The organism is Micromonospora sp. NPDC003816 (assembly GCF_042874705.1).
Classification (GTDB): Bacteria; Actinomycetota; Actinomycetes; order Mycobacteriales; family Micromonosporaceae; genus Micromonospora.
Map to the genome: position 1 here is coordinate 1 of NZ_JBIANP010000009.1, position 113,508 is coordinate 113,508.

Below are 113,508 nucleotides of genomic sequence, written 5' to 3' on the forward strand. Positions count from 1 at the left end.
AAGCGTGCCGGCTGTGCGGCGTGAGCCCACGCCGGGCCGCGCTGGCGCAGGCGCTGACGGCAGGCGCGAGGGATCATGGCGGCGTCTCCAGCCGGCGCTCACGGTGTCGGCGCGGGGAGGTGGGGAGATTTGTTGTCGCTGGAGCGACAACAAATCTCCCCACCTCCGGCCGGCGGTCGGCGTGCGACCCGGCTTCGCGGCAACTGGGCTCAGTGTGGCTCACGGTTCCGGCGGATCCGGGACAGAAATCGGACCGCCAGGACAGAGACCAACAGGGTCATCGCCACCGCGCCGGGTGCCTTCACCAGCCGAGCCACGTTGGTGCCGTCCGGCAGGGCGAGGAAGGACGCCAGCGCGCTCGGCACCAGGAACCAGATGGTCCGGGTCGCCGTCACCGCGAGCAGCGCCAGCGGCCAGGTCGCGTACCAGGGGTGGAAGACCGGCGCGAGGACGACGGTGAGGGCCAGCGCCAAGCCCGCGCCGAGCAGCACCGAACGGTGCCGGCTCACCCCCGCGCCCACCCCCGACGGGCTGACACCGAACGCAGCAGGCGGGCCGTTGCCGGTCGCGCGGGCCGCAGGCGGGCCGTATGGAGCGGCGTCGGCGGCGCGGGCATCCCCGTGCTCACCGCGCTGTCCTCGGTCCGGCTGGCGGGGGTGGCGCAGCGCCGACCAGGTACGCCACCAGAGCAGCACCAGCAGGACCGCCAGCAGTGTCAGTGCCAGGATCCGGGCCACCGGCACACCGACGGGCGGCAGCCCGACCGCTTCACCGAGGTAGTCGACGAGCATGCCGACGGCGGTCGGCGGCGAGGTCCACTGCACGGTGTCGCCGCTGCTGCCGAGTCCACCGATCCAGCCCAGCCCGAGACCGGAGAGCAGTGAGGAGAGCAGGAGCGCGCCGAGCACTCCGATGGCGAGCGTGCCGCCGTCGCGTAGCAGTGCCGCCACCGTGTACCGGCCAAGGACGGCCGCCAGCGCGGCGAACGGCAGCACCACCACGGCGGTCGCCTTCACCGAGACCGCCAGGCCGAGCAGCACCCCGGCGACCAGCACCACGGCGACCGAGTGCCCCCTCGCAGCATCCGGCACACCACCGACCGGCGGCGGCGCCGCAGCGCCGGACAGCGCACCGGCAGAGCAGGCGGGACGTCGGACGAGCAGGAGCAGACCGAGCAGGAGCAGACCGAGCATCACGGCGTCGTTGTGCGCGCCGGACACCAGGTGCACCCCGACCAGCGGGCAGGCGAGCACCAGCCAGGTCGCCCGCGCGGGCGGCACCCCCGCCGCCCGCGCCAGGCCGGGCAGGCAGAACGCGGCCAGCAGCAGTCCCGCCACCGCCAGCACCCGCAACACCGCCAGCGTCCCGACCAGGGTGCCGCCGAGGACCACGGCGAGCGCGGCGAGAAGGACGAAGAACGGGCCGTACGGTGCCGCCGTGTCCCGCCACACCGGGGCGACGGCGTCCAGCCACGGACATCCCGCCGCGGCGACACCGGTGGCGGACGGGTCACCGCCGTCGGCGTACACCCAGCCCTGGCAGGCGTACGAGTAGAGGTCCCGACTGCCCAGCGGTGCGCTGACCAGCAGCGGCACCGTCCACAGCGCGGCGGTCCGTAACGCCCACCCGGTCGACGGGGCGCCCGCGCGCAGGGTCCACCAGGCGCCCACCATGGCGGTGGTGCCGAGCAGCCACAGCAGTACGGCCGGAAAGGGGTGGCCGGCCCGGGTGGTGATGCTGTCGGGCAGGGCGCCACCGGTGTACGCGGCGACGGTGAGGGCCACCGCCCCCAGCAGGCCGACATACCGGACGCGGCGGTCGCGGGCGGAGGCGGGTCGGACGCCGGTCTCGGTCACCGGCGTGCCTCTCCTCAGTCGACGGGAACCGGGCGGCGGGCCGCCCGAGCCGACCGTACCAAGCGGACCGCCACCCAGATCACGAACAGCGTCATCAGCGGCGCACCGACCGTCTTGGTGTACCGGGGCAGGCCGGTGCCGTCGGCCAGCACCTGGAACGCGGCGAACACCGTGACCGCGCTGAACCACCAGGTGCGGTGGGCGGTGGCGGCGAGCAGCGCCAGCGGCCAGAACCAGTACCAGGGGTGGAACAGCGGGGCCAGCGCGACCGTGGCGGTCAGCGCCAGCGCGGCGTGCCAGAGCGGTTCCCGGTGACGCGCCCGGAACCACAACCACACCAGCAGCGCCGCCAGCACGACCATGCCGATCCCCCGGGTCACCGGCAGCGCGTCGACGTGCAGGCCGAACGGCAGCAGCACGTACCCGACGGTCTGCCCGACGGCGGTCGGCGGTGAGGTCCAGGCGATCACCTCGTTGCCGTGCGACAGCCCGGTGATCCAGCCGAGGTTCAACCCGGCACCGAGGGTCACCCCGATCAGTGTCGCCACCGCTCCGCCGACCACCGGGGTGCCGTGGCGCAGCAACCCGCGCAGGGTGAAGCCGCCGCCGATCGCCAGCAGCGCCGCGAACGGGACCACCACCAGGGCGGTCACCTTGATCCCGGCGGCCATGCCGAGCACCACGCCACCGGCCAGCAGCGGCCACGGCCGGGCCGGTCGGCTGACCACGATCGCCAGGCCGGCCACCATGAACCCGACCATCAACGCGTCGTTGTGCACCCCGGAGATCAGGTGTACGCCCACCAGCGGACCGGCCAGCGCCAGCCAGAGCGCCCGGCCGACCGGCACACCGCAGTGGCGGGCCAGCACCGGCACACTCACCGCCGTCAGCAGCACACCGGCGACCGCGAGTACCCGGAACAGCGCGATGCTGGCGATCAGCGAGCCGGTCGCGGCGACGATCGCGCCGGAGAGCACCACGAACAGCGGCCCGTACGGCGCCGGGGTGTCCCGCCAGATGAACGACATGGTGTCCAGCCACGGACACGGCAACGTGGAGACGCCGTACTCGTACGGGCTGATGCCGTTGGCGAAGCTCGCCCCCTGACAGGCGTACGCGTAGGCGTCCCGGCTGCCCAGCGGCGGCGTGAACAGGAACGGCACGAGCCACAGCCCGGCGGTGACCAGCGCCCACCGTGCCGACGGCACCCGGTCCCGTAACGTCCACCACGCGAACGCCATGGCGGCGGTACCGAACAGCCACAACGCGATGATCAGCGGCCCGTACGGCCCCTGCCAGATGCGCAGCGGAGTGGGCCGCAGGTCGCCGTCGGGCAGGGCGCCGCCGAGGAACGCCGCCACGGCGAGCATGATCGATCCGGCCAGTCCGGTCCAGCGCACGAGGTGATGGGACACGTCCGACATGCTGCCAGTACCGTGAGCGCGGTACGGAGGTGGGCATGCGGGGCAGTCGGGTGGTGGCGCTGGCCGCCGCGTCCGCCGGGGCGCTCGGTGTGGCGTACCTCATCCTTCCGGCGATGGGTTCGGACCTGGCGGCGCAGGTGGCCCGGGCCGACTTCTTCGCCGCACACGGCGCGACCCCGGTCGACCTGCGCTGGTACGCGGGGGTCCAGCAGTTCGGCTACAGCCTGCTGACCCAGCCGGTGATGGCCCTGCTCGGGGTACGCCTCACCGGCGTGATCGCGGTGGTCGCGGCGGCGGCCCTCCTCGCCGCGCTGCTGGTCCGCACCGGAGTGCCTCGGCCGCTCCTCGGCAGCCTGGTCGGGGTGGTCACCATCGCCGGCAACCTGGTCTCCGGCCGGGTGACGTACGGCCTCGGGGTGGCCTTCGGCCTCGCCGCCCTGCTCGCCCTCACCTGGCGCCGCAGTTCGTGGCGACCGCTCGTGCTGGCCGGTGCGGCGGCGTTGCTGGCCTCGGCGGCCAGTCCGGTGGCCGGACTCTTCGTCGGTCTCGCCGGGGTCGCCGTGCTGCTGTCCGGCCGGTACGCCGACGGGCTGACCGTCGCGGTCGCGGCGGCGGTGCCGCTGGGGGTGACCGCGGTGCTGTTCGGTGACGGCGGCTGGATGAACATCAGCCGGACCGACACGATCCGGGCGACGGTGACCGCCCTGCTGGTGGCCGCGCTGGTCGGCTACCGCCCGGTGCGGTCGGGTGCGGTGCTGGCAGCGGGCGGGGTGGTCGCGACGGCGCTGGTGCACACCCCGGTCGGGCTGAACGCCACCCGGCTGGCGACCATGTTCGCCCTGCCGGTCCTGGCCGCCGCCGCCCGTCCCCCCGCCTGGCTGGCCCGCTCGGCCCACCTCCGCATCGCACCGCGACCCGACGCTTCGCCCCAGCCCGGCCGATCGGTCCAGGCCAGTCCCCCGACTCGGCCCGACCTCATCGGGCGACCCGAGGTGTCGGCGCGGCCGAGGCGGCGGGGCGTGGCGGCGGTGGCGCTCGCTGTGCTGCTGGCGGCGGTGTGCTGGTGGCAGCCGCCGGTGGTCTCCGCCGACCTGCGCAGCATCGGCGACCCGACCAGCCGTCCGAGTTACTACGCCCCCCTGCGGGCCGAGCTGGACCGGCGCGGGCTGACCGGCCGGCTGGAGGTGCCGCCCACCCGCAACTACTGGGAGGCCGCCCGGATGGGTGACGTGCCGCTGGCCCGGGGCTGGCTGCGGCAGGCGGACATCGACCGCAACCCGCTCTTCTTCACCACCGTGCCCGGCGCGGCCGGCACCGGTGTGCCGCTGACCGCCGACAGCTACCGGGACTGGCTCGACGAGTACGCGGTGCAGTACGTCGCGGTGCCCGACGCACCACTGTCCTGGGTCGGCCGCGCCGAGGCCGAGCTGGTCACGGGCGGCCTGCCGTACCTGACCGAGGTGTGGTCCGACCCCCACTGGCGGCTGTACGCGGTGACCGACCCGACGCCGCTGGTGGGTGCCCCTGCCGAGGTGGTCCGCTCCGACGGCGCCTCGGTGACCTTCCGCACCCCGGACGCGGGCCCGGTGCCGGTGCGGGTCCGGCACAGCCGCTGGCTGACCGCGTCCGGCGGCGCCACCGTCGACGCCGACGGGGACTGGACGGTGGTCACGGTGCCGGGCGCCGGCACGTACACCCTCGGTGGTTGATCCTCGGGCTCTCGACGGGGTGTTAGCAGGGGACCCCTGCTCTACCGCAGGCGTTAATAAGGTGCCCTTCCTTACATCTCCAGGACGCGTTGCATGGCGGCGCGGGAGCGGCGGCCGGTGCGCAGGTACTCGTCGAGGAACTCGCCCGGATCGTCGCGGCCGAGCAGCCGGACCACGCCGGCCAGTTCCACGCCGTGCCGGGGAAGTTGGTCGCCGGCCCGGCCCCGGACCAGCATGAGGGCGTTGCGGACCTGGGCGGTCAGGGTCCAGCCGGCGGTCATCGCCTCGGCGTCCGCCGGGTCGATCAGGCCGGCGTCGCGGGCGGCGGAGAGGGCGTCGAGGGTACGGGTGCCGCGCAGCGACGGGTGGGCACCGGCGTGCTGCAACTGGAGCAACTGCACCGCCCACTCGACGTCGGCGAGGCCGCCCCGGCCCAGTTTGGTGTGGGTGGCCGGGTCGGCGCCCCGGGGCAGCCGTTCGGTCTCCACCCGGGCCTTGATCCGGCGGATCTCGATGATCTGTTCCCGGGTGAGGCCGTCGGCCGGGTAGCGGACCGGGTCGACGAGTTGCTCGAAGCGGGTGCCCAGGTCGGCGTCGCCGCAGACGCAGCGGGCCCGCAGCAGCGCCTGCGCCTCCCACACCCGCGACCACCGGGCGTAGTACTGCTGGTAGGCGGCGAGACTGCGGACCAACGGCCCCTGCCGGCCCTCGGGGCGCAGGTCGGCGTCGACGCCGAGGGCCGGGTCGGGTGCCGGCATGCCGAGCAACCGGCGCAGTTCCTCGGCGATGGCGTGGGCGGCGGCGCTCGCCGCGCTCTCGGCGACGCCCTCGGGGGCCTCGTAGACAAAGAGGACGTCGGCGTCGGAGAGGTAGTTCGACTCGTACCCGCCGAGGCGGCCCATGCCGATCACCGCGAACGTCAGGTCGGGCATGGCGGGCTGGGCGGCGCGGACGGCCCGCAGCGCGGCGGCCAGGGTGGCGTCGGTGACGGCGGCCAGTGCGGTGCCGACGGTGATGATGTCGCCGAGCGTCGAGCGATCCGTGTCGGGGCGGGTGGGGGTCAGCGAGCCGGCGTGGCTGAGCACGTCGGCGCAGGCGAGCCGGAGCAGTTCCCGGCGACGCAGCGCGCGGACCGCCCGGATCGCCTCGACCGGGTCGGTGTGGCGGGCGGCCGCGGCGGCGAACCCGTCGCCGAGCACCTCGCGGGGCCGGGGGGTCAGCTCGCTCTCCTCGGCCAGCAGACGCAGCGACTCGGGTTCCCGGCTCAGCAGGTCGGCGACGTACCGGGAGGAGGAGAGCACCCGGGCCAGCCTGCGGGCCACCGGGCCGGAGTCACGCAGCAGGCGCAGATACCAGGGGGTGCTGCCGAGGGAGTCGGAGACCTGGCGGTAGTTGAGCAGGCCACGGTCGGGTTCCGGGGCGTCGGCGAACTCGCTGAGCAGCACCGGCAGCAGGGTGCGCTGGATGGCGGCGGTGCGGCTCACCCCGCCGGTGAGGGCCTGGAGGTGACGCAGCGCCCCGGCCGGGTCGGCGAATCCGAGGATCTCCAGCCGGTTGCGGGCCGCCTCCGGGGTCAGGCGCAGGCCGTCGGCGGGTACCCGGGCCACCGACTCCAGCAGCGGCCGGTAGAGCAGTTTGGCGTGCAGTCGGCGTACCTCGGTGGCGTGGGTGACCCACTCGGCGCGGAACTCCTCGACGGCGCTGCGTCCCGGCGTGGCGGTGTAGCCGAGCGCGGCGGCGAGCCAACGCAGCGCGCCCGGTTCGGTCGGCACGGTGTGGGTGCGCCGCAGGCCCTGGAGTTGCAGGCGGTGCTCGACGCCGCGTAGGAAGCGGTAGCCGCGCAGCAGCGCCTCCCCGTCGGCCCGGCCGACGTAGCCGCCGGTGACCAGCGCCCGCAGGGTGGGGATGGTGCCGGGTGCGCGCAGGGACTCGTCGCCCCGGCCGTGCACGAGTTGCAGCAACTGCACCGCGAACTCGATGTCGCGCAGGCCGCCGGGACCGCGCTTGATCTCGCGTTCCTGCTCCTTGGCCGGGATGTTGTCGATGATCTTCCGACGCATGGCCCGGACGTCCTCGACCGCCTCGGGCCGCTCGGCGGCGTGCCAGAGCAGCGGCGCCAGCTCATTGATCCACTCCCGGCCGAGCGCCAGGTCACCGGCGGCCGGACGGGCCTTGAGCAGCGCCTGGAACTCCCAGGTGCGGGCCCAGCGCCGGTAGTACGCCAGGTGGCTGGCGAGCGTACGCACCAGCGGCCCCCGGTTGCCCTCGGGACGCAGAGCGGCGTCGACCGGCCAGGCGACCAGCCCGCAGATGTGGATCAGCCGGGTGGCGACGGTGGTGGCCGCCGCCAGGTCGTCGTCCTCGGCGGCCACGAAGATCACGTCGACGTCCGAGACGTAGTTCAGCTCGCCGCCGCCGCACTTGCCCATCGCCACCACGCCCAGGCGCGGCTCCCGGGCGCCCTCGGGCAGCTCGGTCACGGCGATCGCGTACGCGGCGGTGAGGGTGGCGTCGGCCAGCGCGGAGAGTGCGGCCATGGTCTGCTCCAGGCCGCGCCCACCGGTCAGGTCGGCCGCCGCGACGCGCAGCAGCGCCAGCCGGTACGCCCGACGCAGCACCGCCACCGGGTTGCCCTCGCCGGTCAGGTCCAGCCGCCCGTCGGCGGTCGGGGCGAGCCCGTCCGACTCGGTGCGCAGCACCGTCCACTGGTCCGGGTTGGCGACGAGGTGGTCGCCCAGTGCCGAGGAGGCGCCCAGCACGGCGATCAGTCGACGGCGCAGCCCCGGGTCGTCGTGCAGCGCGGCCAGCAGCGGCGACCCGGCGCCGATGCCTCCGGTCGAGGCGGCCACCGGCTGCCCCTGGGCGGGGGCGGTGGCCTGGCCCGGTCCGGCGCCGCGCTGGCGTACCGCCGCACCGGTGCCGCCGTTCGTGCCGGCCAGGGCGCGGCGCTCGGCCTCGACCATCCGGTGCAGTTGGCGCAGCGCCAGGTCCGGGTCGGCGGCCCGGGACAGCGCGGTGAGCAGTTCCCGCGCCTGGTCGCCGGTGGGCTCCTGGGTCTGCGGGCGCCACAGGTCGAGCCCGTCCGGGCCGAGCAGGTCGGCGGCGCGGGCGCCGAGGTCGTCGTCGGTGATGCCGAAGCCGTACCGGGCGAGCCGGCCGGTGGCGTTGCTCGGGCGGCCCATCAGTGCCCGAGCAGCGGCAGGGTGCGGCGCGACCCGCTGTCGTCCAGTTCGCCCAGGGCCAGGGCGGCGAACCTGGCGGCGAAGGGCTGCCAGACGTCCTCCACGTCGGCCAGCACGGCGGCGCAGGCGGCGACCACCAGCTCCGGGTCGTAGTCGAGCTCGGCCAGCACCGCCGAGTCGGTCGCCCACTCGGCGATCATGTCGGCGTCGCACTCGATGTGGAACTGGAGGCCCCAGGCCCGGTCGCCGAGGCGGAACGCCTGGTGCGGGAAGCGGGTGGAGGCGGCCAGCAGGGTCGCACCGGCCGGCAGCTCGGTGATCTCGTCGGTGTGCCACTGGAGCACGTCGGGGATGAGCGGGACGTACCGGAACAGCGGATCGTTCTCGGCGGCGTCACGCCGGCCGACCACGGCGGGCCCCACCTCCGGGCCGGAGCGGCTGCGCTCGACCGTGCCGGCGTGCGCGGTGGCGAGCAGTTGCGCACCGAGGCAGACCCCGAGTGTCGGGACACGGTGCCGAACGGCCTTGCGGAGCAGCCCCTCCACCGCCGGCAGCCAGGACGCGCCGGGCTTGCCGTCCGGGTCCGGGTAGGCCTGCTGGTCGCCGCCGAGCACCACCAGCGCGGCGTACCCGTCGAGGTCGGCGGGGAGCGGGTCGCCCGCGTGCGGGCGGGACACCGACAGCTCCAGACCGGCCTCGGTCAGCCACTCGCCGAGCCGTCGCGCATCGTCGGTCGGGTCGTTCTCGATCACCAACGCGGTAGCCACGCCGTCGAGGCTATCCGGTCCGGCCGACGGGCCCGGCGCGCGGGACCGGTGCGGTGTCCAGGAACGTCGGCGGTGTCGCGGCGAGGTCCGGTGGACGTTCCTGGACACCGCACTAGGCTCTGCCGCTGTGTCCCACCACACCGCACCCGATCACGTCGTACGCCCGCCGGCGCTGCGCCCCGGCGACACGGTGATGCTGGTCTCGCCGTCCGGGCCGACCCGTCCGGAACGGGTGGCCCGGGGCATCGAGCTGCTCACCGGCTGGGGCCTGCGGCCGGTGCCCGCCCCGCACGTGTACGCGCGGCAGGGCTACCTGGCCGGCACGGACGCGCAGCGGGCGGCCGACCTGAACACCGCCTTCGGCGACCCGACGGTGCGCGGGGTGATCTGCACCCGGGGCGGGTACGGCGCACAGCGGGTGGTGGACGCGATCGACATGGCGGCGGTGCGCCGCGATCCCAAGGTGGTGGCCGGGTTCTCCGACATCACCGCGCTGCAACTGGCGCTGTGGCGGGGCGCCCGGCTGGCCGGGGTGCACGGGCCGGGGGCGGCGTGGCGGGACGAGCGCACGCCGTTGGCGTCCGCCGAGTCCCTGCACGCGGCGCTGACCACCACCGCGCCGGTGACCGTACGCGCGGTCGAGACCGAGGACACCTTCCCGGTACGCACCTCGGGCCGGGCCGTCGGCCGGCTGCTGGGCGGCAACCTCTGCCTGGTGGTGGCCTCGGTGGGCACCCCGGACATGCCGGACCTGAGCGGGGCGGTGCTGTTGCTGGAGGACGTGCAGGAGCCGCCCTACAAGGTCGACCGGATGCTGACCCAGTTGCGTCGGGCGGGCGCGTTGGACGGGCTGGCAGGGGTGGCGGTGGGCCAGTTCACCGACTGCGCGGACGGCTGGCCGGTGAGCGTCGCCGACGTACTCACCGAACGTCTGGGCGACCTGGGCGTACCGGTGCTGGGCGGGCTGCCGGTCGGGCACGGGCCCGGTCAGCTCAGTGTGCCGGTGGGCACCCGGGCCGTCCTCGACGCCGACGCCGGCACGGTGACCGTGGACCCGGCTGTCCGCTGAACAACCCGAAAGTCCGGTTCGTCCGGTATTCGCGGCGCGATTGCCAGCTCGCTGACAGGTCTGCCACGGCTCGACCCCAGCCAGACTGGTCACTGTCGGTGACGTCATCGCATCACCGACGAGTTGGAGGACCGATGTCCCGCACGATCTCGAAGAAGCACCTGCTGGCCGGGCTGGCCGCCGCGGGTGTCCTCGGCGTGGGGATCGCCGCCCCCACGGTGGCGCTCGCCGACGACAAGGCCACCCCGAGCGCCAGCGCGAGCGCCGAGCAGCAGGACGAGAAGCGGCCGGAGCCGGGCGCGCACCGGGCGAAGTTCGCCGAGTCCCTGGCCGAGGAGCTGGGCGTACCCACCGAGAAGGTCACCGAGGCGCTGGAGAAGCTCCGTGAGGAGCACAAGCCGCAGGTTCGCCCGGACGGCGAGGGTCGCGAGCGTCCTGACGGGGACCGGGGACCGAAGGGCTCCCCCGAGGACCGTACGGAGGCGCTGACCGAGCGGTTGGCCAAGGCGGTCGAGGACGGCAAGCTCACCCAGGAGCAGGCCGACGCGATCACCGCGGCCGTGGAGGCCGGCGTGTTCGGCGGGCCGGGCGGCTGGGCCGGTCGGGGCGGCCCCGGCGGGACCGGCGGGAAGTGACACCGCGTGGGGCGGCATCCGTCCGGATGCCGCCCCACGGTCGTGCTGACGCGTGCCGGCTCAGGCGATACAGGCGCAGACGATCAGCGCGGCACCGAAGTGGGTGGCGGCGCTGACCTTGGCGACCGGGTGCGGCTCGTCGGCGCAGATCACCTCGCCCAGCTTGCCGGGGGTGAGCAGGTCCAGCACGAAGAAGGCCAGCGCCATGATGCCCAGGCCGATCACTCCGAACAGGATCGTCGAGGCGAGCCCCTTGGCGAAGTCGCTGTAGCTGGTCAGGATCGCGGTGAAGACGATCCCGGCGACGCCGAGCTGGTTGGCGGCGAGCAGCAGGCCGGCGTTGGCGTTGCGGCGTATCCAGATCAGGTCCCGCAGCTTGCCCGGGGTCAGCAGGTCGACCAGGACGAAACCGGCGGCCATCAGCCCGACCCCGACCACCCCGAACACCACGCTCTGCCAGGCTCCGCTGAGCAGATCCTCCAGCACCGACTGCCTCCCCCACCGTCTGCGGCCGGCGGGCGCCGGCACGGTGATCGAGACGATAGCGGCACCGCGCAACGCCCGCCCGGGCGGTGGTGGCGGTCCTACAGCGACAGGTACCGCTGGCGCTCGTACGGGGTGACCTCGCGGCGGTACTGCTCCCACTCGGCCCGCTTGTTGCGCAGGAAGAAGTCGAAGACGTGCTCGCCGAGCACCTCGGCGACCAGCTCCGAGCCGGCCATCACGTCGATCGCCTCGGCGAGGTTCTCCGGCAGTGGTTCGTACCCCATGGCGCGGCGCTCGGCGCTGGTCAGCGACCAGACGTCGTCCTCGGCGCCCGGCGGCAGCTCGTACCCCTCCTCGATGCCCTTCATCCCGGCGCCGAGCAGCACCGCGAAGGCGAGGTACGGGTTGGCCGCCGAGTCGGGCGAGCGGACCTCCACCCGGGCCGAGTTCGGCTTGCCGTACGCCGGGACGCGGACCAGCGCGGAGCGGTTCAGGTGCCCCCAGCACACGTACGCCGGGCTCTCGGTGACCCGGTCCGGCAACGCCTGGGGGAAGAGCCGCTTGTAGGAGTTGACCCACTGGTTGGTGACCGCCGTGTACTCGCGGGCGTGCACCAGCAGCCCGGCGATGAACGCCCGGGCCACCTTGGAGAGCTTCATCGGGTCGCCCGCGTCGTGGAACGCGTTGCGCTCCCCCTCGAACAGCGACAGGTGGGTGTGCATGCCGCTGCCGGGCTGGTCGGTGAAGGGCTTGGGCATGAAGGTGGCCTGCACGCCGGTGGAGAGCGCCACCTCCTTGACCACGTGCCGGAAGGTCATGATGTTGTCGGCGGTGGTCAGCGCGTCGGCGTAGCGCAGGTCGATCTCCTGCTGGCCGGGGGCTACCTCGTGGTGGCTGAACTCGACCGAGATGCCGATCCGTTCCAGCGACAGCACGGCCTGGCGGCGGAAGTCGCGGGCCACCGCGTGCGTGGTGTGCTCGAAGTAGCCGCCGCTGTCCACCGGCACCGGGACGCTGCCGTCCATCGGGCCGTTCTCCAGCAGGAAGAACTCGATCTCGGGGTGGGTGTAGAAGGTGAAGCCCTTCTCCGCCGCCCGGGACAGCGCCCGGCGCAGCACGTGCCGGGGGTCGGCCCAGGAGGGCCCGCCGTCGGGGAGCAGGATGTCGCAGAACATCCGGGCGCTCTCGCCGCTGACCCCGCCCTCGAACGGGAAGACCTGGAAGGTGGTCGGGTCGGGCATGGCGACCATGTCCGACTCGAAGACCCGGGCGAAGCCCTCGATCGCCGAGCCGTCGAACCCGATGCCCTCCTCGAAGGCGGCCTCCAACTCGGCGGGGGCGACGGAGACGCTCTTGAGCGTGCCGAGCACGTCGGTGAACCACAGCCGGACGAAACGGATGTCCCGCTCTTCGAGCGTGCGGAGGACGAACTCCTGCTGACGGTCCACTGCCCCAACCTTCCGCGACACGCTATGTCCGGCTTCGGACGGTGATTACCCGACCTGACCGACCAGTCTCCACCGACCCGATTACGCAGACGTTAACCGACCCGCGGCCACTGCGTCCCGCCCAGTCCCGACCCCCGGTCGCCGGGTGGCGTGGTCTGCGCGGACACCACGTGTCGAGTCCGCCCACCGTGGGCAAGATGAGGACATGCCCACCCTGCGTCTCGCGCTGTGCCAGGTCAACCCCCGGGTCGGCGACATCGCCGGCAACGCCGAGATGATCCGCTCGTGGACCCGGAGATCCGCCGACGCCGGAGCCGGACTCGTGCTCTTCCCGGAGCTGGCGCTGACCGGCTACCCGGTCGAGGACCTGGTGTTCCGGCGCTCCTTCGTCGCGGCGTCCCAGGCGGCGCTGCGCCGCCTCGCCGCCGACCTGGCCGCCGACGGGCTGGGTGACCTGCCGGTCGTGGTGGGATACCTCGACGCCGACGGCCCGCCCCAGGTCAGCCCGGACGCCGAGCCGGGCCGGGGGGCCCGCAACGCCGCCGCCCTGCTGCACCGGGGCGAGGTGGTGGTCTCCTACTTCAAGCACCACCTGCCCAACTACGGCGTCTTCGACGAGGACCGCTACTTCGTGCCCGGCGACACGCTGACCGTCGTCCGGCTCGGCGGGGTGGACGTGGCGCTGACCATCTGCGAGGACCTGTGGCAGGCCGGCGGCCCGTTCGCCGCCGCCCGCGACGCCGGGGTCGGGCTGGTGGTCAGCATCAACGGCTCTCCGTACGAGCTGAACAAGGACGACCTGCGTCTGCCGGTGGTCCGCCGGCGCGCCGCCGAGGCCGAGGCGACCATCGCGTACGTCAACATGGTCGGCGGCCAGGACGAGCTGGTCTTCGAGGGCGACTCCATGATCGTCGCGGCGGACGGCACGCTGCTGACCCGCGCGCCGCAGTTCGTGGAGCACCTGCTCGTGCACGACGTGGAGCTGCCGGAGACGGGCAGCGGTCCGGGCGCCACCCTCGGCGGTGCCCGCGACGGCGCCGCGCTCACCGGCGGGCTGCGGATGGTGCGGGGCACGATCGACGCCCTGCCCCCGGCACCGGACGGCCCGCCGGTCCACGGCGGGATCGTCGAGCCGGTCGCCGACGAGGCCGAGGTGTGGGAGGCCCTGGTCCTGGCCCTGCGTGACTACGTCGACAAGAACGGCTTCCCCTCGGTGGTGCTCGGGCTCTCCGGCGGCATCGACTCGGCCGTGGTGGCCGCCATCGCGGTGGACGCGCTCGGTCCCGACCGGGTGGTCGCCCTCTCCATGCCCAGCCAGCACTCCTCCGGGCACAGCCGCGACGACGCCGCCGACTTGGCCGAGCGCACCGGCCTGGACTACCGGGTCGAGCCCATCCAACCGATGGTGGACACCTTCCTGGCGAACATGTCGCTCTCCGGGGTTGCGGTGGAGAACCTCCAGGCCCGGGTACGCGCCGTCATCCTGATGGCGCTGTCCAACCAGGAGGGCCACCTGGTGCTCACCACCGGCAACAAGAGCGAACTGGCGGTCGGCTACTCCACCATCTACGGCGACTCGGTCGGCGGCTTCAACCCGATCAAGGACGTCTGGAAGACACTGGTCTGGCGGCTGGCCACCTGGCGCAACGCCGAGGCGACCCGGCGGGGCGGGACGCCGCCGATCCCGGAGAACTCGATCGGCAAGCCGCCCAGCGCCGAACTGAGCCCCGGCCAGCTCGACAGCGACGCGCTGCCCGACTACGACGTCCTCGACCCGATCCTGATCGGCTACATCGACGGCGACCTGGGCCGCGACGGCCTGGTGGCCTCCGGGCACGACCCGGCGGTGGTGGACAAGGTGCTCCGGCTGGTGGATACCGCCGAGTTCAAGCGCCGCCAGTCCGCGCCCGGGGCGAAGATCTCGATGAAGGCGTTCGGGCGGGACCGGCGGCTGCCGATCACCAACCGGTGGCGCGAGGACGGCTGACCACCGGCGAGTGACATCCTCCACTGCGCTCTGCCGCGACCGGGGCCGCCGGTGCGACGATCGCGGCAGAGCCCGGGGACCGCGTACGCGGCCTCGAGGAAGGAGACAGTCATGGTGGAGTCCACCCCGACCGAGGTGACCGCCCTCTACGGCGGCCCGGTCACCCGACGGGTCCGCACCCGCGACCTGATCGCCGCCAAGGAACGCGGCGAGAAGTGGCCCATGCTCACCTCGTACGACCAGTACAGCGCCTCGATCTTCGACGCCGCCGGCATCCCGGTGCTGCTGGTCGGCGACTCGGCCGCCAACAACGTGTTCGGCTACGAGACCACCCTCCCGATCACCGCCGAGGAACTGCTGCCGCTGGTCCGGGCCGTCGTCCGGGCCACCCGCCAGGCGCTCGTCGTCGGTGACCTGCCGTTCGGCTCGTACGAGGAGGGCCCCACCCAGGCCCTGCGGACCGCCGTGCGGTTCATGAAGGAGGGCGGCTGCCACGCGGTGAAGCTGGAGGGCGGCCGGCGCTGCGCCGACCAGATCGCCGCCGTCGTCGGCGCCGGCATCCCGGTGATGGCGCACATCGGGTTCACGCCGCAGAGCGAACACACCATCGGCGGCTACCGGGTGCAGGGCCGGGGCGACACCGCCGAGGACGTGATCGCCGACGCGCGGGCGGTGGCCGAGGCGGGCGCCTTCGCGGTGGTGCTGGAGATGGTGCCCGGTGAGGTCGCCAAACGGATCACCGCTGAGCTGAGCATCCCGACCGTGGGCATCGGCGCCGGCCCGGAGACCGACGCCCAGGTGCTGGTCTGGCAGGACATGGCGGGGCTGCGCACCGGCCGGACGCCCCGGTTCGTCAAGCGGTACGCCGACCTCGCGGGCGTGCTCGGCGAGGCCACCCGGCGCTTCGCCGACGAGGTACGCGGCGGGGAGTTCCCCGGCGCCGAACACACCTTCTGAGCGGACCGTCACGGCCCGTGGACGCACGCACGGGCCGTGACACGCCCACCGACCTGCCCGTCCCTGCGGCGGCACCGTCGGAACCGGGCAGCGGGATCTGCGGAAGGCGGCTAACGTACCGGCCCGTGAAGCGAATGCACACCTCCGTCCTGACCCTGGCGTGCGCCTGCCTGCTGGCGCTCACCGCCTGCGGCGGCGACTCGGCCGACACCGCCGCCGACCCCGCCCCGTCCGCCGTACCCCCCACCGCCACGGTCGCGCCGCCCTCGGCCACCCCGACCCCCGACGCCTCCGCGCCGTCGACGGCCAGCGCCGCCGACGTGGTCGGCGACAAGAAGTTGTGCCAGTCGGCGAAGAAGGCCAGTGACGGGATGCGGGCCGAACTCGTCAAGGCCCTTCAGTCCGGCGGCGAGCCGACCCCGGCCGTGTTCAAGGAGATCCTGGGCGGGTTGGAGAAGGAGATGACGAAGCTCGCCGCCAGCGGTGGCGGCGACAGCAAGGTGGCCGCCGCGATGGGCAAGTTCAGCACCGAGGCGGGTCGGGCGGCAGCCGCCGCCGATCCGGCCGCCGCCGCCGACAACCCGGGCTTCGCCAAGGCCGGCGAGAACCTCACCGCCGCCTGCAAGAAGGCCGGCGTCGAGGTCGTCTTCTGATCCCTGCGTACGACGCAGCGGCCCGCCGGGATCCCGGCGGGCCGCTGCGTCGTACGGTCGCTCAGACGTCGGTGACGCGGACGCCCGCGTGCGCCTTGTAGCGCTTGTTGATCGCGATCAGGTTGGCGGTGAACGCCTCGATCTGGTGCGCGTTGCGCAGCCGTCCGGCGTAGATGCCCCGCATGCCGGGGATCCGGGCGGCGAGCGCGCCGACGATCCCGACCAGCTCCCGCTCCTCGGTGCAGATCAGCACGTCCAGCTCGATCCGGTCGATCTCCGGGTCGGCCAGCAGCGGCGCGCTGACGTGGTTGAACGCGGCGCAGACCCGGGAGTCGGGCAGTAGCGCGGCGGCCTGCTGGACGGCGCTGCCCTCCGACACCGGCAACGCGTACGGGCCCTGCTTGTCGAAGCCGAGCGGGTTCACGCAGTCGACCACGATCTTGCCGGCGAGCGGTGCGGCGAGCGCGGAGACGATGGCGGCGTGCCCGTCCCACGGCACCGCGATGATCACCACGTCGCTGCGCCGGGCCACCTCCTCGTTGTCCGCCCCGGTCACGCTGCCCTCCGCCGGTACGCCCGGCAGGGCCGCGATCTCCGCAGCCGACTCGGCCGCGCGCTGCGCGGAACGGGAACCGATGAGCACCGTCTGACCGGCCCGGGCGAACCGGTAGGCGAGCCCCCGGCCCTGGTCACCGGTGCCACCGATGATGCCGACGGTGAGCCCGGAAACGTCGGGCAGGTCGCTCGCGTCATATGCCATGGTCGTCATCCTCGCAAATCCTGCGGCCCCGCAGCAGCGCTCTGAGCTGTGACAAACCCCGCTGAGCAGGCCCGACGGCAACCGCCCGCAGCGTCGCGACTACGCACCGCCGACCGTTGCGGGGTCCCGGTGGTCGAGGATCGCGGCGAGCCGGGTCCCGCCGCCCGTCGGAGACCGCCGTGAGCCGGATCAGGCCAGGGCGAAGGTGACCGTGCGGGTGGCCGGGTCGGCCGCGACCAGTCGGACCCGGACCCGGGTGCCGAGCGTCAGCTCGCCGGTGCACCGGGCCCGTACCGGCGGATCGTCCAGGGCCACCGCGCCCCCGGGCGGACGGTTCGCGCGCCCCTTGCCGTTCGGCGGCGCGTCGACGTCCAGCACCGCCGCGTCGAACGTCTCCCCCACCCGGTGCGCCAACAACACCGCCTCGGCCAGGTCGATCGCACCCCGACTCGCCGCCGACGCGGCCCGGTCCGTCGTCGACATCACCGCCGGCAACCGGGGCAACGCCTCCCGGGCCCAGTCCGGCACCGCACGGCCGTCGTGCAGGGCCAGGCAGACCTCCGTGGCGTACCGGTCGGCCAGCCGACGCAGCGGCGCTGTCACGTGCGCGTACGCCGCCGCCACCCCACCGTGCACCGGCTGCTCCGGGACCTCGCCGTCGAACGCCGTGTACGCCGCCGACCGCATCAGCTCCGCCGCCTGATCGACGAAGGCGGCGGCCCTCGGTTGCGCCGGGTCCAACCCCAGCAGCAACTCCCCGACGCTCATCCCCTCCGGCCAGTCCACGCCCAGCGGCCCCGCCGCCGCCCGCAACCGCTGCACCGCCTCCGCCTTCGGCGCGGGCATCGTCCGCAACAGCCCGATCCCGCCGGCCAGCATCAGGTCCGCCGCCGCCATCCCGGTGAGCAGCGAAATCTGCGCGTTGTGCTCCTCCATCGGCACCGGTGCCCGCAGCACCAGCCGCCACCCGTCGCCGTCGGCCTCCACGTCCTGCTCGGGGATCGGCAGATTGATCGCACCCCGGCGCAGACCCCGCGCGGTCAGCAGCGCACCGATCTCCGGCAACAACGCGATCGGCTCCGGCAACCGGCCCGCGTCCGCGTCGGCCTGCACACTCGGATAATCCAACTGGGCCCGGCTGCGCACCAGCGCCCGCTCCAGCGAGACAGCCGTGGTCGCGCCCTCGGCGTCCAGGTCGATGGTCCACAGCACCGCCGCCCGGTCCACGTCCGGCAACAGGCTCGCCGCACCCTCACCGAGACTGTGCGGGTGCAACGGCACGTTGCCGTCGGGCAGGTACACCGTCTGCCCCCGCCGCCAGGTCTCCTCCTCCAACGCACCACCCGGGCGTACGTGCGCGGCCACGTCCGCGATCGCGTACCGCACCCGGAAGCCCCCACCCGTACGGCGGCTGAGGTGCATCGCCTGGTCCAGATCCCGCGACCCCGGCGGATCCACCGTGACCAGCGGCACGTCCGTCCGGTCCACCGCCGGCCGGGGCGGTGCGGCGACCGCCTCGTCGGCCTCCCGCTGCGCCTGCTCGGGGTACGCCTCAGGCAGCCCCAACTCACGACGTAGCCCGCCGAAATCGATGCGGGGTGCGACAACCCGTCGGATGACCATGGGCCAATCCTGACAGCCTCCCGCACACCCCGCCCTCCCCCGACCGACCACCCCACCACCACACGTCGGTGGCGGGTGCGGCGAGCCCGCACGCGTCGATCATGGAGTTGTGGCACCCGCCTCGCCCAATTTCGCGGCTTTCGCGGGGGGCCACAACTCCATGATCGCGCGGGTCGACCGGCCCTTGAGCGTGCGAGGCCGGCCTTGAGTGCGCGAGGGTGACCGACGGGCAACGCGTGGGTAGGGACCTGCTTCGTCGAAGTGGGGTGCCTACTTGGCGGTGGCTCGCTTGGCGGGGGCCTTGCGGGCCGAGGTCGTCGTCCGCTTCGCGGTGGACTTCGCCGCCGAACCCGTGGACTGACGCGCACGGCTCGCGGCGCTCGTCGTGGCCTTCTTCGCCGGGGCCGTGGACTTGCGGGCCGCCGCCCTGGTCGTCGCGCTCGCCGTGGACTTGCGGGCCGGTGCTGTCGACTTCCGGGCCGGTGCTGTCGACGTGCGCGCCGAGGCGGTGGACTTCTTCGCCGGGACGGCGGACTTCCGAGCCGCCGTACCCCTGCTCGTCGCCTTCGCCGCAGACTTCTTCGCCGGTGCGGACTTGCGCGCCGCCGTGGCCCGGGTCGTCGTCTTCTTCGCTACGGTCGCCGTCTTGCGTGTCGCGGCCGGCCGGGTCGAGGTCGCCTTCTTCGCCGGAGCGGTCTTACGGGCCGGAGCGACGCGACCTGTCGCCGCTTTCCTCGCCGGAGCCGCCTTCTTCGCGGGAGCGACGCGACTTGTCGCCTTCTTCGCCGGAGCGGTCTTGCGCGCCGGTGTAGCCCGACCAGTCGAGGCATTCTTCGCCGGAGCCGTCTTCTTCGCGGGAGCGGCCTTGCGCGCGGAAACGGTCCGACCGGCCGTCGTCTTCGTCGCGGGGGCGGCGGTGGACGCCTTCTTCGCCGGGGCCTTCTTCGCGGGCGCCTTCGCCGCCGTCGTACGGGCGGGGGTCCGGGTCGACGCCGTGGTGGTCTTGCGCGCGGGTGCCTTGCTGGCCGCCGCCGTGGTCTTCGTGGCCGGTGCCTTGCGCGCGGTGGTGGCCCGCGCCATCGTCGCCTTGCGCGCGGGCGCGGCCTTCCGCGCGGCGGAAGCAGCCTTGCGCGCGGGCGCAGTCTTACCCACGGCGGAAGCAGCCTTCCGGGCCGGCGCGGCCTTGCGCGCGGCGGGCGCGGTCTTACGCGCCGGGGTCGCCGCGCTCGCGGACGCCTTGGCGGCCGTGGTGCGCGCTGCCGTGCCCCGGGCCGCTGTACTGCCGGCCGCCGCGCTCCGAGTGCTCGTGCTCCGGGTACCCGTGGTCCGCGCCGCCGTGGTCCGGGCCGCTGTGGCCGTCGCTGTGGTGGCCTTGTTGGCCGGTGCCCGCTTGGCCGCTGTCGTGGTGCGCGCCGGAGCCGGGCGCCCCTCGCTCGCCGCAGCCCGCGCCGAGGTGGTCTTCTTCCCCGCACCGGCAGCGGCCGTCTTCTTCGCCGCAGCCGCAGGCGTGGGCTTCACGCCGGTGGCAGCCGTAGCGGACCCGGGCGCGGTCTTCCGACCGGCAGCCGCAGGGGTCGCCGCGGTGATCTGACTGGCGGGGGACTTCACGGCGGCGCGCTTGCGGGCGGGGGCCGTCGTGGTGCCCGCTGACGCGGTCGCGTTCGCGGCCGGGGTCGCCGTGGCGGTGCGCCGGGCGGCCGGGGGCGTGGCGGTGGTGCGCTGGGAGGCCGGGGCCCGGCCGGCAGCACCGGACGCGGTACGGGTGGCCGGGGCGGTGCCGGTCGCGCGACGCGTGGTCGGCGTACGGGTGAGGCCGGCGGTGCGGTCCGTGGCGGCAGTCTGCCGGGCGGGTGTTCGCGTCGCGGCCGGTCGGGTGGCCTGTTGTGCTTCGGCCATCTCGGTTCCTCCTTGGGGACGTGCCGCCGCCCTCGCGGCGCACGTGGTGTCGCGACGCGAGGTCGTCCCGCGTCGGCTACTTCTCCTCCCCGTCCTCCTCGGCCCTACGGGCGTCCTCGGCTTCCCACGCTTCGTTGCGCTCCCGCACCTTCTGCAGGGCGTTCTCCGCGTCGGTGGCCGAGGCGTACGGGCCGAGGACGTGCCGGGCAGGGCACACGTCGGCTTCGTGCTCGACCCGGTGGTGTCGCGTACACCAGTAGTAGCGCCCATGTCCGCTGTCGTTCATGGGATCACTGTGCATCGGGACACGACGGCCCGCCACCGGAACACTGCAAGTCACCAGGCTTTTCCACAGTAGACCTGCTTGTGGCTTTACATGCGAAAACGGCGAAAAACACAAAATGTCGAGGTAGTGCGAACACTCTCCGTGCACGACAGGGTGTCGCTGCGACGGCGGATGTCGACGCCGACGGCACAATGTCGGCACGCCGCGACGGCGCGCGCACCGAGCGCGTCCGAGGCTCGCTAAATCCAAGCCTGCCAGGGAAATCGGGCCACCGGCCGGATCGTCCTGACCGGATGCGAGCGCCGATCGGCACCCGGCTAAGGTCGCCGGATGGGCGTACCGGAATACATCCTGAGGATGCGTGAACACGTCGGACACGAGCTGATTTGGCTACCCAGCGTCAGCGCGGTGGTCCGGAACGACGCGGGCGAGCTGTTGCTCTCCCGACTCGCCTACGACGGGCGATGGTCGGTGGTGAGTGGTTTCGTCGAGCCGGAGGAGCAGCCGGCCAGCACGGTGGTCCGCGCGGTGCTGGAGGAGACCGGTCTGGAGGTCGAGCCGCTGCGGCTGAGCAGCGCGGTGACGCATCCGCGCACGTACCCGAACGGGGACCGCTGCGAGTACCTCAACCTCGGCTTCCGCTGCCGTCTGCTCGGCGGCGACCTGCGGGTCGACAACGAGGAGTCGCCGGACGTGCGGTGGTTCGCCCCGGGGCGGCTGCCCGACCTCGACGAGCACGCCCGGATGGTGATCCGGCACGCGCTGGGCACCGAGGTGTCGGCGTACTTCCTGCCCGCCGGGATGCGCTGGGGCGCGCCGGGCGAACTCGAGCATGCCTGACGCGCTGCTGCGCTACCTGACCGAGCTGGTCGCCGCCGCGCGCGAGGTGCTCGGCGACGACCTGCGCGGGGCGTACGCGGCGGGCTCGGTGGGGTTGGACGCGTACCAGCCGGGGCGCAGTGACGTGGACGTGGCACTGGTCTGCGGCGGCCCGCTGGACCGCACGACGGCCGGTGAGCTGGTGGCACGGCTGCGACACGAGACGCTGCCCTGCCCGGCGCGCGGGCTGGAACTGGTGGTGTACCGGTGGGAGGTGGCCCGGTCGGGCACGCCCGAGCCGGGGTTCGAGGTGGAGCTGAACACCGGCGCGGGGATGGCCTTCCGGGTGTCGTACGGCCCGGCGGACCGGCCGCCCGCCGACGGCCTGTTCTGGTACGGCCTGGACCGCAGCATCCTGCACCAGAGCGGGCGGGCCCTCCTCGGCCCGCCCGCCGCCGACGTCGTCGCCGACCTCTCCCCCGACGACCTGCGGCGGCTCGTGGTCGAGGCGCTGCGGTGGTGGCTGGCGCTGCCGCTGCCGGCCGGCGACGTGCCCGCACCCGGAGCGGAGGACGCCGTGCTCGGCGCGTGCCGGTCCTGGGTACGCCTGCACCACGGGGTGTGGCTGCCCAAGGTGGCCGCCGGCCGGCGCCTGCTGGACGAGGCCGGACCGCTCGTCGACGCCGCGACCACCGACCTGGTGGTGCGGTCGGTCGCCGCCCGCGACGGCGGCCCACCCCCGTCCGGCCCGCAGGCCCGCGCCTTCCAGCGCCGGGTGTTGGCCGACCTCACCGGTACGCCGTCCTGAGCGCTCAGGCCGCAACCGGCTCCACCGGGATCCACAGCTCCGCGTCGGCGTGAGCGCCGTCGGCCGAGATCCGGGTACGCGAGATCTCCGGACCGGGCCGGGAGCGGTACGGGTTGGACGGGAACCACTGCGTGAACACGTCCCGCCACAGGTGCTGCACCGCCTCCGGAAAGGCCCCGGAGATCTCGAAGACCGCCCACGTCCCCGCCGACACCGGCATGGCGTCCAGGTCCTCGGGCACGTCGGCGCCGGTGGCCACGCAGAACCAGTAGTCGAGTTCGGTGCCCTCGGCGCGACTGTCGGCGAGGCCGGCACCGACGTTGACGACGCCCGCCGGCTCCTGGTCGGACAGCGCCTCGATCCGGTCCCGGGTCGCCGCTTCGATGCTCCTGACGAACGCCACGATGGCCGGGTTCATGCCCCCGTGCACCAGCGGCACCCGGGCCTTGCGGCCGACCAGCCGGAAGGACTCCTTCTGCACGATGCGGTACCGCATGCTGCTGCTTCCCTCGACGGTCAGCCGGAAGGACATCCGGGGCTGGGCCCGCAACACCGCGCCGGTACGCCGGGCCTCACCGGGTCCGACCCCGTGCACCGCCTTGAACGCGCGGGCGAACGCCTCGGCCGAGCCGTACCCCCAGCGGACCGCAATGTCGAGCAGCGTGCGCTCCCCCGCGACCACCTCCGCGCCGGCCACCGTGAGCCGGCGACGCCGCACGTACTCGGAGAGCGGAACGCCGGCCAGCGCGGAGAACAGCCGCCGGAAGTGGTGCTCCGACGTGACCGCGATCCGCGCCAGCTCACCGGCGTCGACCGGCCGGTCCAGGTGCCGCTCGATGTGCTCCATGGCCTGGTTGAGTCGCTCCAGCACCTGGTGTCTCCTTCCCCTGCGCCACCCACACTATGGACGCGACGGCACCGGGCACCCGACAGGCTGTGCCCGGTGCCGTCGGTGGTACTCCATGCGCGTCCCCGGGTACCCGACGCCGCTCCGAAACGACGTCGACCGACCGACGATGCCCAGGTTGCGGACTGAGTAGCAGACGACATCGGCACCGAGACATCAGCCGCAGCGACGAACTCGACCGGCCCGCCGGTCACCGAGCGTGGCCCACTCAGTTCGATCGCGCTGCCCCCGGGTGCACACCGCAGGTCACGTGTGCCACCCTCGTCCGAGATTTGCTCACCCGGGGCCCGGCCCCCGGGAAGACCACGAGCTGGCGCGAACCCGGACGCCAGTCGAACCTGGAGGCACCGTGGCCAACCTCGACACCGCCCTCAAGGACGCCATGACGATCGACGGCGCGATCGGCGTCGCGCTCGTCGACTACACCAGCGGGATGACACTCGGCGTCGCGGGCGGCACACCGGAGATCGACCTGACGGTCGCCGCCGCCGGCAACACCGACGTGGTACGCGCCAAGATGCGGACCATCGAGATGCTCAAGCTCAACGACGAGATCGAGGACATGCTGATCACCCTCGGCGGTCAGTACCACATCATCCGGCCGCTGGCCGGCGCCAACGGCAAGGGCCTGTTCCTCTACCTGATGCTCAGCAAGACCCGCTCCAACCTGGCTCTCGCCCGCCACCAGCTGCGCAGCATCGAGGAGCGCCTCGAACTGTGAGCGAGACCTTCCTACCCCGCCGCACCGCGCAACGCCCGGCCGCCCCACCGCCGCCTGCCTTCCCGCCGTCCCTGGCCGGCAACCCGCGTCTGCCGTACCCGGCCATCGGCACCGAACTCGCCGAGCTGCGCCTACAGATCCCCGGCGTGCAGGGAAGCGTCCTCGGCGGCGTGGACGGACTGCGCATCACCCACGACGTACCACCACCGCTGGACCCCGACGACCTGGCCGCGATGGCGGCGGCGACCTTCGGCCTCGGCCGGCAGGTCAGCCTCCGACTCGGCCAGGGCGAGTTCCGGCAGTCCACCGTCCGCAACCAGGCCGGCTACTTCTCCGTGTACGCCGTCGGCCCGCAGGCCCTGCTCTCCGTGGTCGGCGCCGACGCGATCAACGTGGCCCGCCTCCACCTGCACGCCCCACCCGTCGCGGAACGCCTCGCCGCGCTGCTCACGCAGGTCTGACCGCTGCTGCTCACGCAGGTCTGATCACTCTGTTGGTCGCGCGGTCTGACCGTTCTGTTGCTCGCGCAGGGATGACCGCTCTGCCACGAGCCGGGCTCACCGCCATCGTGTGCGCCACGCGCCGCGCGTGATTCCTCGCCACACGATGGCGGTGAGCCCACCACCCTAGTCACCCGTCGCGCGGGACGTCTCGCTGACTGCCGCCCAGGCAAGCCGGAAGCCCTTCTGAGACCGGCGACGAGGACGAACACCGACCGCCGCTCGGTGGCCTGACCACGGTTGCCGATCTGGTATCCCTCAAGCCAGATCCAGCCGTCGAACGTCGTCCACTCGAGAACCCTGATCAGTCGGAAATGGATCGGCCTGTGGAACTGCGGACTGGCCTCCCGGGTGAGGTAGAGCAGTTCTCCCGACCGAGGTACGCCAGGCGTTGACGGTCGCTGCGGCGTCTTCGAGCCTCGGGCAGGCGGTATGCGGTTGACAGCGCGTACAGACGCCCTTGTGGTGGGCGTCGATGACCGACCACGCGAGTTCGACACGGAACGGGACCTCAGGCCGGGTCATGGGCAGAGCCGTCCGGCCTCTCGTCAGAACTCGGACGGTGGTAGGGACGCTGGTTCGTCGACCCGCTGCGCGCCAGTCCAGCTCGGACGCGCACTTGGTCGACCGAGATCACCTGCCAGACGACGTCGATGGGCTCGTCCGGCCTCTGGAACCACTTCGACCGCGTCACGGGTTGCCTCCGGAAGTCGTAGGGGCAACCGACACAGACACACCTACCCCTAGGTCACTCTCCGTGCCGGTTGCGTTGCAACCCTAAGCCCGTCCAGTCAACCTGTCTAGACAGGCTCGCCGGGGGTGCGGCGCAGAAGAGACTCCGGAAGATCGGCGGTACGGTGACGGACGTGCCTACCCCGCACCCAGAGCCACCCCGGTACCGGTTGATGGCGGAAGAACTGCGCCGCCGGATCATGTCCGGCGCGATCCCGCCTGGGGCGCTACTGCCCAGCGAATCGACCTTGATGACCGAGTTCTCCGTGGCGCGCGGAACGGTCCGGGAGGCGCTCGCCCTGCTGCGCGCCGAGGGCTTGGTGGTCACCGAGATGGGACGCGGGACGTACGCGCGGACCACCTTGCCCGTACGGCGTCTCGGCTCCGACCGCTACCGTAAGGAACTCGACCAGGTCCGCTCCGGCGAACTTGGTACGTCGTTCACGACGGACCAGCAGATCCCGTGGTCGGCGTACACCTTGGACAAGGCCTTCCACGAGACGCCCGCGAGCGAGACGATCGCCGACCTCTTCGGCGTCGAGCCGGGCACGATGCTGCTCGAACGCCGCTTCGTCTTCCGGACACACGGCACGCCACAGCAGATGTCGACCTCATACCTGCTGCTGGAGATGGTGACCGGCACCCCTGTGGCCGACCCCGCCAACGAGCCGTGGCCCGGCGGCAACACCGCGCAACTTCACAGCCTGGGCCACACGATCACGTCGGTGCGGGAGCAGGTCCGGGCGAGGATGCCCGTACCCGACGAGGTCGACACCCTGCGGATTCCCGGCGGCGTGCCGGTGGTCGTCCTCACGCGGCAGACCTATGCCGGGGACCGCGTCCTTGAAGTCGCCGACATCACGATCCCCGCCGACAGGGTCAGCCTGGACTATCGAATCGATTTGGGTTAGGTCGCTGCTGGATGCCGCGGAATCCACCGGCACCTACCGCCACGAACGAGATTGCTCGCCGACAGCCAGCGCGAGCCGCCGTCCGAAGTTCGAGGCGATCGAGCAGCGCTTGGGTCAACATCGGCTCACCGTGGCCAGCGGTGAATGCGGTGGTGTCGGTCGCGGGCAGCTCGGTACTGTCCGGGCTCACGATCGACGGGAATAGCGGGGTCGAGTTGAGCAGTGGCGTGGGTACGACGGTGTTGTGGCGCCCGACCGGGCCACAGGAGCTGGAGCTTGTCCGCGCCTCGGGGTGGCGGCAGTGGCCGCCGCGCCTGCCCGATCAGCCGATCTTCTACCCGGTGTTGAACGAGGACTACGCGATCAAGATCGCCCGGGACTGGAACGTGCCCGCCTCCGGCACGGGTTACGTGACCCGCTTCCAGGTCGAGACGGAGTTCCTGAGCCGCTACCCCGTGCGCCAAGTCGGCGGCGACACCATCTTGGAGTTGTGGGTACCCGCCGAGGAACTGGACGAGTTCAACAAGCACATCGTCGGTGCGATCGAGGTCATCCACGAGTTCCGGTCGCAGTGATCAGGAGGGCCAGCGGTTAGCGGACGTCCTGTCCTGCATCGCATTGAAGCCACTCGCCACGTCGAATGAGACCAGCCCATGAACCAGCTCAGAGCCCTGATCGGGGCTCTGAGCTGGTGGGAGACGGACGAGTCGACCTGTACGCCGGATTCTGTGCGCGGCGCGTACCCCTTGCGGGGTTCGCACCGGCGGCGGCCATCCATCTCGGCCTGCCGTCGCCGACAGGCTCGTGCGGCCTACCCGCAGACATCGGGCGGGCCGCCCTCAAGCGTCTGCGCGGGTCGTCATCTTGCGGTGACGGCCCTACTTGGCCTTGCTCCGGGTGGGGTTTACCGAGCCACCCCGGTCACCCGGGGTGCTGGTGGGCTCTTACCCCACCGTTTCACCCTTACCGTCCCCGCTGGGGGTCGGCGGTCTGTTTTCTGTGGCACTGTCCCGCGGGTCGCCCCGGGTTGCCGTTAACAACCACCCTGCCCTGTGGAGTCCGGACGTTCCTCGGCGACGGGCCGCAGCCCGCCGACGCGACCGCCCGGTCGACTCGTCCGTCGCACGCTCATCCTAACGACACCGGGTCGCCGCCTATTGCGCCGGCAGGACCGCAGGCCGGGTCGTTTCGGGGGTACGCATAATGGGCCGATGACGACGCTGCCGCCGTTTCCCGAGCCTACGGTCCCGGCCGAGGGGCGGGCCGAGGTGTTCCTGCGCTATCTCGACTATTTCCGGGAGAGCGTGCTGGCCAAGGTGTCGGCGCTGCCCGAGGCGGAGGCGCGGGCGAGCCGGTTGCCGTCGGGCTGGACTCCGCTGGAGTTGCTGCGGCACCTGCGCTTCGTCGAGTTGCGCTGGATCGAGTGGGGCTTCCAGGGGCAGCCGGTGCCGGAGCCGTGGGGCGACTGGCGCGACGGTCGCTGGCACGTACCCCCGGAGCTGAGTGTGGCGGAGCTGGCAGACGAGCTGCGCGCGCAGGGCGCACACACCCGCACAGTGGTGCAGAGCGCCGAGCTGGACGCCGTCGGCGCCCCCGGCCCCCGCTGGAACGGCGCAGACCCGGCCTCCCTGGAGCGGGTGCTGTTCCACCTCGTCCAGGAGTACGCCCGCCACCTGGGCCACCTGGACATCGTCTCCGAACTAGCCAACGGCACCCTCGGCGAATAGCACCCTCACCACCCGTACCCCCTGGGGTTGATCAAGAGGTTTGGGTGGTGATTCACCGGCGAACGGTCACCCAAAGCTCTTGATCAACGCCGCGGGCCGACCGCGCGGGCCGACCGGCGCAGGCCGACCGGCGCGGACCGACCGGCGCGGGCCGAACCCGGCTGGTCAGGGCAGGTAGGGGGTTTCGTTGACGGAGCGGACGGCTATGCCGCCGTCGGGCCAGCGGTCGAGGATGGAGATGCCGGCGGCGTCGAGGAAGAGGCGGTGCAGGAAGGCGTCGGTGGCGGCGAGCGCGTCGCGCAGCATCAGCTTGATCGGCGAGACGTGCGAGACCACCACCACGGTCTGACCGGGGTACGCGGCGAGCAGCCGCTCCACCACCCGCGTGCAGCGTCGGGCGACCTCGTCGAAGGACTCGCCGTCGGGTGGGGCGATCCGGGGCGAGGCGAGCCAGGCGTCGAGTTCGCCGCCCCACTGTTCGCGGACCTCGGCGAAGGTCCGGCCCTCCCAGGCACCGAAGTCGCACTCGATCAGCTCGTCGTCGCGGCGTACCGGGATGTCGCCGACGGCGGCGGCGATGGCCTCGGCGGTCGCCGTACACCGGGACAGCGGTGAGCTGACCACGGCGGCGGTGTCGGGGGCGAGCGCGGCGACCCGGGCGGCGGTGGCCCGCACCTGGTCCTTGCCCTTCGCGGAGAGCGGGATGTCGCCGCGTCCGGAGTAGCGGCCCTGTTCGGTGTACTCGGTCTCGCCGTGCCGGACCAGGATCAGCCGGGTGGCGGTGAAGCTGGGGCGCGGCTCCCAGGAGACCGGGGCGCTGCTCGGGTCGGTGCCGGGCGACTCGTCGGCGCGGGCGGCGACCTGGGTCGCGCCGCCGCCGGCCGGTTCCGGGCCGCCGAGGCGGCGCGGTGACTCGACGGTACGCGGTGGCGTGACGACCGGTGTGGCGGTGCCCGACGTGGCGGCGGCGTCCATCGCGGCGTTGGCCAGCCGGTCGGCGTGCGTGTTGCGGTCCCGGGGGATCCAGGTGAAGCGGACCGCGTCGAATCGGCTGACGATCTGGGCGGCCTGGGCGGCGAGCGGACGCAGCCCGGGGTGCTTGATCTGCCAGCGGCCGGACATCTGCTCGACGACCAGCTTGGAGTCCATCCGGATCTCGACCTCGCTGGCGCCCAGTTCGGCGGCGGCGGTCAGGCCGGCGATCATGCCCTGGTACTCGGCGACGTTGTTGGTGGCGGTGCCGATCGACTCGCTGCGTTCGGCCAGCACCTCGCCGGTCGCCTGGTCACGGACGACCGCGCCGTAGCCGGCCGGGCCGGGGTTGCCCCGGGAGCCCCCGTCGGCCTCGACCAGCACGGTACGCGGTGCCACCGGCTACAGCCCGGACTCGTTGGTGCGGACCATGATCCGGCGACAGTCCTCGCAGCGGACCACCTCGTCGGGATCGGTCTTGCGGATCCGGGCCAGGTCGGCACCGGAGAGGTCCAGGCGGCACCCGCCGCAGCGGCCGGCGGTCAGCAGCGCGGCGCCCAGGCCGGTGTCGGCACGGATCTTGTCGTAGAGCTGCACCAGGTCGCCGGGGAGGTCACCGGCGAGCGGCTGCCGGGCGGAGCGCTTGAACTCCTCCTCGCGGCCGATCTCGGCCAGGGCCTCGTCGCGGCGCTGCTCGGTGGCGGCCCGCCGCTCGCGCACCTCGGTCAGCCGCTGCTCCACCCCGTCGAGCGTCGACTGGGCGGTCTCCCGCTGCTCCATCAACTCCAGCTCGGCGTCCTCCAGGTCGCTCTGCCGGCGGTTCAACGAGACCAGCTCGTGCTGGAGCGCCTCCAGCTCACGGGCCGGACCGCCACCGGCGGCGAGGCGGTCCTCGTCCTTCTTCTTGCGGGCGCGTACCTGGTCGACGTCCTTCTCCAGCCGGGCGATGTCCCGGTCCAGGTCGTCCACGGCCACCTGGGCGCGGACCCGCTCGTCCTCCAGCGACGACAGCTCGCGGGCGAGAGCCTCCAGTTCGGCGCGCTCGGGCAGCGCCCGGCGGCGGTGGGCGAGCTTGGCGAGAGCGGTGTCGATCGCCTGGAGGTCGAGCAGGCGGCGCTGGACCTGGGGGTCAGCCTTCACGGTCGGGGCTCCTTGTCGTCCGCTGCGGATCGCTCCGGGGCGGCGGGTGAGGCGGCGTGCACGGTCCACGGGTCGGTGTCCAGGTCGGACACCAGGGTCTCGACGCCCGGCAGCGTGGCGCGCAACCCGGTGGCCACATCGTCGAGCCAGGGCCGTTCGGTGGCCCAGTGGGTGGCGTCGAGCAGCGCCGGTCCACCGGTGGCGAGGTGTTCGCCGGTCGGGTGGTGACGCAGGTCTGCGGTGAGGTACGCGTCCACCCCGGCGGCGGTCGCGTCGGCCAGGAAACTGTCCCCCGCACCGCCGCAGACTGCCAGCGTACGCACCATGCGGTCCGGATCGCCCGCGGCGCGTACGCCGATGGCGGTGGTGGGCAGCACGGCGGCGGCGTGCCGGGCCAGCTCGGCCAGGGTCAGTGGCTGCGGCAGCTCGCCGACGCGCCCGGCGCCCCGGCCCTCACCGGCGGCGGGCGTGCCCGGCCGGGACGGTTTCAGCGGACGCAGGTCGGTCAGGCCGAGCCGGGCGGCGAGGGCGTCGGAGACCCCGGGTACGGCGACGTCGGCGTTGGTGTGGGCGACGTAGAGCGCGACGTCGGCCTTGATCAGTTGGTGGATGATGCGACCCTTGTACGTCGTCGGCGCCACCGACGAGACGCCCCGCAGCAGCAGCGGGTGGTGCGCGATGATCATGTCGGCGTGGGCGGCGAGCGCCTCGGCGACGGTCTCGGGGACCACGTCGACGACGCAGAGGATCCGGCGGACCGGGGCACCGGGCTCGCCGAGCACCAGCCCGACCTTGTCCCACTCCTCGGCCCAGGTGGGCGGATAGCGCCGCTCCAGCTCGGCCACGACGTCGGCGACGGTCGGCACGGCTGCGGTTGTGCTCACGGCGCGCCAGCTTACCGGCGTCGGTGCCACTCCGGGACGTCACCCGGGCCGTGGCGGTGGCCACGGCCCGGGCTGCGGATTGCGGCATCCGGTGTCGGGGTGATTGCAGGGGACCCCTGTACTACCGGAGGCGTTAATAAGGTGCCCTTCCTTTCACGTCACCCGGTCCGGCAGAGCTGGTCGCGCAGGGCGGTCAGCGGCAGGGCCCAGGGGAAGGCGTGCTGGTGGCGTTCTCCGGTCCCGGGCGGGTGCAGGGGGAAGACGTCGTCGCCGAAGAGCACGGTCACCCCCCACTCCGCCAGTCGGGCGATCCCGGTCTGGAAGGCCGGATGGGCGGCCATCGCCGCGTTGGTGTACGGCACGGCGACCAGCGGTACGCCCCGTCCCTGCGCCTCCACCAGCAACCCGAGGGCGAGGGTGTCGGCGATGCCGGCCACCCATTTGTTCACCGTGTTGACGGTGGCCGGGCAGACGATGATGGCGTCGGCCGACGGCAGGACGTCCGGGTCCCCCGGGTTCTTGTAGTGCGTACGCACCGGGTGGCCGGTGGTGCGGGCCAGCGCGGTGCGGTCGACGAACTTGGCGCCGTCCGGCGTGGTGATCACGCAGACGTCCCAGCCGTCCTGTTGGGCCAGCTCGACGAGCCGGCCCACGTCTCGGGCCAACGGCGAACCGCAGGCGATGATGTAGAGCACCTCTTGGTGCCCGTCGTGGCGGTGCGAACCGGTCATGCCGGCTCCGAGTTCATACTCCTACTCCCATGTGCTCAGCCAACTCCGCGATCGGAGAAGGCGGCGCACCCCGTGTGCGACGCAGGACCTCGGACATGACCTCGTGGGCGATCGGGCGGCAGCGGATCTCCGACGGCGCCAGCCGGTCGCCGCGCAGCAGCATCTCCCCGGCGTTGGCCATGTCGCCGATCTGGGAGTAGGCGCGGGCCTGGTCGAGCAGGTGGTGGGCGCGACGTTCGGGCAGCATGGCGTCGAACGGCAGGTTGACGATCCGGGTGCGGTGGATCTCCACGGCCCGCCCGCCGTCGCCCAGTTCGACGGCGGCCGCCGCGCGGTGCAGTTCGACGTTGGTCGGCCCGAACGACGTCCAGTAGTGGTTCTGGTCACTGCCGAGTTCGCGGGCGGCGTCGCGGGCACCGTCGAGCAGGTCCGCGACGGTGGAGGTGTCGCCGGTACGCGCGGCGGCCATCGCGCCCTGCAACAGCAGCATCCCGTAGACCGAGAGTCGGTCGGCTCTGCTGTCGTTGCCGCCGCCCGGTGCGATCCGGTCGGCGATGCGGACGTTCAGTTCCAGCGCGGAGCGGGGGCGTCCCATGGCGAGCAGGGCGTTGCAGACCCGGGTGGTGGCGATCCCGGCGAGCAGTTGGTCGTCGGCGCGCTGGGCGACCGCGATGGAGCGGTCGGCGGCCAGCCAGGACAGGTCGCACTCCCCCAGCTTGCGCAGCACCGAGGAGGCGATCTGGTAGACCTGCCCGAGCAGGTTCGCGGCGCGTCGGGCCTGTTCACCGCCGTACGCGGCGTCGGCCGCCTGGGCGTCGCGCAGCAGCTTCGGCAGGGCCCGGGTCAGCATGCCGTACCGGCCGTACTGGTAGGTGAGCCAGGCGTGGGTGACGGCCTTGCCCATGTCGACCAGTGGCGGCGGTTCCGGCTTCGCGTCGAAGTAGGCGCTGATCGAGTCGTACCGCTCCAGGGCGGCCCGGATCTCCTCGACCTCGACCTGGTCGATGCAGTTCATGGTGTCGGTGCGCCGCTCCGGGTCCTTGCCGAGCAGCAGCTGCACGTCGATCTGGAGGATGTCGGCGATCTCGTAGAGCACCGAGAACTTGTCCAGCCGCCGTACGCCGCGCTCGATCTTGTCGACCCAGCTCTTGGACTTACCCAGTCGGTCGGCGAAGACCTGTTGCGACATCTTGCGTCGCCCGCGCCAGTAGGCCACCCGCCGCCCGATGGGCAGTTCGTCCATGTCCCCGGTCCTCCCCTTGCTGCTGGAGCCCTGGCCAGGAGCCGGGGGCTGATCCGCAGGTGCGGCCATCCGTCCGTACGTCAGGTTTCCGCTGGTCGCACTGCTTGTGCGTCAGCCGTACGGCCGATCCTCGTACTTTCGTGCAAGTTGCATAGGCCACTTTGTCAAAGAAACGATCGCAGGCCACGGCAGTGACGCTGTTCGACGTATGTGCTGGTGCCGGTCGGTTCCGGCGAGGGGAGATGGCACCAATGTGGGGGAATGTCGCACCGAGCGTGGCACGTCTGTCGCCGTTGGAGCGGGTGCGGCTGCGCCGCGTCGCGGTGCGGTACGCGCTGCACGGCTGGGAGGTGACCCCCGGCGCCTGCCTCGCGCGCAGCCGCTTCGTCTGCGGCCGGGCCGGGTGCCCGACGGTCGGCTGCCACCCCGCGCTGGAGGACTGGGAGCACGCGGCCAGCGCCGACCCGGCCCGGGTGGCCACCTGGTGGCGGTCCCGCCCGCACGGCATCCTGCTGCCCACCGGCCGCGCGTTCGACGTGCTGGAGGTCGCCGCCCACCTGGGCCGACGGATGCTCGACGCGATCCGGTCGCACCCGGTCGGCCCCGGCGTACGCGGACCGGTGCTGGTCACCCCGACCGGTCGCTGGATGTTCCTGGTCCGCCCCGGTGACCCGCTCCGCCCCGAGCTGGAGCACTGCTTCCACGTGGTGCGGCACGGTCCCGGCTCGTGGGTGCCGGCACCGCCCACCCGGCTGCCCGAGGGGCCGGTGCGCTGGGCGGTCGCGCCGGAGCAGGCCCGCTGGCAGCTCCCCGACTCGTACCTGGTGCAGAACACCCTGGTCGCCGAGTTGCGGGCCAGCGGCGTCACACTGACCCCCGCGCTGGTCCCCGGCCACCTGCCGCTGCCCCGACGCGGTCGCTGAGCCACCGCTGCGGCTCCGCGGCGGTCGCAGAGCCGACCGCTTGCGGCTCCGACGCGGTCGCTGAGCCGGGCCGGGGAGTCCGTGCGGTACCCGACAGCGACGCCCGACGGGCGGTGCTCGTTGAGCACCACGACGGCGCGCCCGCGCCGGGAGCGGGGATCCGATGTCCACCGACCACACGGAGCAGCACCAGGGCGGGGCCGAACCGCCTCGCCGGCACCGGCCCGGACGACGCTGGGCGGCCACCCGACCACCGGGTTCACGCCCCGGACGGCCCCGGCCGCTCGGCTCCCGACCGGCGATCCTGCACCGGCCGGCCCGCTGGCCCTGATCGTCTGCCGCACCGGTCAGTCGGCCAGCGGCAGGTCGGTGGAGCGCAGGCAGCGGGCGTCCTCGGTGACCACCGCGTGCCGGTGCCCCGGCAGCCGGTCCACCCAGCCGATGCCGGTCACGCCCATGGCCAGGGCGGCAGTCGAGTACGCGTCGGCCAGCCCCAGGTCGTGTCCGACCACGGTCACCGACCGCAGGCCCTTCGCCGGTGCGCCCCGCCGGGGGTCACGCACGTGGTGGCCGCGCTCGTAGACCCCCGAGGTGGCCACCGCCAGGTCGGTGCCGGTCAGCACCAGGCAGACCGCCGACGGGTCCCACGGATGCCGCACCCCGATCCGCCACGGTCGTCCGGTCGACGAGTGGCCGCGTACCCGCACGTCCCCACCGGCGTTCACGCAGTGGTTGACGGCACCGGCGGCGAGCAGCCGGTCCGAGGCCACCTGGGCGGCCCAGCCCTTGACGTACCCGGACGGGTCGAGCCCGCCGGTGGCGTACGCGTCGAAGAACCCGTCGGTGTCGCCCCACAGGTCGGCGCAGCGTTCCAGCACCCGGCGCAGGTCCGCCGACGCCTCGGAGAGCAGCAGCTCACCCCGGTCGAAGCGGCACACCTCGCTGTCCGGGAGGTACGTGCTGAATCGCGCGTCCACCTCGCGCAGCCAGCCGAACACCTCGTCGGCGAGGTGGGTCAGCTCGGCGGCGGGCAGGTCGTCGGCGATGTCCAGGCTGATCGGCGTACCCATGACGTGTTCGACCCGGCGCAGGCCGGGGCGGGTCGCGGTGCCGGCCGCCATCAGCGGGCCCGGTCGATCGCGGCCTGCAGGGACTGCCGGTAGGACTGGCTCGTCGCGGTCGCCCCGGAGACGGTGTCCAGGTCGGCGCTCTGCCGCGCGACGACCAGCCCCGCGACGCCGCTGTACCGGCTGTCGACGAGGTCGCTGCGCTGCTCGGACTGGGCGGTCCGCTCCGGCAGTTCCAGCGCGACCGCGTCGGTGATGCGGCTGCCGGTGAGGGTGATGCGCACCTGCACGTTGCCGTACTCGTTGCCGACCACCGGGCCGGTGACGGTCCGGGTGGCGGGCCGGGGCGCGGCGGTGGTGGTGCGGGGGGCCGAGGGGGTCCGGGGTGCCTCGGACGAGTCCGTGCGGCGCGCCGGGGCCTCGGTGCTGCGCGCGGGTTTCGGTGACCGGGTGGCGCGGGGTTCGCGGCTCGCCGACGGCGACTCCTCGGCGTCCACCGGCGGCGTCGGCCCGTCCGTCGTCGGTGCCGTGCCGGGGGGTGGCTCCTGGGCGACCTGACCGGTGCCCGGGGCGGCCTTGAGCACCACCATCGCGGTGGTGCTGGCGGCCAGGCCGGTGATCGCGAACAGCGCGCGACGCATCGGGGCGGTACTCCTCTGCTAGAGCTCGAAGGTGCCGACGTGGATCTGCCGGCGGGGCACGCCGATCCGGCGCAGCAGCCGTCGGCTCTGCTCGACCAGGCCCGGCGGGCCGCAGAGGTAGACGTCGCGTCGGGCCACGTCCGGCACGAGCCGGCGCAACCCGTCCGGCGACATCACCTGGCGTGGGCCGGGGTCGTTCCGGGAGCCGACGACATACCAGATCCGTACGCCCCGGGCCTGCGCCAGCCAGTCCAGCTCCCGGTGCAGCAGCACGTCGGCCGGGGTACGGGCCCGGTAGATCAGCGCCGCGCCGGGCGGCAACTCCTCCAGCATCGCCCGCAGCGGGGTGATGCCGCTGCCACCGGCGATCAGCAGCGCGCGGTCGCGGACCCGGTGCGCGGCGGTGAAGGTGCCCGACGGTCCCACCGCCCAGACCCGTACGCCGGGTTCGAGGTCGCGCAGGTCCCGGGTGTACGCGCCGACCACCTTGACGGTGAGCCGCAGCCAGCGGCCGTTGGCGGCGGCGGAGACCGAGAACGGGTGCGACTGCCACCAGCAGCCCCGGGTCAGGAAACGCCAACGGAAGAACTGGCCGCCGAGCAGGGCCAGCCGGTCCAGCCGCACGCCGGTCAGATAGATCGAGACGGTGTCCGGGCTCTCCGCCACCACGTCGGCGACCCGCAGCCGGTGCCGCAGGTTGACCGTCAGCGGCCCGACCAGCCGCCCCCACACCAGGGCGGCGACCACCAGTCCGTAGCAGACGATCCAGCCGGTGCGGACCGGGCCGGGACGGAACAACTGGGTGCCGTTGCTGAACTGGTGCGCGAAGCCGAGCAGCAGGACCGCGTACCCGGCCAGGTGGGTGGCGTGCCACAGCTCGTAGGGCAACGCCCGGCGTACCGCCCGGACGCTGGTCAACCCGACCAGCACCAGCAGACCGGCGGCGGCGAACGCGGAGACCATGTCCTGGTATTCGCGCAGCATCACCCCGGCCTGGTCCCACGGCGACCGGCCGGTCAGGCCGCCGTAGCCGACCAGGATGAAGGCGGTGTGCGCGAGCACCGCGACCAGCAGGGTGACCCCGAGGTCCCGGTGCCACGCCGCGATCCGCTCGCCGCCGACCACCCGTTCCAGCACCGGCAACCGGCTCATCATCAGTACCTGCACCAGCAGCAGGTAACCGGCGAGCAGGCCGGTGATCTGGCCGGCGGCGGTGGTCGTCGCGGTGGCGTCGGTGAGCGAGCCGGCCGGGGTGTCGAGCCACCAGGGCAGCACGCTGGCGACCAGGCCGACCAGGAACAACCCGGTCAGCAACCGCCGGCCGGCGGGCCCGCGCCGGGCCGCCACGGGCAGCGGAGCAGGCGCGGGCGGACGACCGTCGGCGTGGGTCCGCGACCCGGACCGACGGTCGGCGTACGCGTGGTGGGTCACGCGTACAGCTTCATCGGGGCGTACTTCATCCGGGGGAAGATCTTGTCCACCTCCGCGTTGGTGAGCCCGAACCGGCCCTGGGCCACCGAGCCGTAGACGTTGAACATGTTGTTGTACTCGGGGACGTCTCCGGAGTCGAGGGCGTTCAATCCGTTCCAGGTGCCGAGCAGCGGACCGGCGAGTGTGCGGCCGGACAGGATGGTCACCACGCCGCCGTGGCCGTGGTCGGTGCCGCCGCTGTTGGAGGCGACCCGCCGCCCGAACTCGCTGGACACCATGACGGTCACGTCGTCGGCGGCGGCACCGAGGTCGGTGAAGAACGCGGCCAGCGCGGCGGCCAGTTCGTTGAGCCGCCGATAGAGCTGCCCGCCCTCGCCGGTGCCCTGGTTCTCGTGGGTGTCGTACCCGCCCATGCCGACGGTGGCCACCCGGACGTTCGCGCCACCCTTGATGAGCTGCGCGAGCTGCTGGAAGGCGAAGCCGACGCCCCGGTACTCCACCCCCTCGGCCGGCCGGTAGGGCTCGGCGGAGAGCCGGCGCGCGGTGGACAGCGCGCCCAGCCCGGAGCGCACCGCCTCCTCGACCGGGTGGTTGATGCCGGTGAACAGGCCCCGGATCGCCTTCTCGGTGGCCTCCCGGTATCGCTCGTCACCGGCGAGGCGCAACGAGCCGACACTGTTGAGCGAGATGGCGCCGTTGTTGCCGACCAGCGACCGGGGCAGCGTGCTGCCGACACCGACGCTGCGGAACGCGGTGCCCTTGCCGAGCGCGTCGACCAGGCTGTCCAGCCAGCCCCGGCCGCCGGTCTCACCGGGCAGTCCGCCGAGGTTGCAGGCGTCGGCGGCCTGGAAGTGGCTGCGGGACAGGCGCTCGTCGGAGACGCCCGGGACGAAACCGAGCTTCCCGGCGCGCAACCACGGCTCCAGCGGCCGGAACGCGCTGGTCAGCTTGAAACCCCGGCCGAGCGCCAACGAGTCGTCGGGCAGCAGCAGGTCCGGGCGGGCCCGGTCGAGCACCGGATCGTCGTTCGGCGCGACCAGGCTGAGCCCGTCCAGGCCGCCGTAGAGGAAGACGTGCACCAGCGTGCCGGTCTTGGTGGCCGCGAAGGACGCCGAGGTGGTGACGAACTGGGCGGTGGCCAGGGCGGTGGCGGTGGCGGCGGCACCGGCGACGAAGGTCCGCCGGGTCACCCCGCGCCCGTCCTGCTGGGCCTCCTCCAACTCCTCCAGCCGCCGGTAGCGGTCCGCCTCGGCGGCGTTCTCGGCGGCCACCACGTCGGCCTCGGCCCGCAGCAGGGCCTCGGCCGGGTTGTCGGCGAGTCGCCGCACGTCGGGGCATTCCGGGTGCAGGGGGTACGAGTACACGGGCTCCTCCATCGGGGCCTCAGCGGAGGTGGTGCTGGGGGGAGGCGAGGATCGCCCGCGCGACGGCGGTGATCGCCCCGTCGAAGTTCGCGTCGACCCTCGTGCCGGCGGAGACCCCGGCCACGTCGAGGATCAGCGCCCGTTCCCGGTCGGACAGCTTCTGCCGGACCAGCCGTCGGGCCAGCGCGTCCACGTACGCCCCGGCGGTGGCGGGCGGGTCGGTCACCAGCTTCTCCGGCCGGGTGTAGGTGAACACGGTGCGGTTGGCGGCGAGCAGTTCGTTCGCCTCGTTCCAGCCGTTGACCATCGTGCCCGCCGACGTCCAGGCCACGTAGACGTCCGGGTAGCCGTCCGGGGTGGGCTGACCCATCGGGTGGTGGCCCAGCTCGCGCAGCTTGTCGGAGATCTGCCGCAGACCTCGCGCGTACGGGGTGCGGCGGTTGTCGCCGTTGTCGTGGCGCGGTGCCGCGTCCGGGGAGACGCCGAGGGTGCGGTAGGTGGCGACCAGGTACTCCAGTGGGCGGCGCACCTTCTGCCCCACCGCCGCCCAGAACTCCGAGGAGCTGAAGAGCGTCATCAGCACCGGCTTGATCTGGCCCTTGTTCGCGCTGTACGTCTTGGCCAGCCGGTCCACCAGGGACTTCGGCGGGGTGTCCGAGACGAACCGGACGGCCAGGTTCTGTGCCACGTACTTCGCGGTGGACGGGTGCAACGCGATGTGGGTGAGGTACGCGTCGATCGCCGCCTCGGCCCGCTTCGGGTCCGCCGAGTCGTTGGCGTGCCGGAAACCGAGGATCTTGACCTTGCCGACGTAGTGGCGGTCGGGACGGAAGACGTACGCGCCGTCCTGGACGCCCCGGCCGGTCTGGAGCAGCGCGGCCTGGCGGACGTCGGCCTCGGTGTAGCCGCCGTCGACACCGACCGAGTACAGCTCCAGGTTCTCCCGGGCCAGGTTCTCGTTGACCGCGTCCGCCCGGGAGTCCACCTGGTTGAGATAGAGCAGCAGGGCCGGGTGCCGGTTGGCGGCCAGCAGCATCTGCGGGTAGCTGCCCAGCGCGTGCTTGCGGACCACGTCCCGGTCGAACGAGTTGCGGTACACCTCGCCGCCGTCGAACTCGGCCGCGACGTGCAGGAAGTCGTTCCAGAAGTCGACCATCACCTCGAAGAGCTGGCGGTCCGACCAGATCTGCCGGGCGACGGTGGCGTCCACCATCTCCCGCTCCGGTTGGGCGCCCCGCTCGTTGAGCTGGTCCCGCTGCTCGCGCAGTTCCTTGACGGAGAGGTTCAGGGTGGGCAGTTCGGCGAGCTTGAGTTCCGCCCGGGTCGGGGCGATCTTCTCCGGCTCCAACTGCCAGCGCACCCAGCCGTCGATGCCGCGCTGCTTTATCTCGGCGAGCACGGCGGCGGTCGGTCCGAAGGTCAGCCGGCGGGCCAGGTGCACCGCCGGGTCCTTGCTGAGCACCGTCTTGACGGTCACCTTGGTCTCCGCCGCGGCCTGCGCCGGGCCGGAGTGGACCCGACCACCCTTGGGGGCGTTCTTCTTGAGCACCTCACCGGCGCGGGAGCCCATGTAGCTCTCGTTCTGCTCGGTGTAGGTGCGGACCGTACTCGGCCGCTGCCCGCTGGGACGTGCCGGCGTACCGTCGGTCGTGGTGGTCCCGGTGGCGTCGCCGGCCACCGCTGCGCCGCCGCCGAAGAGGCCACGCACCTGCGGCGTCATCGCCAGGGCCGCGCCACCGGCGACCACGGCGGCGGTACCGCCCAGCGCCGCCAGCGCCCGACGGCGACCGACGCGGCGACCGCCGTCGTCGTCACCGTCCAGATCGGGCGGTCCGCCCACCGGCATCGGCGGTACCCCGTGCCCGTCCGGCCCGATCCACTGCGGGCGGCCGTCGTGCGGGTAGGGCTCGACCGGGTGCGGCTGAGGTCGGGGGTACGGGGTGGCCTGGTGTGGGTTGGGCGGGTGCGGGTGCGGGGTGGCCTGGTGTGGGTGTGGTCGAGGGTGCGGGTGGGGCTGCCGGGATCGGGGGTACGGACGGGGGTCCTGTCCGCGCTCGTCGCGGCGGGGTGGCACATGCTGGTCGGCCATACACCGTTCCCGTTTCTACCCAGCGTCGCGCTCACGGCCGAGCGGGGGTGGTGAGGTGCGACGACTGCTGCCGGAGGGGGTTGCCCCGGCAAGGTAGTCAGCGGCATCTGACCCGACAAGACGGGCCGTCCCGCCCGCCCGGGGCGACTTAAGGCAACGCTCAACGCGAGCGGAGGTCGCCTACCGCACCGATCACCCGGGTACACACCACGCGAGCAGCACGGACGACACGAGCCGCCTACCGTAGGTGACAATCCCACCCGCCCGGTCGACGGCGGACCGGTTCGACCCCACAGGCAGATTTAAGGCGTGCGTAAGGCAGTGCTCAGGCGTCCGGTCGCGCTCCCGCCGCCGTCCGGCCCTGCTGCTGGCGCTCTCCGGCCGCGCTGGCGGCGCTGTCCGGCCGCGCTCCCGGTCGGTGCGGACGGGCGACCGGCCAAAGTAGGACCAGCAGGAGAGCGTGAGCCGTCGCCGCAGGGGTAATCCGCCGCGCCGTTGCTGAACGCGTGAGGGGAAGGCACATGCTCAGCAAAGAGGACCAGCGCCGTTTCGAGCAGATCACCCGCAATCTCCGGGAGAGCGATCCGGCGTTCTTCGCCCGGCTCGACAACCGATCCCGGATGCGACGCGGCCGGATGCTGCTGTTGATGACCATCGTGTTGTGGGCGGCCCTGCCGGCCACGACCGTACTCGCCGGCCGGCTGGCCGGGGCGGTGTACGCCGTCCTGCTGGTCGTCAACACCGCCCTGATGTGGCGGTACCGGCACCGCTGGGTCTGACCACCGGTCCGCTCACTCGCCGAGCTGCCGGTACGCCTGGCGCAGACGCTCGGCCAGACCCGGTCCACCGATCGCCGGTGCGGGTGCGCCGAGCTGCCGCAACAGCAGGTCGGGGCGGCTCGCCAGGCTCGGTGGGCGGTCCGGCAGCGGCACCGGTGGCAACCAGAAACGGTCGACCGTCTCGGCGAGCGGCGGGGCCGGCAGGTCGGTGAGGACACGTGCCGCACCGGCCGCCGGAAGAGCCACGTCGCCGCCGGACGACCGGTCGGCAGCACCGTCCGGCGACGACGGGCCGGGTGCTGTCGGGTCGCCTGCTCGTGGGGCGGCGCCGGTCGCCACGGGCGGATCACCGACGTGGACGTTCGGGGTGCCGCGCAGCTCGCGCCCGCTCGGTGGACTGCGCAGCTCCCGCCCGTTCGGGGTGCCGCGCAGCTCGCGTAGTCGGGCGAGCAGGTCGGACCGGCTGCGGCCCCGCCAGTGCAGCAGGGCGAACGGGTCCGCGTCGAACGCCTCGGCCAGCAGATAGAACGTGGCCGCGAGGTGTTTGCAGGGCACCGCCGCGTCCGGGCAGGAGCAGTGCTGCTCGAGGTCGGTCACCGTGGCGGGGAACAGCGGTGCGCCGAGCGTGGCGAGCAGTTCCTCCAACTCGGCCGGCAGGTCACCGGCGAGCAGCCGGGCGCTGAAGAACGCCTGGGCGGCCAACTCCGTCTCGATCCGGGTCCAGAGGTCGGCCGGGAACGGTGGCAACGCGACCCGGACCTGGTACGGCCGGGGTCGTGAACCCTGCACCACCGCGTCCACGCGTCCGGGGTGGACGTCGAGGCGTACCACCTGGCCGGCGCGCGCGTACGCCCGGCCCCGGGTCAGCCGGGTGCCGAGCGCGAACGACTCCAGCACCTCCACGAACCGCCGCGACCACCAGGACACCCCGATGGCACCCCGGGTGCTGCGGGCACGCAGTCCGCCGTCGACCCGGCGCGGCGGACCGTACTCGGCGAACCGGCCCTCGGTCACTCGGCCACCGCCCCGGCCTCCAGCGCGAACAGCTCCCGCAACTGGTTGGTGGAGAGCTCGGTGATCCACTGCTCGCCGGTGCCGACGACCGACGCGGCCAGGCCGCGCTTCTCGGCGATCAGCGCGGCGACCTTCTCCTCCACCGTGCCGGCGCAGACGAACTTGCGGACCTGGACCCGGCGGCGCTGCCCGATCCGGAACGCCCGGTCGGTGGCCTGGTCCTCCACCGCCGGATTCCACCACCGGTCGACGTGCACCACGTGGTTGGCGGCGGTCAGCGTCAGTCCCGTCCCACCGGCCTTGAGGGAGAGCACGAACAGCGCGGGCCCGTCGTCGGACTGGAAGCGGGCCACCATCTCGTCCCGGTCGGCCTTGCCGACCCCGCCGTGCAGGAACAGCACCTCCCGGCCGAACCGGGCCGCCAGGTGGCCGCGCAGCATCCCGCCGAACTCGGCGTACTGGGTGAACAGCAGCGCCTTCTCCCCCGCCGCCAGGACCTCGTCGAGGATCTCCGTCAACCGGGCCAGCTTGCCGGAGCGTCCGTCCAACGGGGAACCGTCGCGCAGCAACTGCGCCGGATGGTTGCAGACCTGCTTGAGCCGGGTCATCGTGGCCAGCACCAGCCCCCGCCGCTCGATGCCCTCGGAGGACTCGATCCGGGCCAGCATGTCGTCGACCACCACCCGATAGAGCGCCGCCTGCTCGGCGGTGAGGTTGCAGACGACCTCCATCTCCAGCTTCTCCGGCAGGTCCGAGATGATCGAGGCGTCGGTCTTGAGTCGGCGCAACACGAACGGGCCGGTGATCCGGCGCAGCCGCTCGGCGGTGTCGGCGTCGCCGTGCCGCTCGATCGGCTCGGCGAACCGCTTCCGGAAGGACGCGGCCGGGCCGAGCAGCCCCGGATTGGCGAACTGCATGATGGACCAGAGGTCGGCCAGCCGGTTCTCCACCGGCGTACCGGTGACCGCCAGCCGGTGCCGGGCGGGCAGCAACCGCACCGCCTCGGCCTGCCGGGTGGCGGCGTTCTTGATCGCCTGCGCCTCGTCCAGCACCACCCGGTGCCAGTCCACCCCGGCCAGGTCCACCGCGTCCCGCGCCGCCACCGAGTACGTGGTGAGCACCAGGTCGGCCTCCTGTGCGGCGGCACCGACGTCGTCGCCCCGGGCCCGCTGCGCGCCGTGGTGCACGTGGACGCGCAGCTCCGGGGCGAACCGGGCGGCCTCCCGCTGCCAGTTGCCGACCAGCGACATCGGACAGACCAGCAGCGTCGGCCCGGCCCCGGCCGGATCACCGGCCAGCAGCGCCAGCAACTGCACCGTCTTACCCAGCCCCATGTCGTCGGCGAGCACCCCGCCCAGCCCGAGCGACTGGAGGAACGCCAGCCAGGCCAACCCCCGCCGCTGGTACGGCCGCAGCGTGCCGTGGAACGACGGCGGCGGGTCCAGTGGCGTGAGCCGACGCTCCACTGACCCGGCGAGCAGGTCACCCAACGCCCCGTCGGCGGTCACCTCCAGCACCGGCAGGGCGTCCGGTTGCGTACCGTCGGCGAGCCCCAGCCGCAGCAGGTCGGCGACGGTCAGTTCGCCGGTGGACCGCAACAGGCGCAGACCGGCGGCGAGCCGCTTCGGATCCAGCTCGACCCACTGGCCGCGCAACCGCACCAGCGGCGTCTTCACCTCGGCCAGCCGGGCCAGCTCCTCCTCGGTCAGCGGCTGGTCCCCGAGCGCCACCTCCCAGCGGTAGTCCACCAGGGCGTCCAACCCGACCCGGTCGGTCGGGCCGCTGACCGTGCCGGGCGCGGCCCGCGACCCGGCCCGCAGGCGGGCGCCCAGCCGCGACGCCGGACGCTGCCACCAGGACGGCAGCAGCACCGTGAAACCGGCGGCGTGCAGCATCGGCGCGCCCTCGCGCAGGAACCGGTGCGCCCCGTCGGCGTCCAGTTCCAGCGCCTCCGGGGTGGCGGTCCGCAACGCCGCGTCCAGCTCCGGCCAGAGGCGGCTGGCCCGGCCTAGCTCGGCCAGCATCGTCTCCTGCGGATGCGCCCCGGCGACGGCGCCGCCCTCGCCGCGCCACACCTGACCGGCGTCGACGTGCAGACCCGACTCGTCGGCCGCGCGCAACCCGAACTCCACCCGCCACCGGCCCGGATCCGCCACCGCCGCGTCCAGGTCGAGCGGCACCACCGTCACCGGGCCGGACACCTCCTCGGTGAACGGCTCCACCAGCCGGAAACTCGCCCGTACCGCCCCGCCCGCCGCGTCCCGCTGCCAGGCGTCCAGCTCGGAGCGGAGGACGTCCACCGCCGCCGCGTCGGCCGTGAACTCGCGGTGCGGCCCGGTCAGCGCGCCGAGCCAGGACGCCACCGCCACGCCGGGGCGTACGCCTCGGGCCAGTGCGGTCTCCGGCAGGGCCGCGCGCACCGCCGCGTCGGTCAGCACATCCAGCGCGTCCCCCACCACCCCACCCGGATGTAAGGCCGGATGTAAGGAAGGGCCCCCTGATAACGCCTCCGGTAGAGCAGGGGACCCCTCTTCACTTCCACGCCGGGTGGTGCGCGCCGATCCGCCCGGCCGACGTGCGGGGCGACGGACGGCGCTGCCGGGCGCCGGAAGGGCCGGCAGGTCCGCCTCGACCACCGCGCGGGCGACCGGTGGCAGCGCCAACGCCAACGACCGCGCCCAGGCCGCGTCGGTACCGGTCAGCAGCGGACGCCACACCGCACGCGCGGGTACGCCGTCCTCCGGTCGCCCGCCACCGACCGCCGTCGACCCGGTCCGGGCGGTGGACCGTCGTCGGGTCTGCTGGGGCTGGTGGGCCTGGTAGGGCTGGTCGGGCTGGTGGGCTTGCCGGTGCTGGTGCGGCATCCGGTGGGCCTGGCTGTTCGGGTGGAGGGCCTGCGGGGCGGCGGACGTCGGGGCGGCGAGGCCGGGCAGGACCCGGCCCCGACCGGCCAGGTCGACGGCGAAGGCGGCCACCTCGGCCAGGTGTCGCAGGGCGGCACCCGGTACGGCGGACACGCGGTCGATGCCGCGCAGCAGCGCCAGCGTGGCGTCCGGGCCGTACGCGAGGACCGGCACCCGCCATCCGGCCAGGGCGACCCGGCCCCGGGGCGGTGCCACGACGGTGGTCCGGACCAGTTCCGGCGAGTCCATCGGCGAGCCGCCCCGGGTGGGCAGGCTCAACAGCACCGTGCCGAGGTCGGCCGGCTCGGCGGCCTCGCCCAGGACGGTGGTCAACGCGGCGTGGTCGGCGGCGAACGGGTGCGGCCGGTCGCGGGGTGCCCGCCCCGGTCGGCGCGGCGCCTCCGGCTCTCGGGTGCTGTCCTCCGCCCAGACGGCGAAGCCGCGACCGGGCAGCCACACCCCGTGCACGACCAGCACGCACGCCCCCTCGCCGAGTAAGGAGGGGTCCCCTGCTAACGCCTCCGGTAGAGCAAGGGCCCCCTGCTAACAACCGGGACAGCTTAGGCGCCACCCGACGTCTACCGTCGACGCCATGTACGACCTTCTGGTGATCGGTGGACTCGGTGTCGACATACGGGTGCGGGTGCCCGGATTGCCGCTGCCGGTGGTCGACTCGGTCACCGTCGACCCGATCGACCTGCGGATCGGCAACACGGGTGCCGGGGTGCTGCTCGCCGCCCACGCGCTCGGGCTGCGGGTGGCGGTGATCGACACGATCGGTGCCGACCCGGCCGGGGACGTGGTGCGCGCCGCGCTGGCCCGGACCGGCGTACACGCCACGCTGGCCGAGGACCCCGCCGGCACCCGCCGCTCGGTGAACCTGGTCGACCCCGCCGGACGCCGGATGGCGCTGTACGACCCCCGCGACTCGGACGGTCCCGCGCCCTTCCCGACCGAGCGGGTGGCGGCACTGGTCGAGGACGCCACCCACGTCCACCTGTCGATCATGGGTTGGGTCCGGGACCTGCTGCCCGACCTCGCCGACGTACTCGCCGAGGGGGTGAGCAGCTCCACCGACCTGCACGACTGGGACGGGCGCAACCCCTATCACCGGCCCTTCGCCGAGATCGCCGAGCTGGTCCTGGTCAGCGGCGCGGCGCTGGGCGACCGGGCGGCGGGGGCAGCCGCCACGTTCGCGCCGGGCCCGGTGCTGGTGACGCGGGGCGCGGACGGCGCGGAGCTGCACCTCGGCGGCCGCGTGCACCGGGTGCCCGCTGCCGTGCCGCCCGGCCCGGTGGTCGACACCAACGGTGCCGGGGACGCCTTCGCCGCCGGGGTCGTCGCGGCCCGCTCACGCGGCGCGACCTGGTCAGAGGCCGCCGGGTACGCGGCCGGGGTGGCCGCCGCCGCCTGCACCCACGACGGCATGGAGTACCCGCCGGGGCTGCTTCCCCTCCCCTGACGACCGCCCCTCGGCGCTCGTCAACGTGCGCCGGTCAACGTGCGCCCGTCAACGTGCGCCCGTTCGAGAACGCCGGTATGAGAACGCCGGTCAGAGTGCGCCGGTGGTGCCGTCGGTGAGTTCCCGGAGGATGTCGGCGTGCCCGACGTGCCGGGCGGTCTCCTCGATCATGTGCACCAGGATCCAGCGCAGCGACACCTCACCGAGCTGCGGTTGCGGCACCACGTGGTCCAGGTCGAAGCGGGCGGCGATCTCCCGCGACCGGTCACAGGTCCGCTCGTAGTCGGCGGCCAGGCTCTCCACCGTGTCGTCCTCGTCCAGGGTGAAGCTGGCCAGCGCCGCCTCCTCCGATGTGGGGAACACCTCGCCCGGCGCCGGGTCGAGCAGGATGTGGAACCAGTTGCGTTCGATCTCGGTGAGGTGTCTGACCAGCCCGGCGATCGTGGTGGCCGAGGGCAGCAGCCGACGGGCCGCGTCGGGGTCGGAGAGGCCCCGCAGCTTGCGCAGCAGCACCGCCCGGTGGAAGTCGAGGAACGATTCGAGGACGTCCCGTTCGCCGGCCACCCGGTTGACGACCGGACCGAGCGTCGGGTCTATCGCGATCTCCGCCATGAGGGGAGATTAGTCCCGTTCCGACCCGCCGACTGTCCCGCACGCCCCGGGCTGTCCGCTGCGCGGGCGGCTATCCGCTGCGCGGCGACGGCGGGCGGGGCAGGATGGGCGCATGGCATCCTCGGTTGAGATCCCGCTCGTAGGTGGCGAGGCGGACGGACAGCAGGTCACCGTCGAGCTGGACCCCAACGGCCGTCCCCCGCTGACCCACCACCACCTGGGCTCGGCCGGCCTGGCCGGAGCGGACATCTACGAACTGGAGTCGGTCGACGCCAAGAGTCAGCAGTGGCGCTACTGCTGGCGAGGCCCGGCCGTCTGACCCACCCGGCACACGACGCGGCCCGCCCACCGGACGGTCAGGCGCCGACCTCGACCAGGGACCGGGCGCGCAGGCTCTCCAGCACCGCCCGGGTGACCCGCGAGGTGCCCCGGGCCTCCTCACAGACCTGGGCGACCCGCTGCGCGGTGGTCTCCCGCCGCTGGTCACGTTCGTCCCAGAGCTGGTCGACCTCGGCCAGCAGCGGTCCCTCCACCTCCCGCTCCACGCCGCGCAGCGCCGGCACCCCGAGTCGCTGGGCCAGGTCGAAGACCTTTCCGGCGTACGGCAGGGGCAGGAACGGCGTACCCATCATCGCGGCGAAGATCAGGAAGTGCAGTCGCATGCCGACGGCGAGGTCGAAGTGGCGCATCAGCCCGAGGACCTGTTGCGGCGAGTAGGTGCCGTGCAGGATGCGTCCACGTTCGGCGGCGGTCATGTGCGAGAGCACGCCGTGCGAGTGCCGGATGTCGTCGCGCTCCATCGGGACGAAGAGCACGTGCGCGTCGATCCGGTGCACCAGGAAGTCGCCGATCTGGGCCAGCAGCCGGTGGTACCCGTCGACGTCGAGCCGTTCGGCGGCGCGGCCGGGCTCCCGTACGCTCATCCCGACCAGCCGCTTGCCCGCCGGCACGCCCTCCTCGCGCAGCAGTGCCGCCGGGAAGTCCTCCGGTTCCAGCAGGAACGCCGGGTCGGCGGTGACCGTGATCGGGTTGAGCAGGCCGGCCTCCTCCAGCACCATCCGCGACTCCTGGTCGCGGACGGTGACCTGGGTGGCGCCGGCCAGCGTCTCCCGGACCATGCCGGTGTCCACCATCTCGCTGAGCGGGCCCACCCCCACCGCGTACGTCAGCAGTGGCAGGCCGCGTTCCTGGGCGACCCGCACCACGCGGAGGTAGCGGCGGGCCTCCTTGTCGTAGAGGATGCCGCCGCCGCCCAGGATCAGCAGGTCGAGCTGGGAGAGCACGAGGGCGGAGTCGGTCCGGCTGACCCCCTCCCACGGCACCGCCTCGACATCCGGATGCGCCAACGCGGTGTGCGCCGGGTTCCGTGAGAAGACGATGATCCGGGCGTTCGGCTCCTGTTCGCGCAGGTCGGCCAGCAGGCCGGTGAGGATGGCCTCGTCACCGAGGTTGCGCCCACCGTACGAGCCGAGCACACCGATGGTCAGTCCGGCACGCGTCATCCGTCGCTCCTCCCCAGGTGCGTCCGCATCGACGTCTTCCCGCTGCGCCGACGAACAGTCCTCGCGTACCCGGGCGTCCGGTGGCGGTCGGCGGTCAGGAGGGCTCGGCGGTCAACCGGGACACCAGGGCGACGACCACGTCGTCGGGGTCGAACCCGGCGTCGATCGAGGGGGTGAGCAGGTCGTGAGCAGGGCCGTGGAGGGTTCCCGGGCGGCCAGTCCGGCCAGCACCGTCTCGTCGGGGGCGAACCGCTCGAAGATCCGCTCGCCGAGTGCGCCGAGCAGGGCGTCCCGGGAGCGGAAGTAGTTGGAGGCGGTGCCGAGCTTCGCTCACCCGCAGCTCGGCATCGACCGTCCGCAGGGCCGGTTCGACACCGTCCTGATGGGCCGGGCCACGTACGAGCCGGCACTGAAGCTCGGCATCGCCAGCCCGTACGCCCACCTGAAGCAGTACGTCTTCGCCCGCTCGCTGGCGCCGTCCGACGACCCGGCGGTGGAGATCGTCTCCGGTGACCCGGTCGCCTTCGTCCGCGACCTCAAGCAACGGTCCGGCGGCGACATCTGGCTCTGCGGCGGCGGCCAGCTCGCCGGCCAACTGCTGCCGGAGGTGGACGAACTGGTGGTCAAGGTCAATCCGATCGTCGTCGGCAGCGGCATCCCGCTCGCCGACCGCTCGTTCGACCTGCAGCACTTCAGCCTGGTCGACGCCACCTCCATCGGCGCGGGCGTGATCATGCTGCACTACACCCGGTGAAGGACGTGCCGGATGGGCCGGCACGGTGCCCGCGGCGCGGTCAGGCCGGCGTACTCAGACAGGGGTGTTCAGGGTGTGGGTGAGGAAGGGGAGGACCACCGCCGGCAGGGCGGGCGAGTCCACGATGTCGTAGTGGGTGAGCCCGGGCAGGACCGCCAGGCGGGCGTCCGGCCGGTCGGCACCGTCCCAACCGGCGTCCCGGTGTCCGCCGCCGAGCAGGCCGAAGAACTCGACCATGTGCGCGGGACGGATCGAGTCGGCGTCGGCGAAGACCAGCAGGGTGGGGGTGGTCAGCGCGGCCACCTCCGCCGACCAGTCGTACTCGCGGCGCAGCAGCTCGCCGGTCCTGGCCCAGAGCTTCGGCCAGTCGTCGGGGCGGGGCGCGACCTGTCGATAGAGCTCGTACGCCGGGATGCCCGTCATCCGCTCGCCGGCCGCCTCGTCGGGCTCCGGCATCCCGGCGAGCACCTCGGGGAACCAGCCCTGACGTCGGCACGGCGCGGAGACCACCACCAGTCGGCGGAGCAGGTGCCGGTGCTGGACCGCCAGCCGCAGGCCGACCCCGCCTCCGAGGGAGAAGCCCAGCACGTCGACCGGACCCCGGCCCAGGTGACCGATGAACGCGGCCACGTCGTCGGCCATCGACTCGTACCGCATCGGACGGTCGACGTCGGCTGTGCGTCCGTGACCCGGCAGGTCGACACTGATCACCTGGCGGCGCTGCGCCAGCGCGGGCCGGATCGCGGCGAAGGTCTCGACCGCGCCGAAGCCGCCGTGCAGGAGCACCAGCGGCCGACCGGAGCCGTGTGTCTCGTACCAGAACCGCACGTCGGCGACCTCGGCGTAGCCCACTCGCGCCCCTCCCCGTCCGCGTCGGCACCGACCCGACGACGACGGTACGCGGCACCCGTCCGGCTCGGCTCCGTTTGCCGGAGTCGACACCCCGTCATCACGCGATCGACGAGTGACGCTCCCGTGACCGCCCCCGGGCGGGCGCTCGGCCGGCACCCGGCCGGCACCCGGTGGGCACCCGGGGACTGGCCGACAGCACGTCGGGCCCTTTCGAGCTGAGAGCGTCCACGGATCGCGGTGAGCGGCCCCGGCCTCCGGCGCTCCGTGCCGAGGATCTGCGATAGCGCAAACGGTTCAGCTCGAAAGGCGCCGAAGTAGGAACCAAGGAGGTCGCCGCCGACGCGTATTTTCGCACCCGAACCGCACGTCGGCGACCTCGACGTATCCCACGGCGACGTCACCGCCACGACCGCCGATGCGGAGACGGCCCGGAGAACGATGCGGAGACGGCCCGGAGAACTGATCTCCGGGCCGTCGTTCGATCTGGTGGGCGCGGCAGGTTTCGAACCTGCGACCCCTCGCTTGTAAGGCGAGTGCTCTCCCGCTGAGCTACGCGCCCGGAACGCCGTACGGCGAGCCGGCGGTTGGCAAGCCTACCCTGCCGCCCACCGGCCCTACCGGACGGTTACCACCGTTCGGGACGGGTCAGGCGCCGGCCTCGGCCAGGGCCTTGCGCCACCCGTGCTGGTCACGCGGTTCGCCCGGCATGTTCATCTCGGCGAACCGGACCACGCCGTTCTTGTCGATGACGAAGGTGCCCCGGTTGGCGATGCCGGCGACCTCGTTGAAGACGCCGTACGCCTGGGCGACGGCACCGTGCGGCCAGAAGTCCGACAGCAGCGGGAACTGGAAGCCCTCGCGGTCCGCCCAGATCTTGTGGGCGTACACCGAGTCGACGCTGACGGTGAGTACCTGGACGTCGTCGCTGACGTACTCGTCGAGGTTGTCCCGCACCTCGCACAGCTCGCCCTGGCAGATGCCGGTGAAGGCCAGCGGGTAGAAGACCAGCAGGACGGAACGCCGGCCACGGAAGTCGGCGAGCCGGACCTCCTGGTTGTTCTGGTCCTTCAGCACGAAGTCCGGCGCCTCGGCGCCAACCTCGATCGGCATGCGAGCTCCTTCGGGAGTCAGGTCGGGTCGGCCTCAGCCTGTCACACCGCTGAGCAGGGTCACTTCTTGCCCTTGGCACCTCGGCGCAGCACGAGACGGGCCCCGCTCCAGTCCTTGCCGGCGTTGATGGTGGAGGTCTGTTGGAGGCCTGCGGTGGGTGCGGACTCGGAGACCTCACTCGGTTCCACGTGCCCGTCACGGCCGGCCTTGGGCGTCAACAGCCACACGACCCCGTTGTCGGCCAGGGGGCCGAGGGCGTCCACGAGAAGTTCGAAAAGATCACCGTCGCCGTCCCGGTACCACACCAGCACCGCGTCGACCACCTCATCGGTGTCCTCGTCGACCAGGTCACCACAACGGTCGGTCAGGGCGTCCCGGAGATCGGAGTCGACGTCCTCGTCGTACCCCATCTCCATGACGACCATCCCCGGCTCGATGCCGAACCGGTCCGCCAGGCTGCGTACCCCGTCGGCAGCCTGACCAGCGGTCGCGCTCACTGTCGCGTGCCTCCTCATCTCGTGGCGAGTTCGCGGCGTCCCCTCGAACGCCGTCAGGCAAAGTCCACACAGTTGTGCCCTCCGGCGCAAGTGGCGCACCGGGTGGAACGAAATTTACCGTGCCAGCAGCGTACGGGCACCCTGGGTGATGGCCTCCTCGGACACCAGGACCTGACGGGCAGCCGGACCTAACGGCACAAATGAGTCAACTGCGGCCACTCGTCGTGCCGCACCGACATAACCGGCGTCCACCAGCGCGGCGATCACTCCCTCACCCACCCCGCCGGAGCGTCGGGTCTCGTCCACCACCAGCACCCGGCCGGTCGCGGTGGCCTCCCGGATGAGATCGGCCACAGGTAGCGGGGCCAGCCAACGCAGGTCCACCACGCGGGTGCCGACGCCCTCGTCGGCAAGCGCCGACGCGGCCCGCAGCGACATCCGGACGCCGTTACCGAACGTGATGATCGTGACGTCCTCGGCCGAGCCGACGCCGTACACGCGGGCCCGCCCGACCGGCACGTGTGCGCCCGCCCAGGCGCCCGGCTCGGCGTACCCGGCCAGCCACTCCCCGTCGCCGTCGGTGTAGAGGTCGCGCGTGTGGTAGAGCCCGATCGGCTCCAGGAACACACAGACGCTGCCGTCCACCGCCGCGCTCGCCAGGCAGGTCCGCAGCATCGCCGCCGCGTCGTCCGGTCGCGCGGGTACGGCGATCACCAGCCCGGGAACGTCCCGCAGCACCGCCACCGAGTTGTCGTTGTGGAAGTGCCCGCCGAAGCCCTCCTGGTACGCCAACCCGGCCACCCGCAGCACCATCGGGTTCCGCATCGCGCCCTGCGAGAAGAACCCCATGGTGGCCGCCTCGCCGCGCAACTGGTCCTCGGCGTTGTGCAGGTACGCCAGGTACTGGATCTCCGGCACCGGCAGCATCCCGGCCAGCCCGGCACCGAGCCCCAGGCCGAGGATCGAGGTCTCGTCGAGCAGGGTGTCGAAGACCCGGGCGACACCGAACCGGTCCCGCAGTCCCTTGGTGACCCCGTACACCCCACCCTTGGCGGCGACGTCCTCGCCGAAGACGGCCATCTGCGGATGGTCGAGCAGCCCGTCGGTGAGCGCGGCGTTGATGCTCTGCGCCAGCGTCAGCGGGCCGACCAGCTCCGGCGGCTTGCCGCCGAACGCCTCGACCCGTGCGCCCGCGTCCGGCCCGGCCGCCCGGTCGCCCGCCTCGGCCACCGCACGGGCCACCCGCAACGGTCGGCGGGGCGCCAGCGGGGCGACCACCTCGGCCGGGCTGGACAGCTTCGGCTCGTCGAGCACCCCCTCGGCCAGCCGGCGGACCCGCCAGCCGATCTCGTCGTAGCGCTCCAGCAGCTCCGCACCGCTGGCCAGGCCCGCCTCGACCAACCGTCGCGCGGTGGCCACCACCGGATCCCGATCCAGGTCGGCCCGGATCTCCCCGGCCGACCGGTACGCGCTCTCGGCGTCCGCGCCCGCGTGCCCCATCAACCGCACCGTGGTGAGGTGGAGTACGGCCGGGCGCCGGTGGCGGCGGACCCAGGCCGCCGCCTCGACCGCCACCTCGTACGTCTCGACCAGGTCGGTGCCGTCGGCGGCGAAGTACCGCACCCCCGGCTTCGACCGCAGCGCCGTCGTCACCCAGCCCTGCGGCGACCGGAGGCTCAGGCCCAGGCCGTTGTCCTCGCACACGAACAGCACCGGGATGCGCAGACCGGTGTGGTCGTACCAGCCGGCGGTGTTGAAGGCGGCGGTGGCGCTGGCGTGGTTGATCGAGGCGTCCCCGAACGAGCAGACCACGATCGCGTCCGGTGCCCACGTCGTCGCGACGGGCGTCTCGCCCGGCCAGGTCGGCTCCGGTCGCGTGTCCAGCCGGCGCAGCCGCTCCACCGCGAGGCCCATGCCCACCGCCCGGGGCAGGTGCGAGGCGATCGTGGAGGTGGTCGGCACCACGGCGAGGTCGGCCCGACCGAAGACCTTGTGCCGGCCTCCGGCGATCGGCTCCTCGCGCGAGGCCACCATGCCCCGCAGCACGTCCCGGGCCGCGTCCGCGTACACCGGGTCGACCGCCCGCCGCTCGTCGCCCGCGGCCTCCGCTTTCCCGGCCGGGCGCTCGTCGTCGTCCAGCGGATCAGCGGCCCGGGGGCCCTCCTCGGCGTGCCCGACCCTGCCGACCGGCGGCGCGTCCTCGGCCGGGTCGAGGTCGACCTCCGTCGCCTGCCCGGCGGGCGCGGACGTGTCGGTGCTGGGGCCGCCGTGGTCGCCGGCCGGCTCCGCGTCGGGGTCCCGGCCGGTGTCGGGCTCCCCGCTGCGGGCGGCCTGAGCGGCCCGCACGCAGTAGAACGCGCCGGAGCGGTAGTGCAGCAGGGCCGGGTCGGTGGGGCGTAGCGCCGCGGCGACCCCGGCGTTGCCCTCGTGCCCGGCCGAACCGATCGTGTAGTAGCCCTCGCCGAAGCCGCGGAGCCAGCGTCCGGCGAGGTCGAGTTGGCGGCTGGTGACCTGTGCGTCGAAGAGGTCCAACAGCTCTGCGCCGGTCAGCGTGGCACCGTCGGCCACCGGCTGTGCCGGGTCGGCGCGGCGCCCCGGCGCGGCGAGGGCGGCCAGGGCCTCCCGGAACCGGTCGTCGAGATCCTGCGGGGTGGTCACGTCCGACAGCATTACCGACCGAGGCACGCCTCGCCCACCTGAGCACGTTTCACGCACCTGGGACGGCGCGGCGCCCGACTACGCCCCGAGCCGCTCCGGGCAACCGCCGTCGGAGACCTTCCAGACGAGTTCGCCGAGCGCCGCCAACTCCTCCGTGCTGAGTCCGGCCAGCAGTCGTGAGTCGGACAGCACGCCATGGACCCGGTCCCGCATCCGCCGGCCCGCCTCGGTCACCACCAGGGTCCGCTGCCGCCGGTCGTCCGGGTCGGCACGACGCTCCACCAGCCCGGCCCGCTCCAGCTTGTCGACCAGCGCGGTCACGTTGGACCGGTCGCAGCGCAACTGCCCGGCCAGCTCACGGGCGGGCAGCGGGTGGTCCGGGTCCAGTTCGTAGAGCGCGCGGGCGACCGCCGGGGTCAGCCCCAGTGCGGCGATCTCGCTGTCCTGGTGGTGCCGCAGGGCGGCGGCCACGTGCATGATCCGCCGGACCGTGTCGCCGGCCACCCGGGACCGGTCGGCCCCACCCGGGCCGACCAGGGTGGCGGGTGGTCGCGGCATGGTCGACATTCTACGATCCGGCCACGTTCGGGCAGTTCCGCCGTTACGTCGGCGGCGCGCCGCCGGGACGGTCGCCTCGCGGTGGCCGGCCGGGCGGGTGTGGTGGTCAGCCGGGCAGGAAGGAGAAGCGGACCTGCCGGCTGGAGTTGTCCCCGTTGGTGTCGACCAGGCAGACCGACTGCCAGGTGCCCAGGGCGAGCCGGCCGCCGAGCACGGGCAGCGTCGCGTACGGGGCGACGAAGGCGGGCAGCACGTGGTCGCGGCCGTGTCCGGGCGAACCGTGCCGGTGCTGCCAGCGGTCGTCGGTGGGCAGCAGCGCGTCCAGCGCGGTGAGCAGGTCGTCGTCGGAGCCGGCGCCGGTCTCGATGATGGCCACCCCGGCGGTGGCGTGCGGCACGAACACGTGCAGCAGCCCGTCGCCCTGCCCGGCGAGGAACTGCTCGGCCTCGGCGGTGATGTCCCGGACGGTCGGCCGGGAACCGGTCCGGATGCTGATCACCTCACTACGCATACCCCCCATTCTGCCCGGTTACGAAACCTTGTACCGGCGCGCTCGGCGGCGTTTCCTGGCAAGATCGTCTACTACGCGTCCGGGCCTGCGCGGCGACGCGAAGTTACTGTTCGGTACGTGTGTCGCGCGTCGCCCTTGGGCCGGGTGGACGTGACGGCGAGTGCCGCGACGGGGCAGGATGGCGCTAGAGACCTATCCCACACACAACCGAGGGAACGCCTGTGGCTACGGAACGCAAGCGCCCGGTGATCACGGCCGGACTGCCGAGCCAGCTTCCGGATACCGACCCTGAAGAGACCAGCGAATGGGTCGAGTCGCTCGACGGTGTCATCGATGATCGTGGCACCAAGCGGGCGCGATACGTGATGCTGCGCCTGTTGGAGCGCGCCCGTGAGCGCCAGGTCGGCGTACCGTCGCTGACCACCACCGACTACCTCAACACGATCCCGCCGGAGCGCGAACCCTGGTTCCCGGGTGACGAGCACATCGAGCGCCGGATCCGGGCGTACGTGCGGTGGAACGCGGCGATGCTGGTGCACCGTGCGCAGCGTCCCGAGATCGGCGTCGGCGGACACATCTCCACCTTCGCCAGCTCGGCCTCGCTCTACGAGGTGGGCTTCAACCACTTCTTCCGGGGCAAGAACCACCCGGGTGGCGGCGATCACATCTTCTACCAGGGGCACGCCTCCCCCGGTATGTACGCCCGGGCGTTCCTGGAGGGCCGGCTCAGCGAGAACCAGCTCGACGGCTTCCGGCAGGAGCTGTCGCACCCCGGCGGCGGGCTCCCGTCGTACCCGCACCCCCGGCTGATGCCGGACTTCTGGGAGTTCCCCACCGTCTCGATGGGGCTGGGCGGGCTGAACGCCATCTACCAGGCCCGGTTCAACCGCTACCTCCAGCACCGAGGCATCAAGGACACCTCCGACCAGAACGTCTGGGCCTTCCTCGGCGACGGCGAGATGGACGAGCCGGAGACCCTGGGCGCGATCGGCGTGGCCGCCCGGGAGGAGCTGGACAACCTCACCTTCGTGATCAACTGCAACCTCCAGCGCCTGGACGGTCCGGTCCGCGGCAACGGCAAGGTGATGCAGGAGCTGGAGGCGTTCTTCCGGGGCGCCGGTTGGAACGTCATCAAGGTGGTCTGGGGCCGGGAGTGGGACCCGCTGCTCGCCGCCGACACCGACGGCGCGCTGGTCAACCTGATGAACACCACGCCGGACGGCGACTACCAGACCTACAAGGCGGAGTCCGGGGCGTACGTCCGGGAGCACTTCTTCGGTCGGGACGCGCGGACCCGCAAGATGGTCGACGGCCTGAGCGACGACGAGATCTGGAACCTCAAGCGCGGCGGGCACGACTACCGCAAGCTCTACGCGGCCTACAAGGCGGCGACGGAGCACACCGGGCAGCCGACGGTGATCCTGGCCAAGACGATCAAGGGCTGGACGCTCGGCCAGCACTTCGAGGGCCGCAACGCCACGCACCAGATGAAGAAGCTGACGCTGGACGACCTGAAGACGTTCCGCGACCGGCTCTACCTGGACATCCCGGACTCGGCGCTGGAGGACAACCCGTACCTGCCGCCGTACTACCGGCCGGACGAGAAGTCCGACGAGATGCAGTACCTGCACGAGCGGCGCAAGAACCTCGGCGGCTACCTGCCGAGCCGGCGGACCGAGGCCAAGCCCCTGGCCATCCCCGGCAGCGAGCGCTTCGCCGACGTCAAGCGGGGCTCGGGCAAGCAGAAGGTGGCCACCACGATGGCCTTCGTCCGGCTGCTCAAGGACCTGATGAAGGACAAGCAGTTCGGCAGGCGCTGGGTGCCGATCATCCCGGACGAGGCACGGACCTTCGGCCTGGACTCGATCTTCCCGACCGCCAAGATCTATTCGCCGCACGGTCAGCGGTACACCTCGGTCGACCGGGAGCTGTTCCTGTCGTACAAGGAGTCGACCGCCGGTCAGATCCTGCACGAGGGCATCAACGAGGCCGGCTCGGTCGCCTCGTTCACCGCCGCCGGTTCGTCGTACGCCACGCACGACGAACCGATGATCCCGATGTACATCTTCTACTCGATGTTCGGGTTCCAGCGCACCGGTGACGGTTTCTGGGCGGCGGCCGACCAGATGGCCCGTGGTTTCGTGCTCGGCGCCACCGCCGGTCGCACCACGCTCAACGGCGAGGGCCTCCAGCACGAGGACGGCCACTCGCTGCTGCTCGCGGCCACGAACCCGGCCGTCGTCGCGTACGACCCGGCGTTCGCGTTCGAGATCGCGCACATCGTGGAGAACGGCCTGCACCGGATGTACGGCGAGGAGCAGGAGAACGTCTTCTACTACCTCACCATCTACAACGAGCCGATCCACCAGCCGGCCGAGCCGGAGGGCGTCGACGCCGAGGGCATCGTCAAGGGCATCTACCGGTACGCGGCGGCCCCGTCGGTGGAGGGTGACGCCCCCCGGGCGAACGTGCTCGCCTCCGGCACCGGCATGCAGTGGGCGCTCAAGGCGCAGCAGCTGCTCGCCCAGGACTGGGGGGTGGCCGCCGACGTCTGGTCGGTGACCTCCTGGACCGAGCTGCGGCGGGACGCGGTCGAGTGTGAGGCGTACAACCTCCTGCACCCGGGCGCGGAGCAGCGGGTGCCGTACATCCAGCAGAAGCTGGCCGACGCCGACGGGCCGAAGGTCGCGGTCAGCGACTGGATGCGCGCGGTGCCGGACCTGATCTCCCGCTGGGTGCCCGGTGACTGGACCTCCCTGGGCACCGACGGCTTCGGCCTGTCGGACACCCGGCACGCGCTGCGCCGGCACTTCCGCGTCGACGCCGAGTCGATCGCGGTCGCCACGCTGCGGCAGCTCGCGCTGCGCGGCGTCGTACCGGCGCACGTACCGGCCGAGGCGGCCAAGAAGTACGCCATCGACGACGTGAACGCCGCCCCGGTCGGCGAGACCGGCGGCGACAGCTAGTACCGCACGCACTGAGAGAGGGCCCGGCGCATCGCGCCGGGCCCTCTCTCACGCTGGGGCCGGGGGAAAGGAAGGGCCCCCTGCTAACGCCTCGTGCATAGCAGGGGTCCCTTCCTAACACGCATGCGCGCACCCGCTCCACGAGCGCCGAGAACGGCGGCGACGCCGCCCCGGTATGACACAGGCGATATCAGGAGGCGACTTCCCCCCGTAACATCGCCGATCCACAATCATCGATAGGTATCCGACCTCCGCACGGGCACCACGCCGGCCCGGTGGACTCCTGTCGCGCCGTCCTCCGCCGGCTCGGACGCCGTCCGCCCCCGCGCGACGAGAGGGAGCACAGATGCGAATCGTCCGGATCGGCCTGGCCCTGGCCGTCGGCGCCCTGGTGGTGTCGACGCTGGGGCCGGGCTCGCCCTCGGTGGCACACGACCCCGCCACACCCGCCGGGCGGGCGTCGGCGCAGGAGTTCATGGCGCAACGGGAACCGACCCAGCAGGCGGCTGCTCTCGCGGCGACGGCCTGCACGAACGGTCAGGCGGCCGGCTACCCCTGCCGCAACGTGGACCTGCTGTCGTTCATGCCGCTGTCCGGCATCGGCGGCAGCCAGGCGAACGACATCTGGGGTTGGACCGACCCGCAGACCCGCAAGGAGTACGCGCTGGTCGGCCGCCGCAACGGCACCTCGTTCGTGGACATCTCGGACCCGACCGCGCCGGTGTACCTCGGCAACCTGCCCGCGTACCAGAACCGCACCGCCGTCTGGCGGGACATCAAGGTCTACCGTGACCACGCCTACGTGGTGGCGGACGTCTCCGGGCACGGCATGCAGGTCTTCGACCTGACGCGGCTGCGCGGCGTCACCACGCCGCAGACCTGGACGACGAACGCGCAGTACAACCAGTTCGGCAACTCGCACAACATCGCCATCAACGAGCAGACCGGCTTCGCGTACGCGGTCGGCACCAACACCTGCAGCGGCGGCCTGCACATGGTCGACATCCGGACCCCGAAGTCCCCGACGTCGGCCGGCTGCGTCAGCAACGACGGATACACCCACGACACCCAGTGCGTGGTCTACCGGGGTCCCGACACCGCCTACAGCGGGCGGGAGATCTGCGTCAGCTCCAACGAGGACACCGTCACCGTCGTCGACGTGACCACCAAGTCCGCCCCTCGACAGCTGGCCCGCATCGGGTACACCGGTCGGGCGTACACCCACCAGGGCTGGTTCACCGAGGACCAGCGCTACTTCCTGCTCGACGACGAGCTGGACGAGTCCCGTCGCGGGGTGAACACGCAGACCTACATCTGGGACCTGGCCGACCTGGACGCCCCTCGACACATCGGCACCTACAGCGCGCCCTCCGGCGTCGCCGCCACCGACCACAACCAGTACGTCAAGGGTAAGTACAGCTACCAGGCCAACTATCGGGCCGGGTTGCGCATCCTGGACCTGACCAACGTGGCCGCCGGCCGCGCCACCGAGGCCGGGTACTTCGACGTCTACCCGTCCAGCAACAGTTCCTCGATGAACGGCGCCTGGAGCACCTACCCGTACTTCCCGAGCGGTGTCGTCGTGGTCAGCGGCATCGAACAGGGGCTGTTCGTGTTGCAGCCCCGGCTGCCGTGACGACGACCAGTCAGGGGCCGGCGGCGAAAGCCGTCGGCTGCGTCGCCGTGCCGCCCACCCGGGAGTACGCGACCGGTCCCCCCGTTCCGGAACCGACGTCGGGTCCGCCGACGCGCTACGCGGCCATCGCGCTGGTGCTCGCGCTGACCCTGACGGTCGGCTTCTTCGCCGGGCGGGCCGGCGGCCCGAGCGGCACTCCGGCCCGATCGTCCGGTGCCGTGCCGGGCGGGCACGCGGGCCACGGTCCGGGCGGGCTGGAGGTGTCCCGTGACGGCTGGTCTCTGGCGTTGCACACGCCGGACCTGACCGCCGGCGAGCCGGGTGAGCTGGCCTTCCAGATCAGCGACCAGACCGGGGCCGCGCTGACCGAGTTCCAGGAGAACCACGAGCGCCGGATGCACCTGATCCTGGTCGGCCGTGACCTCTCCGGGTATCAGCACCTGCATCCGGAGATGTCGCCCGACGGCACCTGGCGGGTGCGGGTCACCCCGTCGGCACCCGGCCCGTTGCGGGTGATCGCCGACTTCTGGCCGCTCGGCGCCCAGGCGGGGGTCACCCTCGGGACGGACCTGCCGGTTCCCGGCCGGTACGCGGCACGGCCACTCGATCCGCCCGAGGAGACGGTCCTGGTCGACGACTACACGGTCACCCTGGACGGCGGCCTGCGGGCCGGCGAATCCCATCAGGTGCTCGTCTGGCTCGGTCGCCTCGGGCAGCCGGTCAACGACCTGCAACCGCACCTGGGCGCGTACGGGCACCTGGTCGCGTTACGCCAGGGCGATCTGGCGTACCTGCACGTCCATCCGGCGGCGACGAGTCAGGCCAGTTCGGTGGTGGCGTTCGGCATCACGGTGCCGTCGACGGGCACCTATCGCCTCTTCTTCGAGTTCCGGCACCTCGACGAGGTACGCGTCGCGGCCTTCACCGTCGTCGTGTAGGGCGATCACCGGCGGCGTCGAAAACGGTGGCGGCCCGGGTGCACCTGGTCGGGACACCGGGGCCGCCACCGCATCGCGGGTGACGCCAGGAGGTGGTCGGTCAGCCGACGGCGGCCAGGTCGGTCAGCCGAGCCAGCGAGTCCTCCAGGTCGGCGCCGACCCTGCGCAGGCCGAGCCGGAGAAGCGCGGCCTTGACCGGGCCGGCCGGCCAGCGTACGACGATGAGCCGCACGACCGTCCCACCCTCGTCCTCGTCCGGGGTGAGCTGGACGTATATCTCGGTGCGCGCCTCCGCTCGGGCACCGGCGCCCTTGGCCCGTTCCCGCCAGCCGATCAGGGTCGGTTCCTGGTAGGCGATCACTTCGGCCTCATGTGCGGCACCGCGCCCGGCCTGGACCAGTTGCCGTCTGCCGAAGCCCTCGCCCGAGAGCACCTCGGCCGCACGGACGCCGGCCAGCCAGGCCGGCAACTGCTCAGCGCGCTGTACCACGTCCCAGACCGCGTTCACCGGTGCCGTCACGTGCGCGCTGCGTTCCACGAGGATCATTTCCGTCTTCCTCCAGTGAGGACATCCCACAATATTCGGAACTGTATGCGCAAAAACGGACGTATGTGGACGGGTTAACAAAGACACGCCGAAAGGTATTGCCATCGACGCATCGACACCCTATGGCGCAGCGCTCCCACGACCCCTAGAGTTCCGAACACGTTTCGCGTTTCGCCGGGAGGGCGCATGCAGACCGCTCCGATGCCCGACTTCCCCACCGGATTCCGCTGGGGCGTCTCCACCTCCGCCTACCAGATCGAGGGCGCCGCCGACGCGGACGGTCGCGGACCCTCCATCTGGGACACCTTCGCCCACTCCCCCGGGCGCATCCTCGACGGCAGCACCGGCGACGTGGCCTGCGACCACTACCACCGCTATGCCGAGGACGTCGCGCTGATGGCCGGGCTCGGGGTGACCGCGTACCGCTTCTCGGTGGCCTGGCCCCGTGTGCTGCCCGCCGGCACCGGCCGGGTCAACGCCGCCGGGCTCGACTTCTACGAGCGGCTGGTGGACGAGTTGCTCGGCCACGGCATCGACCCGGTCGCCACGCTGTTCCACTGGGACCTGCCGCAGCCGCTCCAGGACGCCGGCGGCTGGCTGCACCGCGACACCGCGCACCGGTTCGCCGAGTACGCCGACGTGCTGGCCACCCGCCTCGGCGACCGGGTCAAGCTCTGGATCACCCTCAACGAGCCGTTCATCCACATGAGCCTCGGCCACGGCACCGGCGAGCACGCCCCCGGCAAGGCGCTGCTCTTCGACGCCTTCCCGGTCGCCCACCACCAACTGCTCGGGCACGGTCTCGCGGTCGCCGCGCTGCGCGCCCGCAGCAACAGCCCGGTCGCCATCGCCAACAACTATTCGCCGGTACGCGTGCTCGGCGACGACCCCGCCGACGCCGCCGCCGGGTACGCCTACGACGCGTTGCACAACCGGCTCTTCACCGACCCGCTGCTCGGCCGCGGCTACCCGACCGAGCTGGGCTTCGACACCAGCGTGGTCCACGACGGCGACCTCGACGTCATCGCCGCCCCGCTCGACGTGCTCGGGGTCAACTACTACAACCCCAGCGGCGTACGCGCCCCCGAGGAGGGCTCGCCGCTGCCGTTCACGCTGGTGCCGCTCACCGGGTACCCGCGTACCGCCTTCGACTGGCCGGTGGCACCGGACGGGCTCCGGGACCTGCTCGGCTGGCTGCACCGGCAGTACGGGTCGGACCTGCCCCCGATCCAGATCACCGAGAGCGGCTGCGCGTACGACGACACCCCGGACGCCGAGGGCCGGGTGCCGGACCCGGACCGGATCGCCTACCTGGACGGCCACCTGCGCGCGGTGCACGCGGCGATGGCCGACGGGGTCGACGTGACCGGGTACTTCGTCTGGTCCCTGCTGGACAACTGGGAGTGGGCCGAGGGCTTCACCAAGCGCTTCGGCCTGGTGCACGTCGACTTCGCCACCGGAGCGCGTACGCCCAAGTCCTCGTACTCCTGGCTGCGCGAGGTCATCGCGGCGGCCCGGCGGGAACCTCCGCGGTGACCACCGTCGACCCGACGCCGGCCTCGCTGCCGGCGGCGCTGGCGGAACCGACCGTGTCGGTGCGGCGCGGCTGGATCGCGCTGCTCTTCGCCGCGAACCTCGGCGTCTGGATGGCGTTCTTCACCCCGATCCAGGTGCTGCTGCCGCAGCAGCTCGGACAGATCGCGCCGACGAACAAGGAGACCATGCTGGCGGTGGTCACCGGGATCGGCGCGCTCGCCGCGGTGATCGTCAACCCACTGGTCGGGGCACTGTCGGACCGGACCTGCCTGCGGATCGGCGGTCGGGAGTTCGGCCGCCGGCACGTCTGGACCCTCGGCGGCGCGGTGCTCGGCGCGCTGTCGCTGGTACTGCTCGCCCAGGCGCAGACCGTGCTCGGCGTGGTCGTCGGCTGGGTCGCCGCGCAGACCTGCTTCAACGCGATGCTGGCCAGCCTGACCGCCGCCGTACCGGACCGGGTCCCGGTCGCCCAGCGCGGCGGCGTCTCCGGCTGGGTCGGCATCCCGCAGGCGCTCGGGCTGGTGCTCGGCGTCGTCCTGGTCACCGCCGTGGTCACCGGCAACGCCGCCGGCTACCTGGCGATCGCCGCCGCGGTGCTGCTGTTCGCGCTGCCGTTCGCGCTACGCACCACCGACGACCCGTTGCCGCGTACGCACCGACCCCCGCTGCGGGGACTGCTGGCCGGCATGTGGGTGTCGCCGCGCCGGTACCCGGACTTCGGCTGGGCCTGGATCACCCGGTTCCTGGTGCAGCTCGGCAACGCCTTCGGCACCCTCTACCTGCTGTACTTCCTCACCGACGAGGTCCGGGTGGCCGACCCCGAGGGCGGCCTGCTGGTGCTGATCCTGCTCTACACCGCCGGGCTGATGGCCACCACGGTGGTCGCCGGGCGACTGTCGGACCGCACGGGCAAACGCAAGATCTTCGTGATCGTCGCCGGGATGGTGATCGCGGTCGCGGCCATGCTGCTGGCCGTCGCCCCCACCTGGCCGATGGCGATCGTCGCCGCGCTGCTGCTCGGTGCCGGTTACGGGGTGTACCTGTCGGTGGACGCCGCCCTGATCACGCAGGTCCTGCCGAGGGCCACCGACCGGGCCAAGGACCTCGGCGTGATCAACATCGCCAACTCCGCCCCGCAGGTGCTCGGGCCGGCCGTCTCCGCCCCGATCGTGGTGTACCTGGGCGGCTACCCCGCCCTGTACGCCACCACCGCCGCGGTGACCGTCCTCGGCAGCATCCTGGTGCTGAAGATCCGTTCCGTCCCCTGACCCGCTGTGACGTAAGGAGGGGTCCCCTGTACGACACCAGGCGATAGCAGGGGACCCCTCCTTACATCTGTACGCTGGGGGCCGTGACAGTACGTGTGCGATTCGCCCCCTCCCCGACCGGTATGTTCCACGTCGGCGGCGCCCGATCGGCGTTGCAGAACTGGATCTTCGCCAAGCAGCAGGGCGGGGTGTTCGTGCTGCGTATCGAGGACACCGACGCCGCACGCAACAAGCCGGAGTGGACCGAGGGCATCCTGTCGGCGCTGGACTGGATCGGCATCGAGCGGGGCAGCTACGAGGGCCCGTGGTTCCAGTCCTCGTACGCCGACGAGCACCGGGCCGCCGCCGGACGGCTCCACGACTCGGGCCGCGCGTACTACTGCGACTGCACCCGGGAGGCCGTGCAGGCCCGGACCGGTAACCAGTACACCGGTTACGACGGGTACTGCCGGGACCGGGGACTGCCGCCCGGCGAGGGCCGTGCGCTGCGCTTCCGGACGCCCGACGAGGGCACGACGGTGGTCGTCGACCTGATCCGGGGCGAGCCGACCTTCGAGAACAAGCTCATCGAGGACTTCGTGATCGCCCGGGGCGACGGCTCGCCCGTCTTCCTGCTGGCCAACGTCGTGGACGACATGACGATGGGCATCACCCACGTGATCCGGGCCGAGGAGCACCTGCCCAACACCCCGAAGCAGCAGCTGCTCTGGGACGCGCTCGGGGTGAAGCCGCCGATCTGGGCGCACGTGCCGGTGGTGGTCAACGAGAAGCGGCAGAAGCTGTCCAAGCGGCGGGACAAGGTCGCGCTGGAGGCGTACCGGGACGAGGGTTACCTCGCCGCCGCGATGCGCAACTACCTGATGCTGCTCGGCTGGGCGCCCTCCAACGACCGGGAGATCGTGCCCTGGTCGGTGATCGAGGACGAGTTCCGGCTCGACGAGGTGAACCCGTCGCCGGCCTTTTTCGACGAGAAGAAGCTGCGGGCGTTCAACGGCGAGTACATCCGGGCGTTGTCGGTCGAGGAGTTCGTCGAGGTCTGCGGGCCGTGGCTGACCGGTACCGGCAGCATCCCGCCGCCGCCGTGGCAGCCCGACGAGTTCGATGCGGCCACGTTCGCGGCGGTGGCGCCGCTGGCCCAGACCCGTATCGCGGTACTCAGCGAGATCGTGCCGAACGTCGACTTCCTCTTCCTCGCCTCCCCGCTGATCGACGAGGCGGCCTGGGCCAAGGCGATGAAGGAGGGCTCGGGCGAGCTGCTGGACGACGCCATCGCCGCCTTCGCGGCGGTGACCTCGTGGGACGCGGCGACGCTGAAGACCACCATGGAGGAGGTCGGCACGGCGCGCGGTCTCAAGCTCGGCAAGGCCCAGGCACCGGTACGCGTCGCGGTCACCGGCCGGACGGTCGGGTTGCCGCTGTTCGAGTCGTTGGAGGTGCTCGGCGCCGAGCGCACCCTGACCCGGCTCCGCGCCGCCCGCGCCCGCCTGTTCTAGGGCTGCCGTGTGTAAGGAGGGGTCCCCTGCTAACGCCTCGTGCATAGCAGGGGACCCCTCCTTACATCCGTGCCGGCTGGCGGGCGGCGCGCTGGTGCGCCGGGAGCGTCCACGTCGGCAGGAGCAACGACACACCGAGCGCGACACCGAGCGCCACGCCGAACACCACTGCCCAGGACCACGTCGTACGCGCTACCCTGCCCCCCATCACCGCCAGCGCACAGGTAAGATCCGCCCCGCGTGTGCACGGCTGATCATCGGCCGATTCGCGATCACAGATAGTTCCAATTAGTGTTTCACCAGCTGCAACCAATCGTCGTTCCGCGGAGTCTTTGAAGTGGGTACCCGTCCTGTGGGGCATGGTCACCGACGTCGGCCCTCCAACGCGTGACCCCTGCAGCACAGCCGACCATCGACGGGGCGAGGAGGCGGCATGGTCCGACGGATGAGGCGACTGGCCGCGATAGCGGTCGGTGGAGTCGCTGCGGTGGTGTTGTCGCTGGCCTTCGTCGAGCCGGTCAAGGCCGCGCCGAAGGCGCCGCCGGCCGGTGTCGACATCACCGGGCACGGGCTGGCCGAGCCGTTGCGGCTGCGCCACGACGCCAACCCGGAGCAGGTCGCCGCCGTCATCGACCAGGTGAGCCGTTCCCTGGCACCGGCGCGCGCGCCCGAGAAGGCCGACCTCGGTCCGAAGTACACCGTGGTGGTGCTGGCCGGTGACACTCCGAAGCAGACCTACGACCTCTATCCGAAGGCGGTCGGTGGGCCGCGCGTCTACCGGCCGGCCAAGCAGCCGGACGCCCGCAAGACCACGGCGGCCTGGTTCCTCGGGCGGATCAGCATGTCGGAGACGCTGCGCACCGTCGGGGTGCCGCTGGAGCGGACGTACGAGGCGGTCAGCGGCGGGGTCGGCGGAGGCGAGCGGATCATCCCGGAGGACGCGCTCAACCCCGCCCAGGACATCAACGAGGCCTTCAGCGAGCTGCGCCGCCTGCTCCTGCTGAACGTCGCGGTGATGCTGGTGATCACCCTCGGGCTGGCCGGGATCGCGCTGCTGGTCCGCCGCCGGACCCGCTGAGCCTCAGCACCAGCGCCGCCGGACCTGCGGCACCTCGCGACACCAGCGCGGCCGGACCCGCCGAACCTCAGCGACCAGCACCGCCGGGCCTCCACGCCACGCGACGCCGCAACCGCTCCTCAGCACCAGCGGCGTGGGGGGCGTTCCCGGCGTACCGCCCGCAGTGCCGGGCGGACCGGGCCGTGCCGATGGCCGCCGGCCCAGCCGGGCAGGTCGCTGCGGCAGCCGCCGGTGACCGGCTCCGGGACCACGGCCTCGCCCGTACGCTGACGCGGCACCACGGGGTCGACGGGGCGCGGGCGCACCGGAGCGGAGTCCTCCTCGGGACGCTCGGCCGACCGTCCCGGCGCGGCTTCGCCCGGGTGGGCCAGACCGATGAGCCGGCGGTGGTGTTTGGCGGGGAACGGCTGCTCGTGCGACCCCGGTCGGCAAGGCTCTCCCTGGGCGCAGCCGTGCTCAGCCTCCCCGTGCGCCATCGGTGTCTCCTCACGCTCGCCCTCACCCGCCGGTGCCCACCCGACGTGCCTCGTTACCGTACTGGCCGGCTCCGACGGGCCGTGCAGCGCGTACCGGGTGGGTGCTCCCGGGACTGCCGACGCCTGCCGGCGAGGTCCAGCTCAGGACATGTCAGGCTAGGCGGGTGAGCGAGTCGGTCGGGACGGACCTGTCGGCCACGCTGCGCCGGATCGAGCGGGCAGCAGGTGCGTTGGCCACGGCGAGTGTGGCGCGGATGGACGACACCCTGCCCTGGTTCCGGGACCTGCCCGCCGACCAGCGGTCCTGGGTGATGGTGGTGGCGCAGGCCGGCGCGCGGTCCCTGGTGCAGTGGCTGCGCTCCGACGGCGGCCCCCACGAGGGCACCCAGGAGGTCTCCGACGAGGTGTTCGCCACCGCGCCGCAGGCGCTGGCCCGGTCGATCACCCTCCAGCAGACCGTCGCCCTGATCAAGGTCACCATCGACGTGGTCGAGGAGCAGGTCGACGACCTGGCCGCGCCGGGCGAGGCGGCGCAGTTGCGCGAGGCGGTGCTGCGCTACTCCCGGGAGATCGCCTTCGCCGCGGCCCGGGTCTACGCCCGGGCGGCCGAGTCGCGTGGTTCCTGGGACGCCCGCCTCCAGGCTCTGCTGGTCGACGCGCTGCTGCGAGGTGACTCGCCGGACGTGCTGGCCAGCCGGGCCGCCGCGCTCGGCTGGACGGACGCGCCGCCGGTCGCGGTGGCGGTCGGCCCCTCCCCCGGCGGTGAGGTCGCCGCCGTGCTGCACACGGTCTACCGGCAGGCCCGGCGGGTCGGGGTCGAGGTGATCGGCGGGGTGCACGGGGACCGGTTGGTGATCGTGCTCGGCGGGGCGGCGGATCCGGTGGCGGCCACCGCCGAACTGTTGTCCGCCTTCGGTGACGGTCCGGTGGTCGTCGGCCCCTCGGTACCGAGCCTGGACGAGGCCACCGAGTCGGCCCGGGCCGCGTTGGCCGGGTACCGGGCGGCTCCGGCGTGGCCGGCCGCGCCCCGACCGGTCCACGCCGGTGACCTGCTGCCCGAGCGCGCCCTGGCGGCTGACGCGGAGGCCCGCCGGCGGCTGCGGCACGACGTGTACGCGGTGCTGGTGCGCGCCGGCGGCGAGCTGCTGGAGACGCTGGACGCCTTCTTCGCCGCAGGCGGCACGCTGGAGAGCGCGGCACGGGCGCTGTACGTGCACCCGAACACGGTGCGTTATCGCTTGCGGCGGATCTCCGACGTCACCGGTTTCAGCCCGTTGTCGCCCCGGGACGCCTTCGCGCTGCGGGTGGCGCTGACCGTCGGCCGACTGGACCCGGTGGTGCCGACCCCGACATTGGCCCCACCGACCGGTAAAAGATCACAGGTTGGCGATGACCAGCACCAATCTTTGTAGGATCTCTCCAAAGGTCCTAGTGCGGTTTGGTACCGGTCCGCACAGCGCAACCGGTGGGTATCCGGGAGAGTCATAGACGTGCTCGCCGTACTCTGCCCCGGCCAGGGTTCTCAGAAACCCGGCTTCCTGACTCCCTGGCTCGACCTGCCCGGCGCCGAGGCGCGGCTGCGTCACTGGTCCGCGCTGGCCGGCGTCGATCTGGTGCACCTGGGCACCGACGCCGACGCCGAGGAGATCCGGGACACCGCCCGTACCCAGCCGCTGCTGGTCGCCGCCGCCCTGCTCGCCGCCGAGCACCTGCCGTTGCAGGACGTGGCGCTGACCGCCGGGCACAGCGTCGGTGAACTCGGCGCGGCGGCGTTGGCCGGCGCGCTGCCGGCGGACGCCGCGATCTCCCTCGCCGGGGTACGCGGCCGGGAGATGGCCGCCGCGTGCGCGCTGGAGCCGACCGGCATGGCCGCGGTCCTCGGCGGCGACCCGGACGAGGTGCTCGCCGCGGTCGAGGGGCACGGGCTGCACGCCGCGAACCGCAACGGCGCCGGGCAGGTGGTCGCCGCCGGTGCGATCGACGGCCTGGAGAAGTTGGCCGCCGAGCCGCCGGCTCAGGCGCGGGTCATCCGGCTCCAGGTGGCGGGCGCCTTCCACACCCCGTACATGGCTCCCGCAGAGGCGGCGCTCGCCACGGTGGCGGCCGACGTCACCACCGGCGACCCGACGCGGATCCTGCTCTCCAACCTCGACGGCACCGCCGTCCGGGACGGCGCGGAGATGCTCCAGCGGCTGGTCCGCCAGGTCACCTCCCCGGTCCGCTGGGACCTGTGCATGGCCACCCTCGCCGACCTCGGGGTGACCGGTGTGATCGAGCTGCCGCCCGCAGGCACGCTCTCCGGCCTGGTCAAGCGCGAGCTCAAAGGCCCCGGCCTGCCGGAGATCGTGACCCTGAACACCCCGGACAAGCTGCCCGCCGCCCACGACCTGATCGCCCGCGTCGCCGGAGGTCAGGCGTGAGCGCCGTCCACCTCAGTCCGTCCGAGTCTCGTGCCGAGATCGACCGTAGGAAGGGCTCGTCATGAGCGGCAGTCGCATCGTGTCCATGGGGCACTACCAGCCGTCCCGGGTGGTGACCAACGACGAGATCGCCCAGCTGGTGGAGACCAACGACGCGTGGATCCGGGACCGGGTCGGTATCGCCAGCCGGCGGATCGCCGGTGACGAGACGGTCGCCGACATGGCCGCCGCCGCCGCCGACAAGGCGCTGGCCAACTCCGGGCTGACCGCCGCCGACATCGACCTGGTCGTGGTGGCCACGTGCACCTCGATCGACCGCAGCCCGAACGTGGCCTGCCGGGTCGCGGCCAAGCTGGGCATCGACGCCCCGGGGGCGTTCGACCTCAACACCGCCTGCTCCGGATTCGCGTACGCGCTGGGCACCGTGGACCACGCGGTCCGCGCCGGTGCCAGCCGCAACGCCATCGTGATCGGCGCGGAGAAGCTGTCCGACTTCATGGACTGGAACGACCGCTCCACCTGCATCATCTTCGGTGACGGGGCGGGCGCCGCGGTGGTCAGCGCCACGCCCGAGGGCGAGCCGGCCGGTATCGGCCCGGTGGTCTGGGGCTCGGTGCCGGAGCGCGGCGACGCGGTACGCATCGAGGGCTGGCGCCCGTACATCGCGCAGGAGGGTCAGACGGTGTTCCGCTGGGCCACCACCGCCCTGGCGCCGCTGGCGTTGCAGGCGTGCGAGCGGGCCGGGGTCGACCCGTCGGAGCTGGCCGCGTTCGTCCCGCACCAGGCCAACACCCGGATCATCGACGGCATCGCGAAGCGGCTGAAGATCCCGCAGGCGATCGTCGCGAAGGACCTGATCGAGTCCGGCAACACCTCGGCGGCCAGCATCCCGCTGGCCCTGTCGAAGCTGGTGGAGCGCCGCGAGGTGCCCTCCGGCGCGCCGGTGCTGCTGTTCGGTTTCGGCGGTGGCCTGACCTATGCAGGTCAGGTCGTCCGCTGCCCCTGATACCTCCTCGGCGCGTAGGCGCAGAGGTGTGACGGACGGCGTCGCCGACCGTCGAGAAATCCCGATGAGAGGAATCCACCGCAATGACCCGTGACGAGATCACCGCCGGCCTCGCCGAGATCCTCGAAGAGGTTGCCGGGGTGAACCCGGACGACGTGGCCGAGGGGAAGTCCTTCACCGACGACCTGGACGTCGACTCGCTCTCCATGGTGGAGGTCGTGGTCGCGGCCGAGGAGAAGTTCGGCGTCAAGATCCCGGACAACGAGGTCCAGAACCTCAAGACCGTCGGGGACGCCGTGAGCTACATCGAGGCGCAGTCCTGATCATGAGTCGTCCTGACGTCGTCGTCACCGGGCTCGGCGCGACCACCCCGCTGGGCGGGGACGTCGCGTCGACCTGGGACGCCATGCTCGCCGGCCGCTCCGGGGTGAGTGCGCTCACCCAGGAGTGGGCCGGTCAGTTGCCGGTCCGGATCGCCGCCCAACTGGCGGTCGATCCCTCCACCGTCCTGGACCGGGTGAAGCTGCGCCGGCTGGACCGCTCCGAGGCGATCGCGTTGATCGCCGCCCACCAGGCCTGGGCCGACGCCGGCCTGGTCGACGCCGGAGCGGACCCGGAACGGATCGGGGTCAGCATCGGCTCCGGCATCGGTGGCGCGGTCACCCTGCTCAACCAGGACGACATCCTGGAGGCGTCCGGCCCCCGGCGGGTCTCCCCGCACACCGTGCCCATGCTGATGCCCAATGGTCCCGCCGCGTGGGTGGGTCTGGAACTCGGCGCCCAGGCCGGCGTGCACTCGGTGGCCAGCGCCTGCGCGACCGGCGCGGAGGCGATCGCGCTGGGTCTGGACATGATCCGGTCCGGTCGGGCCGACGTGGTGGTGGCCGGTGGCACCGAAGCGGTGATCCACGCGCTGCCGATCGCCGGTTTCGCCTCGATGCGGGCCATGTCGACCCGCAACGACGAGCCCGAGCGGGCCTCCCGGCCGTGGGACAAGGGCCGGGACGGCTTCGTCCTCGGCGAGGGTGCCGGCATCGTGGTGCTGGAGCGCGCCGAGCACGCCGCCGCCCGGGGCGCCCGGGTGTACGCGCGGCTTGCCGGCGCCGGTATCACCTCCGACGGCTACGACATCGTCCAGCCCCACCCGGAGGGCGCCGGCGCGATCCGGGCCATCGCGAAGGCGATCGCCGACGCGGACGTGGACCGGGCCGACATCAGCCACGTCAACGCGCACGCCACGTCCACCCCGGTGGGCGACATCGCCGAGATCAAGGCACTGCACGCGGCACTGGGTGACCACCCGGTGCTGACCGCCACCAAGTCGATGTCCGGGCACCTGCTCGGCGCGGCCGGCGCGTTGGAGTCGATCGCCACCATCCTGTCGATCCGCGACAGCGTGATCCCGCCGACGATCAACCTGGACGACCCGGACGACGGCCTCGACCTCGACGTGGCCGCCGGCAAGGCTCGCCACATGGACGTCCCCGCCGCGCTGAACAACTCGTTCGGTTTCGGCGGGCACAACGTGGCACTCGTCTTCACCCGGGCCTGAGCCGCCCCGGGCGGCGCAGGCCGCGACAGCACCGCCTCGGCTCCGCCGACGCACCACGCGTCGGCGGGGTCGAGGCGTCTTCCGACCCGGTCGGCCCCGGCCGGTCGTCGCCGGTCAGCCGCAGGTGGTGGCGGGCAGTCCGGAGACCTTCACCGGGGACCGTCCGCGCGGCGCGGCCTTGCCGGCCAGTACGTCGGCGAGCGCCGTCATCGAGGCCCGGCTCGACGAGTACGTGGCCAGCAGCGTCGGCGAACTCGCCCCCGCCAGCACGTACGGGGTGTCCATGGCGACGGTGACGGCGGCACCGGAGCGCAGGTCACCGGCCCCGTCGCCGTACCCGACGAGGTGCACGACCGTGCCGCCGCTCGCCACCACCTGCACCCCGGCCTCGGTGAGCGCCTCGGTCAGCGCGGTGCGGGTGTGCGCCCGCCCGCCGGAGGAGGTGACGGTGACCGGGCCCTTCACCCCGCTGGTGTCGCACCGGCCCTTGAACACGGTCACCGCACCGGCGGCCAGGGCATCAGCGGCCTCACGGTGCGCCGGGGCGCCCAGCGTGGACATCTCCGGCACCGGCTTGTCGGCCAGGGTGAACTTCATGGTCAGTACGCGGGTGGCCGCCTCCACCAGGCGGGCCCGGGGCAGCGAACCGTCCCGCAGCGCCGTCAGCAGCCCGTCGTACGCCTGACCGACGTGCGGCGGCATGAGGATCAGGTCGTTGCCGGCCTTGAGGGCGCGTACCGCCGCCTCACCCGGCCCCCAGCGGCGGGCCGGCGGCATGTTCATGCCGTCGGTGATGACCACGCCCTGGAACCCGAGTTCGCCGCGCAGCACGTCGGTGAGCAGTGTGCGGGAGAAGGTGGCGGCCACTCCCGGATCGACCTCCGCCACGTCGAGGTGGGCGGACATCACGGCCAGGGCGCCCGCCTCGATGCCGGCGGTGAACGGGGGCCACGCCTCGGCGGCGAGCTTCTTGCGTGACTGCGTGAGCACCGGCAGGTCCTCGTGCGAGTCGACGGCGCTGTGCCCGTGCCCGGGGAAGTGCTTGACGGTGGCCGCCACGCCGGAGGCCTGCAACCCCCGGACCGCACCACCGACCTGTCCGGCGGCACGGCTCGGGTCCGCGCCGAACGACCGGGACCCGATCACCGTGCTCCGCTTCACCAGGACGTCGGCGACCGGCGCGAAGTCGAGGTTGATCCCCATCGCGGCCAGCTCGGTGCCGGCGGCCCGCCAGGCGGCCTCGGTCAACGCCGGATCGTCGGCCGCACCTGCGGCGAGCGCGCTGGGCAGCATGGTCACCCCGTCGGTGATCCGGGTGACCACGCCGTACTCCTGGTCGGTGCCGATCAGGAACGGTGCCGTGCCGGCGGGCAGCTTGCCGGCGGCCTCGCGCAGGCCGGTGGTGAGCTGGCGGACCTGCTTCGGGTTGTCGACGTTGGTGGTCGCCTGGTTGCTCTGGGTGGGATCGTCGGCGCTGAAGCCGACCAGGATCAGGCCACCGAGCCGGTACTTCTCGATCATCTCGGCCGGGGTGTCCACGCCGCCGAGGTTGCGGTTGCCGGCGGCCGAGCCGGCCGAGACCTCGGTGGCCTGGTCACCGTAGGCGTACGGCATCAACACCTGCCCCACCAGGTCCTCGTCGGCGAGTTCGGCGACCAGCGCGGCGGCCCGGGTGGCCGGGCCGTCGGGCGGTGCGCTCGACGGCGGTGCCGGTTCGCTGGCCGGGGCCGACGACGGGGCGGCCCCCGGTCGCTGCCCGGCTCCCGAACAGCCGGTGGCGAGTAACGCGGTCACGGCGACGAACGCGGCGACGACGCGCCGAGGGGTAGTCGACACGCGGCCCATCCCACCAGCTCACCGCGTATCGGGGCAACTCGACCGTCAGCCAGTGGACGGACGTGCCGGTACGCCGCCGGAGGTGGCGGGCCTCGGGTCCGCTCGCTCAGCCGACGCGGGTGAGCAGGGTCACCGGCGCACCGTCCCCGGCGTAGCGGTACGGCTCCAACTCGGCGTCCCAGGCGGTGCCGAGCGCCTTGTCCAGCGCGTGCGCGAGCGCCTCCGGTCCCCGGGCGGCGGCCATCAGGCTGCGCAGCCGGTCCTCGCCGAGCTGGATGTCACCGGCGGCACCGACCGTGGCCCGGAACAGGCCACGCCCCGGCACGTACATGAAACGTTCGCCGTCGGCGCCCGGACTGGGTTCTTCGGTCACCTCGAAACGGATCATGGGCCACTGCCGGAGGGCAGCAGCCAGCTCGGCGCCCGTTCCCGGGCGACCGGACCACCCGCACTCGGCCCGGCGGACGCCGGGATCGACGGGTTGAGCCGTCCATTGCAGATTGACCGGCGCGGCAAGGACGCGCGCGATCGCCCACTCGACGTGTGAACACACGGCGAGCGGGGTCGAATGGACGTATACGACGCCACGCGTTGGCACGGTGACCTCCCGGAGAGCGAGGTGCGTCTTCCCCTACGACCTCGACCCGGACCGGGTGCGTTGCTGGAACACATGATGACTCCTGTGACGGATGGTGCGCCAGCGAATCGGGAAATCCGCCGGTCGGAATACCCGGACAGGTGACTGTGGTTCCACCTCGTGACGCCGCGACGACCAGCCGGAATCGTGGCTCGTGTACAGTTCCATCGGCGGCCTGTGCCGCGTACAGCCTCTGCGGGTCACCCGTTCGGTGCTCCCGCACCAGCCCCCGGACGTTTCCCGTCCTCCGTACGTCTTGCAAGGAGTACCTCCGTGGCGAGCAACACCTCTAAGACCGCGCGCGCGTCAGTCCGGGCCGGCCAGGCTGGCCAGGGTGGCGCACTCAGCGTGCTGGGCGAGTTCAAGTACCTCATCCCGCTCAACGGCGGCAAGCACGCCTACGTGCGGAACCTGACCAACGGCAAGACCGCGCACCTGCGCACCGACTCCGAGGCCTTCGTCGAGGAGATCCGGGTGCTGGCCGCCGCCGGGCACGCCACCAAGATCCGGGCGGAGATCAACGGCCTCAACGCCGCCCACCCGGGCGACGGCTGGGACGCCACCGAGAAGCGCCTGGTCGAGGCCGGCGTCTTCGAGGGCTGAGCCCCGCACCACACCTCGCACCACCACGAACGCCCGCCGGGTCCACCCGGCGGGCGTTCGCGCGTCCCCACCCCCACCGCGCCCCCACCCCACCCCGCCCCGCCCCGGCGGCCTCGCCCCGCCCCCGCCCCCGCCGATCATGGAGTCATGGCGGCAACGAAACACCTCATAACACCCCATAACTCCAACCACAAGTCCATGATCGCGCGGGACAGGACGGCAGCGATCGCGCGGGACAGGACCGGCAGCGGGACACAGGGCACGGGACGGGGCCGCAGGCGGAGGGCGGGGCAGGCGGGGAGGGGCACCGCAGACGGAGCGACAGCGGGTGAGACGGGGCGGTCCAGGAGTGTGGCAGTCAAGGAGTGGCGGGCAGGAGGGAGACCTCGCCGGTGGTGAGGGTGTAGAGCGCCCCGGTCACCGCGATCCGGCCGGAGGCCACGGCCGGGGCCAGAAGCGGGTCGGCGCGCAGGGTCGTCACGGTGCGGCGGACGTGGCGGCGTACGGCCAGGGGCTGCACCTGCGGGTCGTCCAGCCCCACCTCGGTCACGGCGGGCGCGATCCGGTCGATCAGGTGGGCCAGCGCACCGGGCGGGCGACGGCCGGTCCGCAGCGTGTCGACCGTCGCGGCCACCGCGCCGCAGCGTTCGTGGCCGAGCACCATCACCAGGGGTACGCCCAGCACGTCCACGACGTATTCGATCGAGCCGAGGACCGCGCGGTCGAGTACGTGGCCGCCGGTGCGGATGACGCAGATCGAGCCGAAGGTCTGGTCGAAGATCGCCTCCAGTGGCACCCGTGAGTCGATGCATCCGAGCAGGACGGCGTACGGCTGCTGGTCGCCGGAGGCGCTCGCGGCGGCGGCGGTGACGTCGTGTCCGTGCACCGGCTGGCCGCTGACGAAGCGCCGGTTGCCGGCGAGCAGGTCGGCCAGGGCGGCCCGAGGGGTCCCGCCGGCCGCCCGGTCGTCCGGTCGGGGGTCGGCCGTCCGTGGCATCGCCATGGTCTCAGCGTGACCGCATCGTCCCGTCGAGGTGCCCGGTTCCGGGATCTTCTCAGGACCCCGATTCGCGTGGTCTCATGACGGGTAGCCGGTGTTACCACCGGGTATTCCCGGTGTTACGCATCCGCGTGTGCCTGGGGAGGTGGCGATGCCAGATCCGGTCGAGATACGACTGGGCGACGACGTACGCCTGCACGTGGACATCGACGGACCGGCGGATGCCGAGGTCACGGCGGTGTTGCTGCACGGCTGGACGCTGGACGGGCGTAGCTGGCACCGGCAGGTGGCGGCGCTGCGCGCGGCGCACCGGTCGGTGCGGGTGGTCAGCTACGACGCGCGCGGCCACGGTCGGTCGAGTTGCATGACGCTGCCCACGGCGACGCTGGCGCAGCTCGGCGACGACCTCGCCGCCGTGCTGGACACGGTGGCGCCGACCGGGCGGGTGGTGCTGGCGGGGCACTCCATGGGCGGCATGACGATCATGGAGTACGCGCACCGGCACCCGGGGCACTTCGCCCGCCGGGTGGCCGGCCTGGTCTTCGTCTCGACCACCGCCGAGGGGCACACGCACACCGTCTACGGGTTGTCGCCCCGGATCGCCCGGATCATCCGGCTGGCCGAGACCACCGGCGCCGGGGTGCTCGCCCGCTGCGGGGCCTGGCGTCCGCCCCGGGCCCTGCTGCGCGCGCTGCAGCCCAGCATCCGCTGGATGCTCTTCGGGGACCGCTGCGACCCGACTGACATCCGCCTGGTCACCTCGGCGGTGGCGCGCGCCTCGCTGCGCTCGATCGGCGGCTTCCGGGCCTCCTTCGGCGCCCAGCACCGGCTGGAGACGCTGGCCGCGCTGGCGGACCTGCCGGCAGCGGCGCTGGTCGGCGACCGGGACCGGCTCACCCCGCCGCCGTGCGCGGAGTCGATCGCCGCCGCGCTGCCGGCCACCGAGCTGACCGTCTGCCCCGGCGCCGGGCACATGTTGATGATGGAGCGTCCCGAGGAGGTGACCGGCGCCCTCTCCGGCGTCCTGGGTCAGGTGCTCGCCGACGCCGGACGCACCGGTGGCCGCTCCGCCGCCGGCCGTACCCGCCGCCGCTAGTGCGGTGTCCAGGAACGTTGGCGGTGTCGCGGCGAGGTCCAGGCGGCGGTCCGGCAAGGCGGAGTCGGGCCTGGATACCGGTGTTGTATCCAGGCCCGACTCCAACGCCGCCGGTCGTCGTCTGGACCCGGCGCGGCCCGGTGAACGTTTCTGGACACCGCACTGGAGATCGCACCCGGACACGGTGCCTCCGCGCGCCCGCGACGTGGGGCGTAATCTCGTGCGGTTGGCCGGGCCGGCGTGACGAGGAGAACGAAGCGGTGGACCAGAGCACCCTGGACCGGGAGATCGCCGTCGAGCAGCGGCATCTCGACCGGGTGTACGCACGACTGGCCGAGCTGCGACGCGCGGCGGTCCGCGCCGAGCGGGACGGCTACCGGCTGGCCCGGGTCGGCAACTTCGGCGCGCTGGTCGAGCGGGACGCGATGGTGTTCCACGCCGCGCAGCGCCGCCACGTGCTCGACGCCGAGTACGAGGGGCTCGTCTTCGGCCGTCTCGACCTGCGCGACGGGCAGGTGTTCCACGTCGGGCGGCTCGGTATCCGCGACGAGGACGCCGCCACGCTGGTGGTCGACTGGCGTGCCCCGGCCGCCGCCCCCTTCTACCAGGCCACCCCGGCCGAGCCGCTCGGCGTGGTACGCCGCCGGACGATCCAGTCCAGCCGGGAGCGGGTCACCCGGATCGAGGACGACCTGCTCGACCCGGACGCCGCACCGGCGGAGATGGCGGTGGTGGGCGACGGCGCGCTGCTGGCCAACCTGTCCCGGGCCACCGGCCGGGGGATGCGCGACATCGTGGCGACCATCCAGCGCGAGCAGGACGAGGCGATCCGCTCCCCCGGTTCCGGGGTCACGCTGGTCTCCGGCGGGCCGGGCACCGGCAAGACGGCGGTGGCGCTGCACCGCGCCGCGTACCTGCTCTACTCCGACCGCAGCCGGTATGCCGGCGGCGGCATCCTGGTGGTCGGCCCCTCCTCGGTCTTCGTCGAGTACATCGCCTCGGTCCTGCCGTCCCTCGGCGAGGAGACCGCCACGCTGCACTCGCTGGGCACGCTCTTTCCCGGGCTGGTCGCCACCCGCACCGACCCGGTCGACGTGGCGGCGGTCAAGGGGTCGCTGCGGATGCGCCGGTTGCTGGAACGGGCGGCCCGGGACGGCGTACCCGACTCCCCGCCCGAGCTGCGGCTGCTCTACCGGGGGCAGTTGCTGCGGCTGGAGCGGGCCGAGCTGGACGCCATCCGGGAACGGGCGTTGGCCCGGGGCGCGCGGCGTAACGAGGTACGCCGGGCCGGCTTCGACGGCGTCCTGGCGGCGCTCTGGGCACAGGCCCGCCGGTTGGGTGTCGCCCGGTTGCCCGAGCAGCGGGCCTTCGAGGACGAGTTGATCGACCGGACGGACTTCCGGGACTTCCTCAAGGCGTGGTGGCCCCGCCTGCATCCCCGGCACGTGCTCGGCTGGCTGGCCGATCCGGAACGGCTGCGCCGGTACGCCGCCGGGCTGCTGTCCCGCGCCGAGATCCGGCTGCTGGAGCAGGCGTACCGGGGGCTGGCCGCCGAGGGTCCGACGGTGGCCGACGCGGCGCTGCTCGACGAGCTGGACGCGTTGCTCGGCAAGCCGGTGCGTCCGGCCCGCCAGAAGCGCGACCCGTTCCAGCTCGCCGGTGGGGTTCGTGAGCTGAGCACGTACGCCGACCGGCAGCGGGCCGCCCGCCAGGCGGCGCGGGAGCGGCCGGAGGACTACCGCGACTACGCGCACGTGGTGGTGGACGAGTCGCAGGACGTGTCACCGATGCAGTGGCGCATGATCGGCCGGCGCGGTCGGCTGGCCTCGTGGACGGTGGTGGGCGACCCGGCGCAGACCGCGTGGACGGGTGATCCGCAGGAGCTGTCCCGGGCCCGGGACCAGGCGTTGGGTCGTCGTCGGCGGCACCGGTTCACGCTCACCACGAACTACCGCAACTCGGCGGAGATCTTCGCGGTGGCAGCGGCCGAGATCCGCCGGGCGTACCCGGACCTGTCCCTGCCCACCGCCGTGCGGACCACCGGGGTCGACCCGGTGGATCTGGTGGTGCCGGCGGCCGAGTTGGCGGCCGGCGTGACGTCCGCCGCGAGCGCGCTGCTCGGCGAGGTCGAGGGCACCGTCGGGGTGATCACGCCGGTGCCGCGTCGGGACGAGGTCGCGGCCTGGCTGGGTGGGCTCGGCGGCGAGCGTCTCCAGGTGGTGACCAGCCTGGAGGCCAAGGGCATGGAGTACGACGGCGTGGTGCTGGTCGCCCCCGGCGAGATCCGCGCCGATCCCGGCTCCGGTGTCCGTACGCTCTACGTCGCCCTGTCCCGGGCCACCCAGCGGCTGACCACGATCGAACCGACAGGCTGAGCCCGGAGGCCACCGACCTCGCTTGGCGAAAAAGCAACAAACATACCTTATGTCTGGTTTACTCGTGATCAGGGGAACACCAGGAGTCACACCGGCTGCACGGGTCCCACCAGCACCGGTAGGCTCGGACCCGGCCTCCGCCAGGCGGCACTCGACGGTGCCGGCGGTGACCGCCGCCTAATCGCCCGCCAGGGCGAACCGGGGAACCATGTTCCAGGGGTGCATCCGCGTCCAGCGGTAGGGATCTTCCGTCCCGAACCCGTCAGCTAACCCGGTCGGCGGCTGACGGAAGGACATGTGCATGCCAGCAGTGGCAACCGTGAGACCGGCCGCCCGTATGGCGGCCCTGATAGCCGCGGGGCTCGCCCTTGCCCTGGGCGCCGCGCTGGCGCCGTTCAGCGCCGCCTCCGCGGCTCCCGGTGACGTCGGCGACGAGGGCGGCACCCCGGCGCTGCGCGCCCAGTTGGAGGCGGCCAGCAAGGGTTACCTCGACGCCAAGACCGCCCTCGACCGCTCGGTCGACCGGCAGAAGAAGCTGGCCGAGCAGCTCACCACGACCGAGGGCCAGCTCACCGAACGCAGCACCAAGGTCGCCGAGATCGCCGCGCAGGCGTACCGCAGCGGCCGACTCGGTGCCGCGTCGGCGCTGCTCAACAGCGGATCCCCGGCCGGCTTCATGGACCGCGCGGCGGCACTGGACGCGGTGGCGGCCAACGAGGAGCGCGCCCTGCGCGACCTGCGGGCCAGCCGGGACGAGGTCGGCAAGACCAAGCAGGCCCTCGACGTCGAGGTGCAGGAGCAGCGCAAGCAGGTGGCCGTGATGGCCAAGCGCAAGGAGCAGGCCGAGCGTTCGCTGACGGTGGCCGAGGAACGGGAGGAGCGGGCAGCCGAGCGGGCCGCGGCGGAGGAGCGGGCCAGTCGGGCCCCGGCACGCAGCGGCGGTTCCAGCAGCCCCACGGCCAAGCCGGCGCCCCGCAACTCCAACGGCTCCTGGCCGGCCGAGTCGTGCAGCGTCAACGACCCCACGCCGGCCAACGGCTGCATCACCCCGCGCACCCTGCACGCGCTCAACCAGGCCAAGGCCGCCGGCTTCACCCGGTATGTCTCCTGCTACCGCGCTGGCGGCTCGGGTGAGCACCCGAAGGGGCGGGCCTGCGACTTCGCGGCGCAGAAGAACGGCTTCGGCGGGGCCGCCACCGGCGGCGACCGGACGTACGGCAACAACCTGGCGGCGTTCTACGTCAACAACGCCGACCGTCTCGCCGTGCTCTACGTGATCTGGTACAAGCAGATCTGGCTGCCCAGCAGCGGCTGGCGGACGTACAGCGGCGCGCGTGGTGACCCCTCCAGCGACCACACCAACCACGTGCACCTCTCGGTGTACTGACCCGCACGACACGCCGGGTGGCTGCCCTCACGGGTGGGTCCACCCGGCGTCGTCGTTCCCGCACCCCGACGCGCCCGCCTCGAATCCACCCGCCCGTCGCCGCGCGCTCTCGCGCCACCTTGGTTACCGTCGACATCGAAGCGGACATTTCGTGGCGACCGGGAGGAACGGTTATGAGCGGACCGCAGCGGACCCAGTGCGACGGTGTGTCGTGAGCGCGGCGACCGGCCATGTGATGGTCTTCGCGCCGACCCCCCTGCTCACGGTCACCATCGACCAGCCCAACGAGACGCCGGAACTGCACCTGCACCCCGGCGGTCAGGGCGTCTGGCAGGCCCGGATGGTGCTGTCCCACGGTGTCGACGTGGTGCTCTGCACCGCGCTCGGCGGCGAGATCGGGCAGGTGCTGGAGCCGTTGCTCGTCAGCGAGGGCGTCGACCTCAAGGTGGTGGCGCGGGACTCCGGCGGCAGCGGCGGGTACGTGCACGACCGCCGGGACGGCACCCGGCAGGAACTCGTCGACGTGACCGGGCAGCCGCTGAGCCGGCACGAGCTGGACGAGCTCTACAACCTGGCGCTCGGCGAGGGACTGCGCGCGGCGGTGAGCATCCTGAGCGGCCCGAACGACCCGTCGCTGGTCCCCGCCGACCTGTACCGCCGCTTCGCCGCCGACCTCGGCGCCAACGGCAGCCGGGTCGTGGTGGACCTCTGCGGCGACCACCTCACGGCAGTGCTGGAGAGCGGGGTCTTCTTCGTCAAGGTCAGCCACGAGGAGCTGATCGCCGACGGCCTCGCGACCGACGACGACGAGGAGCAGCTCACCCGGGCGATGCACGACCTGCACGCCAACGGTGCCGAGAACGTGGTGGTCAGCCGCGCCGACAAGCCCGCGCTGGCCCTCGTCGACGGCGAGGTCTTCGAGGTGCGGATGCCGCGCCTGGAGGCGGCCGACCCGCGCGGTGCGGGTGACTCGATGACCGCCAGCGTGGCCGCCGTGGTGGCGCGCGGCGGCGACGTACGCACCGCGATCCGGACCGGCGCGGCGGCCGGCGCGCTCAACGTCACCCGGCACGGGCTGGGCACCGGGCGGCTCGACTCGATCACCGGGCTGGTGGACCGGGTACGCCTGGAGCCCGCCGGAGTCCGCCGGCAGGAACGCACCACCCCCGACGAGTTGGCCCACCGGGTGGGTGGCGCATGACGCTGCGGGTGCTGATCACCAACGACGACGGGATCGCCGCGCCGGGTATCCAGGCGCTGGCCCGGGCCGCCGTCGACCGGGGGTTGGACGTGGTGGTCGCCGCGCCGCTGGAGGAGGCGAGCGGCACCAGCGCCGCGATGAGCGCGCTGGAGCAGGACGGGCAGGTGGTGGTCCGTGAGCATCCGCTGCCGGAGCTGGCCGGGGTGCCGGCTTTCGGGGTCGGCGGGTCCCCCGGTTTCATCGCGTTGATCGCCGTGCACGGCGCGTTCGGGCCGCCGCCGTCGGTGCTGCTCTCCGGGATCAACCGGGGGGCGAACGCCGGTCGGGCGGTGTTGCACTCCGGCACCGTGGGTGCGGCGTTCACCGCCGCCGCCAACGGCTGCCGGGCGTTGGCGGTGTCGCTGGACGTGCTCTCCGTCGGTGAGGCGACCGCCGTCAGCGGAGGCGCCGCGGTGGCCGCCGCGGCCCGGGTACGCGACGCCGAACGGAACTGGGACACCGCCGCCCACGTGGCCCTGGACCTGCTCCCCCGGCTGACCGCCGGACCGGTGGAGAGCGTGCTCAACGTCAACTCGCCGGACGTGCCGCTGGAGCGGCTGCGGGGCGTACGCCGGGCGGGGCTGGCGACCTTCGGCCAGGTGCAGATGACCGTTGCCGAGTCCGGCCACGGTTTCGTGCGTACCGCGCTGGAGGAGCCCGGTCAGTCGGTGCAGCCCGGGACCGACCTGGCGTGGCTCGCCGACGGGTACGCCACGGTGACGGCGGTCCGCGCCGTCACCGAGGTGTCCGACGTGAACCTGTCCGGCCTCGACGGCGACTGACGGTCAGCCGCCGGGAAGGACCTCGGGGGTGGCGGCGGCGCCGGCGTAGTACGGCTCCGGCGCGCCGAAGAGACCGAGCAGCCCGGTCACCCAGAGCTGTCGGTGCACGAACCGGCTGGGTTCGGTGACGATCAGCTTCACGCCGCTGACCTCAGCCGTCTGGAAACCGGCGACCATCGCGCTGATGCCCACCGAGTCGATGAAGGTGACCAGCCGCATGTTGAGCTCGATCCGGGCCGGCCGCCCCTTGGCCAGCACTTCGGCGATGGCCTCTTTCACCTCGTACGCGGTGTCGACGTCGATCTCGCCCCGAGGGGCGATCTCGATGACACCACCGGGCCGAACCGTCTGCAGGATCGACAGGCTCACGCGAGCACCTCCACTCGCCCGTACGACGGGCGCCTCATCAGTACGCGGGCCGCGACCGAGAGTATTCCTCCGACGGCCTCGGTCGCCACCCCTCGGGATGAGCAATTCGCGGACATCGGCATGTCAAATCACCCATATCCAAACTTATACGTCCTATCACTCGGTGCGAACCGGGGCTCGCACCGACGAACCAGGGTAGCGGGCCGAGGCTCGCCCGTCCGATATCCGGCACCCCGGCGTGCCCCCACATCCGGCGGCCTGACCTGCGACCGTCCGGTGCCGGTGGCGGAGTGTGCCTAGCATCACCGGTGACGACCACGACGAAGGGACGACGGATGCTTCGTAGGCTCGCCGGTCTGGCCGGCGTCAGCGCCCTGCTCGCCCTCCTGCTCGCCTGCGGGTTCGGCGGCGGAGGCGATGACGACGATGACGATGACGACGACTTCGCCCGCGCGGCGGTCGTCGCGGTGGTGTCCCCGAGCTGATCCGCACCGTCCGGGCGCGCCGACCGTGAGCGGCACCGACGACGCGCACGCGGGTTTGCGGCGGTGTCCGGCGGGGCACAGCGTCGGTGGCGAACCGCCGACGTCCGAGGTCTGACCTGGCCACCGGCTTCGGCACTGTCGAGGAGGGAACCACATGTTCGGAAGCAACCTGCTGGACCGTCGCAGCAAGCCGGAGCAGATCACGGACCAGGCGTGGCAACACCTCGTCTCGGCCGGCGACAACATCCGGGACGCCGCCCGTTCGGCCCGGCACACCTCGGCCGGCTTCGCCGACGACGCCGGTGACCTGGTCGGATCGGCCGCCGAGGAGGCGCGGCACCGGGCCAGCGTGGCCTTCGACGCGCTCGCCGGACGTCGTCCCGCGCTGCCCTGGACCCTGCTGATCGGCGCGGCCCTGGTCGGTGCCGCGATCGGCTGGGCCGCCGGCAGTGCCGCGCGGGCCGCCGGCAGCCGGGACCGGGCCACCGACGACATCGAGTTCGTCGACGTCGAGCGCCCCGACTCCCCCGCCGGTCCGCTGACCTGACGGAGATGTAAGGAAGGGTCCCCTGCTAACGCCTCGTGCATAGCAGGGGACCCTTCCTTACATCTGTGCGCGACGTCTCGCCAGAACAGCTGTGCGCGACGTCTCGCCAGAACACCTGTGCGCGACGTCTCGCCCGACGCGGGTGAGGCCGGATCACCCGCGCCTCGACCAGGCTCGGTCCCGGCGGACCGGCACCGGTCCGCAGCCGCCACCGCGAGAGGAGCGAGGAGATGGTCGGCATCTCGACGATCCAGCGCACCGACGAGCGCATCCGGAGCGCGGTGCTCGACGAACTCGACTGGGAGCCCCGGGTCCGGCCGCACGAGATCGGGGTGACCGTCGCGGAGGGCGTGGTGACGCTGACCGGACGGGTGGACGGGTACGCCAAGAAGTGGGCGGCGGAACAGGCCGCCCACCGGGTCGCCCAGGTCCGGGCCGTCGCCAACGACCTCGCCGTGCACACGGCCACCGGTGCGGAGCGCACCGACCCGGAGATCGCCGCCGCCGTGACGCACGCCCTCCAGTGGCACGCGTTCGTGCCGGTCGAGCAGATCGACGTGACGGTCTCGCAGGGCTGGGTCACCCTGCACGGCGAGGTCGAGTGGGAGTACCAACGGCGGGCTGCCCAGCAGGCGGTCGCCGAGCTCGGCGGCGTACGCGGGGTGAGCGACGGTCTCGTCGTGCGGCCCTCGGTACGCCCCGACGGTGCCGAACTGGCCGAGCGGATCGTCGACGCGCTGGCCCGCAACCGGGCCACCGAGGCCGAACAGGTCACGGTACGCGTACACGGCGACACGGTGCTGCTGGGCGGACTGGTGCACTCGATGCCCGAGCGCGCCGAGGTCGAACGGGTCGTCTGGTCCGCTCCCGGCATCCGCGAGGTGCAGAACCACATCGCGGTGGCCCCGGTGCTGGGCTGAGCCGTCCTGCGGCAACCACCCCGGCCGGGTGACCCCGCCTCACCCGGCCGGACAGCAGACTGGCGGGTATGACCGATCGGCTGACCACGCCATTGCAGGTCACTGCGCGGCTCCGCACACCCGTCACGGAGCACGACCACGTCCGGGGCCCGGTGGACGCGCCGGTGACGATCGTCGAGTACGGCGACTTCCAGTGCCCGTTCTGCGGCACCGCCCACCGCGACCTCCAGGAGGTTCTGCGGCAGCGGCCCGACAGCGTCCGACTCGTCTACCGGCACTTCCCCATCGCCAACATCCACCCGTACGCGGAACGGGCCGCCGAGGCGGCGGAGGCCGCCGGTCGGCGCGGACGGTTCTGGGAGATGCACGACTGGCTCTACGAGCACCAGGACCAGCTCGACCCGGTGCACCTGACGCTCGGCATCGAGCAGCTCGACCTGCCGGTCGACGAGGTGGACGCGGAGATCGGGCGGCACGCCGGTGGTGACCGGATCCGGCAGGACTTCGTCGGCGCGATCCGCAGCGGCGTGGACGCCAGCCCCACCCTGTTCGTCAACGGTGACCGCCACGACGGCGACGTCGACCTGGGCACCCTCCTGACCGTGGTCGACGACGCCACCGGCTGAGGCCGGGCGGTGTCGACGGTGGCGGGTGAGCGTCCGACCCGCCACCGTCGGCTGTCCGGATCAGATGAGGCGCAGTTGGCGGGCCCGGCGTACGGCGTCCCGACGGCGGGTGGCGTCCAGCTTGCGATAGATGTTGCGCACGTGCGTCTTGACGGTGTTCACCGAGACGGACAGCTCGGCCGCGATCTCCACGTTGGAGAGGATGCTCTGCAGGTACCGCAGGATGGTCAGCTCCCGCTCGGTCAACGGCTCGTCCAGTGTCGCCGACGACGCGCCGACCGGACTCCGCTCGTCCGGCACCTCGACGGCACGGACCAGGTCACTGACCGTCGGCCAGTGTGCCGTGCCGGAGTCCAGGTGGGCGACGAGCAGGTCACGCAGGCCCGGCTCGGCTCGGGTGAACGGTCGCCGGTACCCGTCCGGGCCCGCCAGGTCGAGCGCCTGCTCCACCGTCCGGCCGGCCCGCCGCCCGTCCCCGCTCCGGGCCGCGAGCACCGCGTCGAGCAGCGCGGCGTCCAGGCGCACCGGCAGGGGCCAGTCGGCCGACGACGGCGCGGACCACTCCGGCAGCAGGCGGGCGGCGGCGCGGAGGTCGCCGGCCCGCAGCTCGACCCGGGCGGCGGCCACCGCCAGCGCGGCGGCCGGCGGATCCGCGTGGTCACCGGCCAGGTCCCGGGCCGTCGGCAGGTCACCCCGCGTGCCGTGCAGGTCCGCCTCGGCCGCCCGGAGCCGGACAGCCAGCTCGCCGCCCCGGCCGGACCAGCGACTCCGGGCCTCCACCAGCAGCCGGTGGGCCACCGCGAGATCCCCCTCGTCGCCGCGCAGGTGGGCCCGACACCAGGCCGCCACCGTGCCGGCTGCCGCCTCCTCGCCCGCCGGTGCCGCCAGGGCCAGGTTCGCCTCGGCCTCCGCAGGCTGGTCCCGATGCAGCGCCACCAGTGCCAACGCCAGATGGGCGTAGCCGCAGTCGAGCTGCGCCGACCAGCCCCGGCAGGGCGGCAGGGCCAGCGCCGCGCGGGCCGCCTCCTCGGCCGCACGCAGCTCGCCGCGCAGCGCCGCGAGCAGCGCCCACCGGCTGGCGCAGACCAGTTCGGTGCGGGGTCGACCGGCCGTCCGGGCCGCCGCCAGCGCCGACGCGAACCCGCTCGCCGCAGCGGCCAGCTCACCGGCGCCGAGGGCGAGCAGAGCCGAGGCCGTACCGGCCACCGCCCGCACGTCGGCGTCGTCCCCGGTGCCGGCCCGTGGGTCGTCGGCGCGGACCGTCGCGCCCCCGTCCGGAGCGACGAGGGCGTGCCGCCCCGCCGTGGCCTCCGCGACGGCGGGCTCCGCGACAGCGGACGTTGCGACGGGCGATGCGACAGCGGGCGATGCGGCGGCGGGGCGGGTGGCGAGCAGGCGGGCGGCGGTGGCGCGTACCGCCTCGGGGTCGCCGGCCAGCCGGGCCAGGGTGAGCTCGACGGCGGCGACCAGCCGGGCGAACCGGCTGCGGCGCGGCTCCGGCAGGGCCTCGGCGTGCCCGGCGGCCAGGCGCAGGTGCTGGTGGGCCGCGTCGGCGTCGTCGTCGAGGGCCCGCTGGGCGGCGCAGGCCAGCGCCAGTTCCGGGTCCCGTGACACCGCCTCCGCCGGGGGCGGCGCGGGCACCGGCCCGGTCGGGCCACCCCGGTCGTACGCCAACTCCGGCCAGCCGGTCACGAAGAGGTCGGTCGCGGTCGTCCAGTCGCCGCCGACGAGCGCGTGCCGCAGCGCGTCCGCCGGTCGGCTGTTGCCGGCATACCAGCTCGCCGCGCGCAGGTGCAGGTCACGCTGTTCCTCGGCGGGCAACCGGGCCAGTTCGCGGCGCAGCAGGTCGGCCAGGAGCGGATGGCACCTGTACCAGACCGGACGGCCACCGTCGGGGTGCAGCAGCCCGACGTCCTCGGCGAGCGCGCCGAGCCGCCCCTCCGCGTCGGTGTCGCCGGTCAGCGCCACCGCCAGCCCGGCGCAGACGGTGTCGGTGACCGCCGCGCGGCGCAGCAGGTCCCGATCCGCCGGTTCCAGCCCGGCGAGCACCTCCTCACGCAGGTAGCCGGCGATCGCCGGCTGGTCCGCGCCGAGCTGGGTGATCCACCGGTCCGGGTCCGGTTGCCCGTGCAGCGCGAGCGCCGTGATCCGCAGGGCCGCCGCCCAGCCCTCGGTACGCTCGCGCAGCCGCTCGACGGCGGCGGCCGGCACCGCCACGCCGTGCGCGGTCAGCAGGTCGGCCACCTCGTCGGCGGTGAAGGCCAGGTCACCCGGACCGATCTCGGTCAGTTCACCGGCCAGCCGCAGCCGGTGCACCGCCAGCGGCAGGCCCGCGCGCCCGGCCGCCACCACCCGCAGCCGCTGCTCGGTGTGGCGCAGCAGGAACTCCAGTCCGGCCAGGGCGGCCGGATCGGTGACGCGGTGCAGGTCGTCCAGGACCAGCACCACGGGTCGCTCCCGGGCGGCCAGGGCGGCGGCGAGCACCTCCAGCTCGTCCGGGCGCGGGGCGCGGTCGGGCACCGGCGTCGCGGCCGGGTCCCCTCCCGGGTCCGCGACCGATCGCAGCGCCGCCGCCAGGTACGACCAGAGGCGGTCGCTGTCGTCGCCCGCCTCCACCGAGATCCAGGCCGGTGCCGGGGCGTCCGGGTCGGCCTCGGTCACGGCCTGCCGCCACGACGCGAGGAGCGTGGTCTTGCCCCAACCGGCGGGCGCACGGACCAGCGTGACCGGGGACGCCACCCCCTCGTCCAGCAGTCGGGCCAGCCGGGGGCGCAGCACCACCGGTCTCGGCAGCACGGCAGGCGTCAGCCGCGACGCCAGCAGGGGCGGGCCGGCCGGTACGCCGACCGCCCCGGCGGTCCGTACGGTGCTGCGGTCATCCGGCATCCGGCCCACCCCCACGGACGCGTATCCCTCCCCCGGTCCTGCGGCGGGCGGTTACCCCACCGGCAGCGGTTCACCCCTTCGGGGCGAGTCGGGTTCACCTGAGCCCCGGCGACCGTGGGGAGGTTCCGTCCGCCGGTCGGGCCGCCGATCCGGACGATCGGGGCGGACACGGATCCGGAGGTGCGAGTGGGACGGGTCAGGACGGTCGTCGCGGTGGCCGGCGTCCTCGGTGCGGCGGCGGGCCGTACCGCCCGGGTGGTGGTCGCGCGCCGGTGGGCCGGACGCGGCCGGGAGCCCGCCGGTGCCCGCGCCGGGCGCTGGCAGGTGGTGACGGTCGACCGTCCGGCGGAGGAGGTCCTGCCGGCACGCGGCTGGCCCGAGCCGCTGCGTCGGCTCGACGGCGCCGTCGACGTCACGCTGCGCGCCGCGCCCGGCGACCGGGGCGTCGAACTGGCCGCCCGAGCACTGCCCGACACCACCTGGCCCGGGTTCGCCGCGCACCTGGTCGGCGACGACCCGCAGCTCCTGGTGCGCCAGGCGTTGTGGCAGGTCAAGCAGCTCGTCGAGGCCGGTGAGGTGTTGCGCGCCGACCGCCGGCCCACCGACCGTCCGGCGCGCCCGCCGGGATGAGGGCGCTCTGCGTGACCTCCGGCGGGGAGCTGGCCGTGCGCCAGGTCCCGGACCCGGAGCTGCGCAACGACCAGGACATGATCGTCCGGGTACGCCGCAGCGCCACCTGCGGCGCGGACCTGCCGCTGCTCGCCGGGCGGACACCCGGCCCGTCCCCCGGCGACGTACTCGGCCACGAGTTCCTCGGTGACGTGCTGGAGGTCGGTCCGGCGGTCCGCCGGCACCGGGTCGGTGACCGGGTGGTGGTCTGCGCCTCGGTGGCCTGCGGCGCCTGCTGGTACTGCCGGCGTGGGCTGCCGGCGTGCTGCGACAACGGCAGCACCGAGCCGGGCGCCGGGGAGGCGGAGTGGGGGCACCCGGTCGCGGGCTGCTTCGGCCAGCCCCGGGGCGCCGGTGGCTTCGCCGGCAGCCACGCCGAGTACGTACGCGTGCCCTACGCCGACGTCGGGGCGTTCACCGTGCCGGAGTCCGTCGGCGACGACCGGGCCCTGTTCGCCTCGGACGCCGCCCCGGCCGGCTGGATGGCCGCCGACCTGGGCGCGGTCCGCCCCGGCGACGTGGTGGCCGTCTGGGGCGCCGGGGCCGTGGGGCAGTTGACCGCCCGGGCGGCCGGGTTGCTCGGCGCCGACCGGGTGGTGGTCGTCGACCGGCATCCGGGGCGGCTGCGGATGGCCCGTCAGCACACCGGCGCCCACACCCTCGACCTGCGGCACACCGACGTGCTGGCGGAACTGCGCGAACTCAGCGGCGGGCGGGGGCCGGACGTCTGCGTGGAGGCGGTCGGCGGCCCGGCCGAGGAACCCCGGTCGCTGGCGGACCGTTTCACCGGACGCCGCCGCACACCCGAGGCGCTGCGCGAGGCGGTGCACGCCTGCCGCAAGGGCGGCACCGTCTTCGTGCTCAACGGCGGCGCCCGCGTCGTCGACGCGTTCCCGACCGGCGCGGTGGTGCACAAGGGGCTCACCGTGCGCGGGGCGCGCCAGCACGGCCAGCGGTACATCCCGATGCTGCTGGACCGGATGGCCCGCGACGAGCTGCGGACCGAGCACCTGGCTACGCACCACTTCCCGCTGGAGCGGGCGGCCCAGGGGTACGCGCTCCTCCTCGACCGTCCCGACGACTGCGTACGGGCCGTGTTCACCCCGCACGAGCCGCCGTCGATCGACGTCCGGCCTGGTGGATGACATCATCGCGGGATGGCTGCGGAACGGACGTACGACGTCGTGCTGTTCGGGGCGACCGGGTTCACCGGTGAGCTGACCGCGCAGTACCTGGCCCGGCACGCGCCGGCCGGACTGCGCTGGGCGATCGCCGGGCGCAACCCCGACAAACTGGCCGCCGTCCGGGACCGGCTGGTCGCGATCACGCCGGCCCTGGCGGACCTGCCACTGCTCACCGCCGACGTCACCGACCCGGCGTCGCTACGGGAGGTGGCCGCGCAGGCCCGGGTGGTGGCAAGCACCGTCGGCCCGTACGTGCACCACGGGGAACCGCTGGTGGCGGCGTGCACGGCGGCCGGCACCGACTACCTCGACATCACCGGCGAACCCGAGTTCGTCGACCAGATGTACCTCCGGCACCACGCCGAGGCGACCCGCACCGGCGCCCGGCTGGTGCACGCCTGCGGCTTCGACTCGATCCCGCACGACCTGGGCGTCTGGTTCACCGTCAAGCAACTCCCCGCCGACGTGCCGATCACCGTCGACGGTTACGTACGGGCCGGCGGCCGGTTCTCCGCCGGCACGTACCACTCGGCGCTGACCGCCTTCTCCCGGCGGGCCGAGACGTCCCGGGCGGCCCGCGAGCGGCGGGCCGCCGAACCGCGACCCACCGACCGCCGAGTCCGCGCCGTGCCGGGCAAGCTGGCCCGGTCGCGGGACCTGCCGGTCTGGGCGGTGCCGCTGCCGACCATCGACCCGCAGGTGGTCCGCCGCTCGGCGGCGGCCCGACCCGAGTACGGGCCGGACTTCCGCTACCGGCACTTCGCGGCCGTCAAACGCCTGCCCACCGTGCTGATGGCGGGCGTCGGCCTGGGCGCGCTGGCCGGGCTGACCCGGCTGCCCCCGGCCCGGCGCTGGCTGCTCGGACGGCTCTCCTCCGGCCAGGGCCCGAGCGCCGAGCAGCGGGCCGAATCGTGGTTCCGGGTCCGTTTCGTGGGCACCGGCGGCGGCCGTCGGGTGGTCACCGAGGTGGCCGGCGGCGACCCCGGCTACGACGAGACCGCCAAGATGCTCGCCGAATCCGCCCTCTGCCTCGCCCTGGACGACCTGCCGGCCACGTCCGGCCAGGTCACGCCGGTGACCGCGATGGGCGACGCGCTGCTGACCCGACTCACCACCGCCGGCCTCACCTTCCGCATCCTCGGGTGAGGTGAAAGGAAGGGCACCTTATTAACGCCTCGTGCATAGGAAGGGCCCCTTCCTAACATCCGAACGACCGGCGGGGGTCGGGCTTCGGGGGTCGGGAGCCGGGTTGACCCTCGACCTGGTCGAGGCGGCAGGATCTGCGGGGTGGATCGTGACTTGCGCAGCATCGGCGAGGTGGCCCGGGACAGCGGGCTGACGGTGAGTGCCCTGCGGTTCTACGACGCCGCCGGGGTCCTGGTGCCGGCGCGGGTGGACCCGGTGACCGGATATCGCCGCTACACCGACGAGCAGGTGGCCTCGGCCCGGCTCGTCGCCGGACTGCGCCGGGTGGGCCTGCCGGTCGCCGAGATCGCCCAGGCGGTACGCGCCGAACCAGCCGTCGTGCACCGGCTGCTCGACACCCAACTGCGCCGACTGGCCGACGGACTGGCCGACGCGCGCCGCGAGGTGTCCCGGATCCGGGCACTGGTGCCGCTCGACGAGTCGACGGCCGCCACCCGGCTCACCGTGGACCGTGCGGGACTCACCGCCGCCGTGGCCGCCGTCCGCTTCGCCGTCGGGACCGATCCGGACCTGCCGGCGCTCACCGGTGTCCTGTTCGACGTGACCGACACGGGCGTACGACTGGTGGCGACCGACCGGCACCGGCTGGCGGTGGCGAGCGTCCACGCGGCGGTGGACGGCCCGGCGGTGCGTACGCTGCTGCCGCTGGCGGCGGTGGACCGGCTGCGCCGACTGGTGACCGACCCGGACGTCGACGCGCACGAGGTACGGCTGACGGTGACCACGTCCCGGCTGCACGCCGACGTGGCCGGGCGGGAGCTGCACGTCACGGCGCTGCCGGACGACTTCCCCGACTACCACGTGCTGCTGCCACGGGCGGGCGCGCACGGGCCGACACACCGCATCACGGTGGACGGTGAGTGGCTGGCCGGCGCGCTGCGGGCGGGCGGGCCCACGCTGACCCGCGAGTACGCCGGGGCTGCGCTGCCGGTGGCCGTACTCGGATTGGGGTCGGACGACGGACTCCGCCTGCTCGGCCCCGACGACCTGCACCACGCCGCCGACCTGCCCGGCTCGCCCGACCTCGCCGACAGCGGCCCGGACGGCAGGGGCCCGGCCGACAGCGGCCCGGACGCTGACGGCGAGTACGCCGAACTGCGGGTCGGCGTGAACGGCGAGTACCTGCTCGACGCGTTGGACGCGGCCGGTGGCCGGCGGTTGGTGCTCGAACTGGACAGCCCGCTCACCCCGCTGGCGATCCGCCGCCCGGACGACGAGGGTGCCTTCTCCATCCTGATGCCGATCCGCCTCTGACCGAACGCGCCCACCGGCTCCGCGCGAGCCCGCCCACCGGCGGCCGCCTCTGGCAGTGGGCCCGCGCGGACCGAACCACCGGCTCCGCGCGAGCACGTTGCCGAGCAGGATCGGTGTGCCGGGTGCGGGAGTCGGGGCGATCCGGGCGCGGCGGTAGCATCTGGTAGTCCACCCGACTTCCGGACGGAGGCGTACGGAGCAGCATGCTCGACATGGAGTTGATCCGGAAGGATCGCGACGCGGTGGCGACCGCGCTGGCGAAGCGGCTCGAAGCCGCCGAGGTCGACCGGGCGCTGGACGACATCCAGCAGCTCGACCGGGAGCGTCGCCGGCTGATCAGTGAGATCGACGGGGAACGCCAGCGCCGCAAGGCCGAGGCCCGGGCGTACGCGCAGGCGAAGCGGGCCGGTGTCGAGCCGGAGACGACCTCCGAGGTCGGCCGGAAGCAGATCGCCGAGTTGGAGAGCGAACTCGACGAGGTGCAGGCACGGCTGCGTACCGTGATGAGCGAACTGCCCAACCTGCCTGCCGAGGACGTGGTCCCCGGCGGCAAGGAGGCCAACCGGGTGGTGAAGACCTTCGGCGCGCCCCCGGCGATCGAGAAGATCCGCGACCACGTCGAGTTGAGCCGGGCGTTGGGCCTAGTCGACCACGAGCGCGGGGTCAAGCTGGGCGGGTCGGGCTTCTGGATGTACACCGGCCTGGGCGCCCGCCTGGAGTGGGCGCTGGTCAACTGGCTGATCGAGAGCAACATCGAGGCCGGGTACGAGTTCCTGCTCCCGCCGCACCTGCTGCTGGACACCGCGGGCTTCGCCGCCGGCCAGTTCCCGAAGTTCTACGACGACGTCTACCACCTGGACAAGCAGTCCGCGCCGCGCGGGCAGTTCCTGCTGCCGACGGCGGAGACGGCGATCCTCGGCGCATACCAGGACGAGATCCTGGAGACCGCGAAGCTGCCGCTGCGGGTGTTCGCGTACACCCCCTGCTACCGCCGTGAGGCGGCGGGCTCGCACTCGGACGAGCGCGGCACCGTCCGTGGCCACCAGTTCAACAAGGTGGAGATCTTCCAGTTCACCCTGCCCGAGCAGGCCGACGCCGCGCTGGAGCAGATGGTCGCCCACGCGGAGAGCCTGGTCGAGGGGCTGGGCCTGCACTACCAGCGCAGCCTGCTGGCGGCCGGCGACTCCAGCGCCTCGATGCGCAAGACGCTGGACATCGAGGTGTGGATGCCCAGCACCGGCAAGTACAAGGAGGTCTCGTCGGTCTCCTGGGGCGGTGACTACCAGGCCCGACGGGCGGCGATCCGCTACCGCGAGCCGGGCGGCAAGCAGACCCGGTTCGTCCACACGCTGAACGGCTCGGCGCTGGCGACCAGCAGGCTGCTGCCGGCCATCCTGGAGCAGTTCCAGCAGGCCGACGGTTCGGTGCTGGTGCCCGAGGTGCTCCGCGACCGGATCGGCACCGACCGACTCACCCCGCGCTGACCGGTTCGTCGGGGGTCGCCGCGTGCGGCCCCCGTGCGGTGTCAGCCGCGTGCGGCCCCCGTCCGGTGTTAGCAGGGGACCCCTGTTCTACCGCAGGCGTTAACAAGGTGCCCTTCCTTCGCAGCAAGCCGGCTAGCAGCAACACGCCGACAGCCGCGACGAGCACCGCCGGACCTGCGCTGTCCAGCGTCGCCGCCAGCCACCGCTGGACACCGGCGGCGGCGCTCACCACCGGATCGGCGAGCGCCTCGCGCCGACCGGCGGCCAGCCGCGCCTCGTACCAGCCGTACCAGGCGACGTAGCCGCCCGCGAGCAGCAGCACCAGACCACTCACGCGAGGGGCCCAGGCGCCGGCGCCCCGCAGCCGGGCCACCACCTCGCCGCGCAGCAGCGCCACGCCGAGCGCGGCCACCGCGACCACCAACCCCATCCCCAGGGCGTACGCCCCGAACAGCGCCAGCCCGCGCCCGGTCGACCCGGCCTGGAGGCTGGTCACCACGATCGCCAGGAACGGTGCGATGGCGCAGCCCAGCGAGGCGGTCGCGTACGCCATGCCGAACAGCACCATCGACGGCCACCTGCGGGTCAGTCGGGGCGCCCGGGTCAGCGGACGCAGGCTGGGCAGCCGTCGTCCGGCGAGCAGCCAGCAGCCGAGCAGCAGGAGCAGCAGTCCCAGCCCGACGGTGAACCACGGCAGCCGGGGACGCAGCCAACCCGCGAACGGGGCCAGGGCCAGGCCGAAGGCGCCGAACACCAGCACGTACCCGCAGGTGAGCGCCGCGGCGGCGGCGAGTGCCCGGCCCACCGCACCCCGGGTGTCGGTGGCCCCGGCGACCAGCAGCGACAGGTACGCCGGCAGCATCGCGAAGCCGCACGGGTTGACCGCGCCGAGCATGCCCGCGGTCAGCGCGAGCAGGAGCGGCGCCTCCATCAGGCGGCCAGCGCGGTGACCCGGCGGGTGAGGTCCTCCCCGTCGAGCCACCCCTTGTGCGCGACCTTGCCCTCACGATCGATGATCACGAACGTGCTCTGCTCGACGATCCCGAACCGCTTCCAGAGCGTGCCCTGCCGGTCCTCGATCTGCGGCATCGGGCCGAGTTCGAACTCGGTGACGAAGTCGGTCATCGCCTTGCGTTCGCCGAGCCCGGCGACGCCGATGATCGGCACGGTGTCCCGGAAGCCGGGTTCGATCTCGGCGATGGTCCACGCCTGGCTGGCGCAGGTGGCACACCAGGGCGCCCAGAACCAGAGCACCACCGGGCGACCGGCCAGGGCGGCGGCGTCGAACTGCGTACCGGCCAGGGTCTGCCCGGTGAACCGCAGGGTGTCGGGCACCGGCACCGGGGTGGTGGGACCGGGCGTCGGTCCGGCGGGCTCCGCAGACGCCGAGGCGGGTGCGGGTGCGGACTCCGGTACGGCCGCCGCCTCCTCGACCGAGCCCGCGGCACCGCAGCCGCCGGCCGCCAGCGCCGCGGCGAGCACAACGGCGACCGCACAAATGGCACGTCGCGTCTGTCGGACCGGCCTCATCGGTGTCTCCTTCGCTTCGCTGGTCCGGCCACCGGCCGCCCCGTCCGTCCCGCTTCGGTCACGGCACGCGCACGCACCCCCGCTCCGGTCGCGACACGCGTGCCCGGTGCCGGGCCTGGTCGCGGCACGCTCAGGCCTTGGTCAACCGCAGCGCCAGTTCCGGGCACACCTTGACCGCCTTCGACGCGCCCTCCCGCAGCCAGGTCGGCACCGGGGTCGGCGGGAAGGCGGGATAGCCGTTCTGGTCGAGCCGGATGAAGTCCGGCACCACGTGGGCGCAGAGGCCGTGGCCGTCGCACCGGGACCAGTCCAGGACCAGCTTCTGCGGGTCCGGGTCGGGGGCGCCGGGCAGGCCCATCATGCCCTTGACCCGCCGGCCGCAGCCCTCGCCGGTGGTGTGCTTCTTGAGGTCGTCGGCGAAGACCTCCATCGCCGACAGCGCGAAGCGGGACGTACCGTCGGGGTGGCTGCACGCGCCGCGCCCCTTGACGTCGCCGGCGGCGGCCCGGACCACCTCGACCGGCGCGCTGCCGGAGACCGCCAGGTCGACCGCGCGGGCCAGGTCGGGCAGGCCGCGCTTGCACGGCCCGCACTGCCCGGCCGACTCACCGGCCAGATAGCGCACCACCTGGGCGGCCTCGCCGAGCGGGCAGGTGTCGTTCGCGAGCGGCACGATGATGCCGGCGCCGAGGGTGCCGCCGACCGCGGCGAGTCCCTTGCGGGAGACCTCGGCTTTCTCCGCCGCCTCCCGGGTGATCCACTTGCCGTGGTAGCCGCCCATCAGGATGCCCGGCCCGTCGGGGACCTCGCAGAGTTCGAGGATCTCCCGCAGCGGGGTGCCGGCCGCGCACTCGACCACCGCGTGCCGCTTCGCCGCGCCGGTCACGCTGAGCAGCACGGTGCCCGGCTCGTCGTCGGTGCCGAGCGCCGCGTACTCGTACGGCCCGAGGCGGGCGGCCACCGCGAGCTGCGAGTACGTCTCGGCGTTGGAGAGCAGGGTGGGCAGGTTGCTCACGCCGGAGTCGCTGGAGCGCTTCTTGGTGCCGGGCGGGATGTGCGGCAGCCCGTTGATCCCGTTGACCAGCGCGCCGCCCTCCCCGCTGATGAACCGGTGCGGCACCGTCACCACGCTGGTCGGCACCGGCATCCGCCGCTCGTCCAGCGCCTCCATGAGGGAGTCCCGGCCGACCAGGTCGTCGGCCACGCAGAGCACGATCTCCTCGGCGTCGAGCGCGAACGCGGCCAGCGCCGCGCCGTCCAGGATCAGGTGCGGGGCCCGGGTGAGGATCACCTTGTCCTTCCAGCTCGCCGGCTCCCCCTCGGTGGCGTTGACCACCACCACCGGCGGCAGGTCCTGGCGTTCGCAGGACTCCAGCACCGCCCGGAGCTTCCTGGCGAACGGGAACCCGGCACCGCCCTTGCCCTTGAGCTGGATGCCCTCCGCGAGACGCAGCAGGTTGGACGGCTCCATCGGGCTGATCGGGCCGTGCACCATCTCGTGGGCCTGCAGGTCGAGCCGGCCGAACTCGGCGAACCCGGCGGTGAGCCGGGGCTCGCCGACGCAGGCCACCGGCGGGACCACGGCACGCTCCGTCACTTGGCCTCCCCTCGCAGTCCGGCCCAGTACGCGCCGTCCACCTTCTCCGGGTCGGCCCGGCGGCGTCGGCTGTCCGACGCCCGGCGGGCGCGCCGGGAGGCGAGGTCGACCAGGGTCGGGGTGTCGTCGTCCACGGCGTCCTCCGCGGCGTACCGGGCCGGCGGCCGCCAGTAGTCGTTCTCCGCCTCGGGCACGTCGTCGTCCACGCTGTGCCGGCCGCCGCCGCTGCGGGGCTCGGCGGAGATGGGCGTACCGGAGATCGGCGAACCCGAGATGGGCGCACCGGAGATCGGACCGGCCGAGATCGGCGCGTTCGACTCCCAGCGACGCGGGCTGTCCCAGGGCTCCTCCGGCTCGTCGATGCGGGAGCGCGGCGGGGACGAGTAGCGGGTGCCGGCGTCGGCGTCGGCCCGAGAGCGGCGGTACCGGCCGGTCTCCTCGTCGTCGCGACGGCGCCGACCACCCGGCTCGCGCTCGTACTCCAGCTCCTCCTCGCGGCGGCGCGAGGATCGGCGGCCCACCGACTCGCGCTCCTCCTCGCGGCGGGAGGCGCGCCGCCGGACCGGCTCCTCGTCCTCGCGGACCCGGCGGCTGACCGGCTCCAGGTCCTCCTCGTCCCGGCGGTACGCGCGCCGTCCGGTGGACTCCAGCTCGTCGTCGCGGCGGACGGTACGCCGGCCGACCGGCTCCTCGTCACGCCGTCGGGACACCGGCTCCATCAGCTCGGTCTCGCGGCGGATGGCCCGCTCGAACTCCTCCTCCTCGCGACGGGAGGGACGGCGCACCACCGGCTCCAGCTCCTCGTCGAGGCGGTCCCGTCCGGGGCGTACCGGCTCACGCAGGCTGCCCGGCTCGGGCACCACCGGCACGGTGAAGCGCTCCGGGTCGTTGCGCCGGATGGTCGGGCTGGCCCAGGTGCCGGAGGTGCTCTCGGCCCAGCTCATGTCGCGGCGGACCCGCTTCTCCCGGCCGTCCTCGCCCTCGGCGCGCCGGCCGGTCAGGGTGCCGAGCAGGCCCTTGCCCCGGGTCTCCTCGGTGGTCTTGCTGCCGGTCATCGCCTCGTTGAGCGCGGCGGCCTGGTGCTGCTCGCGACTGCGGCGCTGGAGGCTGACCGAGAGTCGGACCATCAGCGCCACCACGACCAGCACCACGCAGAGCCAGTAGCTGAGGGTGACCCAGGTGGCCGGCGCGCGCCCGGCGCCGAGGCCGTGGAAGATGCCGAAGGGCCAGGACACGTACGCCATCGAGTGCAGGCCGCGCCACAGCCACTTGGGGCCGACGTCGGCGAACCGGGCCCGGATGATGCCGGTCCAGAGCACACCCACCATGAGCAGCGCGGCGATGGTGCCGAGGCCGACGTAGAGCCCCCGGCCACCGACGAACGGCACCGCCGCGTCGGTCACCCCGGCCCGACCGCTGGCGATCTTGGTGATCACGTGGAAGACCAGGCCGGCGACACCGAGGATGCCGGTGGCCCGGTGCGCCGACTGCAACAGCACCCGGTGCCGGATCAGCAGCACCAGCCGGTCGGTGGCGAGCAGCCCCATCATCACCGTCAGGCTCAGCGCGACCAGGGCGATCACACCGGCGAAGAACTCGGTAAAGAAGAAACCCATCGCGTACGCCCGCTGACCGGCGCTGGTGAGCATCATCAGCGCCCACAACGCCGCGATCCCCGACGCGGACAGCGCCAGGATCTGGCTGCGGGACCGTACCTGGATCCCCCTGGTGCTGGTGCTGGTACGGACGGCAGGCGCCTTCTCGTTCTGCGTAGCCCGGGCCATGTGCTCCTCGATCGTCTCGCGGCGGCGCACCGCCGGCCGACCCTGTTCCCCACACCAGTACGTCTCCGGCGTTCAGTCGGATTAGATCCGACCGAAAATTTCTCGACGAGTTGTCGAACCGTCCCCCCGCCCGGCGCGTGTAACGCCGCCACCGCACCTCCGGGCGCACTGACGGACGTCCATGCATTGACAGGTGATGAAATGCGCTTGTAACCTTGCTGAAATTTTCAGTCCCGGTTGCAAGATCCGGGCAGCCGCACCATCCTCCCCCGTCCTCCGGCACCCCCGGGAGCACCCGATGCGTCGACGTCGACTCCGCCCGGCGATCATCGCCCTCGCCGTGATCGCCAGCCTCCTCGCACCCAGCACCGTGACCGCACCCCCGGCCAGCGCCGCCCCGGCAGGCGGCAAGAAGGTCATCGCCAACCTCTTCGAGTGGAACTGGCCCTCGGTGGCTGCCGAGTGCACCAGCACACTCGGCCCGAAGGGCTACGGCTACGTCCAGGTCTCGCCCCCGCAGGAACACGTACGCGGCAACCAGTGGTGGGTCGCCTACCAGCCGGTCAGCTACCGGATCGAGTCCCGCAAGGGCACCCGCGACCAGTTCCGGTCCATGGTGGGCACCTGCCAGGCGGCCGGCGTCAAGGTGATCGTCGACGCCGTCGTCAACCACATGTCCGGCCAGACCAACGGCGGCACCGGCTGGGCCGGATCGACCTACCAGCATCACGTCTACCCCGGCATCTACCAGGCGCAGGACTTCCACTACTGCGGCCGTAACGGCAACAACGACATCGTCAACTACCTCGACCGGTACGAGGTGCAGACCTGCGAACTGGTCAACCTCGCCGACCTCAAGACCGGCTCCGAGTACGTCCGGTCCCGGCTGGCCGGATACCTCAACGACCTGCTCTCCCTCGGCGTGGACGGCTTCCGGCTGGACGCCAGCAAGCACATGCCCGCCGCCGACATCGCCGACATCCTGCGCCGCCTGAACCGCCCCGCCTACGTGGTGCAGGAGGTCATCCACGGTGCCGGCGAGCCGATCCGACCCGAGGAGTACACCGGCAACGGCGACGTGCACGAGTTCCGCTACGGCAAGGACCTGGCCCGGGTCTTCCGCTCCGAACGCCTCGCCTACCTGCGCAACTTCGGCGAAGGCTGGGGGCACCTGCCCAGCTCGGTGTCGTCGGTCTTCGTGGACAACCACGACACCCAGCGCGACGACGGCGGGGTGCTCACCTACCGCGACCGGGGCACGTACGCCCTGGCCAACGCCTTCATGCTGGCCTGGCCGTACGGCTCACCGACGGTGATGTCCAGCTACACCATCACCAACCGCGACGCGGGCCCGCCCTCGGACGGCACCAACAGGACGCTGAACACCACCTGCTACTCGGGCTGGGAGTGCGAGCACCGCTGGCCGGTGATCGCGAACATGGTCGGCTTCCGCAACGCCACCGAGGGCACCGGCGTCAGCAACTGGTACGACAACGGCTACCAGCACATCGCCTTCAGCCGTACCGGCCGGGGCTTCGTCACCATCAACGACGAGGACTTCCCGATCACCGGCCGCTCGTACCAGACCGGGCTGCCCGCCGGCCGCTACTGCGACGTCATCCACGGCACCTTCACCAACGGCACCTGCAGCGGCCCGATCATCACCGTCGACGCCAACGGCTGGTTCGCCGCCACCGTCCCCGCCCACGACGCCATAGCCCTCCACACCAACGCCCGCCTCCCCTAACCTCCACCCACCCACCCCGCCCCCTGCCCCCGCCCCTGCCCCTGCCCGCCGCCCGCCCCGCCCCGTCCCCGTCCCGCCCCGTTGATCAAGAGCTTTGGTTCAGGAATCCGCCGGAACCCGATGCAAACTTCTTGATCAACTCGGGCGGGGCGGGGCAGGGGGCGCGGGGGCAGTGTGGGGGAAGTGGGGTTTCTGGGGGGTTTGGGTTGTTAGGGTTAGTTGTGCAGATTGGGGATTGGGGCAGGAGGCGGCGCGGGGTCGCTGCGGCGGTCGGGGTCGCCGTACTGCTGGGTGGGTCGGCGTACGCGGGGTGGGCGCTGACGCCCTCGGCGGGACCGGCACCGGTCGCCCGACCGAGCGACCGGGCCGAGATCCCGAGTACGACGTTGCCACCGCTCGACGAGCCCGTCCCGACGGCGGCACCGGCACCGGACGACCTGCCCGAGATCGCCTACGATCCGGCACCGGCCGGCTTCCCCGACGACCCGGACACTCTGGACACCACCCCGTTGACCGAGGGGCTGCGGCCGACCCGGCGACTGGCCGCGTACGACGGACCGGGCGGGCGACCGGTGGCCTTCCTGATGCCCACCATCAGCGAGGTGCCGCTCACCGTGCCGATCGCCCGACGCGAGCAGGGCTGGACCGCCGTCCTGCTGCCGTCGGCCAACCGCAAGCTGGCCTGGTTGCCACCCGGCGGCTACCGGACCGTCGCGCTGCGCGACCAGATCGTGGTGGAACGGGTGCCGTACCGCCTCACCTGGTACCGCGACGGCGTCGCCCGCCGTACCTGGCAGGTCAGCCTGGGTCAGCGCGGCCAGGAGACACCGCTGGGCCGCACCTTCGTCCTGGGCCGCACCCCGCCGCCGGAGAGCGTCTACGGCGGGGTGGACATCTATGCCCTCGGCTCGGTCCCCGACGACCCGGCCTCCGTGCCGGACGGGCTGCGCGGCGCCCACATCGGCATCCACACCTGGCACCACGACGGTGAACTGGGCCAGCAGACCACCAACGGCTGCATCCGACTCACCCCCAGCGGGCAGCGACTGCTGCTGACGGAGGTACCCGAGGGCAGCCCCGTGGTGGTCGTCGACGCACTACCCGCCCCGCCCTCGACCGCCTGAACGCCGCCCGCCGCCGGTCCACATCGGGGAACGCCGCGGTCCGTGACGGGTACGAGCGTCGTGTCCTACGGTGACAGCCGTGACGATGCCTGCGCTACACCGGTCCGGCGTCGAGATCATTCGCCGCGAGGTGCCGTGGGTACCGGTAGTCGGAGCCGGCGGAGCCCTCGGCCTGTTCGCCTTCGTCGGCGACGAACTGCCGGGAGTGTGGGGCCTGGTCATCCTCACACTGGCCAGCAGCGGCTTCGCCTGGGGCATGGCGGCGCTGCTGGCGGGCTACGCGTCGACACGGCACGAGGTCGCACCCGTCAACGCCACCGTGCTGTTGCTCCTCGCCACGGTCACCTACTACGGACTGATCCTGATCGCCGGACGGCGTTGGCATCTCGGCCAGTTGGCGGACGGCAGTTCTGCCGCCGCGTCGGGCCTGGCGTCGGTGGGACGCCACACCGCCTTGTGGGTCGTCGCCTCGGTCGCCGCCGGCGTGGTGCTGGGCTGTCTGGGCTCGATCATCCGACGCGGTGCACGGCTACCGGCATCGGTCGCCGCCGGGGTGGCCCTGGGGCTGCTAGCCGGCCAAGGGCTCCACGACGTGTTGACCTTCCGGGCGTGGGGCGCCCTCGACGCCTTCTTCCTCGGCAGGCTCATCGCGGCCGGGATGGGCGTCTCGCTGGCCACGGTGGGAGTCACCCTCCTCTTCGTACGCTCCCGGGCCGCGAGATCCTGGCCGGTCTTCGTCGGGACGTCCCTGCTGATCAGTACGGCGGGAGTGTTGCTGTGGAGCCAGATCGAGTCGATCAGACAGGCTCTGTGAACGTGCCGCCCCATCGGACTGAACCGCGCCTCCTGTCCAGCTGAACCGCCTGTGCTCTCGGCCCAGTCGCCAGCCACGCCGGTGACTCGTTCACGCCGTCAGCTCTAAAGCGGTCGCAGAGGCATGCCGGCGGTAGCGCCCCGTCGGCGTCGTGATCGCCATCGCCGCACGTCGGCGGTGTCGCCAACGGACTTTGCACGCCGCAGGCGGCACTGGGTCGTCGCGGCAGTCGGCATGCCGGTGCTGCTCGCGTGGGGGATCTTCGCCTACCGGCTCACCGAACAGGCAGCCGCGTGCGGCGCGGTGCACGGTCCGGAGTCGGCCCGTGTTCGCCCCCGTTGGCATGGTCACGGTCTTCGGGGGTATCAGCGGACACATGAGGGCGAGTTTCCGGCTCGGCCGGGTCGTGGGCGTACCTGTCGGGGTCAACTGGAGCGTCCTGGTCATCTTCGCGCTGATCTGGTGGGGGCTCTCGGCCAACCTGTTCCCGGCGTCGTACCCGGACCGGTCGGTGGTCGCGTACGTGCTGGCGGGGCTGGCGGCGGCCGTCGTGTTCTTCCTGGGCCTGCTGGCGCACGAGGTGTCGCACGCGGTGGTGGCCAAGCGCAACGGGCTGGGCGTCACCGGCATCACCCTCTGGCTCTTCGGTGGGGTGGCGGAGCTGCGCGGCGAGGCGCGTACGCCCGGTGCCGAGCTGCGCATCGCCGGGGTGGGGCCGCTGGTCAGCCTGATCATCGGCGTCTTCTTCGGGGCGATCGCGATGCTGCTGGGCCTGGCCGGGGTGCAGGGGTTGTGGCTGGGCGTGATGGCCTGGCTGGGCGGGATCAACCTGCTGCTGGCGGTCTTCAACATCCTGCCGGCCGCCCCGCTGGACGGTGGGCGGCTGCTGCGGGCGGCGGTGTGGAAGGCCACCGGGGACCGGACCCGCGCGACGGTGGTGGCGGCGCGGGCCGGGTGGGTGCTGGGTCTGGCGCTGATCGGTTTCGGGCTGTTCCGGTTCCTCACCGGCGCCGGTGTGGGTGGGCTCTGGCTGGCCCTGATCGGCTGGTTCCTGATCGGCGCGGCCAGCCTGGAGGAGCGGCAGGCGCGGGTGGGTTCGGCCCTGCGGGGGATCCGGGTGGCCGACGTGATGACGCCGCAGCCGCAGACCGCCTCGGGCGAGATGACGGTGGCCGACTTCGTGGACAACTACCTGTTCGCGTACCGGCACACGGCGCTGCCGTTGACCGAGGACGGTCGGCCGGTCGGCCTGGTCACCCTCGACCGGGTACGCGGAGTGCCGAGTGACGCGCGCGGCAGCACCACGCTGGAGTCGGTGGCCTGCCGCTCCGACGAGTTGGTGCTGGCCTCCCCCGACGAGCAGCTCACCGATCTGCTGCCCCGGCTCAGCGACTGCGCCGACGGGCGGGCGCTGGTGGTCACCGACGGTCGCCTGGTCGGCATCGTCTCACCCAGCGACATCAGCCGCGCGGTGCAGCGCGGCGCGATGCGCGACCAGGTCGACGTGGGCCGGTGACAGCTCAGCGGGGGAAGAGGCGGTCCAGTTCCCCCGTGCGGAACCTGCCGGCCGGGTCCAGCCGGGTGAGCAGCGCGGCGAAGTCCGCCCAGCGGGGGTACGTGGCCGCGATCGTCTCAGGCGGCAGCGTGAAGACCTTGCCCCAGTGCGGGCGCGGGGCGAAGGGGGCCAGCGCGCGCTCCACCTCGGCGAGCACCGGCAGCACCTGTGTGGTGTCGGCGATCCAGGTGAAGTGGACGGCGAGGGTGTCCCGCTCGTACTGGGGGCTCAGCCACAGCCGGTCGGCCGCGATCGTCCGCAGCTCGCTGGTCTGCGAGACCGGGGCGATCAGGTGGGCCACCTCGTCCAGCGCGGCCAGCGCCTCGGCGGCGTCGGCGCGCGGCAGGTGGTACTCGGACTGCAGCTCGTCGCCGCTGCTCGGGGTGAATCCGAGCCGGAAGTGCGGCAGCCGCTCGTGCCACGGCCCGGCCACTCCGAGCTGCTCGGTGCAGTTGACCGTGGGCATGCCGGGCACCGGGTGCCAGGGCCGGTCGGCCGCCGTCGTGCCGAGCCAGTCGGCGGGCGGTGGCGGCTGGTCGGCGAGCTGCTTGCGCCAGACCTGGGTGCCGAGGGTGGAGCGCCAGTCGGTGAAGACGCTGACGCTGTACGCGGCGGCGAGCGCCTCGTCCAGCGCGGCGCGCGGCAGGTCCAGCCGGACGTACTGCCGGACGTCGTAGGTGGGCACCACGTCCAGGGTGACCCGGGTGACCACGCCGAGTGCGCCGAGGGCGACGACCGTGCCGGCGAAGTCGGCCGAGTCCCGGTCGACGGTGTGCAGGTCACCGGTGCCGGTGACCAGTTCGAGTCCGGCGACGGCGGTGGCCAGGTTGCCGACGGTGACGCCGGAACCGTGGGTGCCGGTGGCGACCGCGCCGGCCACCGAGATGTGCGGCAGGGAGGCGAGGTTGGCCAGCGCGTACCCCCGCTGGTGCAGCCAGGTGGCCAGGTCGCCGTAGCGGGTCGCGGCCGGGACGTCGACGGTCCGGCGGTGCGCGTCGAGACGGATCGTGTCCGGCAGCCCGGAGAGGTCGACCAGGTCGCCGGTGGTGTCGCCGAGCCGGTTGAAGGAGTGTCCGCTGCCCACCGCCCGGATCCGGTCGCTGCCGGCGACCAGCTCGCGCAGCTCGTCCAGGGACGACGGCCGGTGGTGCGCCCGCGCGGAGTACCGGATGTTGCCCGCCCAGTTGCGCTGCGTCGACACGCGACCTCCCCCTTCCGCGCCGACGGTTACCGTCGGCTCCGTCGGGGAACCCTACGCCGATGAGCAGCTACCGTGATCCCGCCCCTCGTGGCGACGTGTACCCCTCCGAGGAGGAGATCGACCCGACCGGCAGCGGGGTGTTCCCGGCCAGCGCTCCGGCCGGTGCGTACCCGGCGGGCCAGCCGACCCCGCAGCCGTCGCCGGGACCGTCGCCGTCGCCGGTGCCGACCCCCGGCCCGCCGCCTCGCATGGAGGGCGGCGCCCGGTCGATAGTCAGCCGGCACCTGGACGGTTCGGTCTCGGTGGTCACCGACTTCGACGGCGACGGCGTGGCCGACGTGGTGCAGTACGACCTCGACGGCGACGGCATTCCGGACGTCACCTATCTCGACAACGACCGGGACGGGCGGCTGGAGACCGTGCTGCGGACCCCGGCCCCCTGACAGGCCGGAGTCGACACCGCACCGCCCGGAGCAGCCGCACGCGCAGAGCAGCCGCCACCGCGCAGCGCAGCCGCACCGGTCAGAGCTGCGGCAGCACCTGCGAGGCGACCAGGTCCAGGTGGTCCAGGTCGCCCAGGTCGAGCACCTGGAGGTAGGCCCGCTGGCTGCCCACGGCGGCGTACCGGCCGAGCTTGTCGACCACCTCGGCGGGCGTGCCGGCCAGCCCGTTCTCGCGCAGCTCGTCCGGTTCCCGGCCGATCACGGCGGCCCGTCGGGCCACCTCGGCGTCGTCCTTGCCGCAGCAGAGCACCAACGCGTTGGACCAGGTCAGCTCGTCCGGGTTCCGGCCGATCTCCTGGCAGGCGGCACGGACCCGCCCGAACTGGGTGACCGTGTCGTCGATCGAGACGAACGGCAGGTTGAACTCGTCGGCATACCTGGCGGTGAGCTGCGGGGTCCGCTTCGCGCCCATGCCGCCGAGCAGGATCGGCGGGTGCGGCTGCTGCACCGGCTTGGGCAGCGCCGGCGAGTCGCTGACCTGGTAGTGGCGGCCGGTGAACGCGAACGTCTCCCCCGGCGGGGTACGCCACAGACCGGTGATCACGGCGAGCTGCTCGTCCAGCCGGTCGAAGCGTTCCTTGAGTGCCGGGAACGGGATCCCGTACGCGCTGTGCTCGGCGTCGTACCACCCGGTGCCGATGCCCAGTTCGACCCGGCCGCCGCTCATCTGGTCGACCTGCGCGACGGTGATGGCCAGCGGGCCGGGCAGCCGGAACGTCGCGGCGGTCATCAGGGTGCCGAGCCGGATCGAGCGGGTGTCGCGGGCCAGCGCGGCCAGGGTCGTCCAGGCGTCGGTGGGGCCCGGTTCGCCGCTGACCGACCCCATCTTGAGGTAGTGGTCCGAGCGGAAGAAGGCGCCGAAGCCGGTCTCCTCGGCACGCCGGGCCACGGCCAGCAGGTCGTCGTAGGTCGCACCCTGCTGAGGTTCGGTGAAGATCCGCAGTTCCATGGACCGAGCATAGAAAGCCCACAGCCGTACCGCCCGACTTGTGGCGTTGATCTAGGGTGGTGCGGTGGGTGAACCGGTCGTCGCCGTCGCGGACCTGCACGTCGCGTTCGGCAGCGTGACCGTGGTGCGGGACGTCGGCTTCGACCTGCCGGCGGGCGGTGCGCTCTGCCTGGTCGGCGAGAACGGCGCGGGCAAGTCCACCGTGTTGCGCTGCGTCACCGGCCTGACCGACCCGAGCGCGGGCCGGGTCCGGGTGTTCGGGGCCGCGCCCGACGGCTCGGCCGCGTTCTGGCGCCGGGTGGTCGCCACCGTCGAACAGCCCAGTTGGTACGCCGGACTGACCGTCCGGGAACACGTGGAGCTGGTCCGGTTGGCCGGTGGCCACGACCCGGCCGACGGTCGGGTGGACGAACTGCTCTCCGTGCTGGGCCTGCGGGATCTCGGCGACGGCACCCCGGACCGGCTCTCCTCGGGCGAGCGGCAGCGGCTGCTGCTCGCCGCCGCCCTGGCCCGCCCGGCGGAGCTACTGGTGCTCGACGAGCCGGAGCAGCGGCTGGACGCGGCGATCCGACCGGTGGTGGCCGGTCTCCTCGGCGACCACCTGGCCGCCGGTGGGAGCATGCTGTTCGCCAGTCACGATCCGGTCTTCGTGGCCGCCCTCGACTGTCCGGTCCTGCGGCTGCACACCGGGTCACCGGCGCCCGAACCGGGCACATGACGCGGGTGGGCGAGGCGGTTACCCGCCGGGAGCCGGTGCCGCCGACCGCCCGCAGGCTGCGCCGCTGGGTACGCCGGCAGCGGGCCGAACGGGCCCCCTCGCTCTCGCTGGAGAACGTGTACCTGCTGCTGCTGACCGTGGCGATCGCGGTCGCGATGTTCGGTCCGGGTGTCGGGTCGGCGATGTGGCCGGCGACGGGGGCGGCCCCGCCGGACCGGCTCGTGGTGCTGGTGCTGCTGGGTGCGGGTGCTGTCGGCCTGATGCTGCTGTTGCGTCAGACGGGCCCGCTGGTCCTCGGGCGCGGTGAGCTGACCTGGTTGCTGCCGGCGCCGGTGCCCCGGCGGGGGCTGCTGCTGCCGGCGCTGGTGCGGGCACTCACGGTCGGGGCGGTCATCGGCGCACTGCTGGCGCTGGCCGGCGCCGCCCGACTGGCGGTCCGCCCGGTCGCCGGGTCCGCCCTGGCCGCCTGGCTCGCCCTGGGTACGGCCCTCGGTGCGCTCCTGGCGTTGCTCGCGGTGACCGCGCAGCGTCGCCCCGGGTACGCCCGGATGCTGGACGTGGCGTTGCCGGCGCTGCTGGTGGCGTTGGGCGCGACGGTGCTGCTCGCCCGGGTACGACCGCTGCCGGCGCTGCCCGGTGTCGCGGCGCCGCCGCTCCCGCTCACCCTCGGCGCCCTGCTCGTCGTCGCGGGCCTGACCGCCCTGGCCGTCCGCGACCTGGCGCGCCTGCCCGACGTCCGGCTGCACGAGCCGTCGTTGACCGTCGGCACGTACCTGGACGCCGCGTACGCCGTCGAGCCGTCGTTCCTCGCCGACCTGCGCGAGCGACGGTACTGGCGGCGGCGGGCACTGCGGTCCCGGCCGTTGCGTCCCCGGTTCGGCCGGCTGGTGCCGCTGCAACAGGATCTGCTGGTGTTGCGCCGACGCGGGTGGCGGCTGGGCTGGCTGGCCGTGGCGACTCCGCTGCCCGCGTTGCTCAGTGCCGGTGCGGACTGGATGCCGGCGACCGCCCTGGTGCTGGGGGCGGTCACCACCGCCGGGGTCACCCTCGACGCGTTGCGCCGCGACGCGGCCCACCCGGCGCTGCTGCGGCTGCTCGGGCTGACCGGTCGACGGGCGGTCGCGATCCGGCTGGTCGTGCCGACGGTGCTGGCCACGGCCTGGTCCGGTCTGGCCGTGGCGGTGCTGGGGTTGCTCGGCGACCTGCCGCCGGGCCCCTGGTGGGCGCTGGGGCTGGCTTTCGGCCCGACGGCCGCGATGATGGCCGTCCGGCGGGCGCAGGCGGGCCGGATCGACCACTCCCTGCCGCTGGTCGTCACCCCGATGGGCGCCTTCTCGCCCGGCCCGGTGCTGTGGCTGTTCAACGGCACGGACGTGCTGCTGTTCGCGACGCCCACGGTGGTCGCCCTCCTGGGTCCGGTGCAACCGGGCTGGGCCTGGGTCGCCGCCCAGGCCGCCTGCGCGGTGCTGGCGGTGCTGGCCTATCTGCGCTTCGGCACGGACGGCCGCCGTCCCCGGGTGTGAGTCACCGGCCGTTCCGGTCGAAGTGGACGCAAATTCTTGCAGCGTTTACAACTGTCCGCAAGATGCTGGTGGCAAGTCGAATCGACTTGTGAATCAGAGGTTCCCAAGGATCGACGTCACTGTTACGGTCACGCCATCACCGCAACTTCTTGCATAACTTGCAGGAAGCCGTGCTGTCACCACGTCTGCCTGACCGTCCCCCGAGGAGGGCCCGTGCGAATCCCCCGTCCCCGCGCCGCGATACCCGCGGCACTGGCCGCGACACTGGTCGCGGTCGGTCTCACCGTCGTCGCCGCCGGCACCGCGCCGGCCAGCGCCGCCGACGTACGCGCCAACGGCGACGCGATCGTCCACCTGTTCCAGTGGCGGTGGGACTCCGTCGCACAGGAGTGCGAGAGCACCCTCGGGCCCCAGGGCTGGGGCGGCGTGCAGGTCTCCCCGCCGCAGGAGCACGTGGTGCTGCCCAGCGCCGAAGGCGCCACGTACCCGTGGTGGCAGGACTACCAACCGGTGTCGTACCGGTTGGACTCGACCCGACGCGGCACCAAGGCCCAGTTCGTCGACATGGTCGAGCGCTGCCGCGCCCAGGGCGTGAAGATCTATGTGGACATGGTGCTCAACCACATGAGCGGCACCGGTTCGGCGGGCAGCGGTCCGGGCAGCGCCGGCACCGTCTACGGCAAGTACAGCTACCCCAACCTCTTCGACGACGGCTCCGGCGACGCCTACGGCTACGGCGACTTCGCACCCTGCTACCGGCGGATCAGCAACTGGGGCAACAAGCAGGAGGTCCAGGACTGCGAGCTGCTCGACCTGGCCGACCTGAACACCGCCGATCCCGAGGTACGCCGCAAGATCGCCAAGTACATGAACGCGGTCATCGACCTGGGGGTGGCCGGCTTCCGGGTGGACGCCGCCAAGCACGTCCAGGAGGCGCACCTGGGCGACATCATCAACCGGTTGCGGGACGTACCCGGCTTCGGCGGTCGACCGGACCTGTTCCACGAGGTGTACGGCGACGGGACGATCCCCTACACCGCGTACGCGCCGTACGGCGGGGTGACCAACTTCGACTACCAGCGCGCCGTCTCCTCGGCGTTCCGCGACGGCAACATCGCCCAGTTGGGCAACCTGCCGAACTACGGTGGACTCACCGCCGCACAGGCGGTCGTCTTCGTCGACAACCACGACACCCAGCGTGAGAACCCGACGCTGACCTACAAGAGCGGCGCCCGCTACTACCTGGCGGACACGTTCATGATGGCCCACCCGTACGGTCGGCCCCAGCTCATGTCGAGCTACGCGTTCGGCTCCGTGCACGGGCAGGGCCCGCCCAGCTCGTCCAACGGCACCACGCTGGCCGCCGACTGCACCGGCGGCGCCTGGATCTGCGAGCACCGCAACGCGGGGGTGGCGGGCATGCCGGGCTTCCGCAACGCGGTCGCCGGCACCGGCATCGGATCGGTGGTCACCGACGGCAACGGGCGGTTGGCCTTCGCCCGGGGCAACCGGGGGTACGCCGCCTTCAACGCCACCACCAGCGCCTGGAGCCGTAGCTTCGCCACCTCGTTGCCGGACGGCCGCTACTGCAACGTCGGTCGCGGCGCGTACGACCGGTCCACCGGGGCCTGCCCCGGCGGCGCGGTGACCGTCTCCGGTGGCGCCTTCACCGCGTCGATCGCCGCAGACCAGGCGGTCGCCCTGCACGTCGAGGCCCGACTGGACGGCGCCACGCCCACCCCGACGGTGACCCCGACCGGCTCGCCGACCCCGACCGCGAGCCCGACGGTCCCGGCCGGTTCCACCCGGTTCACCGCCACCGTCTCCACCGACCCCGGCCAGGAGGTGTACGTCGTCGGCTCGATCCCGGCGCTCGGCTCCTGGAACCCCGCGAACGGGGTGAAGCTCTCCACCACCTCGGGCAGCTATCCGACCTGGACGGGCTCGGTGTCGGTGCCCGCGGGCACCGCGTTCGAGTGGAAGCTGGTCAAGGTCGGCAACGGCTCGGTGCAGTGGGAGAACGACCCCAACCGCACCGGCACCGCCGGCACCGCGCTGACCGCCACCTGGAACCAGCCGGTCAGCACCCCGCCGGCCGCCACCACGGTCTCCTTCCGGGCGACCGCCACCACCACGCTCGGCCAGCACCTCTATGTCGTCGGCGACCTGCCCGCGCTCGGCGGCTGGGACCCGGCCAAGGGGGTCCGCCTGTCGCCGACCGCCTACCCGCTCTGGACCGGCGGGCTGAACCTGCCGACCGGCACCGCGTTCTCCTACAAGTACGTCAAGCGCACCGACTCGGGCCAGGTGGTCTGGGAGTCGGGCGCCAACCGCACCGCCACCGCCACCGGCTCGGTCACCCTGACCGACACCTGGCGCTGACCGCGACCGAACACAGCGGCCCCTCCCGACGTCGTGTCGGGAGGGGCCGCCCCCGTTCCGCCCGGTCGACCGGGTCGGGCCTCGGCGCGTCGACGGTCAGGGGGTCGCGCGCCGGATGATCAGATAGCTGACGGCGGCGAGTGGCAGCGTGAGCAGCGCCGGCCAGCCCACCAGGAGGACGGCGCCCGACTGGTCGGCGAACCAGCCACCGATCGCCGACCACCAGCCACGCCAGGTCGCCAGCACCACGGCTCCACCGATCACGACCAGCGCCACGGTGCTCAGGGCGAGCATGCCGTTGACGCCCCACCGCTTGAACACCAGAGCGATCGCGATCCCCAGGAAGCCGAGCAGCAGGAACGGGATCGCGAAGCCGAGGAAGCGCAGCACCGGGTTCTCCACCCAGAGGAACGGGATGCCGAAGAAGGTCAGGCCGACGCCCCAGCCTGCGGTCGCCTCCTCGATGACGGCGAGCAGGTAGAGCAGCCCCGCATAGATGACCGCCTGGGCGCCGAAGGTGAGCACGTTGCCGAGGTAGAAGTTGCGGCGCGAGATGCCCAGTCCGATCGCGAACGGGAAGTCCTGAGTGATGCTGTTGACGCAGGCGACGAACATCACGACGTAGATGCTGGCCAGTCCACCCGTGGTCGGTGTGGAATCGGTCGACTCGTTCATCGAGCTGAAGAGCGCCAGGTTGATGAGGAAGCTGAGGGCGAGGATCCCCCAGGGCCAGCCGACCACGCTGGGCCAGGCGACGAACTGAAGCCGGGCGACGGTCAGGGCACGGTTCATCGGAGCGCCTCCGTGCTGGTCGCGCCGGCGGCGTGTCCGTCGGCCGAGGTGGTCAGGCGCACGACGGTGTCCTGCAACGACGCGGCCTCCAGGGCCAGGCCAAGGGACCGGGCCCGCTCCTGGTCCGCCGGGCCGAAGTCACCGCGTACGGTGGCGCGGGCCGTGCCGCCGAGCAGCACCCGGTGCAGTTCGGTGGCGGTACGGCTGAACTCGTCCACCGCCGCGAC

Annotated in this window: 97 protein-coding genes, 1 tRNA gene, 1 other RNA gene, 2 pseudogenes and 1 riboswitch (1 of these 102 only partly in view); of the genes and pseudogenes, 54 read left to right on the forward strand and 47 right to left on the reverse strand. The window is 73.0% G+C overall.

All coding sequences use genetic code 11. The annotated features are described in order from the left end of the window. Nucleotides 1–209 precede the first annotated feature (209 nt). Nucleotides 210–1,856, reverse strand: a complete 1,647-nt coding sequence (gene mptB, locus ACFYTT_RS24210) for a polyprenol phosphomannose-dependent alpha 1,6 mannosyltransferase MptB (RefSeq protein ID WP_387262509.1) — start codon at nucleotides 1,854–1,856, stop codon at nucleotides 210–212. 14 nt (nucleotides 1,857–1,870) lie between these two features. Further along, the gene (mptB, locus tag ACFYTT_RS24215) at nucleotides 1,871–3,280 is read right to left on the reverse strand and encodes a polyprenol phosphomannose-dependent alpha 1,6 mannosyltransferase MptB (protein WP_387262511.1); all 1,410 of its coding nucleotides are present in this window, start codon (nucleotides 3,278–3,280) and stop codon (nucleotides 1,871–1,873) included. A gap of 35 nt (nucleotides 3,281–3,315) precedes the next feature. On the opposite strand from mptB (ACFYTT_RS24215), the gene ACFYTT_RS24220 reads away from it, so the two are divergent. Continuing rightward, the gene (locus ACFYTT_RS24220; RefSeq protein WP_387262514.1) at nucleotides 3,316–4,989 is read left to right on the forward strand and encodes a hypothetical protein; all 1,674 of its coding nucleotides are present in this window, start codon (nucleotides 3,316–3,318) and stop codon (nucleotides 4,987–4,989) included. A gap of 71 nt (nucleotides 4,990–5,060) precedes the next feature. On the opposite strand, the gene ACFYTT_RS24225 is transcribed toward ACFYTT_RS24220, so the two are convergent. Continuing rightward, nucleotides 5,061–8,171: a bifunctional [glutamine synthetase] adenylyltransferase/[glutamine synthetase]-adenylyl-L-tyrosine phosphorylase gene (locus ACFYTT_RS24225; RefSeq protein WP_387262516.1), complete on the reverse strand. Its 3,111-nt coding sequence runs from the start codon at nucleotides 8,169–8,171 to the stop codon at nucleotides 5,061–5,063. After that, nucleotides 8,171–8,938, reverse strand: a complete 768-nt coding sequence (locus ACFYTT_RS24230) for a type 1 glutamine amidotransferase (RefSeq protein WP_131054869.1) — start codon at nucleotides 8,936–8,938, stop codon at nucleotides 8,171–8,173. The genes ACFYTT_RS24225 and ACFYTT_RS24230 overlap by 1 nt, the downstream gene beginning before the upstream one ends. 193 nt (nucleotides 8,939–9,131) lie before the next feature. Here ACFYTT_RS24230 and ACFYTT_RS24235 point away from each other — a divergent pair, with 193 nt between their 5' ends. Further along, nucleotides 9,132–10,007, forward strand: a complete 876-nt coding sequence (locus tag ACFYTT_RS24235; RefSeq protein WP_387262735.1) for an LD-carboxypeptidase — start codon at nucleotides 9,132–9,134, stop codon at nucleotides 10,005–10,007. Between the two features lie 134 nt (nucleotides 10,008–10,141). Further along, the gene (locus ACFYTT_RS24240; RefSeq protein WP_387262520.1) at nucleotides 10,142–10,642 is read left to right on the forward strand and encodes a hypothetical protein; all 501 of its coding nucleotides are present in this window, start codon (nucleotides 10,142–10,144) and stop codon (nucleotides 10,640–10,642) included. 60 nt (nucleotides 10,643–10,702) lie between these two features. Here ACFYTT_RS24240 and ACFYTT_RS24245 read toward each other — a convergent pair whose 3' ends face one another. Both ACFYTT_RS24245 and glnA read right to left on the reverse strand, forming a co-directional pair. After that, entirely contained in the window at nucleotides 10,703–11,128 is a 426-nt protein-coding gene (locus tag ACFYTT_RS24245) for a DUF350 domain-containing protein (protein WP_131054871.1), read from the reverse strand. Nucleotides 11,129–11,226: 98 nt separating this feature from the next. Further along, entirely contained in the window at nucleotides 11,227–12,576 is a 1,350-nt protein-coding gene (glnA, locus tag ACFYTT_RS24250; RefSeq protein WP_131054872.1) for a type I glutamate--ammonia ligase, read from the reverse strand. A gap of 205 nt (nucleotides 12,577–12,781) precedes the next feature. Between glnA and ACFYTT_RS24255 the strand changes: the two genes are divergently transcribed. The 3 genes from ACFYTT_RS24255 to ACFYTT_RS24265 all read left to right on the forward strand — a co-directional run bounded on the left by ACFYTT_RS24255 (nucleotide 12,782) and on the right by ACFYTT_RS24265 (nucleotide 16,173). Then, nucleotides 12,782–14,563: an NAD+ synthase gene (locus ACFYTT_RS24255; RefSeq protein ID WP_357216397.1), complete on the forward strand. Its 1,782-nt coding sequence runs from the start codon at nucleotides 12,782–12,784 to the stop codon at nucleotides 14,561–14,563. A 111-nt stretch (nucleotides 14,564–14,674) separates the two neighbouring features. Continuing rightward, complete coding sequence (gene panB / locus ACFYTT_RS24260) at nucleotides 14,675–15,520, forward strand: 3-methyl-2-oxobutanoate hydroxymethyltransferase (protein WP_131054874.1); 846 nt, start codon at nucleotides 14,675–14,677, stop codon at nucleotides 15,518–15,520. 134 nt (nucleotides 15,521–15,654) lie between these two features. Then, nucleotides 15,655–16,173, forward strand: coding sequence for a hypothetical protein (locus tag ACFYTT_RS24265; protein ID WP_387262738.1), 519 nt, complete (start codon nucleotides 15,655–15,657; stop codon nucleotides 16,171–16,173). A gap of 61 nt (nucleotides 16,174–16,234) precedes the next feature. On the opposite strand, the gene npdG is transcribed toward ACFYTT_RS24265, so the two are convergent. Then, complete coding sequence (gene npdG, locus ACFYTT_RS24270) at nucleotides 16,235–16,933, reverse strand: NADPH-dependent F420 reductase (protein ID WP_176094956.1); 699 nt, start codon at nucleotides 16,931–16,933, stop codon at nucleotides 16,235–16,237. Between the two features lie 189 nt (nucleotides 16,934–17,122). Continuing rightward, on the reverse strand, nucleotides 17,123–18,556 hold the full coding sequence (locus ACFYTT_RS24275; protein ID WP_176094957.1) for an RNB domain-containing ribonuclease: 1,434 nt from the start codon (nucleotides 18,554–18,556) through the stop codon (nucleotides 17,123–17,125). A 385-nt stretch (nucleotides 18,557–18,941) separates the two neighbouring features. Between ACFYTT_RS24275 and ACFYTT_RS24280 the strand changes: the two genes are divergently transcribed. Continuing rightward, nucleotides 18,942–20,147 (forward strand): hypothetical protein, encoded by a 1,206-nt coding sequence (locus ACFYTT_RS24280; protein WP_387262525.1) that lies wholly within the window; start codon nucleotides 18,942–18,944, stop codon nucleotides 20,145–20,147. A 381-nt stretch (nucleotides 20,148–20,528) separates the two neighbouring features. Here ACFYTT_RS24280 and ACFYTT_RS24285 read toward each other — a convergent pair whose 3' ends face one another. Further along, the gene (locus tag ACFYTT_RS24285; RefSeq protein WP_176094958.1) at nucleotides 20,529–20,738 is read right to left on the reverse strand and encodes a hypothetical protein; all 210 of its coding nucleotides are present in this window, start codon (nucleotides 20,736–20,738) and stop codon (nucleotides 20,529–20,531) included. 330 nt (nucleotides 20,739–21,068) lie between these two features. Here ACFYTT_RS24285 and ACFYTT_RS24290 point away from each other — a divergent pair, with 330 nt between their 5' ends. Both ACFYTT_RS24290 and ACFYTT_RS24295 read left to right on the forward strand, forming a co-directional pair. After that, complete coding sequence (locus ACFYTT_RS24290) at nucleotides 21,069–21,578, forward strand: NUDIX domain-containing protein (protein ID WP_357216388.1); 510 nt, start codon at nucleotides 21,069–21,071, stop codon at nucleotides 21,576–21,578. Further along, complete coding sequence (locus tag ACFYTT_RS24295) at nucleotides 21,571–22,365, forward strand: nucleotidyltransferase domain-containing protein (protein ID WP_387262529.1); 795 nt, start codon at nucleotides 21,571–21,573, stop codon at nucleotides 22,363–22,365. The genes ACFYTT_RS24290 and ACFYTT_RS24295 overlap by 8 nt, the downstream gene beginning before the upstream one ends. A 4-nt stretch (nucleotides 22,366–22,369) precedes the next feature. On the opposite strand, the gene ACFYTT_RS24300 is transcribed toward ACFYTT_RS24295, so the two are convergent. Continuing rightward, a complete protein-coding gene (locus tag ACFYTT_RS24300) occupies nucleotides 22,370–23,236 on the reverse strand; it encodes an AraC family transcriptional regulator (RefSeq protein ID WP_176094960.1) in 867 nt (288 codons plus the stop codon). Nucleotides 23,237–23,621: 385 nt separating this feature from the next. Here ACFYTT_RS24300 and ACFYTT_RS24305 point away from each other — a divergent pair, with 385 nt between their 5' ends. From ACFYTT_RS24305 to ACFYTT_RS24320, 4 genes are all read left to right on the forward strand, one after another. After that, nucleotides 23,622–23,993, forward strand: coding sequence for a hypothetical protein (locus ACFYTT_RS24305; RefSeq protein WP_131052045.1), 372 nt, complete (start codon nucleotides 23,622–23,624; stop codon nucleotides 23,991–23,993). After that, a complete protein-coding gene (locus ACFYTT_RS24310; protein WP_131052046.1) occupies nucleotides 23,990–24,454 on the forward strand; it encodes a roadblock/LC7 domain-containing protein in 465 nt (154 codons plus the stop codon). The genes ACFYTT_RS24305 and ACFYTT_RS24310 overlap by 4 nt, the downstream gene beginning before the upstream one ends. Nucleotides 24,455–25,398: 944 nt before the next feature. Beyond that, nucleotides 25,399–26,136: a GntR family transcriptional regulator gene (locus ACFYTT_RS24315; RefSeq protein ID WP_387262533.1), complete on the forward strand. Its 738-nt coding sequence runs from the start codon at nucleotides 25,399–25,401 to the stop codon at nucleotides 26,134–26,136. Between the two features lie 227 nt (nucleotides 26,137–26,363). Beyond that, complete coding sequence (locus ACFYTT_RS24320) at nucleotides 26,364–26,711, forward strand: hypothetical protein (protein ID WP_387262535.1); 348 nt, start codon at nucleotides 26,364–26,366, stop codon at nucleotides 26,709–26,711. Between the two features lie 124 nt (nucleotides 26,712–26,835). Here ACFYTT_RS24320 and rnpB read toward each other — a convergent pair. Beyond that, nucleotides 26,836–27,252, reverse strand: an RNA gene (gene rnpB / locus ACFYTT_RS24325) — RNase P RNA component class A. Between the two features lie 95 nt (nucleotides 27,253–27,347). On the opposite strand from rnpB, the gene ACFYTT_RS24330 reads away from it, so the two are divergent. Further along, entirely contained in the window at nucleotides 27,348–27,863 is a 516-nt protein-coding gene (locus ACFYTT_RS24330) for a DinB family protein (protein WP_387262538.1), read from the forward strand. A gap of 165 nt (nucleotides 27,864–28,028) precedes the next feature. Here ACFYTT_RS24330 and ACFYTT_RS24335 read toward each other — a convergent pair whose 3' ends face one another. From ACFYTT_RS24335 to ACFYTT_RS24355, 5 genes are all read right to left on the reverse strand, one after another. After that, nucleotides 28,029–29,234 carry a bifunctional RNase H/acid phosphatase gene (locus ACFYTT_RS24335; RefSeq protein ID WP_357216330.1) on the reverse strand — a complete coding sequence of 402 codons (1,206 nt, stop codon included), beginning with the start codon at nucleotides 29,232–29,234 and terminating at the stop codon, nucleotides 28,029–28,031. 3 nt (nucleotides 29,235–29,237) lie between these two features. Continuing rightward, the gene (locus ACFYTT_RS24340; protein WP_131057826.1) at nucleotides 29,238–29,975 is read right to left on the reverse strand and encodes a zinc ribbon domain-containing protein; all 738 of its coding nucleotides are present in this window, start codon (nucleotides 29,973–29,975) and stop codon (nucleotides 29,238–29,240) included. Next, nucleotides 29,972–30,859 carry a Nif3-like dinuclear metal center hexameric protein gene (locus tag ACFYTT_RS24345; protein ID WP_387262541.1) on the reverse strand — a complete coding sequence of 296 codons (888 nt, stop codon included), beginning with the start codon at nucleotides 30,857–30,859 and terminating at the stop codon, nucleotides 29,972–29,974. Before ACFYTT_RS24345 ends, ACFYTT_RS24340 begins: the two co-directional genes overlap by 4 nt. Nucleotides 30,860–31,017: 158 nt before the next feature. After that, nucleotides 31,018–31,590, reverse strand: coding sequence for a flavoprotein (locus ACFYTT_RS24350; RefSeq protein ID WP_131054465.1), 573 nt, complete (start codon nucleotides 31,588–31,590; stop codon nucleotides 31,018–31,020). A 13-nt stretch (nucleotides 31,591–31,603) separates the two neighbouring features. Continuing rightward, nucleotides 31,604–32,833 carry a helix-turn-helix domain-containing protein gene (locus ACFYTT_RS24355; protein ID WP_131054466.1) on the reverse strand — a complete coding sequence of 410 codons (1,230 nt, stop codon included), beginning with the start codon at nucleotides 32,831–32,833 and terminating at the stop codon, nucleotides 31,604–31,606. Between the two features lie 251 nt (nucleotides 32,834–33,084). Here ACFYTT_RS24355 and ACFYTT_RS24360 point away from each other — a divergent pair, with 251 nt between their 5' ends. Then, nucleotides 33,085–33,756 carry a bifunctional DNA primase/polymerase gene (locus ACFYTT_RS24360; RefSeq protein WP_131054467.1) on the forward strand — a complete coding sequence of 224 codons (672 nt, stop codon included), beginning with the start codon at nucleotides 33,085–33,087 and terminating at the stop codon, nucleotides 33,754–33,756. Nucleotides 33,757–34,103: 347 nt separating this feature from the next. On the opposite strand, the gene ACFYTT_RS24365 is transcribed toward ACFYTT_RS24360, so the two are convergent. From ACFYTT_RS24365 to ACFYTT_RS24385, 5 genes are read right to left on the reverse strand one after another with little or no spacing between them, the layout of a single operon-like run. Next, nucleotides 34,104–34,826: an FAD:protein FMN transferase gene (locus tag ACFYTT_RS24365; RefSeq protein ID WP_131054471.1), complete on the reverse strand. Its 723-nt coding sequence runs from the start codon at nucleotides 34,824–34,826 to the stop codon at nucleotides 34,104–34,106. 50 nt (nucleotides 34,827–34,876) lie between these two features. Continuing rightward, nucleotides 34,877–35,464 (reverse strand): FMN-binding protein, encoded by a 588-nt coding sequence (locus ACFYTT_RS24370; protein ID WP_387262545.1) that lies wholly within the window; start codon nucleotides 35,462–35,464, stop codon nucleotides 34,877–34,879. A gap of 18 nt (nucleotides 35,465–35,482) precedes the next feature. Next, on the reverse strand, nucleotides 35,483–36,895 hold the full coding sequence (locus ACFYTT_RS24375) for a ferric reductase-like transmembrane domain-containing protein (RefSeq protein ID WP_387262548.1): 1,413 nt from the start codon (nucleotides 36,893–36,895) through the stop codon (nucleotides 35,483–35,485). Then, the gene (locus tag ACFYTT_RS24380; protein WP_387262550.1) at nucleotides 36,892–38,271 is read right to left on the reverse strand and encodes a DUF1501 domain-containing protein; all 1,380 of its coding nucleotides are present in this window, start codon (nucleotides 38,269–38,271) and stop codon (nucleotides 36,892–36,894) included. Before ACFYTT_RS24380 ends, ACFYTT_RS24375 begins: the two co-directional genes overlap by 4 nt. 7 nt (nucleotides 38,272–38,278) lie before the next feature. After that, complete coding sequence (locus ACFYTT_RS24385) at nucleotides 38,279–40,105, reverse strand: DUF1800 domain-containing protein (protein WP_254876952.1); 1,827 nt, start codon at nucleotides 40,103–40,105, stop codon at nucleotides 38,279–38,281. Between the two features lie 764 nt (nucleotides 40,106–40,869). Between ACFYTT_RS24385 and ACFYTT_RS24390 the strand changes: the two genes are divergently transcribed. After that, nucleotides 40,870–41,127, forward strand: coding sequence for a DUF3040 domain-containing protein (locus tag ACFYTT_RS24390; RefSeq protein ID WP_131056949.1), 258 nt, complete (start codon nucleotides 40,870–40,872; stop codon nucleotides 41,125–41,127). Nucleotides 41,128–41,139: 12 nt separating this feature from the next. On the opposite strand, the gene ACFYTT_RS24395 is transcribed toward ACFYTT_RS24390, so the two are convergent. Continuing rightward, a complete protein-coding gene (locus ACFYTT_RS24395; protein ID WP_387262554.1) occupies nucleotides 41,140–42,141 on the reverse strand; it encodes a hypothetical protein in 1,002 nt (333 codons plus the stop codon). Next, on the reverse strand, nucleotides 42,138–45,521 hold the full coding sequence (locus ACFYTT_RS24400; RefSeq protein WP_387262557.1) for an SNF2-related protein: 3,384 nt from the start codon (nucleotides 45,519–45,521) through the stop codon (nucleotides 42,138–42,140). Before ACFYTT_RS24400 ends, ACFYTT_RS24395 begins: the two co-directional genes overlap by 4 nt. A 115-nt stretch (nucleotides 45,522–45,636) precedes the next feature. Between ACFYTT_RS24400 and ACFYTT_RS24405 the strand changes: the two genes are divergently transcribed. Further along, the gene (locus ACFYTT_RS24405) at nucleotides 45,637–46,506 is read left to right on the forward strand and encodes a carbohydrate kinase family protein (protein ID WP_387262560.1); all 870 of its coding nucleotides are present in this window, start codon (nucleotides 45,637–45,639) and stop codon (nucleotides 46,504–46,506) included. A gap of 90 nt (nucleotides 46,507–46,596) precedes the next feature. Here the strand turns inward: ACFYTT_RS24405 and ACFYTT_RS24410 are convergent, their stop codons facing one another. Further along, nucleotides 46,597–47,118: a DinB family protein gene (locus ACFYTT_RS24410; protein WP_387262563.1), complete on the reverse strand. Its 522-nt coding sequence runs from the start codon at nucleotides 47,116–47,118 to the stop codon at nucleotides 46,597–46,599. A gap of 112 nt (nucleotides 47,119–47,230) precedes the next feature. On the opposite strand from ACFYTT_RS24410, the gene ACFYTT_RS24415 reads away from it, so the two are divergent. Beyond that, on the forward strand, nucleotides 47,231–47,437 hold the full coding sequence (locus ACFYTT_RS24415) for a hypothetical protein (RefSeq protein ID WP_131055323.1): 207 nt from the start codon (nucleotides 47,231–47,233) through the stop codon (nucleotides 47,435–47,437). A 37-nt stretch (nucleotides 47,438–47,474) separates the two neighbouring features. Here the strand turns inward: ACFYTT_RS24415 and ACFYTT_RS24420 are convergent, their stop codons facing one another. Beyond that, nucleotides 47,475–48,620: a polysaccharide pyruvyl transferase family protein gene (locus ACFYTT_RS24420; RefSeq protein WP_131055321.1), complete on the reverse strand. Its 1,146-nt coding sequence runs from the start codon at nucleotides 48,618–48,620 to the stop codon at nucleotides 47,475–47,477. Between the two features lie 310 nt (nucleotides 48,621–48,930). Between ACFYTT_RS24420 and ACFYTT_RS24425 the strand changes: the two are divergent. Continuing rightward, nucleotides 48,931–49,374, forward strand: a pseudogene (locus ACFYTT_RS24425) (dihydrofolate reductase family protein); the annotation flags it as partial. Between the two features lie 54 nt (nucleotides 49,375–49,428). Here the strand turns inward: ACFYTT_RS24425 and ACFYTT_RS24430 are convergent. The 7 genes from ACFYTT_RS24430 to ACFYTT_RS24460 form a co-directional block, all read right to left on the reverse strand. Continuing rightward, nucleotides 49,429–50,226, reverse strand: coding sequence for an alpha/beta fold hydrolase (locus tag ACFYTT_RS24430; protein WP_387262566.1), 798 nt, complete (start codon nucleotides 50,224–50,226; stop codon nucleotides 49,429–49,431). A 484-nt stretch (nucleotides 50,227–50,710) separates the two neighbouring features. Then, nucleotides 50,711–50,785 (reverse strand) — tRNA-Val (locus ACFYTT_RS24435). A gap of 86 nt (nucleotides 50,786–50,871) precedes the next feature. Continuing rightward, a complete protein-coding gene (locus ACFYTT_RS24440; RefSeq protein ID WP_387262570.1) occupies nucleotides 50,872–51,336 on the reverse strand; it encodes a peroxiredoxin in 465 nt (154 codons plus the stop codon). Between the two features lie 59 nt (nucleotides 51,337–51,395). Then, nucleotides 51,396–51,833 carry a DUF3052 domain-containing protein gene (locus tag ACFYTT_RS24445; RefSeq protein ID WP_131055312.1) on the reverse strand — a complete coding sequence of 146 codons (438 nt, stop codon included), beginning with the start codon at nucleotides 51,831–51,833 and terminating at the stop codon, nucleotides 51,396–51,398. A gap of 114 nt (nucleotides 51,834–51,947) precedes the next feature. Further along, complete coding sequence (locus tag ACFYTT_RS24450; protein WP_387262741.1) at nucleotides 51,948–54,503, reverse strand: thiamine pyrophosphate-dependent enzyme; 2,556 nt, start codon at nucleotides 54,501–54,503, stop codon at nucleotides 51,948–51,950. A gap of 66 nt (nucleotides 54,504–54,569) precedes the next feature. Continuing rightward, on the reverse strand, nucleotides 54,570–55,049 hold the full coding sequence (locus ACFYTT_RS24455) for a MarR family winged helix-turn-helix transcriptional regulator (RefSeq protein ID WP_387262574.1): 480 nt from the start codon (nucleotides 55,047–55,049) through the stop codon (nucleotides 54,570–54,572). Between the two features lie 106 nt (nucleotides 55,050–55,155). After that, nucleotides 55,156–55,560, reverse strand: a complete 405-nt coding sequence (locus tag ACFYTT_RS24460; RefSeq protein WP_162854388.1) for a YjbQ family protein — start codon at nucleotides 55,558–55,560, stop codon at nucleotides 55,156–55,158. 221 nt (nucleotides 55,561–55,781) lie between these two features. On the opposite strand from ACFYTT_RS24460, the gene aceE reads away from it, so the two are divergent. The 3 genes from aceE to ACFYTT_RS24475 all read left to right on the forward strand — a co-directional run bounded on the left by aceE (nucleotide 55,782) and on the right by ACFYTT_RS24475 (nucleotide 61,100). Then, nucleotides 55,782–58,526 carry a pyruvate dehydrogenase (acetyl-transferring), homodimeric type gene (gene aceE / locus ACFYTT_RS24465; RefSeq protein WP_131056632.1) on the forward strand — a complete coding sequence of 915 codons (2,745 nt, stop codon included), beginning with the start codon at nucleotides 55,782–55,784 and terminating at the stop codon, nucleotides 58,524–58,526. A gap of 346 nt (nucleotides 58,527–58,872) precedes the next feature. Then, nucleotides 58,873–60,162 (forward strand): choice-of-anchor B family protein, encoded by a 1,290-nt coding sequence (locus ACFYTT_RS24470; RefSeq protein WP_131054673.1) that lies wholly within the window; start codon nucleotides 58,873–58,875, stop codon nucleotides 60,160–60,162. Then, on the forward strand, nucleotides 60,159–61,100 hold the full coding sequence (locus ACFYTT_RS24475; RefSeq protein WP_387262578.1) for a hypothetical protein: 942 nt from the start codon (nucleotides 60,159–60,161) through the stop codon (nucleotides 61,098–61,100). Before ACFYTT_RS24470 ends, ACFYTT_RS24475 begins: the two co-directional genes overlap by 4 nt. A gap of 100 nt (nucleotides 61,101–61,200) precedes the next feature. On the opposite strand, the gene ACFYTT_RS24480 is transcribed toward ACFYTT_RS24475, so the two are convergent. Then, nucleotides 61,201–61,647: an SRPBCC family protein gene (locus ACFYTT_RS24480; protein WP_131054674.1), complete on the reverse strand. Its 447-nt coding sequence runs from the start codon at nucleotides 61,645–61,647 to the stop codon at nucleotides 61,201–61,203. Between the two features lie 186 nt (nucleotides 61,648–61,833). Between ACFYTT_RS24480 and ACFYTT_RS24485 the strand changes: the two genes are divergently transcribed. The 4 genes from ACFYTT_RS24485 to ACFYTT_RS24500 all read left to right on the forward strand — a co-directional run bounded on the left by ACFYTT_RS24485 (nucleotide 61,834) and on the right by ACFYTT_RS24500 (nucleotide 67,022). Next, nucleotides 61,834–63,183, forward strand: a complete 1,350-nt coding sequence (locus ACFYTT_RS24485; RefSeq protein ID WP_387262582.1) for a GH1 family beta-glucosidase — start codon at nucleotides 61,834–61,836, stop codon at nucleotides 63,181–63,183. Next, a complete protein-coding gene (locus tag ACFYTT_RS24490; RefSeq protein ID WP_387262585.1) occupies nucleotides 63,180–64,451 on the forward strand; it encodes an MFS transporter in 1,272 nt (423 codons plus the stop codon). The genes ACFYTT_RS24485 and ACFYTT_RS24490 overlap by 4 nt, the downstream gene beginning before the upstream one ends. A gap of 83 nt (nucleotides 64,452–64,534) precedes the next feature. Continuing rightward, nucleotides 64,535–65,944, forward strand: a complete 1,410-nt coding sequence (gene gltX / locus ACFYTT_RS24495; protein WP_387262587.1) for a glutamate--tRNA ligase — start codon at nucleotides 64,535–64,537, stop codon at nucleotides 65,942–65,944. Nucleotides 65,945–66,377: 433 nt separating this feature from the next. After that, nucleotides 66,378–67,022, forward strand: coding sequence for a hypothetical protein (locus ACFYTT_RS24500; protein ID WP_131054678.1), 645 nt, complete (start codon nucleotides 66,378–66,380; stop codon nucleotides 67,020–67,022). 119 nt (nucleotides 67,023–67,141) lie between these two features. On the opposite strand, the gene ACFYTT_RS24505 is transcribed toward ACFYTT_RS24500, so the two are convergent. Next, nucleotides 67,142–67,498 carry a hypothetical protein gene (locus ACFYTT_RS24505; protein ID WP_176094985.1) on the reverse strand — a complete coding sequence of 119 codons (357 nt, stop codon included), beginning with the start codon at nucleotides 67,496–67,498 and terminating at the stop codon, nucleotides 67,142–67,144. 101 nt (nucleotides 67,499–67,599) lie between these two features. Between ACFYTT_RS24505 and ACFYTT_RS24510 the strand changes: the two genes are divergently transcribed. The 5 genes and pseudogenes from ACFYTT_RS24510 (at nucleotide 67,600) to fabF (ending at nucleotide 72,476) form a co-directional block, all read left to right on the forward strand. Continuing rightward, complete coding sequence (locus tag ACFYTT_RS24510; protein WP_303393504.1) at nucleotides 67,600–68,910, forward strand: CdaR family transcriptional regulator; 1,311 nt, start codon at nucleotides 67,600–67,602, stop codon at nucleotides 68,908–68,910. A gap of 78 nt (nucleotides 68,911–68,988) precedes the next feature. Further along, nucleotides 68,989–69,906: pseudogene (locus ACFYTT_RS24515) on the forward strand (ACP S-malonyltransferase); the annotation flags it as partial. A gap of 73 nt (nucleotides 69,907–69,979) precedes the next feature. After that, nucleotides 69,980–70,924, forward strand: coding sequence for a beta-ketoacyl-ACP synthase III (locus tag ACFYTT_RS24520; protein WP_131051840.1), 945 nt, complete (start codon nucleotides 69,980–69,982; stop codon nucleotides 70,922–70,924). A gap of 83 nt (nucleotides 70,925–71,007) precedes the next feature. Continuing rightward, nucleotides 71,008–71,247 (forward strand): acyl carrier protein, encoded by a 240-nt coding sequence (locus tag ACFYTT_RS24525; RefSeq protein ID WP_007072348.1) that lies wholly within the window; start codon nucleotides 71,008–71,010, stop codon nucleotides 71,245–71,247. A 2-nt stretch (nucleotides 71,248–71,249) separates the two neighbouring features. Then, on the forward strand, nucleotides 71,250–72,476 hold the full coding sequence (fabF, locus tag ACFYTT_RS24530; RefSeq protein ID WP_131051841.1) for a beta-ketoacyl-ACP synthase II: 1,227 nt from the start codon (nucleotides 71,250–71,252) through the stop codon (nucleotides 72,474–72,476). A 114-nt stretch (nucleotides 72,477–72,590) separates the two neighbouring features. Here fabF and ACFYTT_RS24535 read toward each other — a convergent pair whose 3' ends face one another. Both ACFYTT_RS24535 and ACFYTT_RS24540 read right to left on the reverse strand, forming a co-directional pair. Beyond that, complete coding sequence (locus ACFYTT_RS24535) at nucleotides 72,591–74,321, reverse strand: glycoside hydrolase family 3 protein (RefSeq protein ID WP_387262592.1); 1,731 nt, start codon at nucleotides 74,319–74,321, stop codon at nucleotides 72,591–72,593. A gap of 97 nt (nucleotides 74,322–74,418) precedes the next feature. Further along, the gene (locus tag ACFYTT_RS24540) at nucleotides 74,419–74,910 is read right to left on the reverse strand and encodes a DUF3145 domain-containing protein (protein WP_131051843.1); all 492 of its coding nucleotides are present in this window, start codon (nucleotides 74,908–74,910) and stop codon (nucleotides 74,419–74,421) included. A gap of 312 nt (nucleotides 74,911–75,222) precedes the next feature. On the opposite strand from ACFYTT_RS24540, the gene ACFYTT_RS24545 reads away from it, so the two are divergent. Further along, on the forward strand, nucleotides 75,223–75,552 hold the full coding sequence (locus ACFYTT_RS24545; protein WP_117229745.1) for a hypothetical protein: 330 nt from the start codon (nucleotides 75,223–75,225) through the stop codon (nucleotides 75,550–75,552). A gap of 358 nt (nucleotides 75,553–75,910) precedes the next feature. Here ACFYTT_RS24545 and ACFYTT_RS24550 read toward each other — a convergent pair whose 3' ends face one another. Beyond that, nucleotides 75,911–76,555, reverse strand: a complete 645-nt coding sequence (locus ACFYTT_RS24550) for a carbonic anhydrase (protein WP_387262596.1) — start codon at nucleotides 76,553–76,555, stop codon at nucleotides 75,911–75,913. Between the two features lie 148 nt (nucleotides 76,556–76,703). Here ACFYTT_RS24550 and ACFYTT_RS24555 point away from each other — a divergent pair, with 148 nt between their 5' ends. The 5 genes from ACFYTT_RS24555 to surE all read left to right on the forward strand — a co-directional run bounded on the left by ACFYTT_RS24555 (nucleotide 76,704) and on the right by surE (nucleotide 83,432). Next, on the forward strand, nucleotides 76,704–77,648 hold the full coding sequence (locus ACFYTT_RS24555) for an alpha/beta fold hydrolase (RefSeq protein WP_387262599.1): 945 nt from the start codon (nucleotides 76,704–76,706) through the stop codon (nucleotides 77,646–77,648). 260 nt (nucleotides 77,649–77,908) lie between these two features. Next, complete coding sequence (locus ACFYTT_RS24560; protein ID WP_387262603.1) at nucleotides 77,909–80,023, forward strand: HelD family protein; 2,115 nt, start codon at nucleotides 77,909–77,911, stop codon at nucleotides 80,021–80,023. Between the two features lie 164 nt (nucleotides 80,024–80,187). Beyond that, nucleotides 80,188–80,320: riboswitch (cyclic di-AMP (ydaO/yuaA leader) on the forward strand. 4 nt (nucleotides 80,321–80,324) lie between these two features. Continuing rightward, nucleotides 80,325–81,410 (forward strand): hypothetical protein, encoded by a 1,086-nt coding sequence (locus ACFYTT_RS24565; protein ID WP_131054397.1) that lies wholly within the window; start codon nucleotides 80,325–80,327, stop codon nucleotides 81,408–81,410. Between the two features lie 235 nt (nucleotides 81,411–81,645). Continuing rightward, on the forward strand, nucleotides 81,646–82,611 hold the full coding sequence (locus tag ACFYTT_RS24570) for a 1-phosphofructokinase family hexose kinase (RefSeq protein WP_131054400.1): 966 nt from the start codon (nucleotides 81,646–81,648) through the stop codon (nucleotides 82,609–82,611). Then, the gene (gene surE / locus ACFYTT_RS24575) at nucleotides 82,608–83,432 is read left to right on the forward strand and encodes a 5'/3'-nucleotidase SurE (protein ID WP_387262607.1); all 825 of its coding nucleotides are present in this window, start codon (nucleotides 82,608–82,610) and stop codon (nucleotides 83,430–83,432) included. Before ACFYTT_RS24570 ends, surE begins: the two co-directional genes overlap by 4 nt. Before the next feature lie 3 nt (nucleotides 83,433–83,435). Here surE and ACFYTT_RS24580 read toward each other — a convergent pair whose 3' ends face one another. Continuing rightward, nucleotides 83,436–83,801 (reverse strand): STAS domain-containing protein, encoded by a 366-nt coding sequence (locus ACFYTT_RS24580; RefSeq protein ID WP_131054395.1) that lies wholly within the window; start codon nucleotides 83,799–83,801, stop codon nucleotides 83,436–83,438. Between the two features lie 335 nt (nucleotides 83,802–84,136). On the opposite strand from ACFYTT_RS24580, the gene ACFYTT_RS24585 reads away from it, so the two are divergent. The 4 genes from ACFYTT_RS24585 (at nucleotide 84,137) to ACFYTT_RS24600 (ending at nucleotide 86,379) form a co-directional block, all read left to right on the forward strand. Then, on the forward strand, nucleotides 84,137–84,286 hold the full coding sequence (locus tag ACFYTT_RS24585; RefSeq protein ID WP_161595001.1) for a hypothetical protein: 150 nt from the start codon (nucleotides 84,137–84,139) through the stop codon (nucleotides 84,284–84,286). A gap of 154 nt (nucleotides 84,287–84,440) precedes the next feature. Further along, a complete protein-coding gene (locus ACFYTT_RS24590; protein ID WP_387262610.1) occupies nucleotides 84,441–84,833 on the forward strand; it encodes a hypothetical protein in 393 nt (130 codons plus the stop codon). 230 nt (nucleotides 84,834–85,063) lie between these two features. Beyond that, the gene (locus ACFYTT_RS24595; RefSeq protein ID WP_176094995.1) at nucleotides 85,064–85,753 is read left to right on the forward strand and encodes a BON domain-containing protein; all 690 of its coding nucleotides are present in this window, start codon (nucleotides 85,064–85,066) and stop codon (nucleotides 85,751–85,753) included. A gap of 80 nt (nucleotides 85,754–85,833) precedes the next feature. Further along, nucleotides 85,834–86,379, forward strand: coding sequence for a DsbA family protein (locus tag ACFYTT_RS24600; protein ID WP_131054399.1), 546 nt, complete (start codon nucleotides 85,834–85,836; stop codon nucleotides 86,377–86,379). Nucleotides 86,380–86,439: 60 nt separating this feature from the next. Here the strand turns inward: ACFYTT_RS24600 and ACFYTT_RS24605 are convergent, their stop codons facing one another. Beyond that, a complete protein-coding gene (locus tag ACFYTT_RS24605) occupies nucleotides 86,440–89,265 on the reverse strand; it encodes a LuxR C-terminal-related transcriptional regulator (RefSeq protein ID WP_387262614.1) in 2,826 nt (941 codons plus the stop codon). Between the two features lie 186 nt (nucleotides 89,266–89,451). On the opposite strand from ACFYTT_RS24605, the gene ACFYTT_RS24610 reads away from it, so the two are divergent. The 5 genes from ACFYTT_RS24610 (at nucleotide 89,452) to serS (ending at nucleotide 95,062) form a co-directional block, all read left to right on the forward strand. Then, nucleotides 89,452–89,895: a hypothetical protein gene (locus tag ACFYTT_RS24610; RefSeq protein WP_387262617.1), complete on the forward strand. Its 444-nt coding sequence runs from the start codon at nucleotides 89,452–89,454 to the stop codon at nucleotides 89,893–89,895. Continuing rightward, the gene (locus ACFYTT_RS24615; RefSeq protein WP_387262619.1) at nucleotides 89,892–91,079 is read left to right on the forward strand and encodes an alcohol dehydrogenase catalytic domain-containing protein; all 1,188 of its coding nucleotides are present in this window, start codon (nucleotides 89,892–89,894) and stop codon (nucleotides 91,077–91,079) included. Before ACFYTT_RS24610 ends, ACFYTT_RS24615 begins: the two co-directional genes overlap by 4 nt. A gap of 12 nt (nucleotides 91,080–91,091) precedes the next feature. Further along, nucleotides 91,092–92,264, forward strand: coding sequence for a saccharopine dehydrogenase family protein (locus tag ACFYTT_RS24620; RefSeq protein WP_387262622.1), 1,173 nt, complete (start codon nucleotides 91,092–91,094; stop codon nucleotides 92,262–92,264). A 141-nt stretch (nucleotides 92,265–92,405) separates the two neighbouring features. After that, nucleotides 92,406–93,578: a MerR family transcriptional regulator gene (locus tag ACFYTT_RS24625; protein WP_387262625.1), complete on the forward strand. Its 1,173-nt coding sequence runs from the start codon at nucleotides 92,406–92,408 to the stop codon at nucleotides 93,576–93,578. Nucleotides 93,579–93,781: 203 nt separating this feature from the next. Next, nucleotides 93,782–95,062, forward strand: coding sequence for a serine--tRNA ligase (gene serS, locus ACFYTT_RS24630; RefSeq protein ID WP_387262627.1), 1,281 nt, complete (start codon nucleotides 93,782–93,784; stop codon nucleotides 95,060–95,062). Here the strand turns inward: serS and ACFYTT_RS24635 are convergent. The 4 genes from ACFYTT_RS24635 to ACFYTT_RS24650 form a co-directional block, all read right to left on the reverse strand. Then, nucleotides 95,049–95,993 (reverse strand): cytochrome c biogenesis CcdA family protein, encoded by a 945-nt coding sequence (locus ACFYTT_RS24635; RefSeq protein WP_387262630.1) that lies wholly within the window; start codon nucleotides 95,991–95,993, stop codon nucleotides 95,049–95,051. The genes serS and ACFYTT_RS24635 overlap by 14 nt on opposite strands. Beyond that, entirely contained in the window at nucleotides 95,993–96,592 is a 600-nt protein-coding gene (locus ACFYTT_RS24640) for a redoxin domain-containing protein (protein ID WP_131055584.1), read from the reverse strand. The genes ACFYTT_RS24635 and ACFYTT_RS24640 overlap by 1 nt, the downstream gene beginning before the upstream one ends. Before the next feature lie 130 nt (nucleotides 96,593–96,722). Then, nucleotides 96,723–98,189 (reverse strand): NADH-ubiquinone oxidoreductase-F iron-sulfur binding region domain-containing protein, encoded by a 1,467-nt coding sequence (locus ACFYTT_RS24645; protein WP_350698391.1) that lies wholly within the window; start codon nucleotides 98,187–98,189, stop codon nucleotides 96,723–96,725. After that, entirely contained in the window at nucleotides 98,186–100,003 is a 1,818-nt protein-coding gene (locus tag ACFYTT_RS24650; RefSeq protein ID WP_387262634.1) for a hypothetical protein, read from the reverse strand. The genes ACFYTT_RS24645 and ACFYTT_RS24650 overlap by 4 nt, the downstream gene beginning before the upstream one ends. 268 nt (nucleotides 100,004–100,271) lie before the next feature. Between ACFYTT_RS24650 and ACFYTT_RS24655 the strand changes: the two genes are divergently transcribed. The 4 genes from ACFYTT_RS24655 (at nucleotide 100,272) to ACFYTT_RS24670 (ending at nucleotide 105,174) form a co-directional block, all read left to right on the forward strand. Then, nucleotides 100,272–101,720, forward strand: coding sequence for an alpha-amylase family protein (locus ACFYTT_RS24655; RefSeq protein WP_176095000.1), 1,449 nt, complete (start codon nucleotides 100,272–100,274; stop codon nucleotides 101,718–101,720). Between the two features lie 221 nt (nucleotides 101,721–101,941). Next, complete coding sequence (locus ACFYTT_RS24660) at nucleotides 101,942–102,844, forward strand: L,D-transpeptidase (protein WP_387262637.1); 903 nt, start codon at nucleotides 101,942–101,944, stop codon at nucleotides 102,842–102,844. A gap of 79 nt (nucleotides 102,845–102,923) precedes the next feature. Next, complete coding sequence (locus tag ACFYTT_RS24665; RefSeq protein ID WP_131052996.1) at nucleotides 102,924–103,658, forward strand: hypothetical protein; 735 nt, start codon at nucleotides 102,924–102,926, stop codon at nucleotides 103,656–103,658. Between the two features lie 376 nt (nucleotides 103,659–104,034). After that, nucleotides 104,035–105,174 (forward strand): site-2 protease family protein, encoded by a 1,140-nt coding sequence (locus ACFYTT_RS24670; protein WP_131052997.1) that lies wholly within the window; start codon nucleotides 104,035–104,037, stop codon nucleotides 105,172–105,174. A 4-nt stretch (nucleotides 105,175–105,178) separates the two neighbouring features. On the opposite strand, the gene ACFYTT_RS24675 is transcribed toward ACFYTT_RS24670, so the two are convergent. Next, nucleotides 105,179–106,414: a D-arabinono-1,4-lactone oxidase gene (locus ACFYTT_RS24675; RefSeq protein WP_387262639.1), complete on the reverse strand. Its 1,236-nt coding sequence runs from the start codon at nucleotides 106,412–106,414 to the stop codon at nucleotides 105,179–105,181. A 59-nt stretch (nucleotides 106,415–106,473) separates the two neighbouring features. On the opposite strand from ACFYTT_RS24675, the gene ACFYTT_RS24680 reads away from it, so the two are divergent. Beyond that, a complete protein-coding gene (locus ACFYTT_RS24680) occupies nucleotides 106,474–106,857 on the forward strand; it encodes a thrombospondin type 3 repeat-containing protein (protein WP_131052999.1) in 384 nt (127 codons plus the stop codon). A 79-nt stretch (nucleotides 106,858–106,936) separates the two neighbouring features. Here the strand turns inward: ACFYTT_RS24680 and ACFYTT_RS24685 are convergent, their stop codons facing one another. Beyond that, on the reverse strand, nucleotides 106,937–107,866 hold the full coding sequence (locus tag ACFYTT_RS24685) for an LLM class F420-dependent oxidoreductase (RefSeq protein WP_387262640.1): 930 nt from the start codon (nucleotides 107,864–107,866) through the stop codon (nucleotides 106,937–106,939). A gap of 64 nt (nucleotides 107,867–107,930) precedes the next feature. On the opposite strand from ACFYTT_RS24685, the gene ACFYTT_RS24690 reads away from it, so the two are divergent. The 3 genes from ACFYTT_RS24690 to ACFYTT_RS24700 all read left to right on the forward strand — a co-directional run bounded on the left by ACFYTT_RS24690 (nucleotide 107,931) and on the right by ACFYTT_RS24700 (nucleotide 112,489). After that, complete coding sequence (locus ACFYTT_RS24690) at nucleotides 107,931–108,584, forward strand: ATP-binding cassette domain-containing protein (RefSeq protein WP_387262642.1); 654 nt, start codon at nucleotides 107,931–107,933, stop codon at nucleotides 108,582–108,584. A gap of 5 nt (nucleotides 108,585–108,589) precedes the next feature. Further along, the gene (locus ACFYTT_RS24695; protein ID WP_387262643.1) at nucleotides 108,590–110,107 is read left to right on the forward strand and encodes a DUF6297 family protein; all 1,518 of its coding nucleotides are present in this window, start codon (nucleotides 108,590–108,592) and stop codon (nucleotides 110,105–110,107) included. 213 nt (nucleotides 110,108–110,320) lie between these two features. Then, nucleotides 110,321–112,489 carry a carbohydrate-binding module family 20 domain-containing protein gene (locus tag ACFYTT_RS24700; RefSeq protein WP_387262645.1) on the forward strand — a complete coding sequence of 723 codons (2,169 nt, stop codon included), beginning with the start codon at nucleotides 110,321–110,323 and terminating at the stop codon, nucleotides 112,487–112,489. Nucleotides 112,490–112,585: 96 nt separating this feature from the next. Here ACFYTT_RS24700 and ACFYTT_RS24705 read toward each other — a convergent pair whose 3' ends face one another. Beyond that, nucleotides 112,586–113,281, reverse strand: a complete 696-nt coding sequence (locus ACFYTT_RS24705; RefSeq protein WP_387262648.1) for an ABC transporter permease — start codon at nucleotides 113,279–113,281, stop codon at nucleotides 112,586–112,588. Continuing rightward, on the reverse strand, nucleotides 113,278–113,508 hold the final stretch of the coding sequence (locus ACFYTT_RS24710) for an ABC transporter ATP-binding protein (protein ID WP_387262651.1). Its footprint extends 681 nt past the window's final position; 231 of the gene's 912 nt are visible here — the last part of the coding sequence; its start codon lies off the right edge, out of view; it ends in the stop codon at nucleotides 113,278–113,280. Before ACFYTT_RS24710 ends, ACFYTT_RS24705 begins: the two co-directional genes overlap by 4 nt.

Excerpts from the sequence above, each read along its gene's own strand:
- ACFYTT_RS24485 (WP_387262582.1), top strand. The coding sequence starts at position 61,834 with ATGCAGACCGCTCCGATGCCCGACTTCCCCACCGGATTCCGCTGGGGC.
- npdG (WP_176094956.1), bottom strand. The coding sequence starts at position 16,933 with ATGGCATATGACGCGAGCGACCTGCCCGACGTTTCCGGGCTCACCGTC.
- ACFYTT_RS24380 (WP_387262550.1), bottom strand. The coding sequence starts at position 38,271 with ATGGAGGAGCCCGTGTACTCGTACCCCCTGCACCCGGAATGCCCCGAC.
- ACFYTT_RS24350 (WP_131054465.1), bottom strand. The coding sequence starts at position 31,590 with ATGACCGGTTCGCACCGCCACGACGGGCACCAAGAGGTGCTCTACATC.
- ACFYTT_RS24295 (WP_387262529.1), top strand. The coding sequence starts at position 21,571 with ATGCCTGACGCGCTGCTGCGCTACCTGACCGAGCTGGTCGCCGCCGCG.
- fabF (WP_131051841.1), top strand. The coding sequence starts at position 71,250 with ATGAGTCGTCCTGACGTCGTCGTCACCGGGCTCGGCGCGACCACCCCG.
- ACFYTT_RS24655 (WP_176095000.1), top strand. The coding sequence starts at position 100,272 with ATGCGTCGACGTCGACTCCGCCCGGCGATCATCGCCCTCGCCGTGATC.
- ACFYTT_RS24450 (WP_387262741.1), bottom strand. The coding sequence starts at position 54,503 with ATGCTGTCGGACGTGACCACCCCGCAGGATCTCGACGACCGGTTCCGG.
- ACFYTT_RS24480 (WP_131054674.1), bottom strand. The coding sequence starts at position 61,647 with ATGATCCTCGTGGAACGCAGCGCGCACGTGACGGCACCGGTGAACGCG.
- ACFYTT_RS24420 (WP_131055321.1), bottom strand. The coding sequence starts at position 48,620 with ATGACGCGTGCCGGACTGACCATCGGTGTGCTCGGCTCGTACGGTGGG.
- ACFYTT_RS24255 (WP_357216397.1), top strand. The coding sequence starts at position 12,782 with ATGCCCACCCTGCGTCTCGCGCTGTGCCAGGTCAACCCCCGGGTCGGC.
- surE (WP_387262607.1), top strand. The coding sequence starts at position 82,608 with ATGACGCTGCGGGTGCTGATCACCAACGACGACGGGATCGCCGCGCCG.
- ACFYTT_RS24500 (WP_131054678.1), top strand. The coding sequence starts at position 66,378 with ATGGTCCGACGGATGAGGCGACTGGCCGCGATAGCGGTCGGTGGAGTC.
- ACFYTT_RS24265 (WP_387262738.1), top strand. The coding sequence starts at position 15,655 with ATGCACACCTCCGTCCTGACCCTGGCGTGCGCCTGCCTGCTGGCGCTC.
- ACFYTT_RS24535 (WP_387262592.1), bottom strand. The coding sequence starts at position 74,321 with ATGGGCCGCGTGTCGACTACCCCTCGGCGCGTCGTCGCCGCGTTCGTC.
- ACFYTT_RS24235 (WP_387262735.1), top strand. The coding sequence starts at position 9,132 with ATGCTGGTCTCGCCGTCCGGGCCGACCCGTCCGGAACGGGTGGCCCGG.
- ACFYTT_RS24585 (WP_161595001.1), top strand. The coding sequence starts at position 84,137 with ATGCTTCGTAGGCTCGCCGGTCTGGCCGGCGTCAGCGCCCTGCTCGCC.
- ACFYTT_RS24455 (WP_387262574.1), bottom strand. The coding sequence starts at position 55,049 with ATGCCGCGACCACCCGCCACCCTGGTCGGCCCGGGTGGGGCCGACCGG.
- ACFYTT_RS24590 (WP_387262610.1), top strand. The coding sequence starts at position 84,441 with ATGTTCGGAAGCAACCTGCTGGACCGTCGCAGCAAGCCGGAGCAGATC.
- ACFYTT_RS24470 (WP_131054673.1), top strand. The coding sequence starts at position 58,873 with ATGCGAATCGTCCGGATCGGCCTGGCCCTGGCCGTCGGCGCCCTGGTG.
- ACFYTT_RS24520 (WP_131051840.1), top strand. The coding sequence starts at position 69,980 with ATGAGCGGCAGTCGCATCGTGTCCATGGGGCACTACCAGCCGTCCCGG.
- ACFYTT_RS24355 (WP_131054466.1), bottom strand. The coding sequence starts at position 32,833 with ATGGACGAACTGCCCATCGGGCGGCGGGTGGCCTACTGGCGCGGGCGA.
- ACFYTT_RS24525 (WP_007072348.1), top strand. The coding sequence starts at position 71,008 with ATGACCCGTGACGAGATCACCGCCGGCCTCGCCGAGATCCTCGAAGAG.
- ACFYTT_RS24385 (WP_254876952.1), bottom strand. The coding sequence starts at position 40,105 with ATGCCGGTGGGCGGACCGCCCGATCTGGACGGTGACGACGACGGCGGT.
- ACFYTT_RS24680 (WP_131052999.1), top strand. The coding sequence starts at position 106,474 with ATGAGCAGCTACCGTGATCCCGCCCCTCGTGGCGACGTGTACCCCTCC.
- ACFYTT_RS24240 (WP_387262520.1), top strand. The coding sequence starts at position 10,142 with ATGTCCCGCACGATCTCGAAGAAGCACCTGCTGGCCGGGCTGGCCGCC.
- ACFYTT_RS24315 (WP_387262533.1), top strand. The coding sequence starts at position 25,399 with ATGGCGGAAGAACTGCGCCGCCGGATCATGTCCGGCGCGATCCCGCCT.
- ACFYTT_RS24505 (WP_176094985.1), bottom strand. The coding sequence starts at position 67,498 with ATGGCGCACGGGGAGGCTGAGCACGGCTGCGCCCAGGGAGAGCCTTGC.
- ACFYTT_RS24555 (WP_387262599.1), top strand. The coding sequence starts at position 76,704 with ATGCCAGATCCGGTCGAGATACGACTGGGCGACGACGTACGCCTGCAC.
- panB (WP_131054874.1), top strand. The coding sequence starts at position 14,675 with ATGGTGGAGTCCACCCCGACCGAGGTGACCGCCCTCTACGGCGGCCCG.
- ACFYTT_RS24565 (WP_131054397.1), top strand. The coding sequence starts at position 80,325 with ATGCCAGCAGTGGCAACCGTGAGACCGGCCGCCCGTATGGCGGCCCTG.
- ACFYTT_RS24415 (WP_131055323.1), top strand. The coding sequence starts at position 47,231 with ATGGCATCCTCGGTTGAGATCCCGCTCGTAGGTGGCGAGGCGGACGGA.
- ACFYTT_RS24290 (WP_357216388.1), top strand. The coding sequence starts at position 21,069 with ATGGGCGTACCGGAATACATCCTGAGGATGCGTGAACACGTCGGACAC.
- ACFYTT_RS24390 (WP_131056949.1), top strand. The coding sequence starts at position 40,870 with ATGCTCAGCAAAGAGGACCAGCGCCGTTTCGAGCAGATCACCCGCAAT.
- ACFYTT_RS24365 (WP_131054471.1), bottom strand. The coding sequence starts at position 34,826 with ATGGGTACGCCGATCAGCCTGGACATCGCCGACGACCTGCCCGCCGCC.
- ACFYTT_RS24570 (WP_131054400.1), top strand. The coding sequence starts at position 81,646 with ATGGTCTTCGCGCCGACCCCCCTGCTCACGGTCACCATCGACCAGCCC.
- ACFYTT_RS24670 (WP_131052997.1), top strand. The coding sequence starts at position 104,035 with ATGAGGGCGAGTTTCCGGCTCGGCCGGGTCGTGGGCGTACCTGTCGGG.
- ACFYTT_RS24410 (WP_387262563.1), bottom strand. The coding sequence starts at position 47,118 with ATGGCGGAGATCGCGATAGACCCGACGCTCGGTCCGGTCGTCAACCGG.
- ACFYTT_RS24225 (WP_387262516.1), bottom strand. The coding sequence starts at position 8,171 with ATGGGCCGCCCGAGCAACGCCACCGGCCGGCTCGCCCGGTACGGCTTC.
- ACFYTT_RS24460 (WP_162854388.1), bottom strand. The coding sequence starts at position 55,560 with ATGCGTAGTGAGGTGATCAGCATCCGGACCGGTTCCCGGCCGACCGTC.
- ACFYTT_RS24620 (WP_387262622.1), top strand. The coding sequence starts at position 91,092 with ATGGCTGCGGAACGGACGTACGACGTCGTGCTGTTCGGGGCGACCGGG.
- ACFYTT_RS24635 (WP_387262630.1), bottom strand. The coding sequence starts at position 95,993 with ATGGAGGCGCCGCTCCTGCTCGCGCTGACCGCGGGCATGCTCGGCGCG.
- serS (WP_387262627.1), top strand. The coding sequence starts at position 93,782 with ATGCTCGACATGGAGTTGATCCGGAAGGATCGCGACGCGGTGGCGACC.
- ACFYTT_RS24705 (WP_387262648.1), bottom strand. The coding sequence starts at position 113,281 with ATGAACCGTGCCCTGACCGTCGCCCGGCTTCAGTTCGTCGCCTGGCCC.
- ACFYTT_RS24405 (WP_387262560.1), top strand. The coding sequence starts at position 45,637 with ATGTACGACCTTCTGGTGATCGGTGGACTCGGTGTCGACATACGGGTG.
- ACFYTT_RS24330 (WP_387262538.1), top strand. The coding sequence starts at position 27,348 with ATGACGACGCTGCCGCCGTTTCCCGAGCCTACGGTCCCGGCCGAGGGG.
- ACFYTT_RS24360 (WP_131054467.1), top strand. The coding sequence starts at position 33,085 with ATGTGGGGGAATGTCGCACCGAGCGTGGCACGTCTGTCGCCGTTGGAG.
- mptB (WP_387262511.1), bottom strand. The coding sequence starts at position 3,280 with ATGTCGGACGTGTCCCATCACCTCGTGCGCTGGACCGGACTGGCCGGA.
- ACFYTT_RS24370 (WP_387262545.1), bottom strand. The coding sequence starts at position 35,464 with ATGCGTCGCGCGCTGTTCGCGATCACCGGCCTGGCCGCCAGCACCACC.
- ACFYTT_RS24285 (WP_176094958.1), bottom strand. The coding sequence starts at position 20,738 with ATGAACGACAGCGGACATGGGCGCTACTACTGGTGTACGCGACACCAC.
- ACFYTT_RS24595 (WP_176094995.1), top strand. The coding sequence starts at position 85,064 with ATGGTCGGCATCTCGACGATCCAGCGCACCGACGAGCGCATCCGGAGC.
- ACFYTT_RS24605 (WP_387262614.1), bottom strand. The coding sequence starts at position 89,265 with ATGCCGGATGACCGCAGCACCGTACGGACCGCCGGGGCGGTCGGCGTA.
- ACFYTT_RS24220 (WP_387262514.1), top strand. The coding sequence starts at position 3,316 with ATGCGGGGCAGTCGGGTGGTGGCGCTGGCCGCCGCGTCCGCCGGGGCG.
- ACFYTT_RS24275 (WP_176094957.1), bottom strand. The coding sequence starts at position 18,556 with ATGGTCATCCGACGGGTTGTCGCACCCCGCATCGATTTCGGCGGGCTA.
- ACFYTT_RS24440 (WP_387262570.1), bottom strand. The coding sequence starts at position 51,336 with ATGCCGATCGAGGTTGGCGCCGAGGCGCCGGACTTCGTGCTGAAGGAC.
- ACFYTT_RS24685 (WP_387262640.1), bottom strand. The coding sequence starts at position 107,866 with ATGGAACTGCGGATCTTCACCGAACCTCAGCAGGGTGCGACCTACGAC.
- ACFYTT_RS24640 (WP_131055584.1), bottom strand. The coding sequence starts at position 96,592 with ATGAGGCCGGTCCGACAGACGCGACGTGCCATTTGTGCGGTCGCCGTT.
- ACFYTT_RS24550 (WP_387262596.1), bottom strand. The coding sequence starts at position 76,555 with ATGGCGATGCCACGGACGGCCGACCCCCGACCGGACGACCGGGCGGCC.
- ACFYTT_RS24615 (WP_387262619.1), top strand. The coding sequence starts at position 89,892 with ATGAGGGCGCTCTGCGTGACCTCCGGCGGGGAGCTGGCCGTGCGCCAG.